The organism is Kitasatospora sp. NPDC089509, assembly GCF_044749365.1.
GTDB lineage: Bacteria > Actinomycetota > Actinomycetes > Streptomycetales > Streptomycetaceae > Kitasatospora.
In genome coordinates this window covers 1-98,128 of sequence record NZ_JBIVHS010000033.1, presented here as the reverse complement: position 1 = coordinate 98,128, position 98,128 = coordinate 1, and the positions used below count along the sequence as shown (strand labels likewise).

Sequence of the window (98,128 nt, the reverse complement as noted above, 5' to 3'; positions counted from 1 at the left end):
CGCCGATGCTCCGCATGGACTCCCTCCTCCGCCTTGCGATGCACGCACCCCGACGCCGCGCGCTGATCCGACGCGAATTGTCAGACACGCCCTAGACCACCGCGCCGTGGTCCGGGTCCTCCGGCTCGTCCTCGTCGCGGTCCTTCATTCGGGCGACCAGGGTGACGAACCCGCCGAGGAAGGCGGTGATCCCGACCCAGGCGGGCCAACCGGCGATCTCCCGCCACACCACCGCGTCGATCAGCAGCAGCAACGGGCCGCCGAGCACCGCGAGCCAGGCGAACTTGGCGGTCACGTCGGCGGGCGGCAGCGGCGGGGGCTCCGGCGGGACGAAGTGGCCCTCGTCGGGGTCCTCGGCCAGCTCGAAGTCGCGCGGGCCGGTGTTCCCGGCCGGGAGCACCGGTCGGCCGGAGCGGGGGCGGGGCTGCGGGGCCAGGTCGGCGAGGTCGTCCGGTTCGCCCCGGCCCTCCTTGGGACCGGAGCCGTCCTTGAAACCGCCCTTGAGTTCGTTCTGCGCCCGGAGGTTCTCGACCTCGGGCCAGTTGGGGTTGGTGAGGTCGACCGGGTCGTCGAACTGGGCGACCAGCGCGGCGAAGATCGCGTCCTGCTCGGCCTGGGTGCGCTCGGGGGCGCTGCGGCGCGGGCGGGGCTCCACGGGGGTGTCCGCCTCGACGGCCTCCTCGGTGGCGCCGTCGGTGCCCGCGGGGGACGCCGCCGCGGCGCCCTGGACCGTACCGTCCTGGACCGTGCCGTCGCCGTGGACGGTGGCGTCCTGCGGCACCCCGTCCGTCCGCGCGCCGTCCGTCCGCGCCCCGTCCGTCCGCGCGCCGTCCTCGCGGGGCTTGTCGTCCCCGCCGCCCGTCGTGCTGCTCTCGTGCACTTCCGGCCCTTCAGCCATGGTGATCGTCGGATTCGGCCCTGTCGGCGCCCGCCGCGAGTGCGGGAGCCAGCCGTCGGATGAAGTCCAGGCTCGCCGCGAATATTTCCGCCGCGTCGTGGTCCAGCGTCGCGACGTGGAAGCTGCGTTGGCACAGCCGCTCGGTCACATCGGTCGAGGATATCCGGGCCAGCACCAGTTCCGAGTTGGCCGGCGAGACCACGTGGTCCTGCGGGCTGTGGAAGAGCAGCACCGGCTGGGTCACCTCGGGCAGCCGCCGCTGGACCTCCTGCCAGAGCCGGCTCAGCGACCAGGCGGCGTGCAGCGGCGTCCGGTCGTAGCCGAGCTCCCGCACGCCCGGCTTGTGGATGTCGTTCGCGATCCCGGGCACGCTCGGGACGAGGTGCCGGAGCACCGGGAGCAGCACGCCCGCGGGGGTGTCCGAGCGCACCGAGGGGTTGACCAGCACCAGCCCGGAGACCGTCGGGCCGTGCTCCGCCGCCAGCCGCAGCGCCAGCGAACCGCCCATCGACAGCGCGCAGACGAAGACCTGCTCGCACTCCTCGGCGAGGGTCAGCAGTTCGCGTTCGACCGTCGCGTACCAGTCCTCCCACCGGGTGACCTGCATGTCCTGCCAACGCGTGCCGTGCCCCGGCAGCAACGGCAGCGAGACGGTGAACCCGGCCGCGGCCAGCTCGTCGGCCCAGGGCCGCATCGACTGCGGCGACCCGGTGAAGCCGTGGCACAGCAGCACCCCGACCGGTCCGCCGCGGTGGCGGTACGGTTCGGCACCGGGCAGCAGCGGCATGGCGGACTCCTTCGCGGGCGGGTGGCGCTGGGGGAGGGGACGCTGGGAGGGGAGCTGCAGGAATCCGCATCGTCCCACGCGCCGCGCCGGGACGTACACCCCCTACGGCGGGGCCGGGCACAGTCGACCGTCGCGGGGCATTAGGATCGACCGGTCCGCATAACAGGAGGCCCGGGTTGTTCTACCGACTGATGAAGATGATCGTCGCGCCACTGCTTCGGATCTTCTTCCGGCCGTGGATCGAGGGTGAGGAGAACATCCCCACCGAAGGTGCGGCGATCATCGCGAGCAACCACCTTTCCTTCTCGGACTCGTTCTTCTTCCCCGCGCTGATCAAGCGCCGGGTGACCTTCATCGCGAAGGCCGAGTACTTCAACACGCCGGGCCTCAAGGGCCGGTTGACCGCCGCCTTCTTCAAGGGCGTCGGCCAGCTGCCGGTGGACCGCTCGGGCGTGCGCGGCGCCGGCGAGGCCGCGATCCGCAGCGCCATCGCGGTGCTGGACCGCGGCGAGCTGTTCGGCGTCTACCCCGAGGGCACCCGCTCGCCCGACGGCAAGCTCTACCGTGGCAAGGTCGGCGGCCTGGCCCGGGTCGCGCTGGCCACCGGCGCCCCGGTCATCCCGGTCGCCATGATCGACACCGAGAAGGTGCAGCCGCCCGGCCAGGTGGTCCCGAGCTTCGGCATCCGCCCCGGCATCCGGATCGGCCGCCCGCTGGACTTCTCCCGCTACCACGGCATGGAGAACGACCGCTTCATCCTCCGTTCGGTGACGGACGAGGTGATGTACGAGATCATGCGGCTCTCCGGCCAGGAGTACGTGGACATCTACGCGACCGCCGCCAAGCGGCAGATCGCCGAGGACAAGAAGAAGGCCGACGCCGAGCGCCGGGCCGCCGCCAAGGCGGAGAAGGCCGAGGCGGCGGAGGCGGCCGAGGCCGAGAAGGCTGCCGAGAGCGAGAAGGCTGCCGAGGCCGAAAAGGCCGCCGGGGCCGACGGGTCCGCGCAGCAGGAGCAGAAGGACACCGGGTCGGCCTGACCGACCCGGTCGGGTCCAGGGGAGGGGCCGGGGCATGGCGGAGGGCGCGAGAGCGAGCGGTTCGGTGGGCGGCGCGGTGGCGGCCGGCGGGATGTCCGTCGAGCTCCCGCTGTGGAAGGCGATCTCCTACTTCCGGGTGCTGGCCCTCTGCTACGCGCTGCTCCGGTACTTCAACTCCTACCTGCACTTCCTGCACCCGGTCGCGGGCTGGATCTACTTCGGCGCGCTGATCCTCTGGACGCTCGCCAGCACCCGGGCCTTCGCCAATCCGCAGCGCTGCAGCTGGTACGTGCTCGGCTTCGACCTGACCCTGGCCGTGACCGGCATCGTGATGAGCGGGATGACCGACTCCCCGGCCCGGATCAGCCACGGTGCGCCCACCCTGCCGACCATCTGGGCGGCCGGTACGGTGCTGGGCTTCGCCGCCAAGGGCGGTTGGCGTCCGGCGGCGGCGTCCGGTGCGGTGATCGGGGTCGCCAACATCCTCGGCCACGGCGGTCCGACCGGCGACAACGTGCACAACATCGTGCTGCTGCTGGTGGCCGGCTGCGCGATCGGCTACGTGATCGAACTGGCCCGGGCCAGCGAGGCGACCCTCACCCGGGCGCTCCAGGTCGAGGCGGCCACCCGGGAGCGCGAGCGGCTCTCCCGGGACATCCACGACGGCGTGCTCCAGGTGCTCGCGCTGGTCCAGCGCCGGGGCGCCGAGCTGGCCGGCGGCACCGGGAGCGGCTCCGGGGGCGGTACGGACTTCGCCGAGCTGGGCCGGCTGGCCGGGGAGCAGGAGCGCGCGCTGCGGGCGCTGATGACCGGTGGCCCGCTGCCCGCCCAGCGGCAGTCGGCGGCGGAACCGGCCGATGCGCCCGACCCCGCCGGGCCGAGCGACCTCACCGCGCTGCTGCGCCGGTACGCCGACGAGCGGATCACGCTCTCCGCCCCCGGCACCCCGGTGCTGCTGCCCGGCCCGGCGGCCGGCGAGCTGGCCGCGGCGGTCGGCGCGGCCGTCGACAACGTCCGCAGGCACGCCGGGGAGTCGGCCCGGGCCTGGATCCTGGTGGAGGACGAGCCGGAGGCCGTCACGGTCAGCATCCGCGACGACGGTCCGGGCTTCGCCCCCGGCCGGCTCGGCGAGGCGGAGCGGGCCGGGCGGCTGGGCGTCTCCCAGTCGATCCGCGGCCGGGTGCTGGACCTCGGCGGTACGGCCGAGCTGTACTCGGCGCCCGGGGAGGGCGTCGAGGTCGAACTGCGTGTCCCGAGGAAGGCCTCCCGATGACCGACCAGCCGATGACCGACCAGCCCGCCGCCGAACGGCCGGTGCGGGTGATGGTGGTCGACGACCACCCGATGTGGCGGGACGCCGTCTCGCGCGACCTGGCCGAGGCGGGTCTGGACGTGGTGGCCACGGCGGGCGACGGCGAGGAGGCGGTGCGCCGGGCCCGGGCCTGCTCGCCGCAGGTGGTGGTGCTGGACCTCAACCTGCCGAGCCTGTCCGGCGCCGAGGTGTGCCGCCAGGTGGTCGCCCAGGACCCGGCGGTGCGGGTGCTGGTGCTGTCGGCCAGCGGTGAGCACCAGGACGTGCTGGAGGCGGTGAAGTCCGGCGCGACCGGGTACCTGGTGAAGTCGGCCGGGCGGGAGGAACTGCTGGACGCGGTGCGGCGGACGGCCGTCGGCGACGCGGTGTTCACCCCGGGCCTGGCCGGACTGGTGCTCGGCGAGTTCCGCCGGCTGGCCACCGAGCCGGCCCCGGCCTCGGCGCCGGCCGTCCCGCAGCTGACCGCCCGGGAGACCGAGGTGCTGCGGCTGGTGGCCAAGGGCCTGTCGTACCGGCAGATCGCCGACCGGCTGGTGCTGTCGCACCGGACGGTGCAGAACCACGTGCAGAACACCCTGGGCAAGCTGCAGCTGCACAACCGGGTCGAGCTGGTCCGGTACGCGATCGAGCAGGGGCTGGACGAGGAGCTCTGACGACGTCGGGCGGGGCCTCGGGGAGTTGTCCCCGAGGCCCCGCCCGACTTCGTCAGAACTCCTCAGCCCCGTACGGCCGTCGCCTCCCGGAGCAGGGCAGCGACGATCTCCACGCCCTCCCGGGTGAGCACCGACTCCGGGTGGAACTGCAGGCCCGCGAAGCCGGGGCCGCGCAGCGCGTGGACGTCACCGGTGGCGGCGTCCCGGGCGACGTCGACGCCCTCGGCGGCGAGCCGGGCCGCGTCGGCGTCCGAGCAGCGCGCGGTGAAGGTGTTGTAGAAGCCGACCGTCCGCTTGGTGCCGAACAGGTCGATCTTCTCCTGGGCGCCCTGGTACGGGACGGCCTTGCGGCCCAGCGCGAGCCCGAGTTCGGCGGCGAGCAGCTGGTGGCTGAGGCAGACCGCGAGCAGCGGGGCGGTCCGGGCGCCGGAGCGGACGGCGGCCAGGGCGTCGGCGACGATCGGGCGCAGCACCGCCATCTTGGGGTCGTTGGCGAGCGCCGGGTCGCCCGGGCCGGGGCCGAGCACCAGCGGGCCGCGGTGCGCCGCGACCAGGTCGCGCAGGCCGGGCTCGTCGAAGCGGACCACGGTGACCCGGTGGCCGAGCGAGGTCAGCAGGTGGGACAGCATCGAGGTGAAGGTGTCCTCGCCGTCCACCACCAGGGTCGGCAGCGCCTCGGTGACCTGGGACGGCGCCTGCATCCGCAGCCAGAACGGCGCGAGGTCGGCCCGGCGGGCGTCGAGCGCGGCCTGCACCCGGTGGTCGTCGCCCAGCCGGGGGCCGCCGGGGTGGGGCAGCCGGGCGGGGGTGGGCCGGGCGCCGATCGCGGTGAGCACCCCGGCGGCCTTGGCGTGGGTCTCGGCGACCTCGGACTCCGGGACGGAGTGCCGCACCAGGGTGGCGCCGACCCGGACGACCAGTCGTCCGGTGGCCGGGTCGATGTCGGCGGTGCGGATGCAGATCGGCGAGTCCAGCAGCTGTCCGCCGCTGGCCGAGCGCCCGATCAGGGCGAGCGCGCCGGAGTAGTAGCCGCGTCCGGTGGGCTCGTAGCGCCGGATCACCCGGGTGGCGTTCTGCACCGGGCTGCCGGTGACGGTGGCGGCGAACATGGTCTCCCGCAGCACCTCGCGGACGTCCATCGAGGTGCGCCCGCGCAGCTCGTACTCGGTGTGGGCGAGGTGGGACATCTCCTTGAGCCGGGGGCCGAGCACCTGGCCGCCGAGGTCGCCGACGGTGCACATCATCTTGAGTTCCTCGTCGACCACCATGGTCAGTTCCTCCAGCTCCTTGGGGTCGCGGAGGAACTGCAGCAGCGAGTCGAGGTCGGAGCCGGCGGCCGGATAGCGGTAGGTGCCGGAGATCGGGTTCATCACGACGGTGCCGCCGCTCTGCCGGACGTGCACCTCGGGGGAGGCGCCGACCAGGACGCGGTCGCCGGTGTGCACCAGGAAGGTCCAGTAGGCGCCGCGCTCCTGCTCCAGCAGCCGGCGGAACAGCGCGAGGGCCAGGGCCGGCGAGTAGTCCTCCAGGGTGGCGTGGAAGTCGCGCCGGATGACGAAGTTGGCGCCCTCGCCGTTGCCGATCTCGTCCTCGATCACCCGGCGGACGATCGCCGCGTACGCCTCGTCGTCCACGTCGAAGGCGCCGCCGGACAGGCTGACCGGCAGCTGCGGCAGGGTGGCGGTGAATTCGGCCAGCGGCAGGGCGTACTGCTCGGCCACCGCGAGCGCCTGCAGCGGGGTGCCGTCGTCGTGCGCCTCGAAGCCGCGCTCACGGATCTGCCGGTACGGGACCAGCGCGAGCAGGTCGTGGACCGGCCCGGCGGTCGGGACGCCGGCCCGCACCGGCAGGTCGGCCAGGCGCTGGTAGCTGTCGACGGTGCCCAGCAGCACCTCGACGGTGTCCGGCGCGTGCCGGGGGGTGCGGCGGTGCAGCAGGGCGAAGGCGGGCGCGCCGGGGGCGGTGAGACGGGCGAGCAGCTCGGCGGTGGTGGTCACGGGTACGGCTTCCTTCCGGGGTGGGATGGCGAGGCGGTGCTGGTTCCGCTCCCGGAGGGCCGTCTGCTCGGACGCACGACGGCCGCCCCGAGGGGCGGCCGTCGTGTTCGTCTAGGAACGCGCGATCTGTGGGCCACCCAGGGGGGAGGCCCACCACCAGGAGTGGGTGTGGGGCGCGTGCATGGGGTCGAGCCTAGCGGATGGGGCCGTCCGGGTGAGGGTTGCGCGGGTTCAATGTCCGAGACGTGTCTCATCCCTCGGGCAATGGTCACGAATCACTCGCGCCACCCCGTAGCCTTGCCATGTGACCGCAACGACTGAGAACACGAGGACTGGCCACTCCTGGCAGTCCCTGCCCGCGGCGCAGCAGCCTGAGTGGCCGGACCAAGAGGCTCTGCGCAAGACCCTTGCCGAGCTCGCCTCCTATCCGCCGCTCGTCTTCGCCGGTGAGTGCGACCAGCTGCGCGCCCGGCTCGGTGCCGTGGCACGCGGGGAGGCGTTCCTCCTCCAGGGCGGCGACTGCGCCGAGGCCTTCGACGGCGTGTCGGCGGAGCACATCCGCAACAAGCTGAAGACCCTGCTGCAGATGGCCGCCGTGCTCACGTACGCGGCCTCGGTGCCGGTCGTGAAGGTCGGCCGCATCGCCGGCCAGTACTCCAAGCCGCGTTCCAAGTCCACCGAGACCCGCGACGGCGTGACCCTGCCGGTCTACCGCGGCGACTCGGTGAACGGCTTCGAGTTCACCCCCGAGTCCCGCATCCCGGACCCGGAGCGCCTGAAGCGGATGTACAACGCGTCCGCCGCGACGCTCAACCTGGTGCGCGCCTTCACCACCGGTGGTTACGCCGACCTGCGCCAGGTGCACGCCTGGAACCAGGACTTCGTGCGCAACTCGCCGGCCGGCCAGCGCTACGAGCAGCTCGCCCGGGAGATCGACAACGCCCTGGCGTTCATGAGCGCCTGCGGCGTGGAGCCGGAGGAGTTCAAGGCGGTCGAGTTCTTCTCCTCGCACGAGGCGCTGATCCTCGACTACGAGACCGCGCTGACCCGCGTGGACTCGCGCACCGGCGAGCTGTACGACGTCTCCGGCCACATGGTGTGGATCGGTGAGCGCACCCGCCAGCTGGACCACGCGCACATCGAGTTCGCCTCGAAGATCCGCAACCCGATCGGGGTCAAGCTCGGCCCGACCACCTCGGTGGACGAGGCGCTCACCCTGATCGAGAAGCTGGACCCGGAGCGCGAGCCCGGCCGGCTGACCTTCATCACCCGGATGGGTGCGGGCAAGGTCCGCGACCACCTGCCCACCCTGGTGGAGAAGGTCACCGCCTCCGGCGCCAAGCCGGTGTGGATCTGCGACCCGATGCACGGCAACACCTTCGAGGCCTCCAGCGGTCACAAGACCCGGCGGTTCGACGACGTGCTGGACGAGGTCAAGGGCTTCTTCGAGGTGCACCGCGCCCTCGGCACCCACCCGGGCGGCATCCACGTGGAGCTGACCGGCGACGACGTCACCGAGTGCGTGGGCGGCGGCGACGAGGTGCTGGTGGACGACCTGCACCAGCGCTACGAGACGGCCTGCGACCCGCGGCTCAACCGCAGCCAGTCGCTGGACCTGGCGTTCCTGGTGGCGGAGATGTACCGCGGCCAGTGATCCGACGGCGCCGATCCGACGGCGCTGATGTGACGAATGCCCCTCCGGATTCGGGTTCACCGAGTCCGGAGGGGCTTTTTCGTGCCCGTTTCGCCAGGTAAGGTGAGGCTCAGTGAACTAAGGCTAGCCTTAGTCAAGATCCACTCCGTGCCCCACCGCGCTTCACCCCGGGAGAGACCGCTATGTACGTGTGCATGTGCCATGCGGTCACCGAGGCCCAGGTGAAGACGGCGATCGACGCGGGCGCCACCACCCCGCGCGAGATAGCCAAGGGCTGCAAGGCCGGCACCGACTGCGGGTCCTGCGTCCGGCGGATCCAGGCGCTGCTCGGCGAGCACGGCGCCCGGCCCTGCCCGACCGCCCGGCTGGCCGCGAAGCTCGGCCTCGCCGACCCGGAGGTCCAGGCCGTCCCGGAGCCGGTCGGCCGGACGGCTGCCGGGCCGGTCGTGCCGATGGTGCCGGTCGCGCCGGTGGTCCCGCTGCGGGTGGCCTAGGACTCCGGCTGCTCGATCAGCTGGGCGAGGTAGAGCGCCTCGCCGAGCTTCTCGACGAGCTCCAGCTGGGTGTCGAGGTAGTCGATGTGGTGCTCCTCGTCGGCCAGGATGGACTCGAAGATGTTCGCCGAGGTGACGTCGTTCTTGGCCCGCATCACCACGATCCCGCGCTTCAGTCGGTCGATCGCCTCGACCTCGACCTGGCGGTCCGCCTCGAACATCTCCTTGACCGTCTGGCCGATCCGGACGTGGAACAGCCGCTGGTAGTTGGGCAGCCCCTCCAGGAACAGGATCCGGTCGGTGAGCGTCTCGGCGTGCTTCATCTCGTCGAACGACTCGTGCCGGGTGTACTTGGCGAGCTTCGTCCAGCCGAAGTTCTCCTGCATCTTGGCGTGCAGGAAATACTGATTGATCGCGGTGAGTTCGGCCGTGAGCTGCTCGTTGAGGAACTCGATGACCTCCGGGTCGCCCTGCATGGTGCTGCCTCCCAGCGTTCCGTCCTGCGGTGAGTCCTGCGCTGGGCATCCTGGCACCGTATCGGGAGAAAATTCCAGTAAGTTCACACTCACTAGGACATGTGTCGGAATATCCGATTTGGGCGGTAATCCGGGCGGGGCGGTCGACCGTTGGTCCGTACGGGCCGGGCGTGAACAGTGTGTGAAGGGGCGCGCGACGGGGCTTGTCCGCCGTCTGTCACCATGGAGCCATGGGTCAGTCCGAACGAGAGCCGCTTCCGCCGTCTGACCCGAGACTCCCCCCGGGCCAGCGCGTCCAGCGCGGCTGGCCCGCCCTGCACTACGGCCCGGTGCCCCGCTTCAAGCCGCTGACCTGGGACCTCCAGGTGTTCGGCGCCACCGCCTCGGCGGAGAAGGGCAGCTGGGACTTCCCGGCCTTCAACGCCCTGCCGCGCACCACCGTGGTCGCCGACCTGCACTGCGTCACCAAGTTCTCGGTGCTCGGCAACACCTGGACGGGCGTGTCCGCGGCCCTGCTGCTCGACCTGGTGCCCCCGGCGCCCGGCGTCACCCATGTGATGGTCTGGGCCGAGTACGGCTACAGCGCCAACCTGCGGCTGGCCGACTTCGCCGACGAGCACACCCTGCTCGCCACCCACCGCAACGGCGAGGCGCTGACCGCCGAGCACGGCTTCCCGGTCCGGCTGGTGGTGCCCCGGCTGTACGCCTGGAAGGGCCCCAAATGGGTGCGCGCGGTGGAGTACATGCGGGCCGACCGGCGCGGCTTCTGGGAGGAGCGCGGCTACCACAACCTGGCCGACCCCTGGCGCGAGCAGCGCTACTCCTACCAGGAGGAGCCGGGCGACGGGCCGCTCCGCTGAGCGGCCGACGCCGCCGCAACCGCCGTCAGAACAGCGAGTAGTTGACCGTCACCACGGACTTCTGCGGGCGCCGCTCGCCGGCCGCCGGGGACTGGCTGCCCACCTTGCCCATGCCGAGCGTCCAGTCGGTCCCGGCCTTCATGGTGAAGCCCGCCGCCTGCAGCGCCTTCTGGGCGTCGTCCCGGTTCATCCCGGTGACGTCCGGGACGGGCACCATGCCCTTGCTGACCACCAGCGCGACCGCGGCGTTCTCCTGCAGCAGCTGCCCGGCGGCCGGCGAGCTGCTGATCACCGAGCCCTCCGGCACGGTGTCGTCGTAGGTCTGGGTCACGCCGCCCCTGGTCAGCTGGGCGCCGGCCAGCGCGGCGGCCGCGTCGTCGGCGCTCTTGCCGGTGACGTCCGGCACCGCGACCCGCTTGGGGCCCTTGGAGAGGGTCACCGTCACCGAGTCGCTCTTGCGGGTGCGCGCCCCCACCCCGGGGTCGGTGGAGATGACCTGCCCGGTCGGCACCGACTCGCTGAAGGTCTCGACGTACCGGCCGTGCATGCCCTCCCGGTCCAGGATCCGCTGCGCCTCCGAGCGGTCCTTGCCGAGCACGCTCGGCACCGAGCCGTACAGCCCCTCGGAGATCCCGTAGGTGACCCCGCCGACCGCCAGCACCAGGGCGGTCAGCGCGGCGGTCCAGATCAGCGGCTTGCGCGGAAGGCGGCGCAGCCGACTCGGCCGGCGCGCCCGGACCGGGGTCGGTTCGTCGTACGGGCGGGGCTCGACCAGCAGCTGTTCCATCAGCTCGGCCGGCACGTCCAGCACGCTGGTGCGCTCCGGCGCCGGGGCGTCCGCGGGCCGGGGGAGCTGCTGGATCACCGAGGTCGGCTCGCTGGTCGGGTAGCGCGGGCTGGGCCGGGTGGAGGCCGGCGGCTCGGCGTCCAGCTCGGCCGGGGTGAGCGTGCGGCGGACCCGCTGGAGCGCGGCGAGCAGCTCCACCGCGTCGTACGGGCGGGCGTCGGCGGCCCGGGCGCAGGCACCGGCCACTATGGCGTCCAGCGCCGGGGCGACGGAGGGGGCGATCAGCGAGGGGGCGGGGACGTCCTCGTGCAGGTGCTTGTACATCACCTGGACGGGGTTGTCGCCGGTGTGCGGGCGGCGGCCGGTCAGCATCTCGTACAGCAGGATGCCGGCCGCGTAGACGTCGACCCGCTGGTCGGTGGGGGCGTCCGGGAGGATCTGCTCGGGGGCCAGGTAGGAGACCGTGCCCATGACGGTGCCGCCGGTGGCGGTGCTGGTCGAGGTGGGGGCGCCCTCGGCGCTGCCGAGCACCCGGACCAGGCCGAAGTCGGCGACCTTGACCAGACCGGTCTCGGTGATCAGCACGTTCTCCGGCTTGACGTCCCGGTGGACCAGCCCGGCCCGGTGGGCGGCGCCGAGGGCGGCGAGCACCGGCTCCAGCACGTCCAGGGCGGCCCGGACGGACAGCGCGCCGCGGTCGCGCAGCAGGTCGCGCAGGGTGCGGCCGGGCACGTACTCCATGGCGAGGAAAACGTTTCCGCCGTCCGCGCCCTGGTCGAAGACGTTGACCACATTGGGGTGGGTGAGCTTGGCGACCGCCTTGGCCTCACGGATGAAGCGGGCGGTGAAGCCCTCGTCGCCGGCCAGCTGGGGGTGCATCACCTTGAGGGCGACCACCCGGTCCAGCCGGGTGTCGGTGCCCTTGTAGACGGTGGACATCCCGCCGGTCGCGATCCGCTGCTCGACCCGGTACCGGTTGTCGAGCAGGGCGCCGATCAGGGGGTCGTGCAAGGCCATGTCCACCCGGCGAGTCTAGTGGGGCGCCCGGCCGCCGGTCCCGGCGGACACCGCTCCGGGACCGGCTTGTGACACGGCCTACACGGCCTACACGGCCTACACGGCCTACACGGCCTACACGGCCTACACGGCCTGCACGGGCTGTGCGGCCGGTGCGGGCTAGAAGGCCGGCCGCTCGCGGGAGTCCAGGTCGGCGCGGCCCGCCATCGCGGAGGAGGCCTCGGCGTGGAAGCGGCGCGGGATGCGGCCGGCCCGGTGGGCGAGCCGGCCCGCCTCGGCGGCGTGCCGCATCGCCTCGGCCATCAGCACCGGCTCCTGGGCCCGGGTCACCGCGGAGGCGAGCATCACCGCCGCGCAGCCCAGCTCCATCGCCAGCGCCACGTCGGAGGCGGTGCCGGCGCCCGCGTCCAGGATCACCGGGACGCCCGCGTCCTCGACGATCAGCTGGAAGTTGTGCGGGTTGCGGATGCCCAGGCCGGAGCCGATCGGCGAGCCCAGCGGCATGATCGCCGCGCAGCCGACGTCCTCCAGCTTGCGCGCCAGCACCGGGTCGTCGTTGGTGTACGGGAGCACCGTGAAGCCGTCGTCGACCAGCGTCTCGGCGGCGTCCAGCAGCTCGATCGGGTCCGGCAGCAGGGTCCGCTCGTCGGCGATCACCTCCAGCTTCACCCAGTCGGTGCCGAGCGCCTCGCGGGCCAGCCGGGCGGTCAGCACGGCCTCGCCGGCGGTGAAGCAGCCGGCCGTGTTGGGCAGTACCCGGATGCCGTTGCGGGTGAGCACGTCCAGGACGGAGCCCTGGGTGGTGGCGTCCACCCGGCGCATGGCCACGGTGGTCAGCTCGGTGCCGGAGGCGAGCAGGGCGCGCTCCAGTACCTCCAGGCTCGGTGCTCCGCCGGTGCCCATGATCAGCCGGGAGGAGAAGGTCGTCCCGGCGATGGTCAGCAGGTCGTCGGCCATGGCTCAGCCTCCCTGGACGGCGGTGAGGATCTCGATCCGGTCGCCGCTGTTCAGTGCCGTCGCGGGCCACGAACTGCGCGGCACCACGGCCTCGTTGAGGGCGGCGGCGACACCGCTGTGGGCGGTGCTGACGGTGGCCACCAGGGCCGCGAGGGTGGTGGCGGCGGGCACCAGGCGGGGCTCGCCGTTGACGGTCAGCTCGATCTCGGTCGTGTCGATCCCGGTCGTGTCGAGCTCGGGCGTGCGGATCTCGGTCATGCGGTGGCCTTCATCAGGGGGGATGCGGGGGAGAACCGGGTGGGCGTGAACGGCCTGGCCAGGTCGGGGACTTCACCGGTCGCCAGGTAGTCGGCGAGCAGGTCGGCGGTCACCGGGGTGAGCAGCACCCCGTTGCGGTAGTGGCCGGTCGCGGCGATCAGCCCGGGCAGTGCGGTCGGGCCCAGCAGCGGGGCGTTGTCCGGCGAGCCGGGGCGCAGTCCGGCGGCCGTCTCGGACAGCGGGAGTTCGGTGATCCCCGGGACCAACTCATGCGCGTCACGCAGGAGTTCGTACACCCCGCCGGCCGTGACGGTGGTGTCGTAGCCCTGCTCCTCGGTGGTCGCGCCGATCACCAGCTCGCCGTTCTCGCGCGGTACCAGGTACAGGTGTTGGCCGCGCACCACCGCGCGGACGTTGCGGGAGAGGAACGGCCGGTAGGCCTCGGGGATCCGCAGGCGCAGCACCTGCCCCTTCACCGGGCGCACCGCGGGCAGCACCCCCTCGGGCAGGCCGGGCAGCCGGTGGCTGTGCGGGCCGGCGGCGAGCACCACCTGCCCGGCGGTCAGCCGCTCCCCGGTGCTCAGCCGGGCTCCGGTCGCGCGGCCGTCCTCGACCAGCAGCTCGACGGCCTCGGCCCGGTGCAGCAGCACGCCGGCCCGTTCGCAGGCGGCGACCAGGGCCGTGAGCAGCCGGCGCGGGTCCACCTGGTGGTCGTCCGCGACGTGCAGGCCGCCGCGAACCCCCGGGGCGAGCATCGGCTCCAGCCGCCGGGCCTCCCGGCCGGTCAGCCAGGTCGAGTCCAGGCCCAGCCGCTGGTGGAAGGCGTGCAGTTCGCGCAGTTCCTCGCGGTCGTCGGAGTCCAGCGCGACGGCGATGGTGCCGCAGCGGCGGTAGCCTGTGTCCAGGCCGCCGCTCGCTTCGGTGAGCTCGGCGGCGAAGCCCTCGTACCGCCGGTTGGAGGCCACCCCGAGGTGCAGCAGCGGCTCTTCGCCGTACTGCAGCTCGGTGACCGGGGCGAGCATCCCGGCGGCGACCCCGGCCGCGCCCCCGCCGTGCCGGGGGTCGATCACGATCACGTTCCGCAGCCCGCGCTGGGCGGCGCGCCAGGCCACGGCGAGGCCGATGACGCCCCCGCCGATCACCAGTACGTCCGCGTGGCTGCCTGCTGACAAGCGTGACAAAGCTGCTCTTCTCCCTTCGCCGGTATGACCCGGATCAGGTTCGGACGGTCGCGGGCCGTGTCAGCCCGCCTCTCAGCCCGGTACGCCGGGCTCCCGTGTGGTGCACCCACCTTAACGCCGGGGGTCGGCCCGGCCGAAGGGCCGTGCGAGGGGTGGGACGGGCGGCCACCGGGGGCCACCGGGCCCGTGGGTACAGTGACGGGCGTGGCAGAGCTGAGCAGCGCAACGGAGCTGGTGGTCGTCGTCGGGGCCGGGCTGGCCGGGGCGCAGTGCGCCCTGAAGCTGCGCGAGGGCGGCTGGCCCGGGCGGATCCAGCTGGTCGGCGAGGAGGCGCACCCGCCGTACGACCGGCCGCCGCTCTCCAAGGACGTCCTGCTCGGCAAGGCCGACGCCACCACCCTGGACATCGACTACGACGGCCTCGGCATCGAGCTGCTGACCGGCCGCCGCGCCACCGGCCTCACCCCGGGCGTGCTGCACACCGACGGCGGCGACCTGCGGTACGACTCCCTGGTGATCGCCACCGGCGCCACCCCGCGCGCGCTGCCCGGGGCCGAGCGCGCCCACCTGCTGCACACCCTGGACGACGCGCTGGCGCTGCGCGCCCTGCTCCGCCCCGGCTTGCGGCTGGTGCTGGTCGGTGCGGGCTGGATCGGCGCGGAGGTGTCCACCGCCGCCCGGCAGGCCGGCTGCGCGGTGACCGTGGTCGAGGCCGGTCCGGCGCCGGTGCCCGGGGCGCTGCCGACCGAGGTCGGCTCGGCGATGGCGGCCTGGTACGCGGGGGCCGGGGTGGAACTGCGCTGCGGGGTCGGGGTGGCCGCGGTCGAGCCCGGGGCGGTGCTGCTGGCGGACGGCACCCGCCTGCCCGCCGACGAGGTGGTGGTCGGCGTCGGCGCCCGGCCCGCGACCGGCTGGCTGGCCGGTTCGGCCGTGGAGCTGGACGGCTCCGGCGCGGTGGTCGTGGACGGCCGGCTGCGCACCACCCTGCCCGGGGTGTTCGCGGCCGGGGACTGCGTCAGCTACCCGTCGGCCCGCTCCGGCGCCCGGCTGGCCGTCCAGCACTGGGACCACGCGCTGCAGTCGGGCGGGGCCGCGGCCGCCGCCGTGCTGGGCGCGGACGCGCCGTACGACCCGGTGCCGTACTTCTGGTCCGAGCAGTTCGGGCGGATGGTCCAGTACGCCGGCCGGCACGCGGCGGGCGACGAACTGCTGTGGCGCGGCAGCCCGCAGGACGCCGCCTGGTCGGTGCTCTGGCTGCGCGACGGGGCGCCGAGCGCGCTGCTGGCCGTGGACCGGCCGCGCGACCTCACCCAGGGCCGGAAGCTGATCGAGCGCGGCGCGGTGCTCGACCGGGCCCTCGCCGCGGACCCCGCGGTGCCGCTCAAGGGGGCCACCGCTTAGCGCCGGGCGGTGCCGAGGTGGCAGTCTGGTGGCGTGAGCGAGATCGAAAGCAAGATTGAAGCCCTGGTCACCGAGTGGGTGTACCTCCCCGACATCTCCGAGCAGTGGGGGGTGCTGGTCACCGAGGTCCGCAACATGGTCAAGAAGGGCGAGCTGATCGCCGTCCGGCGCGGCCCGAACAAGTCGCTGCAGGTCCCGGCGGCGTTCATCGACGGCCCGGGCCTGGTCAAGCACCTGCCCGGCACCCTGACCGTGCTGCGCGACTGCGGGTACAACGACGTGGAGATCCTGGAGTGGCTCTTCACCGAGGACCCGTCGCTGCCCGGCAGCCCGATCCAGGCACTGCGGGAGAACCGCGGCACCGAGGTCAAGCGCCGCGCCCAGGCGATGCTGATCTGATGGCGGCGGACACGCTGCGCGCCCGGCTGGCCGACGCCCGGCTCTACCTGTGCACCGACGCCAGGCGCGAGCAGGGCGATCTGGCCGAGTTCCTGGACGCGGCGCTGGCCGGAGGGGTGGACATCGTCCAGCTCCGGGACAAGGGCCTGGAGGCCCGGCAGGAGCTGGCGGCCCTGGAGGTCTTCGCCGACGCCTGCCGCCGACACGGCAAGCTGCTGGCGGTCAACGACCGCGCCGACGTCGCCCACGCGGCCCGGCCGGACGTGCTGCACCTCGGCCAGGACGACCTGCCGGTGCCCGCCGCCCGGGCGATCCTCGGCGAGGACGTGCTGATCGGACGCTCCTGCCACGCCGAGTCCGAGGTGGACGCGGCCGTCGCCGAGCCGGGTGTCGACTACTTCTGCACCGGCCCGGTCTGGCCGACCCCGACCAAGCCGGGCCGCCACGCGCCGGGCCTCGACCTGGTCTCGTACGCGGCGAAGCAGGCCACCGACCGGCCGTGGTTCGCGATCGGCGGGATCGACCTCGGCAACCTGGACGAGGTGCTGGCCGCCGGCGCCCGGCGGATCGTGGTGGTCCGGGCGATCACCGCGGCCGAGGACCCGCGGGCGGCCGCCGCCGAGCTGGCCCGCCGGGTGCGCGCGGTCTGACGGCCTCCGGGGCCGTCGCCGTCCGTCAGTACTTGCGGACGGTGGCGGCCTCGGCCAGTGCCAGCAGCACCGCGCGGGCCCGTCCGTCGGCGAGCGGGGCCGCTTCGAGCGCGGCCAGCGACTGCCGCATCAGCTCCTCGATCCGGGCCTCCACCAGCTCCGGCGCACCGCTGCGGGCGACCAGCTCGCGCAGCCCGGCGACCTCCTCGGCGGCCAGGTCCCGGGCGCCCAGCCGGGCGTCCAGGTGCCGGGCGTCGGCCGTCGGCAGGGCGCGCATCGCGTGCGCGACCAGCAGGGTGCGCTTGCCCTCGCGCAGGTCGTCCCCGGCGGGCTTGCCGGTGACCGCCGGATCCCCGAAGACGCCGAGCAGGTCGTCCCGCAGCTGGAAGGCCTCGCCCAGCGGCAGTCCGAACGCGCCGAGCGCCTCCACCAGCCCGGGCCCGGCCCCGGCGAGCAGCGCGCCGACCTGCAGCGGCCGCTCGATCGTGTACTTCGCCGACTTGTAGTGCAGGACGGTCTGCGCCCGCTCCAGCGCGCCCTGGTCGGCCGAGTCGCCGGCCACCGGCTCCAGCACGTCCAGGTACTGGCCGACCATGACCTCGGTGCGCATCAGGTCGAACACCGGCTTGGCGGCCAGCACCGCCGCCGGGTCCAGGCCCGAGCGCAGGAACAGCTCGTCGCACCAGATCAGCAGCAGGTCGCCGAGCAGCACCGCGGCCGAGGAGCCGAACTGCTCGCGGTCGCCGCGCCAGCCGCTGTCCCGGTGCAGCGCCTCGAAGCGGCGGTGCACCGAGGGCAGGCCGCGGCGGGTGTCGCTGCGGTCCATCAGGTCGTCGTGCACCAGGGCGCTGGCCTGCAGCAGCTCCAGCGCGGCCGCCGCGTTGGCGATCCCGGTGCCGTCGGCGGGCCCGCCCGCGGCGCGCCAGCCCCAGTAGCAGAAGGCCGGGCGCAGCCGCTTGCCGCCGTCCAGCAGGAAGTCGCGCAGGGCGTCGGAGGCGGGCACCAGCTGCGGGGAGATCGTGCCGAGCAGCGCGGACTGGCCGTCCATGAACGCGGCGAGGGCTGCGTTGACGCGCGTGCGGACGTCCTCCACGTCAATGGGGTTGGCCGGCCGGATGGTGGACGAGGTCACGATGCTGCTCCGCTGGGTTCGCTGGGGTGCAGCAAGCGTAGCCGGGCGGCTGGGAACGGATGTGCGAGCGGGGTCGCCGGGGCGCGGGAGGGTGAACCGGAAGGGCATCCACTACTTGTCCCGAATCGTGGAATCGAGTTGTCCGCCCCCTCCGGAGGCCCGATAGCCTGCCAGCATGGCACTCGGCATCGCTTCCACGAGAACGGACCGCGCACAGACGGTTCGCGAGCTCCTGGCGGCCGGAAAGCGCTCCTTCTCGTTCGAGTTCATGCCGCCGCGCACCGAGGTCGGCGAGCAGAAGCTCTGGGACGCCATCCGTCGGCTCGAACCGCTGGACCCGAACTTCGTCTGCATGACGTACGGCGCCGGCGGGTCCTCGCGCGAGCGCACCGTCAACATCGTCGGCCGGATCGCCACCGAGACCACGCTCACCCCGGTCGCCCACCTGACCGCGGTGGACCACTCGGTCGCCGAACTGCGCAACATCATCGGCCAGTACGCCGACCAGGGCGTGCGGAACGTCCTCGCGGTCCGGGGCGACCCGCCCGGCGACCCGATGGGCGAGTGGGTCCGTCACCCGGACGGCGTCACCTACGCCTACGAGCTGGTGGAGCTGATCAAGGGCATCGGCGACTTCTGCGTCGGCGTCGCGGCCTCGCCGAACATGCACCCGCGTTCCACCGACTGGGACGAGGACATCCGGCACTTCGTCGCCAAGGTCCGCTCCGGCGCGGACTACGCGATCACCCAGATGTTCTTCGAGGTGGACGACTACCTGCGGTTCCGCGACCGGGTGACCGCCGCGGGCTGCGAGACGCCGATCATCCCGGAGATCATGCCGGTGACCAACGCCAAGCAGCTGGAGCGCTTCCCCCAGCTCAGCGGCTCGGCCTTCCCGGCCGACCTGGAGGCCCGGCTGCGGGCGGTCACCGACGACCCGGCGGCGCTGCGGGCGCTCGGCATCGAGCACGCCACCGCGATGGCCGAGCGGCTGCTCTCCGAGGGCGCGCCCGGCCTGCACTTCATCACGCTCAACCACTCGACGGCGACGCTGGAGATCTACCAGAACCTGGGGCTGCACCAGCGCTGATCACCGCTGTTCACGGGCCCGTCACCGGCATCCGGTGGCGGGCCCCGGTCGCCTCCGACCGGGGCCTCCGGGGGCGGGAACGCGATGCGGTACCCCGGCCGTTGAACCGGTACAGTCGCCGCACACGCGCGGCTAGCGCGGGCACGCGACTGGAGGTAGCGCGCGGATGGGCATCGGATACCTGCTGCTGTACGTCGCGTTGGCGGTGGTGGCGCTCTGGCTGGTCGCCGAGGTGCTGCTGCAGAACCGGGCGCCGGTGCACTGGCGGGTGCTCGCCCTGACCGGCTTCCTGGCGGTGGCGGTCGGGATGGGTCTCGGCTCGGTCGTGGTGATCGGCGCCGGAGCGGGCCTGTTCGCGGTCGGCCAGGCCTTCGTCACCCTCTCGGTCAAGCGCGGCTACCAGGCCGGCTGGTCCCTGCGGAAGGCCGACGGCAGCCTGCCCGGCCCGCTCGCCAAGGTCCCGCTGCTCGGCGCCCTCACCGGCGGCGCGGTGGTCGCGGCCGCCGCGGCGGCGGAGGAGAAGCGGGTCGGCGAGGTCAGCGCGGTCGAGGAGACCCCGGACCCGGTGCCGGGACCGGCCGCCGAGGACGTCCCGGAGGTCGAGCAGACGGCCGCCTTCGAGATGCAGGAGCTCGCCCAGGACGGCGTCTACGCCCCCTCGTACTACGAGCAGCCGCAGACCCAGCAGCCGCAGGACCCGTACACCCAGGCCGGCTACCAGCCCGGTTACGAGCAGCAGCAGTGGCAGCCCCAGCAGCAGCCCGCCTACGCCTACGACCAGCAGTCCTACGGCGGCTACCCGCAACAGCAGCAGGACCCGTACGGCGGCTACCAGCAGGTCCAGGACCCGTACGCGGGCTACCAGCAGCAGCAACAGGCCTGGGACCCGAACGCCCAGCAGCCCGACCACCAGCAGCACGACCACCAGCAGTGGCAGCCCCAGCCGGACCAGCACGGCCAGGGCATCCCGCAGCAGCCGGCGTACGACCAGAACTACGGCTACCAGCAGCAGAACACCTGGCACCAGGGCTGAGGCCGGCGCCTCCGCGCTACGCCGGGCCGATCAGGCCGGCGGTGATGCAGGCCGACATGCCGACCCGGGCGAGCCCGCCGCCGGGGTGGGCGTTGCCGCCGACCAGGTAGAGGCCGGGGACGGGGGACTCGTTGGCGGCCTTCAGCCACGTGCCCGAGGAGCCGGCCAGGACCGGGCGGGCGACCGCGCCGGCGAGGGTGCCGGTCTCCCGGCGGGTGTCCTCCGGGGTGCGCACGACCCGCCACAGCACCCGCTCGCGCAGGCCCAGGCCGGCCGCGTCCACATGGGCGAGCAGCCGGTCGGCGTAGCGGTCGGCGACGCCCGGGGCCGTCCAGTCGAACTCGCCCTGGGCCGGGACGGTCGCGGTCAGCACCACGCTCTCGTGGGCGTCGTCCGGCCGCAGCGACGGGTCGTCCGGGCGCAGCACCTGGACGGTGGGGCGCTCGCAGGGCGGCACCGAGAGGGTCAGCGCGTTCGCCTCGGCGGCCGGGTCGGCCGCGTGCACCACCGTTCGGTGCGCGGTGCCCTCCGGCCGGGCCCCGCGCAGGGCGAGCAGCACGCTGAACCGGCCGGGCACCTCGTGCGGCTCCCAGTCGTCGACGGGCAGCCCGGGCCACTCGGCGAGGCCGTGGCGGAAGAAGGCGTTGGTGTCCATCGCGGAGACCACCAGGTCCGCGTCGATCCGGCCGTCCGCCGTCTCGACCCCGGCCGCCCGGCCCCCCTCGACGACCACCCGGGTGACCGGGGTGTCGAAGCGGAACCCGACCCGGCGCAGTTCACAGCGGCGGAACACCGCGTCCGCCAGCGACCGCAGGCCGCCCCGGATGTACCAGACGCCGAAGGACTGCTCCATGTACGGCAGCACGGTGGCCCCGGCCGGCGCCTCGCCCGGGGGGAAGCCGTACCGGACGGCGGGCTCGAACAGCAGGGCGGTCAGGCCGGGGTGGCCGCCGAGCTCGCGTGCGGCGACGTCCCGGAGGGTCCAGGGCCGGGGGCGGCGCAGCCGGGCCAGGCCGGTGGGCGGCGGGGCGGGGTACGGGTCGGTGCCCAGGAACGCGCGGTCGGCCGGGAGCGGCTCCTCCAGCAGCGGGCGGCGGGTGGCCTCCCAGACCGTCCGGCCGTGGTTCATCACCTCGCTCCAGCGGGCGCCGGAGCCGGCCCCGAAGGCGGCGTCCAGGGCCTGGCTGACACCGCCGCGGGAGGCGTTGGGCAGGGTGACGGCGGTGCCGTCCGGGAACAGGTGCCGGCTCTCCGGGTCCACCGGCGCCAGGTCGACCAGCTCCTCCAGCGGCTCCCGGCCGGTCTTCAGCGCGAGGTCGCGGTAGACCGCCGGGAGGGCGAGCAGGCCCGGCCCGGTGTCGAAGGCGAAGCCGTCGCGCTCGTACCGGCCGACCATGCCGCCGTACGTGCCGCTCGCCTCGCAGACCGTCACCCGGTGTCCGAGGGTCGCCAGCCGGGAGGCCGCCGCGAGCCCGCTCATTCCTGCGCCGATGATGACGATCCGTGCCATGCCCTGATCCTAGGGCTGACCTGCGGGCGGCCGGTCGGCGGCCGTCCGGGCGGCCTTGCGCTCGCGCCGCCGGGCCCGGAAGGCCCGGATCCGGCTGATCGCCAGCCAGACCAGCAGCAGGCCGACCAGCAGCAGGACGGCGGCGATCGAGGCGGCCACCCAGGGGTGGAAGATCGCCAGGGTGACCAGGCCGGCCACCGAGAGGTCCTCCGTCAGGCTGACCGCGATGTTGCTGAACGGTTCCGGCGTGGTGTTCACGGCCATCCGCAGCGAGGCCTTCACCAGGTGGGTGACCAGCGCCGTGGTGCCGCCCATCGCGCCGGCCGCGACGTCGCTCAGCGAGCCCGGGTCGTTGCTCGCGATCAGCACGCCGACGACCGCGCCGGCGACCGGCCGGATCACGGTGTGCACGGCGTCCCAGACGGTGTCCACGTACGGGATCTTGTCGGCCACCGCCTCCAGCAGGAACAGCAGGGCCGCCGCGATCAGCACGTCGGTGCGCTCCAGCGCGTGCGGCACCGACTCCGCCCCGGCGAACCGGCCCAGCAGGCCGAGCAGCAGCACCACCGCGTACGCGTTGATGCCGCTGGCCAGACCGCTGGTGAAGATCAGCGGCAGGACCGTCATCGCGTCCCCCTCCTCGTCGTCCCGGGTCTCCCGACCCCGGCCGGGACCGCCCGGCCCCGCCGTACCGTACCCGGACCGGGACGCCGCGGGCCGCCGCCGCGGTTCCGCGCCCGGTCGGCCGCGGCCGACTGAGTACGGGTACTCAGATCCGCGGTTGAGTACGTCAGCGGATGGCCCGCCGACCTGCTGGGACGGGAGAGTGGTGGCACCCGGGAGGACGGCGCGTCGGGCGCCGGCCGCCCGGGTGGCGGATCCGTCCGCCCCCGGCCGGAACGGCCCGGGGCGGCCGGGATCCTCCTCGGGCGCCGGTCTCGGGCCCCGCACCGCCGACACGGGGCGGCGGAGCGGGCCGGGGGGAGGCCGGTCACCGTACGGGGGGTACGGGGGAAACGGGGGGAGTTCGCCACGGTCGCCCGGTGGGGGTGGGCGGGGCGACGGCAGACGGCGGCGGCGCGGACCGGGGGGACCGCGACCGCCGCCGGCGCGCTTTCCCGGGGCCGGATTGTCAGTGCCGCCGTTCACGATGGAGGAGCACGGACCACCCGGTCCGCGCGCTGCCTCGGAACGGGGGAGACCATGACCATCAGCCACCCGGAGCCCGTCACCGCCCGCCTCCACTCCGCCGCCCTGCCCCACACCCCCGACCCGGCCGGGGGCCGCCCCGCCGGGCGGGACGTCCATCCCGTGCTGCGCCGGATCGCCGCGCCGCCCGCCGCCCTCGACCTGCTCGCCGACGCCCACCGCACGCTGGCCCGCGCCCGCGCGCTGGAGGACCCGCTGGAGCGCTACGCCACCGCCCATCTGGCCGCGCTGCGCACGGTGGCGGCCGTGCTCGCCGTCCGCGGGCGGCCGGAGAAGAACCCGCGCCGGCGCAAGGCCATCCGCAGCGCCTGGGAGGTGCTGCCCGAGGTGGCCCCCGAACTCGCCGAATGGGCGCTCTACTACGGCGCCGGCGCCCGCCGCCGGGCCGCCGCCGAGGCCGGGATCCGGGGTGCCGCCTCGGCCCGCGACGCCGACGACCTGATCCGCAACTCGGCCCTGTTCCTGCGCCTGGTGGAACGCCTGCTCGGACTGCGTCCGGCCCCGCCCGCGCCCCGGCTGCCGTTCGACGGCGACGAGCCCCCGGGCGTGGACGTCGCGGCCCCGGCAGGGATCCAGGAGACAGGCCCTAAGGTGGAGGCATCCTGATCGATCTGCACGTGCCGAGGAGTCCCACCTTGTACCCGACGCGTCCCCGCAGTGCCCTGCGTACCGCCGTGGTCTGGGAGGTGGTGCGGGCAGCCCTGGAGAAGCGGGCGGCCGAGCTGGACCAGCCGGTGCTCGACGTGGTCGACACCGGCGGCGGCACCGGCAACTTCGCCGTGCCGGTGGCCAGGCTCGGCCACCGGGTCACCGTGGTCGACCCGAGCCCGGACGCGCTGTTCGCGCTGGAGCGCCGGGCTGCGGAGGCCGGGGTGACGGAGCTGGTCCGGGCCGTCCAGGGGGACACCCAGACGCTGCCCGAGCTGGTCGCCCCCGGCAGCGTGGACGCGGTGCTCTGCCACGGTGTGCTGGAGGTGGTGGACGACCCGGCCGAGGCGCTCGGCAGCCTGGCCGGCACCCTGCGCAAGGGCGGCCTGGTCAGCCTGCTGGCCGCCAACCGCAACGGCGCCGTGCTGGCCCGGGCGCTGGCCGGCCACTTCACCGAGGCCCGTACGGTGCTCTCCGCCGCCGACGGCCGCTGGGGCGAGCAGGACCCGATGCCGCGCCGCTTCACCGGCGAGGAGCTGGGCCGACTGGCCGAGGGCGCGGGACTGCGGGTGGAGTCGGTGCACGGGGTCCGGGTCTTCGCCGACCTGGTGCCCGGGGTGCTGGTGGACACCGAGCCGGGGGCGATGGAGGCCCTGCTGAAGCTGGAGGAGGCCGCCGCCGCGCAGCCCGCCTTCCACGCCGTCGCCACCCAGCTGCACCTGCTGGCCACCCTGGCCTGACCACCCGGTTCGCCTGCCGGACGCCCGCCGTTCGCCCCGGCGCATTCCCGGAGCACCCCAGGTCCGGGCCGATTCCAACAGGTCGGGCACTTGTCCGAGCCCTCCCGCGTTGACCCGGGTGCGGCCGTGCCCGGTCGAAGTGGCCAGGCCCACGCGGCGCAGACCACTCCGTAACGGGCCCACGGACCGTATGATCTGGGTAAAGCCGGAAAGCATGACAGCCGGACGCGTGGGGCATATGGACGACACGGGCCGGGTCCCCCGCACGGGCGTCCGACCGCATGCCCAAGGCTGATTGGACTGGCCTCCCCGACCGGGGTGGCGGACCGGTCGCACCCGCGACCGACGAGTAGGAGGACTCCGTGCCGCTCTCGGAGCACGAGCAGCGACTGCTCGACCAGATGGAGCGAGCGCTGTATGCCGAAGATCCCAAATTCGCGTCGGCGCTTGAGGGAACCGGGCTGCGCACTTTCACCCGTCGGCGGGTCTACCTGGCCGTCGCCGGTTTCGTGGTGGGGATCGGCCTGTTGATGGGCGGCATGGTCGTACCGGACCAGATCTGGGTCAGCGTCGTGGGCTTCCTGGTGATGCTCGGGTGCGCGGTGTTCGCGGTCACCGGCTGGCGCCGGGCCCCCGCGGGCCAGGGTTCCGGTCCCCGCCAGGCCGCCGCCCCGCGCCGCAAGGCCGGGATGATGGACCGGGTGGAGCAGCGCTGGCAGCGTCGCCGGGACGAGCAGACCGGCGGGTTCTGAGCAGCGGTTCCGCGAGGACGTACGAGAGCAGACGTACGAGAGCCGGGGCGGGCAGTCGATGGACTGCCCGCCCCGGCTCTCGTGTGTCCTGACCCCGGTCAGCGCTCCGGGGCCAGGACACCGGGGTCAGGACTCCGGCGTGGACTTCCTCCGCCGGGCGAGCACCCGCCGCACCGGGCCGGTGACCGCCCCGGAGATCCGGGTGACCGTGCCGCCGACCGCCGTCCGGGCCGCCCGCACCGCGTCGGAGAGCCGCCACCACAGCTGCGCCGAGGACGGCGGCAGCAGCAGCGCCCGCACCCGACCGGCCCGGCCGGCACCGGCCCACAGGGCACGCCGGGCGGTGCGCACGTCGGCGGCCAGCGGGGCCGTGGTGACCTGCCCGGGCGGGGCGTAGAGCACCCGCTCGGTGGCCAGCGCCAGCCGACCGGTGGCGGCCGCCGCGTCCGCGTCCAGCTCGGCCGCCTCGGTGATCCGCCGGGCGGCCGAGCGCGGGGTGCGTGACTCGTCCGGGGGAATTCCGAGGTCCCAGGCGGAGTCGACGAGCTCGTCCCAGGCGGCCAGCACCTGGGCGTCGGTGAGCTCCGTCGGACCGTCCCCGCCGGGTCGGCGCCGCCCGCCGCCGCCGAGTCGGCGACGGCGCACGGCGGTGCGCCAGAACATCGGTACGAGCAGCAGGAGAATCAGCGCCACCACCACGGCCAGGGTGCCGAGCACCTGCCCGGACAGCAGCCAGGAGTCATCGGCGGCCTGGCTGACGGCCTTGCTCTTGGGGCCGCAGTCGCCCAGCTGACGCTGCTTGGCGGTGCAGTCGGAGCTGTTGGTCGGTGCCGGGACGGCGGCCGCGCTGGTCGCGGCGGCGGTGGGCTGCTGGGTGGGCGCCGTGGTCGGGACGCCGGAGCCCTCGGAGTAGCGGGCCGGGACGCCCCGGCTCGGGGTCGGCTCGAAGCGCATCCAGCCGTAGCCGGAGAAGTACAGCTCGGGCCAGGCGTGGTACATCTTGCCGGTCACCGAGTAGGTGCCGTCGGCCTTGGCATCACCGGGGGTGAACCCGACCGCGACCCGGGCCGGGATCTTCAGCACCCGGGCCATCGCCGCCATGGTGGAGGCGAAGTGCACGCAGAAGCCCCGGCGGTCCTGAAGGAAGACCGCGATTGCGTTGCTGCCGGTGCCGCCCTGGACCGAGGTGTCGTACGTGAACTCCGAGCCGGTGAACCAGTTCACCAGGGCCGTCGCCCGGTCGTAGTCGTTGCGGGCGCCCGCGGTGACCGCCCTGGCCCGCTCGGCCACCACCGGGGGCAGGTCGGAGGGGATGGCGGTGTAGTGGTCCCGGATGTCCTGCGGGGCAGGGGTGGCGGCGCGCAGCTCGGAGGCGGTGGGCCGCAGGTCCAGCGTGCTGACCTGGTAGTGCAGGCCGCGGATCGCCTTGGCGTCGGCCGGCAGCACGGTGCGGGTCATCGGGTCGAGCCGCCACTGGCCGCGGTCGGGGAGCGAGACGGAGGCGGCCGGGTAGGGCATCGGCAGCCAGCTGTTCTCCAGATTCTCGCTGACCGTGAAGTCGCCCACGATCCGGGGGACGTTGGTGTCCCGCAGTCCCTCGGGGGCGGGCAGGGTGGTCGGGAGGGCGGTGACCACCGGGCTGCTGAGCTTCCAGTTGGTGCCGTCGAACTGGTCCAGCGAGCCGGTGCGCAGGTACGTCTGGCCGGCCAGGTCGCTCTCCATCTTGTAGCTGAGCAGTTCCGTGTCGCTCGGCTTGGTGATCGAGGCCTCCAGGCTGACCAGCGGGTCGAGACTGGTGGTCACGCTCCCGCCGCCGCCCTTGCCGCCGCCGCCGGAGTCGGAGCCCAGCAGCCCGAGGTCCCAGCGCGGCAGGAAGACCGGCAGCAGCATCGCCAGCGCCAGCGCCAGCACGCCGACCTGCTGGCCGCCCAGGCTGACCTGGTTGGAGGACAGCATGCCGTTCGAGCCGCCGCGGAAGACCCGCCCCCAGCGGGAGACCCGGTCCTGGCCCTCGGCGAACAGCAGCACCAGGTAGCCGGCCGCGGCGAAGCAGAACCAGACCCAGCTGCCGTGCTCACCGGCCAGGCCGTTGCCGATCGAGTAGAGCGCCAGCAGCGGCAGGCCGGCCAGCGCCGCCCGCCGGTAGGTGACCGCGACGGTGTCCACCAGGACGGCGATCAGGCCGACCGCGGAGACCAGGATCAGCCGCAGCCCGGCGGTCGGCGGCGCCGGGATGGCGTACTGCCGGATGTCGTCGAGGCCGCCGGAGAAGACCCGGCTCAGCACCTGGAGCGAGGACGAACCGGGCAGCACGCCGGCGATCATCCCGGAGCCGGCGAAACCGATCAGGATCAGCAGGAACAGCACCAGCAGCTGGGCCACCGGCACCGACCAGCGGTACAGCGGGGAGCGGCGCATCCCCGCGCCGACCGCCGCGACCACCGCGACCACCAGGAAGGCGTGGGTGAGCCAGCTGCGGGTGGTCAGCAGCGGCAGCATGCAGAGCGAGGCGAGGACGGTGGCCAGCGCCGAGTAGACGGTCAGTTTGGCCCGGGTGGTCACGCGCCGGCCTCTTCTCGGTAGGGGGCGGTGGTCTTGGCGCCGTCGGCGGCCCGCCACAGGTCCGGCACGGAGTCGCCGGCCCGGACCGGCAGGACCGTCCAGCCGGCCTCGCGCAGCTCCCGGACCCGCGCGCGGAAGGCGTCGCCGCCGGTGTCGGGGGCGAGCATCCGCAGGCCGGTCCAGGTCTCGGCGTCGAGCAGGAAGGCGACGGCCCCGCCGGTCCGGGCGCGCAGCCGGGCCAGTCGGGCGGCCTGCGCGTCGTCCAGGTCGCCGAGGACGGCGACCAGCAGGCCCTCGCCGCCGGCCCGCAGCGGCTCCTCGGCGCGGGAGAGCCCGGCGCCCTCGGACAGGTCGGCGACCGCGAGGGCGTCCAGGATCAGCCCGGAGGTGTCGGAGGCCAGGTTGTGGCCGCCGTCGCCGGGGCCGGGCACCGACTGGCCGGTGTCGGTGAGCAGCCGGGTCTGGTAGCCGCGCTCCAGCAGGTGCACGGCGACCGAGGCGGCGCAGCTGACCGCCCACTCGAAGGAGGAGGCGGGGCCGCTGCCGCGGTGGCCCACCTCACGGGTGTCCAGCAGGACGGTGGCGCGGGCCTTCTGCGGCTGCTCCTCGCGGCGCACCATCAGTTCGCCGTACCGGGCGGTGGAGCGCCAGTGCACCCGGCGCAGGTCGTCGCCGGGCCGGTACTCGCGCAGGATCACGTCGTCGTCGCCGGCCAGGGCCAGCGTGCGCGCGTGGCTCTCGCCCTGGCCGAGCCACTCGCCGCTGAGCCGCACCTGCGGCAGCGCCTGGACCTGGGGGACGACCGTGAGCACGTCGGAGGCGGCGAAGGCGCGGTTGACCTCGCACATCCCGAACGGGTCGGCCAGCCGCAGCTGCAGCGGCCCGAGCGGGTAGCGGCCGCGCAGGTCGGAGCGGACCCGGTAGGAGACCTCGCGGAAGCCGCGCGGCTCGACCCGGTCCAGCACGAAGCGCGGGCGCGGCCCGAGCACGTACGGGACCTTGTCCTCCAGGAGCAGCAGCCCGGTGGGCACCCGGGAGACGTTGTCCACCCGCAGGTGGACCCGGGCCTCCTGGCCGGCGATCGCCCGGCGCGGGCTGAGCCGGCGTCCGCTGGCCACCCGGTAGCGGGTGTTGGCGACCACCAGGGCGGCGGCCAGCGGCAGCGCGGCCAGCAGCACGCCGACCCGGAGCAGGGCGTCCTGGTCGAGCAGGTAGGAGCAGACCACCGCGGTCAGACCGGCCGCGAGGAAGGAGCGGCCCCGGGTGGTGAGGCCGCGCAGTCCGGCCCGCAGTCCGCCCGTCGGATCGGACGGGGTCACCTCAGCCCCTCCGGACGGCCGGGCCGCCCTGCGGACGCGGCAGCGGCAGTCGGGCGACCAGGTCGGTCACGATCTGCTCGGAGGTGCGGCGGCCGAGCTGGGTCTCGGCGGTCGGCATCAGACGGTGCGCCAGGACCGGGACGGCCAGGCGCTGGAGGTCGTCGGGGGTGACGTAGTCGCGCCCGTCCAGCGCGGCGGCGGCGCGGGCGGCCCGGACCAGGTGCAGGGTGGCGCGCGGCGAGGCGCCCAGCCGCAGTTCGGGGCTGGTGCGGGTGGCGGCTACCAGGTCGACGGCGTAGCGGCGGACCGGGTCGGCGATGTGCACGGTGCGGACCAGCTCGACCAGCTTGAGGATGTCGGCGGCGTGCGCGACCGGCTGGAGGTCGTCCAGCGGGTTGGCGCCGCCGTGCACGTCGAGCATCGCGAACTCGGCCTCGGGGCTGGGGTAGCCGATCGAGATCCGGGCCATGAAGCGGTCCCGCTGGGCCTCCGGGAGGGGGTAGGTGCCCTCCATCTCGACCGGGTTCTGGGTGGCCACGACCATGAACGGCGAGGGCAGCTCGTAGCTGGTGCCGTCGATGGTGACCTGGCGCTCCTCCATGGACTCCAGCAGCGCGGACTGGGTCTTGGGCGAGGCGCGGTTGATCTCGTCGCCGACCACGATCTGGGCGAAGATCGCGCCCGGGCGGAACTCGAAGTCGTGCCGCTGCTGGTCGTAGATGTTGGTACCGGTGACGTCCGAGGGCAGCAGGTCGGGGGTGAACTGGATCCGGCGCACGGTGCAGTCGACGGACTTGGCGAGGGCCTTGGCCAGCATGGTCTTGCCGACGCCGGGCACGTCCTCCAGCAGCAGGTGGCCCTCGGCGAGCAGGACGGTCAGGGCGATCCGGACGGCCTCCGGCTTGCCCTCGATCACGCTCTCGATGTTGGCGCGGACCCGGTCCACGACCGCGGCGAGCTCCGGCAGCCCGATCGGACCGTACCCGTTCGCCCTCTGCTCGCCCCCCGCAGGACTGCCGAGACCGGCCTGATCGTTGTAGCTCGTCACCCGTTTACGCTCCCTGGCACACCGTGCCCGCCTCACCCGAGACCGGCCCCCACCCCATGCTTGACGCGGCCGTCCCGGGGGCGGTTCCGAAGGAGGACCCGGCGCCGGGTGGGCGGCCTGCGGCCCGGCCGCCCCAGGTGGTTCGGGGTCTGACCGGCAGCCGCATTCTCCCCCGTTCGGCGGCCGGAAGTCACCATTCGGCCGTCCCCGAATGCCGGGCGGAAGGCCTAGCGGACCTCGCGCAGCAGCCCGGTGTGGACGTCGAAGACGAAACCGCGGACGTCGTCGGTGTGCAGCAGGAACGGGGAGGTGCGCACCCGCTGCATGGACTGGCGGACGTCGCCGTCCAGGTCGACGAAGGCCTCCACCGCCCACTGCGGGCGCTGGCCGACCTCCAGTTCCAGTTCGCGGCGGAAGTCCTCGGTGAGCCCGAGCAGGCCGCAGCCGGTGTGGTGGATCAGGGCGATCGAGCGGGTGCCGAGGGCGCGCTGACTGATCGTCAGCGACCGGATGGTGTCGTCGGTGACGACGCCGCCGGCGTTGCGGATGACGTGGGCGTCGCCCAGTTCGAGGCCGAGCGCCGCGAACAGGTCGAGGCGGGCGTCCATGCAGGCCACCACGGCGATCTTCTGGACCGGGCGGGCGTCCATGCCGCCGTCCCGGAAGGTCACCGCGTACTCGCGGTTGGCCGTGACGAAGCGGTCGATGATGGTGGGTCCGGCGGGGTCGGCAGCGGCGTTCGGCGTGGGCCGGTCGGGGGTCACTGTCATGGGGGCGACGTTAGTGCGATCCGGGGTCGTGCGGTGGGGCGGAGAGCTACAGAACGCGCCGCTGTGAGCGAGCGCATAGCGACAACGGGAGGGTTTGTCCGGGCTGGTCCCGGAGTGGGTCCGCGCCCGGTCGCCCGCAGGGGCGCGCGGGAGTCGGCCCGGGCCTCCGCCCGGGGGCCCCGCCGGGCCGTCCCGACGGCCGCGACCTGCGGTGATCCGTACCGCCGCCCGGGTGGTGCGCCGGAGCGGACCATTGACTGGGAGGGGCCGCGCGATAGAGTTGCGGAGCGTTGGAGCACACCCGCCGGAACCCGTCAACCGGGCGTTCCCGGCCGTGCGGCCCGGCCGATGCGGCCCGTGGCCTCCACCCGCTCCGTGTTCACCTGGCGCACCTTCCCCGGCGCCGGGCGGTCACGACCTTCCCCTTGAGCGGGCGGGGACCACGGGCCGCGTCGTCGCGTCGGCGGGCGGTGGGCGAGAATGGTCGGAGCTCCCGGTCGTCGGGCTGCTCCGCACCGAGGAAGGGCGCCACCGCGCATGACCACCAACGAACCGGGTCCCAAGCACGTTCCGGTGATGCTGCAGCGGTGCATGGACGCGCTGGCCCCGGCGATCTCGCGCCCCGGTGCCGTGGTGGTCGACGCCACCCTCGGCCTCGGCGGGCACAGCGAGGCGCTGCTGACCCAGTTCCCGGAGGTCCGGCTGATCGCGGTGGACCGCGACCCGCAGGCGCTGAAGCTGTCCGGCGAACGGCTGGCCCCGTTCGGCGACCGGGCCACCCTGGTGCACGCGGTGTACGACGAGATCCCCGAGGTGCTGGAGCGGCTGGGCGTCGACGAGGTGGACGGCATCCTGTTCGACCTCGGCGTCTCCTCGATGCAGCTGGACGAGGCCGACCGCGGCTTCGCCTACGCCCAGGACGCGCCGCTGGACATGCGGATGGACCAGACCCGGGGGATCAGCGCGGCGGAGGTGCTGAACACCTACAGCCACGGCGATCTGGCCCGGATCCTCAAGGTGTACGGCGAGGAGCGGTTCGCCGGGAAGATCGCCTCGGTCATCCTGCGCGAGCGGGAGAAGGAACCGTTCACCAACAGCGCGCGTCTGGTCGAGTTGGTGCGCAACGCCATCCCGGCGGCGACCCGCCGGACCGGCGGGAACCCGGCCAAGCGGACGTTCCAGGCGCTGCGGATCGAGGTCAACGGCGAGCTGGAGGTCCTGGACCGGGCGATCCCGGGGGCGCTGGACGTCCTGGCGATCGGCGGCCGGATCGCCGTGATGTCGTACCAGTCGCTGGAGGACCGGCTGGTGAAGCAGTACTTCGCCGCCGGGTCGACCAGCACCGCCCCGCCGGGGCTCCCGTTCATCCCGGACGAGCACCAGCCCTGGCTCAAACTGATCACTCGCGGGGCCGAGCTGGCCACCGAGCAGGAGATCGAGGAGAACCGGCGCGCCGCGCCCGTGCGGCTGCGGGTGGCGGAGAGGATCAGGGACCGAAGCAAGCGGGGCTGACGAACGGTTCCGGCGGGGTCCGAAGGGCGGAGGAGAGCGGTGGGGCCGGTGGCCGGTGAGGTCCGGGTGGGGCGGGGAGGACTCCCCGGACAGGGCAGGGCGCGGATCACGGTCCGGCCGGGGCGACGCCCCGTACGGGGGCGCACGCCGTTCGCGGTGCTCGTGGTGGTGCTGCTGGCGGCGGGGCTGCTCGGCCTGCTGGCGTTGAACACGGCGCTCAACGAGGGCTCCTTCGAGCTGTCCCGGCTGCAGAAGCAGACCACCAAGGCGACCGACGAGCAGCAGAGCCTCCAGCACGAGATCGACCAGAACTCGGCCCCGGACGCGCTGGCCAAGCGGGCCGCCGAGCTGGGCATGGTCCCGGCCGGGGGGATGGCCTTCCTGGACGTGCCGAACGGCGGCAAGGTGATCGGCACGCCCGGCCCGGCGGCGGACAGCCCGCCGGTGAAGAAGTCGACCGTCGACCCGTGGCCGATGCGGGCGCCGGGCGGTCAGACCCCCGCGCAGGCCCAGCCGTCGGCCCCGTCCTCGGCCCAGCCGAGTGCTGCGCCGAGCGCCTCGCCGAGCCCTTCTCCGAGTGCCCAGCCGACCGGCCAGGCACCCGCACCGCCGCCGACCCCGGCCGCCTCGGCCGGTGACTCGGTGATCCAGCTCAACCCGGTGACACCCGCGCCGGCCCAGCACGGGGGTGGTACCCGATGACGACGCCTCGTCAGCCGTCCGGCTCCGGCTCGGGGTCCGGCCGCCGTCAGCCGCCGCGCACCGGCGCGGCCCGGCCCGTCGCCGGGCGCGGCCAGCCCGCGAAGGGGCAGCCGGCCAAGGGCCAGAGCGCGGCACGCGGCCAGTCCGCCAAGGCCCAGCCGCCGAAGGCGCAGCCGTCCAAGGCCCAACCCGCGAAGGCCCAGCCCGCCCGGGGCCAGACCGCGAAGGTCCAGCCCGCGCGCGGTCAGTCGGCCAAGGCGCAGCCCGCCAAGTCCGCCTCCGTCGGCCGCACCCCGCGCGCGCCGCAGCAGCGCCGCCCGGAGGGCCGTCCGCCGGCCCGCAGCCAGGCGGCGGTGCGGCCGCGCCCGAAGTCCCGGCCGGCGCAACGCCCCAAGGCGCTGCGGCTGGCCGAGCCGAAGCGCCGGCTGCGGGTGATCACCGTGGTGCTGTCGCTGGTGTTCTCGGTCTTCGCCGGGCGCCTGGTGCAGCTCCAGCTGGTGGACGCCGACGCGCTGGCCGCCGACGCCAACACCAACCGCTACCTGAACATCCCGATCACCGCCGAGCGCGGCTCGATAACGTCCGCCGACGGGGTCGCGCTGGCGGCCACCGTGGACGCGTACGACATCACCGCCGACCCGGCGATGTTCACCCCGGAGGCGACCGGCATCCCGGACGCGCCGGAGCAGGCGGCCGCGCTGCTGTCGCCGATCCTCGGCGTGTCCAAGGACAAGCTCGCCGCCGACCTGCACACCCCGAAGACCCGCTACAAGCGGCTCGCCGCGCAGCAGACCCCGGCCGCCAAGAACCAGATCAGCGACCTCAAGTCGGGCCTGGAGAAGCAGTCCGGCTCGCGGACCTGCCAGGCCCAGAAGAAGCTGCTCGGCAAGCCCGCCGACCAGGGCGGGCGCACCCGGGTGGACAACGAGTGCGCCAACCCGCTGGCCGGGGTGTTCAACCGGGAGACCCAGAAGCGGATCTACCCCGCCGAGGGCCTGGCCGCCAACCTGCTCGGCTTCGTCAACGGCGAGGGCGAGGGCGCCGGCGGGCTGGAGCTGCAGTACCAGAAGCAGCTGGCCGGCAAGGACGGCCGCAGCAGCTACGCCCAGGCGGGCGGCCGGCTGGTGCCCACCGCCGGGGGCTCGCTGGACCCGGCCGTGGCCGGCAGTGACATCAAGCTGACCATCAACCGGGACATCCAGTGGGCCGCCCAGCGGGCGATCACCGACCAGGTGGCCAACTCCGGTGCGGAGAAGGGCTATGTCGTCGTCCAGGACGTGAAGACCGGCCAGGTCATCGCGATGGCCTCGGCGCCCGGCTTCAACCCCAACGACCTGAGCCTGGCCAAGCAGGCCCAGATGGGCAACCCGGCCCTGGTGGACGCGTACGAACCGGGCAGCACCGCCAAGCTGATGAGCCTGGCCGCCGTGCTGGACTCCGGCAAGGCGAACTGGGACACCAAGGTCACCGTGCCCAACCGGCTGGTCCGGGCCGGGCAGGAGTTCAAGGACGACGTCTGGCACAACACCTGGTACCTGACCCTGGCCGGGGTGCTCGCCAAGTCCTCCAACATCGGCACCATCGAGGCGGTCGAGGCCCTCGGCGACGGCGACCAGGGGAAGGCCAACCAGATCCTGGACGGCTACCTGCGCAAGTTCGGGGTGGCCCAGCCGACCGGCCTGAACTTCCCGGGGGAGTCCGCCGGCATGCTCAAGAAGCCGGAGGAGCTGGTCGGTTCGGAGAAGTACAACATCTCCTTCGGCCAGGGCCGGATCCAGATGAACGCGCTGCAGGCGACCTCGGTGTACTCGACGATCGCCAACGGCGGGGTGCGGGTCGCGCCCAGCATCGTGCAGGGCATCACCGGTCCGGACGGCAAGTACGTCCCGACCCCGGCCGGCGAGCAGTCCCGGGTGGTCAGCGAGCAGACCGCCAAGACCATGACCTCGATGCTGGAGTCGGTCGTCGACGACGAGCAGGGCACCGGCGGCAACGCGGCCATCCCCGGCTACCGGGTCGCCGGCAAGACCGGTACCGCCAACCGGGGGGCCGCCGACGGCAAGGGCTACGACGGCTACACCGCCTCCTTCATCGGCTTCGCGCCGGCCGACGCCCCCCGCTACACCGTCTCCTGCACCCTGCAGGGCCCGGTCAACGGCCACTTCGGCGGCCAGCTGTGCGGACCGGTGTTCAAGCAGGTGATGGAGTTCACCCTGAAGACCATGCAGGTCCCGCCGAGTGGTAGCCAGGCACCGAACCTGCCCGTCGAGTGGAAGCCGTGAACGAGGATGAGCAACCAGCGGGCCGGTCTGGACGGCGGCGCGGCGAAGGCCCGGTTTGGCCCTGGGCACCCTTCGGCGGATAGCCTTCCCGCCGTGCCGAAACCCGATCAAACCACCGTGAGTCCGCCCCGCCCGACCGGGACCGCCGCTCTGCCGCTCACCGAGCTGGCCGCCCGGCTGGGTCTGCCGCCCGTCGAGGGCGGCGCCGTCACCGGCGTCACCCACGACTCCCGCGCGGTGCGCCCGGGCGACGTGTACGTGGCCTTCCCGGGCGCCAACCACCACGGCGCGGCCTTCGCGGCCAAGGCCGCGGCCGCCGGTGCGGTGGCCGTGCTGACCGACCCGGCGGGCGCCGAACTGGCCGCCCCCACCGGCCTGCCGCTGCTGGTCGTGGACCGACCGCGGGCCCGGATGGGCGAGCTGGCCGCGATCGTCTACGGCAACCCGTCCGAGCGGTTGCTGATGATCGGGTTGACCGGCACCAACGGCAAGACCACCACCTCGTACCTGGTCGAGGGCGGACTGCGCGGCGCCGGGCGCAGCCCGGGCGTGATCGGCACCGTCGAGATGCGGGTCGGGGACGAGCGGATCAAGAGCGAGCGCACCACCCCCGAGGCCACCGACCTGCACGCGATCCTCGGCGTGATGGCCGAGCGCGGCGCGGACGCGGTGACCATGGAGGTCTCCAGCCACGCCCTGGTCTTCGGCCGCACCGACGGGGTGGCGTACGACGTCGCGCTGTTCAACAACCTCACGCCGGAGCACCTCGACTTCCACCCGGACATGGAGGACTACTTCCAGGCGAAGGCCCGGCTGTTCCAGCCCGGCAAGTCCCGCCACGGGGTGGTCAACCTGGACGACGAGTACGGCCGCCGGCTCGCCGCCGAGGCCAAGATCCCGGTGACCACCTTCTCCGCGACCGGCGCCGCCGGGGCGGACTGGCGGGCCGTGGACGTCGAGCTCGGTCCGGTCGGTTCCACCTTCCGGGTGGTCGGTCCGGACGGCGCCGGGGCCGACGCCTCCGTGCCGCTGCCCGGCCCGTTCAACGTCGCCAACGCGATGGCCGCGATCACCGTGCTGGTCTCCGCCGGGCTGCCGCTGGAGCGGGCGGTGGCCGGGATCGCCGCCGTCCCCGGCGTGCCGGGCCGGCTGGAGCGGGTGGACGGCGGGCAGCCGTTCGTCGCGGTGGTGGACTACGCCCACAAGCCGGACGCCCTGCAGGCCGTGCTGGCCTCGCTGCGCGAGGTCACCAAGGGCCGGCTGCACGTCGTGGTCGGCTGCGGTGGCGACCGCGACCCGCACAAGCGCGGCCCGATGGGCGCCATCGCCGCCCGGCTCGCCGACACCGCCCTGCTGACCAGCGACAACCCGCGCAGCGAGGACCCGCTGGCGATCCTCGCCAGCATGCTGACCGGCGCCGCCGCGGTGCCCGAGGCCGAGCGCGGGGACGTCCTGGTCGTCCCCGACCGGGCCGAGGCGATCCAGCTCGCGGTCGCCCGCGCCGGGGCGGGGGACACCGTGCTGGTGGCCGGCAAGGGCCACGAGCTCGGCCAGTACGTACGAGACGAGATCCGCCCCTTCGACGACCGGGAGGTACTGCGCGAATCGATCGCGCGGACCACGGCCGAGCGGGGCGACCGAGGAGTAGAGCAGCAGTGATCGCACTGACCCTCGCCGAGGTGGCCGCAGCCGTCGGAGGCACCCTGGACGGCGCCGACCCGGACACCCTGGTCACCGGCCCGGTCGAGGTCGACTCGCGGAAGGTGAGCCCCGGCGGCCTGTTCGCGGCCTTCGTCGGCGAGCACGTCGACGGCCACGACTACGCGGCCGTGGCGGTCGGGGCCGGCGCCGTCGCGGTGCTGGCCTCCCGCCCGGTCGGCGTGCCCGCCGTCCTGGTCGACAGTGTGGTGGAGGCGCTCGGCCGGCTGGCCCGGACCGTGGTCGCCCGCGCCGAGCGCACCACGGTGGTCGCGCTGACCGGCTCGGCCGGCAAGACCAGCACCAAGGACCTGATCGCCCAGCTGCTCCAGCGCCACGGCGAGACCGTCTTCCCGCCCGGCTCGCTCAACAACGAGATCGGCCACCCGATGACCGCCCTGCGGGTCGAGGACGGCACCCGGCACCTGGTGATGGAGATGGGCGCCCGGCACAAGGGCGACATCGAGTACCTCACCTCGATCACCCCGCCGCGGATCGGCCTGGTGCTCAACGTCGGCACCGCCCACGTCGGTGAGTTCGGCTCCCAGGAGGCGATCGCCGAGGCCAAGGGCGAGTTGGTCGAGGCGCTGCCCGCCGAGGGTGCCGCGATCCTGAACGCGGACGACCGGCTGGTGCGCGCGATGGCCTCCCGGACCAAGGCGAAGGTGGTCCTCTTCGGGGAGTCGCCGGACGCCGACGTCCGGGCGACCGACGTTCGCCTGGACGCCACCGGACGGCCATCGTTCACGCTCACCACCCCGGCCGGTTCCGCGCCCGTGCAGCTGCGCCTGTACGGTGAGCACCACGTCTCGAACGCCCTCGCCGCCGCCGCGGTGGCGACGGAGCTCGGGATGACCGTCGACGACACCGCGGCAGCCCTGGGCGAGGCGGGTGCGCTGTCCCGCTGGCGCATGGAGGTCGTCGACCGGGCCGATGGTGTCACCGTCGTCAACGACGCCTACAACGCGAACCCCGACTCGATGCGGGCCGCGCTGCGGGCGCTGGTCTCGATGGGCGGCCGGGGCCCGGAGCGCCGCCGCACCTGGGCGGTGCTCGGCGAGATGCGGGAGCTCGGCGAGGACAGTCTGGCCGAGCACGACGCCATCGGACGGCTCGCCGTCCGGCTGGACGTCACCAAGCTGGTGGCGGTCGGCGGACGCGAGGCGGCCTGCATGGAACTCGGCGCGAGGAACGAAGGTTCGTGGGGTGAGGAGTCGGTGCTGGTGTCCGACGCGGACGCGGCGGTCGAACTGCTGCGCAGTCAGCTGCGGCCGGGGGATGTGGTCCTGGTGAAGGCCTCCCGTTCGGTGGGACTGGAGAGGGTGGCCGAGGCCCTCCTCGCGGACGGTGCTGCCCGATGATGAAGCAGATCCTCTTCTCCGGGATGATCGGCCTGATCCTCTCGCTGGTCGGCACGCCCGCGCTGATCAAGCTGCTCGCCCGCGGGGGCTACGGCCAGTACATCCGCGACGACGGTCCCAAGGCGCACCACAGCAAGAAGGGCACGCCCACGATGGGCGGCATCGCCTTCATCCTGGCGACCCTGATCGCGTACTTCGGCACCAAGGCGATAACGGGCGAGAGCCCGACCGCCTCCGGGCTGTTGGTGCTCTTCCTGACCACCGGTCTGGGCCTGGTCGGCTTCCTGGACGACTACATCAAGGTCGTCAAGCGCCGTTCGCTGGGCCTGCGGGCCAAGGCGAAGCTGGCCGGCCAGTCGATCGTCGGTCTGGTGTTCGCCGTCCTGGCACTGCAGTTCCACGACGACCGCGGGCTCAGCCCGGCCTCCGAGAAGCTGTCCTTCGTCCGCGACTTCAACTGGGCGATCGGCCCGGTGCTGTTCGTCATCTTCGCGTACTTCCTGATCGCGGCCGCCTCCAACGGCGTGAACCTGACGGACGGTCTGGACGGCCTCGCCACCGGTGCCTCGGTGATGGCCTTCGGCGCCTACACCTTCATCGGCGTCTGGGAGTACGGGCAGAGCTGCGCCTACTCCATCTCCGCCACCAGTGCCTGCTACGACGTCCGCGACCCGCTGGACCTCGCGGTGGTGGCCGCCGCCCTGATGGGCTCCTGCTTCGGCTTCCTGTGGTGGAACACCTCGCCCGCCAAGATCTTCATGGGTGACACCGGCTCGCTCGCCCTCGGCGGCGGCCTGGCCGGTCTGGCGATCTGCTCCCGCACCGAGCTGCTGCTGATCCTGCTCGGCGGCCTCTTCGTGATCATCACCCTGTCGGTGATCATCCAGGTCGGCTCCTTCCGGATGACCGGCAAGCGCGTCTTCAAGATGGCGCCGCTGCAGCACCACTTCGAACTCAAGGGCTGGAGCGAGGTGCTGGTCGTGGTCCGCTTCTGGATCATCCAGGGCCTCTGCGTGGCCGTCGGCCTCGGCCTCTTCTACGCGGGATACCGGACCGGATGACGAACTTCGACTTCAAGAACCTGCCCGTGGTGGTCGCCGGTCTCGGCGTCTCGGGCATCAGCGCCGCACGCGTCCTGAACGGGCTCGGCGCGAGCGTCACCGTGGTCGACGGCGGTAGCGGCGCGGGACTCAAGGCCCGCGCCGCCGAGCTGACGGCGCAGGGCGTCGCGGTGCGCCTGGGCGACGGCGCGAGCCTGCCCGAGGGCACCGAGCTGATCGTCACCTCGCCCGGCTGGGCCCCGGACAGCCCGCTGTTCGCCGCCGCCGAGGCCGCCGGCGTCCCGGTCTGGGGCGACGTCGAGCTGGCCTGGCGGCTGCGCAAGCCGCTGCCGGGCACCGGCGAGCCCGCGCCCTGGCTGGCCGTCACCGGCACCAACGGCAAGACCACCACCGTCCAGATGCTCGCCTCGATCCTCACCGCGGCCGGCAGGCGCACCGCCGCCGTCGGCAACGTCGGGGTCTCGGTGCTGGACGCGGTGCTAGCCGAGGAGCCGTACGACGTGCTCGCCGTCGAGCTCTCCAGCTACCAGCTGCACTGGGCGCCCTCGCTGCGCCCGTACTCGGCCGCGGTGCTCAACCTGGCGCCCGACCACCTCGACTGGCACGGCTCGATGGAGGCGTACGCCGCCGACAAGGGCCGGATCTACGAGGGCAACGTGGTGGCCTGCGTGTACAACCTGGCCGACCCGGCCACCGAGGCGCTGGTCATGGAGGCCGACGTCGAGGAGGGCTGCCGGGCGATCGGCTTCGGCCTCGGCGCGCCGAGCCCGTCGAACTTCGGCGTGGTGGACGGCCTGCTGGTGGACCGCGCCTTCGTCGAGGACCGGACCAAGAACGCGGCCGAACTGGGCTCCGTGGAGGACGTCAACCCGCCCGCCCCGCACAACATCGCCAACGCGCTCGCCGCGGCGGCGCTGGCGCGGGCCTACGGGGTCGAGCCGAAGGCCGTCCGGGAGGGCCTGCGGGCCTTCCGCCCGGACGCCCACCGGATCGCCGAGGTCGGTACCGTCCGCGAGGTCACGTACATCGACGACTCCAAGGCCACCAACACCCACGCCGCAGCGGCCTCGCTGGCCGCCTACCGGCCGATCGTCTGGATCGCCGGGGGACTGGCCAAGGGCGCGACCTTCGACGACCTGGTCCAGGGCGCGGCCGAGCGGCTGCGCGCGGTGGTGCTGATCGGGCAGGATCGGGCGCTGATCCGCGAGGCGCTGGAGCGACACGCTCCGGATGTGCCGGTGATCGAGGCGGCCGAGGGCCAGACTGGCGCGGTGGCGATGGCCGAGGTCGTTCGAACGGCCGCATCGCTCGCCCGATCGGGTGACACGGTGCTGCTGGCCCCGGCCTGCGCCTCGATGGACATGTTCACCAACTACGGCGAGCGCGGCGACCTGTTCGCGGCGGCCGTCCGGGGTCTGGCGGGCACCTCCGGGGAGTGAGCCCGGGCCCCGGCGAGTGAGCCGAAGGGCCGCGCCGACGCCGAAAGCGAGGAGCGAGGAGGCCCCGAGGAACGAGGGGCCTCGGAGCGACGACCGTCGGCGTCGGGTCCGGAGCGGCCCGGAGGCGAACGAGCCGCATCAAGAGGGAGAGCGGGGAGCGGTGGCGGGGCAGGGCAGGGCGGATTCCGGTGCGACCAAGCAGGACGCCGCCGAGCCGTGGCGAGTGATCTCCGCCACCACGACCAAGTACAAGTCGGCCGGTCCGCTGGGGCGGTTGCAGGCCTTCCGGGCCCGCATCCGGTACTGGCTGGACCGGCCGCTCACGCCGTACCTGCTGATCGTCGGCACGACCCTGCTGCTGGTCGTGCTCGGCCTGATGATGGTCTTCTCGGCCTCGCAGATCCTGGCGCTGAACCAGCACCACACCGCGCAGTACTACTTCCTCAAGCAGCTGATCGCGGCCATCCTCGGCCTGGTCCTGCTGGTCGGCTTCGCCTCCGTCCCGGTGGCGGTGCTGCGGGTGATCGTCTACCCGGTGATGTTCGGGGTGATCGGCGCGCTCGCGCTGGTCGCCGTGCCCGGCATCGGGGTGCGGATCAACGGCAACCAGAACTGGCTGGATTTCGGTTTCTTCCAGTTCCAGCCCTCGGAGTTCGCCAAGCTGGCGCTGGTGCTCTGGGCCGCCGACCTGCTCGCCCGCAAGCAGAAGGCCGGCACCCTCACCACCTGGAAGCACCTGCTGGTGCCGCTGGTGCCGGGCGCCCTGCTGCTGCTCGCGCTGATCATGATCGGCGGTGACATGGGCACCTCGATGATCCTGGTGGCCATGGTGTTCGCGCTGCTCTGGATGGTCGGCGCACCGCTGCGGCTGTTCGTGGCCACCCTCGGGGTGGCGGTCGTGGTCTGCACCGCCCTGGTGATCACCGTTCCGCACCGCGCCGAGCGGCTGGGCTGCATCGGGGTCACCAAGCTGGACCCGGACGGGGCCTGCTTCCAGGCCCTGCACGGCGTGTACTCGTTCGCGCTGGGCGGTGGCTTCGGTACCGGCCTCGGCGCGGGGGTGGAGAAGTGGGGCCAGCTCCCCGAGGCGCACACCGACTTCATCTTCGCCGCGACCGGCGAGGAACTCGGTCTGGTGGGGACGCTGTCGGTGATCGGTCTCTTCGCGGCACTAGGCTACGCGGGTATCCGTGTGGCCATCGGTACGAAGGACCCCTTCGTCAGGTACGCCGCGGGAGCCGCCACCACCTGGATCATGGCGCAGGCCATGATCAACCTGGGGTCGGCGCTGGGACTGCTGCCCATCGCGGGCGTCCCGCTCCCGCTGTTCTCCTACGGCGGTTCCGCCATGCTGTCGGCCATGTCCGCGATCGGGGTGCTGCTGTGCCTGGCACGCAGTTCCTCGGGCGCGAAGGCGGCCCTGGCCGCCCGGAGCAAGAACTCCCGGATCAGGAAGCGACTGGCCCGGGTGCTGCCACGACGACGAACCACAGCGCGCCCGGTCCCCGGACCGGCACGCAGGGAGCGGTGAATTTCGGTGCATGTCGTACTCGCCGGCGGGGGGACCGCCGGTCACATCGAACCGGCCATGGCCCTCGCGGACGCACTCCGCAGGCACGACCCGTCCGTCGGGATCACCGCCCTGGGCACCGAGAAGGGGCTGGAGACCCGGCTGGTACCCGAGCGCGGCTACCAGCTGGAGCTCATCCCGGCCGTCCCGCTGCCCCGCAAGCCCACCCCCGAGCTGATCACCGTGCCCGGTCGGCTGCGCGGCACCGTACGGGCGGCCCAGGAGATCATCGAGCGGGTCAACGCCGACGCCGTGGTCGGCTTCGGCGGCTACGTCGCGATGCCCGCCTACCTGGCCGCCAAGCGGGCCGGGGTGCCGATCGTGGTGCACGAGGCCAACGCCCGCCCGGGCCTGGCCAACAAGATCGGCGCCCGCTACACCGACTTCGTCGCGGTCTCCACCCCGGACAGCAAGCTGCGCGACTCCCGGTACATCGGCATCCCGCTGCGCCGGACCATCGCCACCCTGGACCGCAACGCCACCCGGCCGGAGGCCCGCCACTACTTCGGCCTCGACCAGCGGCTGCCCACCCTGCTGGTCTCCGGCGGCTCCCAGGGGGCGCGCCGGCTCAACGAGACGATCACCGCGATCGCGCCGCGGCTGCAGCAGTACGGTGTGCAGATCCTGCACGCGGTCGGCCCGAAGAACGAGCTGCCGCAGGTCGCCGACGTCCCCGGGATGCCGCCGTACCGCCCGGTGCCGTACATCGACCGGATGGACCTCGCCTACGCCGCCGCCGACCTGATGCTCTGCCGGGCCGGCGCGATGACGGTGGCCGAGCTGGCCGCGGTCGGCCTGCCCGCCGCCTTCGTGCCGCTGCCGATCGGCAACGGCGAGCAGCGGCTGAACGCCCAGCCGATGGTCAAGGCGGGCGGTGGCCTGCTGGTCGACGACGCCGAGCTGACCTCGGACTGGGTGCTGCAGAACGTGCTGCCGGTGCTCACCGACCCCCAGCGGCTGTGGGACATGAGCCGGGCCGCCGCCGAGTTCGGCCGTCGGGACGCCGACGACCTGCTGGTCGGGATGGTGTACGAGGCGATCCAGGCCCACCGGGGCGGTCGCCGACGTGGCTGACGGCCGGCTCGCCGACCCTCTGGACGAGGAGCTGGAGGAGGAGTCCGCTCCCCGTCTCCGGCTCTCCCGGCGGGGCATCGCGGTGCTGAGCGTGCTCGGCGCCGCGGTGCTGGGCGGGCTGGCCTGGGTGGTGTTCTTCTCCTCCGTGCTGGACGTGCGCGACGTCGCCGTCCAGGGCGCCACGGACGACAAGTTGACGTCCGAGCAGGTCCGCGGGGCGGTCGGCGGGCTGGCCGACGGCCCGCTGGCCCGGGTCGACCTGGACGACGTCCGGCGCCGGGTGGAGGCGATCCCCCGGGTGGGGAAGGCCGAGGTGTGGCGGGGCTGGCCGCACACCCTGCAGGTCAAGGTGGTCCAGCGGACGGCGGCCGCCGCCGTCAAGGGGGATGACGGTCAGTTCACCCAGGTGGATGCCTCCGGAGTGAGCTTCGCCACCGAGGCGGCCCCTCCGCAGGGCGTTCCGGTGGTGGAACTGCGGCTCAGTCAGTCTGCGAAGGACGTGGACGGGGTGATCTCCCGGGCCCAGCTGGTGCAGGGTGCGGTGGCGGTGGCCGCCGGGCTCCCGCCGGAGATCGCCAAGCGGGCCGGATCGGTCCTGGTGCACTCGTACGACGACATCGAACTGCAGCTCAGCGGGGGTGCGACGGTGCGTTGGGGGAGTCCGGAGGAGACCGACCGGAAGGCCCGGGTGCTGCTGGCGCTGATGAAGCAGAAGGGCAGCACCTTCGACGTGACGGCGCCGGAGGCGCCGGCGGTGTCGGGTTGATCCGATAGATTCAGTGCCCGGGGGAGGGGTTGACGCTTCGGAGTGTCGGCCCGACCCTTGGTGGTCACCCCCGGTTTCCATTGCCGGCCGATGATCACATAGGCTCAAAAGAAAAAGGGAAGCTCGGCGTGTTCGTTGAAACGCGTGCCTGGAGCCACCTAGTGTCCTGTGTCACCAGACTGTGTCCATTGGTGATGTGACGGAGACACAGGACTAACCCTAAAGGTCAAGTTTAGGGTTGGGGTCGGTGGTCGGCATTTCGGACATTCAGTCAGAAACCAGGCTCCCTACCCATCGACATCCGTCGGTACGGCCCCCGTCGGGCCGGGCCGACCCGGAAATTCGAGGCGAGAGGCCTTCGACGTGGCAGCACCGCAGAACTACCTCGCAGTCATCAAGGTCGTCGGAATCGGCGGCGGTGGTGTCAACGCCATCAACCGGATGATCGAGGTCGGTCTCAAGGGCGTCGAGTTCATCGCGATCAACACCGATGCGCAGGCCCTCCTCATGAGCGACGCCGACGTCAAGCTCGATGTGGGCCGTGAACTCACCCGGGGCCTCGGCGCCGGCGCCAACCCCGAGGTCGGCCGGAAGGCGGCCGAGGACCACCGCGAGGAGATCGAGGAGGTCCTCAAGGGGGCCGACATGGTCTTCGTGACCGCCGGTGAGGGCGGTGGCACGGGCACGGGCGGCGCGCCCGTCGTCGCCAACATCGCCCGCTCGCTGGGCGCCCTGACCATCGGTGTGGTCACCCGCCCCTTCACCTTCGAGGGCCGCCGCCGGGCCAACCAGGCCGAGGACGGCATCGCCGCCCTGCGCGAAGAGGTCGACACCCTCATCGTGATCCCCAACGACCGGCTGCTGTCCATCTCGGACCGCCAGGTCAGCGTGCTGGACGCGTTCCGCTCGGCGGACCAGGTCCTGCTCTCCGGTGTCCAGGGCATCACCGACCTGATCACCACTCCGGGTCTGATCAACCTCGACTTCGCCGACGTCAAGTCCGTCATGTCGGAGGCCGGTTCGGCGCTCATGGGCATCGGTTCGGCCCGTGGCGAGGACCGCGCCAAGGCGGCCGCCGTGATGGCGATCTCCTCGCCGCTGCTGGAGGCCTCGATCGACGGCGCCCGCGGCGTGCTGCTGTCCATCTCGGGTGGCTCCGACCTCGGCCTGTTCGAGATCAACGAGTCGGCCCAGCTGGTCAGCGAGGCCGCCCACCCCGAGGCCAACATCATCTTCGGTGCGGTCATCGACGACGCGCTCGGCGACGAGGTGCGGGTCACCGTCATCGCGGCGGGCTTCGACGGCGGTCAGCCGCCGGCGATCGTCCGCGACCCGGTGGTGAAGTCCACCACCCCCGCGGCCCCGGCCACTCCGCCGGCCGCCCCGGAGCGCCCGGCCGGCCGTCCCTCGTACGGGAGCATCGGCTCGGTGACGTCCCGTTCGGAGGAGAGCCCGGCCGCCGCGTCGCGTTCCGAGGCCCCGGCCACCACGACCGCCGCTCCGGTGCCGCCGCAGGTGCAGCCGGCCCGTCAGCCGTTCGTGGAGAGCCCGGCCGAGGAACTCGACGTGCCGGACTTCCTTAAGTGATCGATCACGCGGTACGCGCGGGTGCTCACTTCGCCTTCACCGACCGGTGGGGCGGGGTGAGCACTTCGCCGTACGGGGAGCTCAACCTCGGCGGCGCGGTGGGCGACGACCCGCGGGCCGTCCGGGAGAACCGGGCCCGCGCGGCCCGGGAGCTCGGGCTGGACCCGGTCGATGTGGTCTGGATGAACCAGGTGCACGGCGCCGAGGTGGCCGTGGTGACGGAGCGGCAGTCGCCGGGGGAGGCCCCGACGGTGGACGCGGTGGTCACCGACCGGCCGCTCGCGCTGGCGGTGCTGACCGCGGACTGCACCCCGGTGCTGCTGGCCGACCCGGTGGCGGGTGTGGTGGGCGCGGCCCACGCGGGCCGGCCCGGGCTGGCGGCGGGCGTGGTGTCCGCGGCCGTCGCGGCGATGGTCGAACTGGGGGCCGAACCGGCGCGGATCACCGCCGCCACCGGCCCCGCGGTCTGCGGCCGCTGCTACGAGGTGCCGGCCCAACTGCGGGCCGAGGTGGCCGAGCTGGTCCCGGCGGCCTACGCCGAGACCTCCTGGGGCACCCCGGCGCTGGACGTACCGGAGGGGGTCGCGGCCCAGCTGGCCGCCGCAGGGGTCACCGAGCTGGTGCGATCATCGGTCTGCACCCTCGAATCCGCCGATCACTTCTCCTATCGCCGCGAGCAGCGCACGGGCCGGCTCGCGAGCTACGTCTGGTTGGGCTCTGATCACTGATGACGAACGACATCTACGGACCGTTCCCGGGGGGCGCGGAGTTCCTCCGGGCGCTGACGGAGGGCCAGCGGGCGCGGTACGAGGAACTGGGCGCCAACCTCGACGTGGTGGAGCGCCGGATCGCGGACGCCTGTGCGGCCGCCGGACGCCCGCGCGAGTCCGTCACCCTGATCGTCGTCACCAAGACCTACCCGGCCGAGGACACCGCGCTGTTGGCCGGGCTGGGTGTGACGGACGTCGCGGAGAACCGCGATCAGGACGCCGCGCCCAAGGCGGAACAGTGCAGAAACCTTCCTCTTGACTGGCACTTCGTCGGGCAGCTGCAGACCAACAAGGTCCGCTCGGTGGTCCGGTACGCGAACCACGTGCACTCGGTGGACCGGCTGCGGCTGGTCGAGTCGCTCTCGGCGGCCGTGCTCAAGTCCGAGCGCCCGGAGCTGGGTTGCCTGGTGCAGGTGGCGCTGGACAAGGAACACGGGGAGGGCGCGCACCGGGCCGGGGTCGCCCCGGAGGACGTCGCGGAACTCACCGACGCGATCGCCGACACGCCCGGGCTGCGCCTGGACGGTGTGATGACCGTCGCTCCGCTGGCCGGTCCGCTGGCCGGGGATCCGGCTCGGGCCTTCGACCGGCTGACGGAAATCGCAACCGCCGTACGGGCGGCCCATCCGGCTGCCACCATGGTCTCCGCAGGCATGAGCGGTGACCTTGAGCAGGCGATTGCTGCCGGAGCGACACATGTGCGCGTCGGAACGGCGGTACTCGGAGTGAGGTCACCCCTCAGGTAACGTCACCGGGTAGTTAGATCAGACTGCAGGACAAAATAGGACAGAAGCTAGCAGCTTTCCGAAGCGCTAGCCAACCGTGGATCGCAGCTCCGCGGCCCAACCCCACGAACTCTGACGGCGCGTCGCCTTGACGGGCCGTCGTGGGCGGACCGCGGAATCCGCGCGCAGGGCCGAACGGCCTGGCCGCCGGGGCGGAGCCGGTCCACCACAAGCGGAGGAGACAGGAGCATGGCCGGCGCAATGCGCAAGATGGCGGTCTACCTCGGCCTCGTGGAGGACGAGACGTACGACGGCCAGGGGTACGACCCCGACGACGACTACGACGCGGACCCCGAGCCGATCCGTACCGGGCAGCGGACCGAGGACATTCCCCGGCCGGCCGCCGCCCCCGCACCCGCGCCGGTCTCCTCGATCACCCCGCAGCCGGTGCCGGCGGCGGTGCCGATCCGACAGGAAGCCCCGAGGATGGCCCCCGTGTCGTCCATCACACCCGAACGCCGCCACAACCTGGAGAAGAGCGCACCGGTGATCATGCCCAAGGTAGTGAACGAACGAGAGCCCTACCGCATCACCACGCTGCACCCCCGGACCTACAACGAGGCCCGTACCATCGGGGAACAGTTCCGTGGCGGGACCCCCGTGATCATGAATCTCACCGAGATGGACGACACGGACGCGAAGCGGCTCGTAGACTTCGCCGCTGGACTCGTCTTCGGTCTGCACGGCAGTATCGAGCGCGTGACACAGAAGGTGTTCCTGCTGTCGCCTGCTAACGTCGATGTCACGGCGGAGGACAAGGCTCGGATCGCCGAGGGTGGGTTCTTCAACCAGAGCTGACCCGGCCACGACTTTACGTGTGGATCTGATCAACAGTGGTTGGCGACAGGTGACGAGCGGTAGGCCCTAGGGCCAGGGACCGGGGAGAGGGAAAACGCGATGGACATCGTGTGGGCGGTGCTCTACTACGCCCTGACCGTCTTCCTGGTGTTCCTGCTCGTACGACTGGTCATGGACTGGGTCTTCCAGTTCGCGCGTTCGTGGCGGCCGGGCAAGGCCATGGTCCTGGTCCTGGAGGCCACGTACACTGTCACGGATCCGCCGCTCAAGCTTCTTCGGCGGTTCATCCCGCCGTTGCGTTTCGGGGGCGTGGCGCTCGACCTGTCCTTCTTCGTACTGATGATCATTGTGTATGTCCTGATCTCGCTTGTGCACCCCTAGTCGTAGGTGAGCGATGCGACAGGATGCCGGTGTGCCGACGATCACGTTGAGGTGAAGAGATGCCATTGACCCCCGAGGACGTTCGGAACAAGCAGTTCACGACCGTCCGCCTGCGTGAAGGCTATGACGAGGACGAGGTCGATGCCTTCCTCGACGAGGTCGAGGCGGAGCTGACCCGCCTCCTCCGGGAGAACGAGGACCTGCGGGCCAAGCTGGCCGCCGCGACTCGCGCCGCCGCGCAGAACCAGGCCAACATGCGGAAGGAGCCGCCGCAGGACGCCCAGCGTCCGGCCGCTCCCGTCCCGGCAGCCATATCCGGCCCGCCGGTCCCCGGCCAGCAGGGCCCGGGTGGCCCGCAGCAGATGGGCCCCGGCGGTCCGCAGCAGATGGGCCCGGGCGGTCCGCAGCAGCAGCAGATGGGCAACCAGCCCCTCGGCCTGCCTTCCGGTGCGCCGCAGCTCCCGGCCGGCCAGGGTGGCCCGATGGGCCCCGGCGGTCCGCAGCAGATGGGCCAGCCCCAGATGGGCCAGCCGCAGATGGGCCAGACCATGGGCGGCCAGCAGCAGCTGGTCCAGCCGATGGGCGGTCAGATGCTCCAGCCCATGGGCGGTCCCGGTGGCCCGCAGCAGATGGGCAACCCGATGGGCCAGGGCATGGGCCAGCAGCAGCAGATGCAGCCGATGGGCGGACCCATGGGCGGCCCGCAGCAGATGGGCGGCCCGCTCGGCGCCCCGATGCAGCAGCAGCAGGGCCCCGGTGGCGACAGCGCCGCCCGCGTGCTGGCGCTCGCTCAGCAGACCGCCGACCAGGCGATCTCCGAGGCCCGCTCCGAGGCCAACAAGATCGTCGGCGAGGCGCGCAGCCGGGCCGAGGGTCTGGAGCGCGACGCCCGGGCCAAGGCCGACGCCCTGGAGCGGGACGCGCAGGAGAAGCACCGCGTCGCGATGGGCTCGCTGGAGTCCGCGCGGGCCACGCTGGAGCGCAAGGTCGAGGACCTGCGGGCGTTCGAGCGTGAGTACCGCACGCGCCTGAAGTCGTACCTGGAGACCCAGCTGCGCCAGCTGGAGTCGCAGGCGGACGACTCGCTCGCCCCGCCGCGGATCCCCGCCACCGCGTCGCTGCCGCCGGCGGCCTCGTCGATGGCTCCGGCCGGTGCCGGGTCGATGGGCTCCGCGCCCTCCTTCAGTGGGAACCAGCCGTCGTTCGGTGGGAACTCGCCGGCGTTCGGCGGGCAGAGCTCCTTCGGTGGGAACGTGCCGGCGCCGAGCTTCGGCGGGCAGGGTGCCGGTGGCAACACCGGGGCTCCGCAGATGCAGCCGGCCGGGATGACCCAGCCGATGGCGGCCGTGCGGCCGCAGCCGCCGCAGCCGATGCAGCAGGCTCCGGCGCCGATGCGGGGCTTCCTGATCGATGAGGACGGCGACAACTGAGGTTGTAGCCAGGCCTTTTGAGGGCGTCCCCTTTCCGACCTCCGGGTCGGGGAGGGGACGCCCTTTTGTGTGTGCTGTTCGGGGGGTGGAGGTGCTTCGGGCGCGCGGGCTCGGGCCCGCGCGCCCGTGCGGGTACGGCGAAGCCGCCGGCACCCCGGGTGGGGTGCCGGCGGCTTCGGGGTGGGTCAGGCCTTGCGGAGCTGGAAGGCGAGGCCGAGGGATTCGTCGGTGAAGGTCTCGGAGTTCCAGTCGGCTGCGCCGGCGGCGAAGTCGGTGGCGAGGACCTCATCGGCGACGAGGGGGCCGTGTTCGGCGATGGCCTCGGCGGTCTCCTCGGAGGTGGCGCGCCAGCGCAGGACGATGCGGTCGGCGACGTCCAGGCCGGAGTTCTTGCGGGCCTCCTGGATCTGGCGGATGGCGTCGCGGGCGATGCCGAGGCGCTTGAGCTCCGGGGTGATGGCCAGGTCGAGGGCGACGGTGGCGCCGGACTCGTTGGCGACCGCCCAGCCCTCGCGCGGGGTCTCGGTGATGATGACCTCGTCGGGGGAGAGGGTGACCGTCTCGCCGTTCAGCTCGACCGAGGTCTCGCCGTTCGCCCGCAGTTCGGCGGCCAGGCGGGCGGCGTCGGTGGCGGCGACCGCCTTGGCGACGTCCTGCACGCCCTTGCCGAAACGCTTGCCCAGCGCGCGGAAGTTGGCCTTGGCGCTGGTGTCGACGAGCGAGCCGCCGACCTCGGCGAGGGACTCCAGGGTGGAGACGTTGAGCTCCTCGGCGATCTGCGCGCGCAGGTCGGCGGGCAGTTCCTCCCAGCCCTGGGCGGCGACCAGCGCGCGGGAGAGCGGCTGGCGGGTCTTCACCCCGGACTCGGCGCGGGTGGCCCGGCCCAGTTCGACCAGGCGGCGGACCAGGGCCATGTGCCGGGAGAGGTCGGTGTCGATCAGGGTCTCGTCCGCGACCGGCCAGGTGGCGAGGTGGACGGAGGAGGGCGCGTCGGGGGCGACCGGGACGACCAGGTCCTGCCAGACCCGCTCGGTGATGAACGGGGTGAGCGGGGCCATCAGGCGGGTGACGGTCTCCAGCGCCTCGTGCAGGGTGGCGAGCGCGGCGGCGTCGCCCTGCCAGAAGCGGCGGCGGCCGCGGCGCACGTACCAGTTGGAGAGGTCGTCGACGAAGCCGGAGAGCAGCTTGCCGGCGCGCTGGGTGTCGTAGGCCTCGAAGGCCGCGTCGACCTCGCGGACCAGGGTGTTCAGCTCGGAGAGCACCCAGCGGTCCAGCTGCGGACGGTCGGCCGCGGCCGGGTCGTTCGCGGACGGCGCCCAGTTCGAGGTACGGGCGTACAGGGCCTGGAAGGCGACGGTGTTCCAGTAGGTGAGGAGGGTCTTGCGGACCACCTCCTGGATGGTGCCGTGGCCGACCCGGCGGGCCGACCAGGGCGAGCCGCCGGCCGCCATGAACCAGCGGACGGCGTCGGCGCCGTGCTGGTCCATCAGCGGGATCGGCTGCAGGATGTTGCCCAGGTGCTTGGACATCTTGCGGCCGTCCTCGGCCAGGATGTGGCCCAGGCAGACGACGTTCTCGTAGCTGCTCTTGTCGAACACCAGGGTGCCGACCGCCATCAGCGTGTAGAACCAGCCGCGGGTCTGGTCGATCGCCTCGGAGATGAACTGCGCCGGGTAGCGCTTCTCGAACAGCTCCTTGTTCTGGTACGGGTAGCCGTACTGGGCGAAGGGCATCGAGCCCGAGTCGTACCAGGCGTCGATGACCTCGGGCACGCGGGTGGCGGTGCCGCCGCAGTCGCGGCAGGCGAAGGTCACCTCGTCGATGTACGGGCGGTGCGGGTCGAGGTCGCCCTGGTCGGTGCCGGTGAGCTCGGACAGCTCGGCGAGCGAGCCGACGCAGGTGAGGTGGTTCTCCTCGCAGCGCCAGATCGGCAGCGGGGTGCCCCAGTAGCGGTTGCGGCTGAGCGCCCAGTCGATGTTGTTGTTCAGCCAGTCGCCGAAGCGGCCGTGCTTGACCGTGTCCGGGAACCAGTTGGTGGCCTCGTTCTCGCGGATCATCGCGTCCTTGACGGCGGTGGTCCGGATGTACCAGGACGGCTGCGCGTAGTAGAGCAGCGCGGTGTGGCAGCGCCAGCAGTGCGGGTAGCTGTGCTCGTACGGCAGGTGGCGGAAGAGCAGGCCGCGCTCCTTGAGGTCCGCGACCAGGGCCTCGTCGGCCTTCTTGAAGAACTGGCCGCCGACCAGCGGGACCTCGGGGGCGAAGGTGCCGTCGCCGAGCACCGGGTTGACCACCGGCAGGCCGTACTTGCGGCAGGTCGCGAGGTCGTCCGCGCCGAAGGCCGGGGACTGGTGGACGATGCCGGTGCCGTCCTCGGTGGTGACGTAGTCGGCGTTGAGGACGTAGTGGGCGTTCTCGATCTCGACCAGGTCGAAGGGGCGGCGGTAGGCCCAGCGCTCCATCTCGGCGCCGGTGAAGGACTCGCCGGTGGTCTCCCAACCCTCGCCGAGGGCCTTGCCGAGCAGCGGCTCGGCGACGACCAGCTGCTCGGTGCCGTCGGTGGCCACCACGTAGGTGACCTCCGGGTGCACGGCGGCGGCGGTGTTGGAGACCAGGGTCCACGGGGTGGTGGTCCAGACCAGCAGGGCGGCCCGGCCGGCCAGCGGGCCGCTGGTCAGCGGGAAGCGGACGAACACCGAGGGGTCGACCACGGTCTCGTAGCCCTGGGCCAGCTCGTGGTCGGACAGGCCGGTGCCGCAGCGCGGGCACCAGGGGGCGACCCGGTGGTCCTGGACCAGCAGGCCCTTGTCGAAGATCTGCTTGAGCGACCACCAGACGGACTGGACGTACGACGGGTCCATCGTCCGGTAGGCCTCGTCGAGGTCGACCCAGTACCCCATGCGGGTGGTCAGCTCGGTGAAGGCGTCGGTGTGGCGGGTCACCGACTCGCGGCACTTGGCGTTGAACTCGGCGATGCCGTACGCCTCGATGTCCTGCTTGCCGGAGAAGCCGAGCTCCTTCTCGACGGCCAGCTCGACCGGGAGACCGTGGCAGTCCCAGCCGGCCTTGCGGGCGACGTGGTAGCCCTTCATGGTCCGGAAGCGCGGGAAGACGTCCTTGAAGACGCGGGCCTCGATGTGGTGGGCGCCGGGCATGCCGTTGGCGGTCGGCGGGCCCTCGTAGAAGACCCACTCGGGGCGGCCCTCGGACTGCTCCAGGCTGCGCTGGAAGATCTTGTTGTCCTGCCAGAAGGACAGGATCTGGTGCTCCAGGGCAGGCAGATCCACCTGCGCGGGAACGGGGTTGTAGGTGCTCATCGCGGGCGTCTACCTCCGGCGGATGCTGGGACTGGATCCTCCGGAGGGACGAGACGGCCTTCGCCGACCCGCGGTACCACCCTCCTTGGCCGCGGTGCTGCGTTGCGGCCCTCTTGTTTGGGCTTGCTGCCGGGTCTAGTGGGCCGCCGCGGTTGCCCGTGGTGGCCGTTCTTCCGGCGGCTCCGGGGTGATCTTCCCGTCGTGCACACCCCCGGGCTCGCACCGTCCCCGGGTCGCTGGTGGCTGCGTACGTCGGTACTCGTCCCATCTGCGCCTTGCAGGGTCAGTGTATCGGCCGGGCCGGACGGTTTGTCCAAAGGGAATCGGGGGAGTGGGTCCTGAGGCGCTGGTCCGGGCCGGTCGGTGGGGGCGGTTAGGCGGGGGTGAGGTGGGCACATGTCTGTCAGCGCGCGGGGCGTGGCGGCTGGGGCGGCTGCCTGGGTGGGATCACTCTGGGGCGCCGGTATGTCAGGTTGTGACCGGTTTTGATCGGGATTATCGTTCCGGCACTGGAGGCCGCCGGGAACCGGCGGCTCGATTCGTTCGTAGATGGGGTCGAAGCCATGGCTGAGAAGGCAACCGGCGCGGGTACCGCCACCAAGCGGGCACGCAAGGCCGTGGCGGCCGATCCAGGGGAGGGGACCGTGACCACTACCGCACCTCAGAAGACCAGTACCGAGACCGTCGCCGTACCGCGCGGAGCCGAGTCGGTGGACCCGGCCACGCTGCCGGTCCGGCCGGGGGAGGACCCCTGGACCTCGGCGGAGGTCCACGAACTGCACGACGAGCTCCAGGACGACCTGCAGCGGCTGCGCGGCGAGATCGAGGCCGCCGAGGCCGCCATCTCCGGGCTGATGCGCGACTCCAACGACGGAGCCGGCGACGACCAGGTGGACGCCGGTACGAAGAACATCTCGCGGGAGAGCGAGCTGGCGCTCGCCAACAACGCGCGGGACAGCCTCGCCCAGACCGAGCGCGCCCTGGAGCGGCTGGAGGGCGTCGGCTTCGGCATCTGCGAGTCCTGCGGACAGGCCATCGGCAAGGCCCGGGTGCAGGCCTTCCCGCGGGCGACGCTGTGCGTGCAGTGCAAGGCGAAGCAGGAACGCCGCTGAACCGTGGCGTCGAGCCACGGTCCGACCCGGGCGACCGGGGCGAACGCGGGGGGTCGGGCTTGCCGTACGCTCGACCCCGTAACGTCGCCTGACACGTCGGTACGGACGCACTCAGGCCCCACCGGCCCACCTCGGCAGCGGAGCGGATCATCAGTACGCAAGGTTCCCCCCAGACCCGGGACGACGCCGTCCCGAACCCCGCCGATGGCGCGGAGGCGGCCGTGGTCGAATCCACCGAGTCCGAGTCCGAGGCCATGGGTGGGGCGGGCGGTGCCACCGCGGTGGAGAAGCCCAAGGGCCCGCGTCGGGTCGGCGTGCTGCTGGTCGTCGCGGTCCTCGCCTTCCTGATCGACCTCGCCAGCAAGCTGCTGGTCGTCGCCAAGCTGGAGAACCACGCGGCGATCAAGGTGATCGGCGACGTCGTCACCTTCCAGGTGATCCGCAACTCGGGCGCGGCCTTCGGCATGGGGCAGGCGCTGACCGTCGTCTTCACGATGATCGCCTCGGCCGTCATCGTGGTGATCTGGCGGATCGCCCGTCGGCTGTACAGCCTCCCGTGGGCGATCGCGCTCGGGCTGCTGCTCGGCGGCGCGCTCGGCAACCTCACCGACCGGCTGTTCCGCGCCCCGGGCGTGTTCCGCGGCCACGTCGTGGACTTCATCTCCGTCCAGCACTTCGCGGTGTTCAACCTCGCGGACTCGGCGATCGTCTGCGGCGGCATCCTCGTGGTGCTGCTCTCCTTCCGGGGGAGCAACCCGGACGGGACCGTGCACCAGCAGCCGGAGAAGGGCGCGAAGTAACGGGCCCGTCCTCCGGCGGGACCAGCGGGGGGAAGGGGCGCGGCGCCTTTCCGGCATACTCGTACGGGTGAGTACCGCAGCGCAGATCCGCAGCCTCCCCGTTCCCGACGGCCTGGAGGGCGAGCGCCTCGACGCCGCCCTCGCCCGGATGTTCGGCTTCTCCCGGACGAAGGCCGCCGAGCTGGCCGCCGAGGGCAAGGTGACGCTCGACGGCGCCGTGGCCGGCAAGTCGGACCGGGTGACCGCCGGCTCCTGGCTGGAGGTCGAGATCCCGGCCCCCGCCGCCGCGGTGCAGATCGTGGCCGAACCGGTCGAGGGCATGCGGATCGTCCACGACGACGACGACATCGTGCTGATCGACAAGCCGGTGGGCGTCGCCGCGCACCCGAGCCCCGGCTGGACCGGCCCCACCGTCATCGGCGGGCTCGCCGCGGCCGGCTACCGGATCTCCACCTCGGGCGCCGCCGAACGCCAGGGCATCGTGCACCGGCTGGACGTCGGCACCTCGGGTCTGATGGTCGTCGCCAAGTCCGAGCGGGCCTACACCGACCTCAAGCGGCAGTTCCACGACCGGATCACCGACAAGCGCTACCACACGCTGGTCCAGGGCCACCCGGACCCGCTGAGCGGCACCGTCGACGCGCCGATCGGGCGCCACCCCAGCGCGGACTGGAAGTGGGCGGTGACCCGCGACGGCAAGCCGTCGGTCACCCACTACGACCTGATCGAGGCGTACCGGGCGGCCTCGCTGATGGCCATCAAGCTGGAGACCGGCCGCACCCACCAGATCCGCGTCCACATGTCCGCGCTGCGGCACCCCTGCGTGGGCGACCTGACGTACGGCGCCGACCCGACGCTGGCCAAGCGGCTCGGGCTCACCCGGCAGTGGCTGCACGCCGTCTCGCTGGGCTTCGAGCACCCGTCGGACGGGCAGTGGGTCGAGTTCAGCAGCGAGTACCCGGCGGACCTGCAGAAGGCGCTGGACATCATCGCCTCGGAGAGCTGAGATGACGGGCTTCGCGATCCGGGTCGCCGAGGGTGAGGCGGACCTGGAGCTGGTGCGGGCGGTCCGGCGTGAGGTGTTCATCGTCGAGCAGAACGTGCCGGAGGAGCTGGAGTACGACGAGTACGACGCGACCTCGGTGCACGTGCTCGCCGTGGGCGCGGACGGGGCCGCGCTGGGGACCGGGCGGCTGATCTTCGGCGACCAGGCGGCCGGGCTGACCGGGGGCGTCGAGGGACGGGTGCTGCTCGGGCGGCTCGCGGTCCTGGCGGCGGCCCGGGGGACCGGGCTCGGGGCCGAGCTCGTCCGGGCGATCGAGGCGGCGGGGGCCGAGCGCGGGGCCGTCGAGGTCGAGCTGCACGCGCAGGTGCAGGCGCTCGGGTTCTACGAGCGGCTGGGGTACCTGGCGGAGGGGCCGGTGTACGACGATGCCGGGATCCCGCACCGGACGATGACGAGGGTGCTGTAGGACTTCGCACGCGGGTCCCCGCGTCCCTTGCGGGGCGCGGGGATCCTTCGTTCCGCGGGGAGTGGCGGGGCTCAGCCGTCGGTGGTGCGGAGGCGGGGGAGGGCGTGGGGGTGCTCGTCGCGGAGGTGGGCGATGAGCTGTTCGCGGACGTCGAAGCGGAGCCGGGCGGTGTCCTCGGGGGTGCGGGCGGTCATGGTGGCCCGGACGACGATGGTGCTGGGGGTGGTGTCGGTGACGTCGAGGGCCCACTCGGCGCCGTCCCAGAGCGGGTGCTTCTCCAGCAGGGTGTGCAGGGTGGCGCGGAGCTCGTCGACCCGGGTGGTGTGGTCGAGGTGGAGCAGGACGGCGGCCAGCAGGCCGGGGTCGCGGCGGGTCCAGTTCTCGAAGGGCTTGTTGACGAAGTACGAGACCGGGACGATCAGCCGGCGGTAGTCCCAGAGCCGGACCACCAGGTAGGAGAGGGTGATCTCCTCGACCGTGCCCTGCTGGCCGTCCACCACCACGGTGTCGCCGATCCGGACGGTGTCGCCGAAGGCGATCTGGAGTCCGGCGAAGAAGTTGCCCAGGGTGCTCTGGGCGGCGATGCCGGCCACGATGCCGATCAGGCCGGCCGAGGCGAGCAGGCTGGCGCCGACGGTGCGCATGGCGGAGAAGGTCAGCAGCATCACCGCGACGGTGACCACCACGATCGCCGCGCTGACCACCCGGCGCAGCATGCCGACCTGGGTGCGGACCCGCTGCACCCGGGCCGGGTCGTCGGCGACCGTCTCGTAGCGGCGGAGCAGCGCCTCCAGGACGGCGGCCGCGACGCGGACGGTGAGCCAGCCGAGGGAGGCGAGCAGCAACAGCAGGACCAGGTGGTGGGCGCCCTCGTCCCCGGTCAGGTGGAAGATCCGCCTGAGTGGGTCGGTGGCGAGCAACAGGGCTGACACCAGGGCGAGTTGGAGCGGGATCCGGCAGCGGCGGAGCAGGGCCCAGACCGGCGCCCCGGGGTGGTCGGCGCTGATCCGCTGGAGGACCTGGTCGACGATCCAGCCGACCGCCAGGGTGGCGGCGACGGTGGCGAGCAGGGTGATCAGCGGCCAGAGCACGGGGACCTTCTCGGGGTGGGGAGCCGGGTGAGCCGTACGATACCGGCGTTCAACGGGGCGAACCGGGCGAAATGGGGTGGTGGCTTTATCGGACACCTACCCGGACGGCGGATACGATCAGCCCCCATGGAGTTCGGTGGGGCATGGCGCCGATGGCGCGGCCGCGGTACGTCGATGCGGCGCAGGCTGGTGGCCGGGGCGGTGGCCCTGGTGGCGGTCGCCGGGGCCGGTACGGCGGCGGTGGCGTCCGGCGGTGAACAGGCGGTCCATCAAGAGGATCGTTTCCTCAGCATGCCGGAGACGCCCGGCAGCACCCAGCAGGTCCAGCTGGACACCTCGTTCTTCACCACCGGCACCGCCCCGCGACCGGCCGTCCTGCTGGCGCACGGCTTCGGCGGCTCCAAGGAGGGCGAGCGGGACCGCGCCGAGCAGCTGGCCCGGCAGGGCTACGCGGTGCTGACCTGGTCGGCCCGCGGCTTCGGGCACTCGGGCGGGAAGATCGGCCTGAACGCGCCCGACCGCGAGGTCGAGGACGTCAAGCACCTGGTGGACTGGCTGGCCCAGCGGCCCGAGGTGCAGCTCGACGCCCCCGGCGACCCCCGGGTCGGGATCACCGGGGCCTCCTACGGCGGGGCGATCGCGCTGCTGGCCTCCGCGTACGACCACCGGATCGACGCGGTGGCCACCCAGATCACCTGGTGGAACCTGGCCGACGCGCTGTTCCCGCAGGGGGTGCAGGGCTCGGGCGCGGCGGACGGCGTGTTCAAGAAGCTGTGGGCCGGGATCTTCTTCACCACCGGCTCGGCCGGGGACCTGGGGCCCTCGGGCGGTGCGCCGCGCGGCGGGACCGCGCCGGACGGAGCCGGGGCGGGCGGGGCCGGGGCGGGCGCGACCGGGTCGGCCGGGGCCGGGGCGGTCGGCTGCGGGCGGTTCCTGGACTCGCTCTGCCAGATGTACGACCGGGTCGCGACCGCCGGGCACGCCGATCCGGAGGCCGTCGCGCTGCTGGACCGGTCGAGCCCGTCCTCGGTGGCGGCGCAGCTCAAGGCGCCCACGCTGGTGGTGCAGGGGCAGCAGGACTCGCTGTTCCCGCTCGACCAGGGCGACCAGATCGCCCGGGCGGTGGCGGCCAACGGCGCGCCCGTCTCGGTGGACTGGTTCGCGGGCGGCCACGACGGCGGGACCGACACCAGTGCCCGGGTGGACGACCGGGTGACCGCCTGGTTCGACCACTACTTGAAGGGGCGCGGCAACGACACCGGGCCGCAGTTCCGGGTGACCCGGACCGGCGGAGTGGACTCGACCGGCTTCCAGGCCGTGCTGCGCGGCGCCGACGCCGACCGTTACCCGGGCCTGGGTGGGACCGGGACGCGCTCGATCGAGCTGACGGGCGGGGAGAAGCCCGTCGCCAATCCGCCCGGCGGGGCACCGCCGGGGATCTCCACACTGCCGGGCATCGGGGCGCTCAGCCAGGCCGCCTCGCTGGGGGCCGGGCTGTCACTGGACTTCCCCGGGCAGAACGCCGCCTTCGAGTCGGCGCCGTTGGACAAGTCGCTGCACCTGACCGGGCAGCCGACCGTACCCGTGCGGGTGACGGCGGACCGGCCGGACGCGGTGCTGTTCGCGAAGCTGTACGACGTCGGGCCGGACGGCAAGGCGACGCTGCCGCAGCAGCTCGCGGCCCCGCTGCGGGTGACCGGGGCGGACGCCGACGGGGGGAGGACGGTGACCGTCCGGCTGCCGGTCGTGGACCACGACTTCCCGGCCGGGCACCGGCTGCGCCTGGTGCTGGCCTCCACCGACCTGGCGTACGCCTCGCCGGTCGAACCGGCCACCTACCGGGTGGCGGTGGCGGGCGCGCTCGGCGTGCCGACCGTCGACGAGCTGGTCACCGAGGCGGCGCCGCTGCCCGCGCGGACCTGGGTGCTGCCGGTGGTCGCCGTGGTGGTGGCCGCCGGGCTGGTGCTGGTGCCGCTGGCGCGGCGGCGACGACGGGGTTCGGCACTCGGCGAGCCGTCCGGGCCGGAGTTCGATCCGGCGCTGGCCGGGGTTCCGCTGCTGATCAACGGGCTGAGCAAGCGCTACAAGGGCTCGCAGGACCGTTACGCGGTAAGGGAGTTGGGCTTCCGGGTGGAGCAGGGCCAGGTGCTCGGGCTGCTCGGGCCGAACGGCGCGGGCAAGACCACCACGCTGCGGATGCTGATGGGTCTGATCCGGCCGGACGCCGGGGAGATCCGGGTGTTCGGGCATCTGATCCGCCCCGGGGCGCCGGTGCTCTCGCGGGTCGGGGCCTTCGTCGAGGGCGCGGGCTTCCTGCCGCACCTCACCGGCCGGGCCAACCTGCGGCTGTACTGGCAGGCCACCGGACGGCCGGAGGCCGACGCGCACTTCGACGAGGCGCTCGCCATCGCCGGGCTCGGCGAGGCGCTCGACCGGGCGGTGCGGACGTACTCGCAGGGCATGCGGCAGCGGCTGGCGATCGCGCAGGCGATGCTCGGGATGCCGGACCTGCTGATCCTGGACGAACCGACCAACGGGCTGGACCCGCCGCAGATCCGCGAGATGCGCGAGGTGATGATCCGGTACGCGGCCGCCGGCCGGACCGTCATCGTGTCCAGCCACCTGCTGGCCGAGGTCGAGCAGAGCTGTACCCACCTCGTGGTGATGGACCGCGGGCGGCTGGTGACGGCCGGGCCGGTCGGCGAGATCGTCGGCGCGGGTGAGCTGCTGATGGTCGGCCTGGCGGAGCCCTGCGACCCGGAGTCGGTGGTCGAGAAGGTCGCCGCGCTGGACGGGGTCGGCTCGGCGGAGGCCGTCGAGGGCGGGCTGCTGGTCCGGCTGGACGGGCTCGCGGCGAGCGAGCTGCTGGCGGAGCTGGTGCGGCTGGGGGTGCCGGTGGAGAGCGCCGGGCCGCAGCAGCGCCTGGAGGACGCGTTCCTGTCGTTGATCGGAGGTGCGGCATGAGCGCCGGTACTACGGATCGGATCCCGCCGACGGGCGGTGGCTCGGTGAACGGTGGCTCGGTGAACGGTGCTTCGGCGGGCGGTGGTCCGGCGGGCGGTGGTCCGGTGGACCACGCCGAGGGGTACCGGGCGAGTCGGACGCTGCCGCTGCGGGTGGAGGCGATCCGGCAGCTGCGGCGGCGGCGCACGATGGTGATCGGCGGGGTGCTGGCGGCGATGCCGTTCGTCATCCTGGCGGCGTTCCAGATCGGCGGCACCCCGGGGCGTCCGGACCGGACCACCTTCATCGACCTGGCCACCGCTTCGGGGGCCAACTTCGCCGTCACCATGCTGTTCGTGGGCACCGGCTTCATGCTGGTGATCCCGGTGGCGCTGTTCTGCGGGGACACCGTGGCCTCGGAGGCCAGTTGGTCCTCGCTGCGCTACCTGCTGGCCGCGCCGGTGCCGCGGGCGCGACTGCTGGCCCGCAAGTTCCTGGTTGGGCTGGCCTTCTCGGCGGTGGCGGTGGTCATGCTGCCCGCGATCGGGCTGGTCGTGGGGACCGTGGCGTACGGCTGGGGGGACTTGAAGCTGCCCGCCGGGGCCAGCCTGCCGGCCGGGGAGGCGCTGCCCCGGATCGCGATCGCGGTGGCGTTCGTGTTCCTGAGCGAACTCGTCATCGCCGCACTGGCGTTCTGGCTGTCGACGGCGACGGACGCGCCGCTGGGGGCGGTCGGCGGGGCGGTGTTCCTGTCGATCATCACCGGGGTGCTGGACGCCGTCACGGCGCTGGGGAGTCTGCGGGAGTGGCTGCCGGCGCACTGGCAGTACGCCTGGGCGGATGCCCTGCAGCCGCAGTTGGAGTGGGGCGGCATGGTCCAGGGGGTCTCGTTGTCGCTGTCGTACGCGGTGGTGCTGTTGGCGCTGGCCTTCCGCGGGTTTGCGCGCAAGGACGTGGTGTCGTAGCGGAGTCGGAGGCGGCGGCGCCGGGTTGGGCCGGGTGGGGCTGGGTGAGGCCGGAGCCGGTCAGGGGAGGGTGGGGAGCGCGGGGGTTCCGGACAGGGCGGTGAAGAGCAGCCGCCACAGGGGCTCGCCACCGGCGGTGTGGGCGTTGTTGTCGCAGGTGGGGCGGGTGTTCAGCAGTCCGCGGACCACGATCAGCAGCAGTTCGGCGACCAGGGACGGGCTGTGGTCGGGGAAGCCGTTGTGGCGCTGGGCCCGGCGGACCAGGTCGGTCAGCGCGGTGTGCATCTCGGTGAGGACGTCGGTGGGGGGCTCCGCCAGGGCGGGACGGTCGGCGGCGAGTCGGAGCGCGGCCCGCAGTCGTACGTCCGTCCGCAGCCGGTCGGCGAAGCCCACCACCACGTCTTCGAGCACCTCGGCGGCGTCGGCTCCCGGGGTGTCGTACTGGGCGCGCAGGCACGTCCAGGTGGTCCGGGACTCGTCGATCAGGGCCCGGGCCAGCGAGCCCTTCGAGGGGAAGTGGCCGTAGAGCGCGCCCTTGGTCATGCCGATGCGGTCGGCGACCGTGTTCAGCGTGGTGCTCTCGTAGCCCTGGTCGGCGAAGATCTCGGCCGCGGCGGTCAGCACCTTCTCCCGTGTGCGGCGCGCCCGTTCCTGCTGTGCCATGCTCCTGCCCTCCGTTGTCGGTGACAGATCATGCATACCAGCGAGTTGGAATGTTGTTGCAAAGCTTTTGTCCGGAAGGGAGACGGGCTTGTCCGGGCGGGTGTCGGACGGGTCGGGAAACATACCTAAAGGAAGGAATCTTGCGAACGCATGAGCGGCTCGGTGCGGTTCCGTGCGGTTCGGTGCGGCTCGTCGGGCCCGGCCCCGGGGTCGGGCGGGTGCGTCAGGCCGGGTCCGTCACCTCGCGCCGGGTGGTGAGGACCAGCAGGCCGCCGAGGAGGGCCAGGAGCAGCAGGACGGCGCCGAAGATCGTGGCGCCGGAGGTCAGGCCGACCGCGTCGCTGAGGTAGCCGGCCGAGACGGGCAGCAGGCCGGCCGGGAGGTAACCGCCCACGTTCAGCGCCGCGTTGGCCTCGGCCAGCCGCTGCGGCGGGATGCCGGCGTTCAGCAGTGACAGGCCGCCGAGCTGGCCCATGCCCTGGCCGGCGCCGGCCAGCAGGGCCGCCAGGACCAGCACCGCCACCGCCTCGGTGCGTACGGCGGTGACCAGGGCGACCATGCTCAGCGCGGTGGTCGCCGCGCCGGCCGCCAGGATGGTGCGGCGGCGCAGTCGTTGGACGGCGAACTGCACCCCGGTCGCGGCGAGGAACATCACGAAGGCCGTCGCACCGGCGACGATCCGGTTGGTGGTGCCGAGCAGGCCGGACAGCAGGGACGGGCCGAGCGAGAGCACGAACGAGGTCGCGGTGATGCCGGGGGCGAACACCGCGATGCCGAGGGCGAGTCGGCGGCCGTTGCCGCGCGGGACGCCGGGGATCCGGATCCAGCTGCCCCGGGCGGGGGTGCCGGGGGTGCCGGGGGTGCTGGGTGTTTTGGGGGTGCCGGGCGTGCGGGTCGGTGGGACGGGCAGGGGCATCCGCAGGACGACCAGCACCGCGCTGGCGAGGAGCACGGCCTCGATCGCGAACACGGTGGTGGTCGGTGCGGGCGCCAGTTCGGAGAGCAGGCCGGCGAGCAGCGGGCCGAGCCCGGCGCCGAAGACCATCGCGCAGGAGGCGAGCAGGGCGGCGGTCCGCCTGCGCTCCGGTCCGGCGACGTCGGTGACCGCCGCCATGCCCGCCGAGACGACGGCGCCGACCGCGATGCCGGTGAACAGTCGCGCCGTGATCAGCGCGGCGACGCTGGTGGCCGTCCCGAAGATCAGGCAGGCGGCGAGGCCCAGGGCCAGGGCGGGCAGCAGGACGGGCTTGCGGCCGACCCGGTCGGAGAGCACGCCGGAGACCAGCAGCGAGCCGATCAGGCCGACGATGTAGAACGCGAACACCACGGTCAGGGTGCCCTTGGAGAAGCCGATGTCGTGTTGCCACAGGACGTACAGCGGGGTGGCGGCGTTGGAGAGCACGAAGACGGCGGTGACCGGCCAGGCGGCCAGCCAGATCCACCACAGGGGGGTGGCGGGGGCTGGTGCGGGTCGACTGGCGGTGGTCCGGGTGGTGCTGGGCATGACTGGTCCCTCCCGAGGCGTGCGGCGAGCGCCGCAGCAGTACGAGTCGAGTCGAACTTAGCATGCAGTACGATTGGAGTCGTACTGATGGTGGGAAGTTCAGTGGCCTTGGGGCCACGAGGAGTTGAGGAGTCGCCCATGCCCGCGAGCAGGACCGGTGCGCCCGCATTCACGGTGCTCCCCGAGCCGTCCGAGCTGCCCGAACCGCTGCCCGAGCCGGGCGTCGACGAGCTGCGCCTGGAGACCGTGCTGGGCGCACTCAGCGACCCGCTGCGGCTCACCATCGTCCGCAAACTCCTGCTGGAGTCCGAGGACGTCGACCACTCCTGCGGCTGGTTCGGCCTCGACCGGCCCAAGTCCTCGCTCACCCACCACTTCAAGGCGCTGCGCGAGGCGGGGATCACCAGGCAGCGCCAGTACGGGCTGGAGCGCCGCAGCCGGGTGCGGGTCGAGGACCTCGACGCCCGCTTCCCCGGGCTGCTCGACCTGGTGGCCTCCTGGAGCCCGCGGGGCTGACCCGGGCCGGTGGGGCGGGGCGGGCGAGGGGATTCGGGGCGGGGTGCGGGATCATGGGTGGGTATCCCTGATCTCGTTCCTCGAAGGACCCGTACCGTGGCCCAGATCGTCCTCTTCCACTCCGCCCACGGCCCGCGCCCGGCCGTCCAGGCGGCCGCCGACCGGCTGCGTGCCGCCGGGCACACCGTGCACACGCCGGACCTGTTCGAGGGGCGCACCTTCGACGACACCGAGTCCGCGCAGGCCTACCAGGAGGAGATCGGCGGCGCCGACGAGCTGCTGCGCCGTGCGGTGACCGTCTCCGCTCCGCTCTCCGAGGGCGGACTGGTGTACGCCGGGTTCGCGCTCGGCGGCGCGATCGCCCAGAACCTGGCGCTGGCGGACGAGAAGGCGCGCGGGCTGCTGCTCCTGCACGGCACCTCCGACCTGCGCGAGGACGCGGCCACCTCGATCCCGGTGCAGCTGCACATGGCCGACCCGGACCCGTACGAGCCGGAGGACTGGCTGAACGCCTGGTACCTGCGGATGCGGCGGGCGGGCGCGGAGGTCGAGGTGCACCGCTACCAGGGCGCCGGGCACCTGTTCACCGACCCGGAGCTGGACGACTACGACGCGGACGCCGCCGAGCAGGCCTGGGCGGCGGCGCTGGACTTCCTTGCGGACCTGGACGCCTGACGGAAGTCGGTGACAGGCCCCGGGGCGTACGGCCGTGCGGATGCGATCGGTCGGATGGATATCATCCGGGAATGGCTGAACTTCGCGCTCGCACAGTGGTCTTCGACATAGACGGCACGCTCTGCTTCGACGGGCGGACGATCGACGGACGCGTCCTGGCGGCGATCGGGGAGTGCGAGCGGGCCGGGTTCCGGCTGGTCTTCGCGTCCGCCCGGCCGGTGCGTGACCTGCTGCCGGTGCTGGACGGGGCGTTCCCCGGGGCGGTGCTGATCGGCGGGAACGGCAGCCTGGTGTCGGTGGACGGGCGGGTGCGGGCCCGGGCCGCGTTCGGAGTCGCCGGGTTCGGGGCGCTGATGGAGGCGGTCGGGCGGCACGGTGCGAGCTACCTCGCGGACGGGCCCTGGGACTACGCGTACACCGGGCCGGCGGACCACCCGATCCGCGGCCGGGTGGACCAGGGCGGCCTGGCGCGCCGGGTGGCGCTGGCGGAGCTGCCCGAGGTGGTCAAGTTCCTGGTCGTCGGGGGTGCGGATCCGGCGGGGTTGGCCGAGGTCGGCCGGGGGCTCGGGCTGACCGTCAACCACCACCTGGACGAGGCGATCGTCGACTTCGCGCCGGGGGCGACCAACAAGTGGGAGGCGCTGCGCTCGCTGGGGATCGAGGAGTACGTCGCCTTCGGCAACGACGTCAACGACCTCGACCTGCTGCGGAACGCGGAGTGGTCGGTGCGGGTCGGCGGGCACCCGGCGCTGGACGGCGTCGCCCGGGTGACGGTCGCGGCCGAGCCCGCGGCGGTGGCGGCGGAGATCGGCCGGGTGGCGGAGGCCGGTCCGGCGGACGTTCCGGCGGACGTTTCGGCGGACGTGCGCTGAGGCGGCAGGGGCGGGCCGGGGCCGGCGACCCGGGGGCGGTGCGGTGCGGCACGATGGGGCCGTGGCAGAGCGGAGATACGAGTACGCGCCGGCGGGGACGCTGCCGGGGCTGTTGCAGCGCGGGCGGGGGCTGGGGGCGCTGATGGCGGCGGAGGACCCCGCCGCAGCGGCCGAGCTGGTGTACGGGTGCGTCCGGTGGGAGTGGCGCTGGGACCGGGAGGCCGATGCGCGGGACCTGTACCTGGCCCGGCTGGTCCGGGACCTGGAGCTGCCGCTCGGGCCGCTGGTCGAGCTGCTGGCCGTGGGCCGGGAGGCCGGTGGCCGGGCGGCCCGGGTGCTGGAGCTGCTGGCGCTCGGCGGTTCGGTCGAGGCCCGGGAGGCGCTGCGGGCGTACGTCCGGGAGGGCGAGCACTGGGAAGAGGTGCTGGTCTCGCTGGTCGAGGCCTGGCCGGGGGAGTGGTGGGAGGACCTGGAGGAGGTCGCCCGGGAGCGGATGCCCGAGGGGCCGGTTGCCGACGGGCCGGTGGCGGAGTCGGTGTGCGACCCGGGTGCGGAGCAGGCTGGGGACGTCCCGGGCCTGCTCGCCGGGTTGGAGCGGGACTGGGTGGACGGCCGGTGGTGCGGGCCGGTGGTCGGGGCCCGCGCGCTGGCCCGGTACGGTCCGGGGGCGGCCGGGGCGGTCTCGCTGCTGCGCCGGTTCTGGCTGTACACCCCGCACTCGTCCGAGCGGGCCGGGTACCTGGCGGCGCTGTCGGCGCTGGGGTCGGCGGGCACGGCGGAGGCCTTCACCGAGTCGCTCTGGGACTGCGAGGCGGACGCCCGGCTGCTGGGCGCGGAGCACGCCCCGGACACGCCTCGGGTCCGGGCCCGGCTGGCGTACCTGCTGGACGATCCGATCGAGTTGCCGAGGGTCAAGAACGCCGCCGAGGAGCGACTCGCCGGGCTGGGCTGGGAGGGGTTCGAGCGCGTGGGGGCGGCGTTCGAAGAGGGCTAGAGTGGACGCGTGAGCGCGTGAGTGATGGTCCGGACCCCGAGAGGTGTTCCGGGCCACCTTCGTTTCCCGGCCTTCTGCCCGGTGATCCGCGCGTTCGCCGGCCCGCCCGTCAGCACCAGAGCCTCCGGAGGCCCCGCCTTGAGCGACCAGCCGTTCGCGCATCTCCACGTCCACACCGAGTACTCGATGCTGGACGGTGCCGCCCGGCTGAAGCAGATGTTCAAGGAGGTCGAGCGGCTGGGGCAGACCCACGTCGCGATGACCGACCACGGGAACATGTACGGCGCCGCCGAGTTCCACCGGCAGGCGACCGACGCCGGGATCACCCCGGTGATCGGCATCGAGGCGTACGTCGCCCCCGAGTCCCGCTCCAACACCAAGCGCATCCTGTGGGGCCAGCCGCACCAGAAGCGGGACGACGTCTCGGCGTCCGGCGCGTACACCCACAAGACCATCTGGGCCCGGAACAAGGAGGGCCTGCACAACCTCTTCAAGCTGACCTCGCGCTCGTACTCCGAGGGCTGGCTGGTGAAGTGGCCCCGGATGGACAAGGAGCTGATCTCCGACCTGTCCGGCGGCCTGATGGCCACCACCGGCTGCCCGTCCGGCGAGGTGCAGACCCGGCTGCGGCTGGGCCAGTTCGACGAGGCGCTGAAGTCCGCCGCCGACTACCAGGAGATCTTCGGCAAGGAGAACTACTTCCTGGAGCTGATGGACCACGGCCTCGACATCGAGAAGCGGGTCCGCGACGGGCTGCTGGAGATCAGCCGGAAGCTGAACATCCCGCCGGTGGTCACCAACGACTCGCACTACACCACCGAGGCCGACGCCGGCGCCCACGACCTGCTGCTCTGCGTGCAGACCGGCAAGAACCTCTCGGACCCGGACCGCTTCCGCTTCGACGGCACCGGCTACTACATCAAGTCCGCCGCCGAGATGTACGCCCTGGACTCCTCGGACGCCTGGCAGGAGGGCTGCCGCAACAGCCAGCTGCTGGTCGCCTCCCGGGTCGACACCGAGGGCATGTTCAAGTTCAAGAACCTGATGCCGCGCTTCCCGATCCCGGAGGGCTTCGAGTCCGAGGCGGACTTCTTCAAGTCCAAGGTCTGGGAGGGGATGGACTGGCGCTTCCCGGGCGGGTACGACGAGGAGCACAAGAAGCTCGCCGAGTACGAGATGGACACCATCATCCAGATGGGGTTCCCGGCGTACTTCCTCGTGGTCGCCGACTTCATCATGTGGGCCAAGAGCCAGGGCATCGCGGTGGGCCCGGGCCGTGGTTCGGCGGCCGGCTCGCTGGTCGCGTACGCGATGGGCATCACCGACCTCGACCCCATCCCGCACGGCCTGATCTTCGAGCGCTTCCTCAACCCCGAGCGCATCTCGATGCCCGATGTCGACATCGACTTCGACGAGCGCCGGCGCGGTGACGTGATCCGGTACGTGACCGAGAAGTGGGGATCCGACAAGGTCGCCATGATCGTCACGTACGGCACCATCAAGGCGAAGGCCGCCATCAAGGACTCCTCGCGCGTCCTCGGCTACCCGTACGCGATGGGCGACCGGATCACCAAGGCGATGCCGCCGGACGTGATGGGCAAGGGCATCCCGCTGTCCGGCATCACCGACAGCAGCCACCCGCGCTACGGCGAGGCCGGCGAGATCCGCGGGCTGTACGAGAACGACCCGGACGTGCGGAAGGTCATCGACACCGCACGCGGCATCGAGGGCCTGATCCGCCAGCCCGGCGTGCACGCGGCCGGCGTCATCATGTCCGCCGAGCCGCTGACCGACCACATCCCGGTCTGGACCCGGCACACCGACGGCGTCACCATCACGCAGTTCGACTACCCGACTTGTGAAGGCCTCGGCCTCCTCAAGATGGACTTCCTCGGCCTGCGCAACCTGACGATCATGGACGACGCCGTCAAGGCGATCGAGAAGAACAAGGGCGAGAAGATCGAGCTGCTCAAGCTGCCGCTCGACGACAAGCCCACCTACGAGCTGCTGGCGCGCGGTGACACGCTCGGCGTCTTCCAGCTCGACGGCGGGCCGATGCGCTCGCTGCTGCGCCTGATGAAGCCCGACAACTTCGAGGACATCTCCGCCGTCCTGGCGCTGTACCGACCGGGCCCGATGGGCGTCAACTCCCACACCAACTACGCGCTGCGCAAGAACGGCCAGCAGGAGATCACCCCGATCCACCCGGAGCTGGAGCAGCCCCTGGAGGAGGTGCTGCGGCCCACCTACGGCCTGATCGTCTACCAGGAGCAGGTGCAGAAGGCCGCGCAGATCCTGGCCGGCTACTCGCTCGGCCAGGCCGACCTGCTGCGCCGCGCGATGGGCAAGAAGAAGAAGGAGATCCTGGAGGCGGAGTTCGTCCCCTTCCAGAAGGGCTGCCGCGACCGCGGCTACTCCGACGCGGCCATCCAGGCGGTGTGGGACGTCCTGGTGCCGTTCTCCGGCTACGCGTTCAACAAGGCGCACACCGCCGGGTACGGGCTGGTCTCGTACTGGACGGCGTACCTCAAGGCCAACTACCCGGCCGAGTACATGTCCGGGCTGCTGACCTCGGTGAAGGACGACAAGGACAAGTCCGCCGTCTACCTCAACGAGTGCCGCAAGATGGGCATCCAGGTGCTGCCGCCGGACGTCAACGAGTCGGACTCGGACTTCACGCCGCACGGCAGCGAGACCGTCCGGTTCGGCCTGACCGCCATCCGCAACGTCGGCGGGCCGGTGGTCGAGTCGATGATCCGCACCCGGAAGGCGAAGGGGAAGTTCACCTCCTTCCCGGACTTCCTGGAGAAGGTGGAGTCGGTGGTCTGCAACAAGCGGACCGTCGAATCGCTGATCAAGGCCGGGTCGTTCGACTCGCTCGGGCACACCCGCAAGGGCCTCAGCGCCCAGTTCGAGCCGATGATCGACAACGTCGTCGGGGTGAAGCGCAAGGAGGCCGAGGGGCAGTTCGACCTCTTCGGCGGCGACACCACCTCGGACGAGCCGAGCTTCGGGCTGGACGTGGTGTTCTCCGAGGAGGAGTGGGAGAAGTCCTTCCTGCTCACCCAGGAGCGGGAGATGCTCGGCCTGTACGTCTCCTCGCACCCGCTGCACGGCATCGAGCACGTGCTCGCCGACAAGGCGGACTGCGCGGTGGCGGACCTCGCGGAGCGGCCGGACGGGACGATCGTCACCATCGGCGGCATCATCTCGGGCCTCCAGCGGAAGATGACCAAGCAGGGCAACGCCTGGGCGATCGCGACCGTGGAGGACCTGGCGGGGTCGATCGACTGCATGTTCTTCCCGGCCAGCTACCAGCTGGTCTCCTCCCAACTGGTCGAGGACGCCGTGGTGTTCGTGCGCGGCAAGCTGGACAAGCGGGAGGACGTGCCGCGGCTGATGGGCATGGAGCTGTCCATCCCGGACCTCTCCAACGCCCACGCCGAGGCGCCGATCACCATCAACATCCCGAGCGGGAAGGTCACGCCTCCGCTGATCGCCCGGCTCGGGGAGGTGCTCACCCACCACAAGGGGACCACCGAGGTGCGGGTGCGGCTGGAGGGGCGGACCAGGACGACGGTGCTGCGGTTGGACCGGCACCGGGTGAAGTCGGATCCGGCGCTGTTCGGGGACCTCAAGCAGCTGCTCGGGCCGAGCTGTCTGGCCGGTTAGCCGGTCGGGCGGTCGGCTGGCCGGTTGGGCGGGCGGTCGGCCGGTCAGCTGCCGCTGCCCAGGCCTGGGGGGACGGCGGTGTGCAGCGCCGAGACGAAGGCCGAGATGGCCGGATGGGAGCCCGCGCCGGCCCGGAAGGCGGCGCGGGTGCGGCGGTACATCGGCAGCCGGGTGAGGACCACGCCGGGCGGGGACCCGGCGGTGCCCAGGTGGGGGACCAGGGCCACCCCCTGGCCCGCGGCGACCAGCGCGAGCACCGTGGTGAAGTCGTCGATCTGGTGCCGGATCCGGGGGGCGAAGCCCGCCGCCTCGCAGGCGCGGACGGCCATGGTGTGGCAGAGGGTGCCGGGCGGGGACATGATCCAGGGCGCGGCGCGCTGCTCGGCGACCGTGCCCGGGGTGCGGGCGGCCAGGTACATCGGCTCGGTGAAGACCGGACGGGTGACCGCGAGGCCCGGTTCCGGGTCGGCCGGGACGAGGTCGTACTCGTGCACCAGCGCCACGTCCAGCTCGCCCGCGCGCAGCGCCGCGCCGACGGCGGCCGGGTCCACCTCGGTGACCATCGGCTCCAGTCCGGGGTGCCAGGCGGCCAGGCCGGCGAGCACCGCGGGGATGATCGCGCGGGCCGCCGAGGGGTAGGTGCCGATCCGCAGCGGACCGGCCAATCCCTGCTTGGCGTGGGCGAGTTCGGCGCCGGCCTGCTCCAGCTGGGCGAGCACGGACTCGGCGTGGCGGACCAGGTTGCGGCCGGCCGGGGTGAGGGTGACCCGCCGCCCGGTGCGCTCCAGCAGCGGGACGCCGGCCTCCTTCTCCAGGACGGACAGCTGCTGGGACACCGCGGACGGGCTGAAGGACAGTGCCTCGGCGACGGCCGCGATGGTGCCGAGGTGGGCGAGTTCGCGCAGCAGGCGAAGGCGTCGGACGTCGAGCATCGGCTCAGCTTACGAGAAGCGTCGGAAATGTGAACTGGACCTGGGTGATCACGGGCCGCAGGATCATCGGTATGGCACTCAGGAACACGGCCCCCGGCGACATGGCCCCCGGTAACACGGCCCCCAGGAACACGGACCCCCGCAACACGGCTCCCGGGAACATGGAACTCAAGGGCATCTACGTCCCGCTGATCACCCCGTTCGACGCCGACGGTTCGGTCGCGCTCGGCGCGCTGGAGAAGCTCTCGCTGGAGGTCCTGGACGACGGGGCGGCCGGCCTGGTGGCGCTCGGCACCACCGGCGAGCCCGCCGCGCTGACCGCCGAGGAGCGGGACGCGGTGGTGGACGTCGCCGCGGCCGTCTGCGCCGAGCGCGGCGCCCAGCTGATCGTCGGCGCCTCCGGCGGCGACACCCGGGCCGTCGGCGAGGCGCTGGCCGCGCTCGGCGCGCGGGTGCCGCAGGCGGCGGCGCTGGTCACCACGCCCGCCTTCGTCCGCGCCGGCGAGGCCGGGACGATCGCGCACTTCCGGGCGCTGGCCGCGGCCAGCCCGCTGCCGCTGATCGTCTACCACATCCCGTACCGGACCGGGCAGCAGCTCTCCACCGCCGCGCTGCTCGAACTCGCCGCGATCGACGGCGTGGTGGGCGTCAAGTACGCGACCGGCGGGCTGGACCAGTCGGGCGTCGAGCTCCTCGCCGCCGCCCCCGCGGACTTCGCGGTGCTGACCGGGGAGGACGCCTTCCTGGCGCCTATGCTGGCGATCGGCGCGGCCGGCGGCATCCTGGCCTCCGCGCACCTGGCGACCGGCCGCTTCGTCGAGCTGTGCGAGGCCTGGCAGGCCGGGGACGTCGAGCGGGCCCGGGTGCTCGGGCACCGGCTGACGGGCCTGGCGCTGTCCGCGTTCACCGCACCGAACCCGACGGTGACCAAGGGCGTGCTGCACGCCCAAGGCCGGATTCCGACCCCGGATGTGCGGTTGCCGCTGCTTCCGGCCGGGGAGGCTGAGGTCGCGGCGGCTCTGGCCCTCGCGAGTGGTCTGGACCAGTAAGTACTCTCACACCGTTGGCCCCCCTCTCAGCCCGTGGAATGGAAGGCCGTTCGATGCCTGTGACAAGGCATGATGGGCAGAGTGCGGCTGTAGACAGCACCATTCAGAGGAGTAGTCGGATGAAGATCGGTATCGTCGGCGCCACCGGCCAGGTCGGCGGCGTGGTCCGCGAGATCCTGGCGGAGCGCAACTTCCCGGTCGAGCAGCTGCGGCTGTTCGCCTCGGCCCGTTCGGCCGGGCGCACGCTGCCCTGGCAGGGCACCGAGGTCACCGTCGAGGACGCGGCCACGGCCGACTACACCGGCCTGGACATCGTGATCTTCTCGGCCGGCGGCTCCACCTCCAAGGCCCTGGCCCCCAAGGTCGCCGCGGCCGGCGCCGTCGTCATCGACAACTCCTCCGCCTGGCGCCGTGACCCCGAGGTCCCGCTGGTCGTCTCCGAGGTCAACCCGGAGGCCATCGCCGACCGCCCCAAGGGCATCATCGCCAACCCCAACTGCACCACCATGGCGGCCATGCCCGTGCTGCGCCCGCTGCACGGCGAGGCGGGGCTCGCCGCCCTGGTCGTCTCCACCTACCAGGCCGTCTCCGGCAGCGGCGTGGCCGGCGTGGCCGAGCTGGCCGACCAGGCCGCCAAGGTCGTCGACGGCGCCGCCGGGCTGGCCCACGACGGCGGCGCCGTCGAGTTCCCCGAGCCCAAGGTCTACCGGCGCCCGATCGCCTTCAACGTGGTGCCGCTGGCCGGCTCCATCGTCGAGGACGGCTCCAACGAGACCGACGAGGAGCAGAAGCTCCGCCACGAGAGCCGCAAGATCCTCGGCATCCCCGAGCTCAAGGTGTCCGGCACCTGCGTGCGCGTCCCGGTCTTCTCCGGCCACTCGCTCCAGATCAACGCCCGCTTCGAGCGCCCGATCAGCCCCGAGCGGGCCGTCGAGCTGCTCACCGGCGCCCCCGGCGTCGAGCTGTCCGAGATCCCCACCCCGCTCCAGGCCGCCGGTCGGGACCCCAGCTACGTGGGCCGCATCCGGGCCGACGAGACCGTGGAGAACGGCCTGTCGCTGTTCGTCTCCAACGACAACCTGCGCAAGGGCGCCGCGCTCAACGCCGTCCAGCTGGCCGAGCTGGTCGCCGCCGAGCTCAAGGGCTGACACCGCAGGTCGGAGCGCCGGCCGTCACCCCGGCGTAGCGTCACGTGACGTTTGGCGGGCCCCGTCGTTGAACGGGGCCCGCCTTCGTGTTTCTTTGCGACTCATTGGGGCGGCTGTTGCGGGACCGGGACATCCGCCGAGGTTCGGGCCGCGAACCAGGGGGAAAAGGTGACCCAACGATCGGGCGGTCACGGGGGCCCCTCACCCCGCACGTTCGGCCGACGGGCGACCGCCCACCCACACCGACCTTCGAGGGCGAGCGGAAAGAGGTGCGCAGATGGACCGCTGTGTCGTCCTGGTGGACGCCGGATACCTGCTGGGCGCCGCCGCCAGCCTGCTCGCCGGGGACCCCTCCCGCTCCAAGGTCAGCGTCGACCACACCGCGCTGATCAGCGCCCTGCGGGAACGCGCCGAGGCCGAGACCGGGCTGCCCCTGCTGCGGATCTACTGGTTCGACGCGGCCCCCGACCGCCGCCCGATGCCCGAGCACCGACGGCTGCGCGTGCTGCCCCGGGTCACCGTCCGGCTCGGCGCCCTCACCAGGGCCGAGGGGCGCTGGGTGCAGAAGGGCGTCGACGCCGCGATGCACGCCGAACTCTCCGAACTCGCCCGCAACGGCGCCTGCGCCGACGTCGTGCTGATCACCGGCGACGGGGACCTGCTGCCCGGCATGATGACCGCCAAGGAACACGGCGTCGCCGTCCACCTGTGGGCGCTGCAGGCCGCCGACGGGGACTTCAACCAGTCCGAGGACCTGGTGGGCGAGGCCGACGAACGGCGGGTGCTGGACCGGGAGTGGATCGAGGGGTCCTTCTCGCTGCGCGACCACTCCACCGTCTTCCCGGCCCCCGGCACGGGCGGCGCCCGGCAGGAGATCGCCAAGATCCTCGCCGCCCCGCCCGCCTCGCTGCCCAGCGTGGTGCCCCCGGTGGTCCGGCCCGTCGCCGCGACGGCCGCCGCCGAACCCGCCGCGAACGGGCGGCCGCAGCCGGCCGCGGCGCTGCGGGTGGTGCCCACCCCGAAGGACCTCGCCGGGCGGGTCTCGGCGGTCACCCCGGTCAACCCGATCACCTCGGTGGCCAACGGGCACGCCGCCAACGGGCACGCGGTCGGTGGGAACGGGGCCGGTGGGAGCGGGGCCGGTGGCAACGGGGCGAACGGGCAGTCGACGGGCGGGCCGGTGCTGCGCTGGTCCTCCGACCGGGGCTGGGTCGACCGGCCCGCGCCCGAGCCCTCCGTCACCGCCGGGGACGGCCTGCCCACCCTGGCCCAGCTGACCACCGCCGAGCAGCGCTGGGCCGACCGCGAGGAGGACATCACCACCATCGGCGGCGACGCCCACGAGGTCGGACAGGTCTTCGCCCGGCGCTGGAGCGACCGGCTCGGCGACCTCGAACGGCTCACCCTGCTCTGGCCCGACTACCCGCGCATCCCGCACCGGGTCGACGGCGAGCTGCTGCGCTACGCGGCCCGCTTCGGGCTGCTCGCGCACAAGGACGACCAGATCGACGAGCACGACCGCTACGCCATCCGGGCGGGGTTCTGGAAGGAACTGGCGGTCCGGGTGCCGGGCGGGTCGATGGTGGTGGACGACTGAGGACTGACGACTGACGGCTCCCGGCACGTCGGTGCTGATGGACGGCCGACGGCTCCCGGCGGGCCGCGGCGACCGGGACCCGTTGTCCGGTTCGCCCGTGTGAGCGCGTAGAGTCTCCGGTCGTGGAAGAGACGGGCGGGCGAGCACCCCAGGACACCCCGCCGTGCGTCGCCGTACGCGACCTGGTCAGGACCTATCGCAGCGGCCGCGGCGCCGCGGCCACCGAGATCCGGGCCAACGACGGCATCAGTCTGACCGTCCGACAGGGCGAGATCTTCGGGCTGCTCGGACCCAACGGGGCCGGGAAGTCCACCCTGGTCCGCCAGCTCACCGGGCTGCTGCGGCCGGACTCCGGGACGGTCGAACTGCTCGGGCACGACATCGTCCGGCACCCCGAACGGGCCGCCCGGCTGCTCGGCTACCTGGGGCAGGAGTCCACCGCCCTGGACGAACTGACCGTCGCGCTGGCCGCCGAGACCACCGGGCGGCTGCGCGGGCTCTCCCGGCCGGGAGCCCGTGCCGCGGCTGCGGACGTCATCACCGAACTCGGGCTGGAGCCGCTCGCCGGCCGGCCGCTCGCCAAGCTCTCCGGCGGACAGCGGCGGCTCGCCTGCTTCGCCGCCACCCTGGTGGGGGAACGGCCGCTGCTCGTCCTGGACGAGCCCACCACCGGCATGGACCCGATCGCCCGGCGGGCCGTCTGGTCGGCCGTCGACCGGCGGCGGGCCGAGCACGGGACGACGGTGCTGCTGGTCACCCACAACGTGATCGAGGCGGAGACCGTGCTGGACCGGGTCGCCGTGGTCGACGAGGGCCGGGTGATCGCCTGCGACACGCCCGGCGGGCTCAAGACGCTGGTGGACGGCGACGTCCGGCTCGACCTGGTCTGGCGGGACGAGGCGCCGATCGGGGTGCCCGCCGTCGCCGCCCTGGCCGAACGGGCCGAGCGCACCGGACGCCGCTGGACCGTCCGCACCACCCCCGAGCAGGCCCGCGAGCTGGTCGCCGCCGTCACCACCGGCCCGGCCTTCGCCGCCCTCGACGACTTCACCCTCGCCACCCCGAGCCTTGAGGACGCCTACCTCAAGCTGGGCGGCCGCCATGGAGGACTGGCCAAGTGACGCTGCTCTCTGCGCCCCCGCAGACCCGCCGGTCCACGGGGGACGCGGCCCCGCTCGCCCCCGCCGCCCGGCTGCTGCCCGCGCTCGCCGCGGTCTACCGGGCGCAGCTCACCCGGGCGAAGGTGGCCCGGCTCCCGCTGCTGTTCGTGGCCACCTTCCAGTCCATCGGCATCCTGGTGATGATGCGGGGCGTGGTGGACGCCGGCCAGAGCTCGGCGGCGCGTGCGGTGGTCGCCGGGTCCAGCGTGCTGGTGGTGGCGTTCGTCGCGCTGAACCTGCTGGCCCAGTACTTCGGCCGGCTGCGGGCCACCGGCGGCCTCGACCACTACGCGACGCTGCCGGTGCCGGCCGCCTCCGTGGTGCTCGGCGCGGCCGCCGCGTACGCCTCGTTCACGCTGCCCGGGACGCTCGTCACGGCGGCGATCGGCGCGGTGATGTTCGGGCTGCCGCTCGGCCAGCTGTGGGTGCTCCTCGCCGTCGTACCGCTCGCCGGGGCCGCCCTCTCCGGGCTCGGCGCGGCCTGCGGGCTGCTGGCGCCGCGGCAGGAGATCGCGACCATGCTCGGGCAGCTCGGCATGTCGGCGGCGCTGCTGCTCGGCGTGCTGCCGGTGGACCACCTGCCGCAGCCGGTGCTGTGGGTGCGCGACCTGCTGCCCTCGACGTACGGGGTGGAGGCGTTCTCCCGGACCTTCGCACCCGACCCGGACTGGGGGATGGTGCTGGTCGACCTCGGGGTGTGCGCGGGGGTGGGCGTGGTGTCGCTGGCCCTGGCCACCTGGGCGTACCGCCGGGCGGTCTCGCGGTAGGCGCTGTCCTGGGAGCTCGGCTCGGGTGGTGGGCTCCGGTTGGGCTCGGGTGGTGGGCTGTCCGGACGGCTGTCGTGAAACGATGGCCCCGTGACCGTACCGAACACACCTCCGGATCCCGCCCGCGCCGACGGGCCGGTCGAGCCGGGAGCCGCACCCGACCCGTTCGCACCGCCGCCCGTCCTCGACGGCGAGCCGCCCGCCGGGCTGCCGGAGGCCCCGCCCGTCGTGGCGCGCCGGCTGCCGGCCGAGCTGCGGATCGGCTCCGGGGTGGTGCTCGCGTGCCTGCTGGTCGGACTGGTGATGGCCGGGCTGTGGGCCTGGCTGGCGCCCAAGGTGCCGCTGGTCGTGGACGGCGACCGGATCCTCTACGTGGACCCCGAGGGCGAGCAGCGGGCCGGCGCGGACGCGGTGTTCGTGCTGATCGGGCTGGGCGCGGGCATCCTCACCGCGCTCGGGGCCTTCCTGGTGACCCGCAAGCGCGGCGGCGGGATCGCGGTCGCGCTCGGGTTGGCGATCGGCGGACTGCTCGGCTCGATCGGGGCCTGGCGGATCGGCCGCTGGCTGGGGCCCGGCGACGACCTGATCGGCGAGGCCCGGCGGGTCGGCAACGGCGGGCACTTCGACGCGAGCATCGACCTGGGGGCGCTGGGGGCGCTGCTGGTGTGGCCGATGGCGGCGATGGTGGTGCTGCTGGCTCTGTCGGCGGCGTTCGGGAAGCGGGAGGAGGACCCGCCGCCGTACTGGGGGGTGCCGGCGGGGACGTACGGGGACCCGGCGGGGCAGGCTCCGGAGGCTGCGGGGGAGGTGCCTCCGGTGGTTCCTCCGGTGGTGCCGAGTGCGGAGGACCGGCGGCCGGGCTGAGGTCGTGAGCGGTGCGGAGAACCCCGCGTCCCTTCCGGGGCGCGGGGTTCGTGTTGCGCGGGTTCAGCGGGTTCAGTGGGTTCAGCGGGCGATGGGGGCGGTGCGGGCCTCGGTGAGGGCGATGAGGTCGGCGGGGGAGAGCTCGACCTCAAGGCCGCGTCGGCCCGCCGAGACGTAGACCGTGGGGTGGGCGAGGGCACTGGCGTCGATCACGGTGCGCAGCGGGCGGCGCTGGCCGAGCGGGGAGATGCCCCCGAGGACGTAGCCGCTGCTGCGCTCGGCGGCGGCCGGGTCGGCCATGGCGGCGCGCTTGCCGCCGACGGCCGTGGCCAGGGCTTTGAGGTCGAGCTGGCCGGCGACCGGGACCACGCCGACGGTGAGGGTGCCGTCCACGTCGGCGACCAGGGTCTTGAAGACGCGTTCGGCGGCCACGCCCAGCGCCTCGGCGGCCTCGCCGCCGTAGGAGGCGGCGGCCGGGTCGTGCTCGTAGGCGTGGATGGTGAAGGGGACGGCGGCGGTCTCCAGGGCGACGGTGGCGGGGGTGCCCTGGCCGCCCTTCTTCGGCTTCTTGGCCATCTGCGGGTGCCTCGTGGTGGGTCGCGGTGTCAGTGGTCTCAGTTGGGGCTGAACGACTGGCGGGTGAGGTCGACCGCGGGCAGCGAGGGCAGCCAGCTGAGCACGGCGCTCTCGCGGCGCAGCAGGTCGAGTTCGGCGCGCAGCCGCTGGGCGGTGTCCGGGCAGGCGAGCAGCTGCTGCTTGACCGGGGTCTCGAACACCGAGGCGGCGGCGACCAGGTAGGAGAGCACCTGGGCGTCGTCGGGGAGCTGCTGGCGGCCGTGGGTGCTGGCCTCGCGGGCGCCGGCCAGGCGCTTCTGGTAGACCCGGAAGGCCCGCTCCACCTCGGCGGCGAGGGCGCCGGAGCCCTCGCCCGGGAGTTCCTCGATCAGCTCGGTCTCACCGGTCAGGTAGGGGCCGGTGACGTCCACCGAGCGGAGCCGGAACCGGGTGGTGCCGGTGACCAGCAGCTCGTAGCGGCCGTCGGGCTGGGCCTGGACGGAGGAGACGTCGGCGACGCAGCCGATGTGGTACAGCGCCTCCAGCGGGTCCCCGGTGGTGCCCAGGCCGTCGAGCGGGCCGGCCGGGCCGTCCTCGGCGGGCCGGACCGGGGCGGTCTCGCGGCCGTCCTTGATGGCGAGCACGCCGAACCGGCGCGGCTCGTCCTCGGACTGTTCCAGCAGGTCGGCGACGAGACGGCGGTAGCGCTCCTCGAAGACGTTCAGGGGCAGCACGAGGCCCGGGTAGAGCACGGTGTTCAGCGGGAAGAGCGGCAGCCGTTCTGTCACGGCGGACAGCGTAGTTCCCCGGGGCCTGCCCGTGTCGCGCGGTTACCGCAGCGCCGACCCGCGGACACGCACCGTGTTCACACGATGGCGAACAGCCCGCCCCCGCGCAACGCCGCCCGGGCCCGTGCGGCGCCGCCGGCTGCGACGGCGGCGCCGATGCCGAGCGCGGGGGTTCTGGTGCCGCCGAGGCCCGCGCAGGGGCGGCAGATCCCGGGGCGGGGCACGGGGTCGTGGCACTCGGCGCACTCCGTGGGGGAGGGCTGCGGGGTCCGGACGGGTGGCAGTTTGCGTTGGAGCCGGTCGCGGAGGATCGCTGCCGGGGAGTGCACCGGCCGCGGCAGCCCGGGGAGCAGTGCGAGGGCCAGTTCGGCTTCGCTGCCGCCCCGTTCCAGCCACTGGGCGACGAGGGGAGCCAGCTGCAGCGCCTCGGCCTCGCCGAGGCGCAGCAGCGGCTCGGGCCGGATCGCGCGGAACAGCGTGGCCACGGCGGCGCGGATCCGTTCGTCCGGGAGGGTGGGTTCTTCCCCCGGGTCCTTTACGGAAGGGGTGACAGCGCGGCCGGTGTCCCGCTCGCCGGAGGCCGGGCGGGGGACAGCCGGTGCGAGCTGCGGGGTGTCGAAGACGTGGGCCTCGGAACGGAGGGTCCCGTCGGGCAGCCGGACGGTGTCGACGCGGTAGTACCCGGCGTCCTTCAGCTCCTTGAGCGCCCGCCGGACGGCCCCGCGCCCCTGCGGACTGCTGTCGGCCATGTGCCGCCCGTCCTCGCGCCACCCGTTCGGGCGGGAGAGCAGGTCGGCGAGGAGGCCGCGGGCGGTGTAACTGAGCCGACGGTCCTGGAGAAGGCCGTTGGGAAGCACGATGAACGAGCGCGCGTGGGCGCTACGATGAATCTGCATCTGGAGTGACTGCTCCTGTGCCGGACCCCGGGGTGTTGGTAGCACCGCCGGGGTCAACTATGTTCTGTTGACGATGCGGAAAGTAGCACAGACGCTACGCTGGGTGTCAACTGCTTGCGAGGGCAAGGCGATAGAGCGCTGCGTTACCCCTTCGTCAAACATGCAAGACGTGTCCGAAGTGCCTTCTTCAGTTCAAGGTTGTCGCCCCGGGTGATTGTTTGCAGCAGTTCGGTGATGACGACGAGTTCTGCGAACCTTCCGGCGGGGGTATCGAGAATGTGCCCGAGCTGCCGCCGGATTTCTGCGGCCGTGTCGGGTACGAGGAGGCTGTACGAGTGCAACAGTGCCGCGTCGTACCCGGCGGGCGCGGCGCCCCAGCCTTCCCAGTCGAGGACAGTGAGGGTCGGACTTGTGAGGTTGGCCCAGTGCAGATCGCCGTGGGCGGTCGTCCAGGCGGGCGCCTTGGTGTCGATCGGGATGCCCAGGTACTGGGGCATGGCGCGGTCCAGGTATTCCTGCCGGACCGCCACCCGGTGGCTGGGAACGGTGGCAATGGTGTCGAGGGCGGTGCTGAGTTCGTCCCACCAGGCGTCGTCCAGGTCGGGCGCTTTCCGGAGGATCGGCTCGTGGGTGGTGATGGTGGGGGCGGTGGTCTTGTCGTACAGCTCCGCAAGGTAGCCGTGCTCGCCGTCGGTCCAGGTGCGCCGTTCCCGCAAGTGGGGTCTCGGGACCGCGGGAGGCATGACTCGTTCTGCCTCCCGCGGTCCCTCCCAGAGCTTTCCGCCGGCCTTGTCGGCCGGGGCGGACACCAGGCGGAGCCAGCCCTCGCCGGATGCGGTGGCGACCGGACGGCTGAGGGTTCGTCCGCGCCAGCCCCACGCTTCGCGGGAGCCGGTGGGCGTCGCGTCGAGTGCCGCCGCTGCTGCGGCGTGCATCCCGCGCATCCGCCTGGCGGTGTCCGGCTCAGGTTCCGAGTACATCAACGACCCTTCGGAGTACGTCCGGAGATAGTGGCGGTCGGCCGACGGCTTCGGCGGCCTGCCCCCAGTGTTCCGGGTTCCCCGTCGACAGGAGCACGCGCTTCACTCCGGGGGCTGAAGCGACGACGGCGAGGGCGGTCTCGGCGGGGGTCTTGCCCGGGGTGATCAGTTCGGACAGTTCTGGGGTCACCATGCCAGGGATCTCGCCACCGTGGAGCGGGGCGGAGGCGAACACCTCCAAGCCCGCAGCCAGGGCGTCGGCCAGCGGGCCGTGTCCGTCGAGAGCCTGGGCGACGGGCGCGAGGTGGACGAGGGAGACGGGGATCTGGATGGCCCGAAGGTGATGGTTCGGCCCGCCGGCCTTGGCTGCGAGTTCGATCAGCGTGGGTACATCGAAGAGGCCGCTGCTGAAGCCGCACCAGGTCGCCACTCCGTAGGCGCTGATGATCTGTTGGCTGCACGCCTCCTCCAGGGCCAGGAAGGCTTTGTAGAGCCGGTCGGTGAGCTCGCGGTCCGCGCAGTCGTGTTCGGGGTTGTGCACGAACACCAGATCGGGCGCCCGGCCGAGCATGAGCCTGCTGCGCGCGAGCTGCCAGGCGATGTAGTCCGGGGCGAGGCAGTGCCCGCGGTCGGCGTCCGCAGCGGACAGGACACCGGCCCGCACGCCGATGTGCGTGGCGCCGGCCGGGACGAAGCCCACCTTGGTGGAGACGCGCAGATCCGGGTAGGCAGCCAGAACCACGGCGAGCGAGGTCTCCGCCAGGCCGCCTGCGTAGTTGGGCGCGGTGTCCACCCAGTCGGCGCCCCGGGACGCGGCCATCACCGCGGCCTCGGCCACATCGGGGCAGCGGTAGGTGCCGAGGCCCAGCCGGGCCGTCATCGCGCACCTCCGATCGCGGCGGCCTGGCCGTTGACCAGCTCCGTCACGACACCAGCCGCCTGCCCGAGAGTGATGTCTGCGGCCTGCGCGAGATCGGCCAGCCGGTGAGGTTTCCCGTCGGCGAGGAGCGCGAGCATCGGCTCGGCCTTCGCGGCGAACGTCCACTCCTCACCGCCGGCGGTCAGCCGGACGGTGCCGTCGGACACGGCCGTGAGCGCGGGCCTCGCGGTGACCAGACGCACCTGGAGGTCGGCGTCCGGCGGCGCCGCCGTGATGTGCGGCAGAGACGGCGCGAGCCGGGCTCGCTCGGTGGCGTCACACGCGGAGGAGAAGCGGGCGATCAGGTCGTCGCTTTCCAACTCGGCCGTGATGAGCTTGCCGATCGTGTTGAGGAAGGCGTGCTGCTCCTCGGCGGTCCCGAAGCGCGGGAGGTCCGCCCGGACCGCCTCGTGGGCGCGCAACGTCTCCGACAGCCAGGTGATCAGATCGGCGCCCGTCGTGCTCTGCAGCCCGCACGTGACATGCAGCGAGTGCTGACCCTCGGACGCGGCGACGGCGTGCCACCAGCCCCGGGGCAGATAGAGCACATCGCCGGCGGTGAGAACCAGGTCGGCGACGGGTTCCGCGGGCGGCGGTTCGGGCGTCTCGACGTCGCGGTGCATCGGCACCATGCGGGTGGGGCCGTAGATACGCCAGCGCTTCGCGCCGTCGAGCTGGACGACGACCACGTCGTGATCGTCCCAGTGGACACCGAAGCCTTCGATGCCGGTCCAGGAACCGTACAGGTTGACCTGCACGCCGGTTCGCAGCCACCGCTCCAACTGGCCGGCCAGAGCACCGATTCCGGGGTGCAGCTCGTCAACGGCGTCCAGCACCAGCGTGGCACCCTCAGCCAGACGCTGGTGCAACTCGGAGGGCTGGAGCTGCTGCCAGACGGTGCTCCGCCGGGTGACGATCGGCCGGGAGTACGTGTGCGCGGGCAGCTGCTCCCCGTTGGTGGCGAGTCGGAAGCGAGGGGGTTCGAACCGGTGGTGGGTCAGGATGGCGTTGAGGTCATCCCAGCTCATGATTCCGGCGAGTGACGCGGCTTCACCGCGTGCGACCTTGAAGCTGCGGCCGAGCGTCCGGGCGAGGAAGTCATCCCCGCCCAGACGCTCGACCACCGAGAAGTGCTCGGCGGTCATCGTGATGCAGCTGTCAGTCGTTGGTGTCGGTTCGGCCGGTGGAGCCGCCGTCCGACGGCTGCTCGCCGCGCGATCGGGCCGCGGCGACCTTCGCGCGGGCGACCAGCAGGCCGTCGCCCTCCAACTCGGTGTTGGTCGTCAGGTTCTCGGGCATGGAGCACTCCTTCGGAGTCATGGGGCGGGCCGACTGCCCGGCCCCGTCGTGGGTGCAGCGATGGATCCGTTGCCAGGGCAAGCCGCTGGAAAGGAACCTCAGGTGCTTATGCCGCGTGGCTGTTGACCAGCGCGGGCACCCGCATCCCCCCAAGCCCGCGTCGGGGCGGGAGGAAGTCTTGTCAGACGCTGGTCGGCACGACGTCCCGTGCCTTCGGGGCAGCGGCCCTCACCAGCGCGGTGAGTCGCTCGTCGCCTGAAACGGCCGCGGTGGTGCCGACCTCGAACCAGATCCGTTTGCCGGTGGGGTCCGGCTCGGCGCCCCAGTCCGTCGCGAGCGCTGCCACCAGGAACAGCCCTCGCCCGCCTGTGGCGCCGAGATCGATCCCGCCTGCAGCCGGCAGCTCGTGGCCGACATCCGTCACCTCGACGCGCAGCCGCTCACCGTCCCAGGACACGCACACGACGCACGGGGCGTCCGTGTGGCACACGGCGTTGGTGATCAGCTCGCTGGACAGCAACTCGACATCGCGGAGCGCGTCCTCCGCCAGCGGCAAGCCCCAACCGCGCACGGCCCGTATCACCCGCCGCCGGGCGTCCGGCACGGCCTCGGCACTGGGCAGCACGCGAAAGCCGAACGGGGCGGGGGCAGTGGCTTGGCGAGTGGTGACGGACATGAGCGCGGACCTTTCACCGGGACGAGGTCGACAGCGGGCCGATTCGCGCCGGGATTCACCCGGCAGGTATCTACAGAACCGTCTCCAACGCCGGTGAACCAGAGCAGAATTGAGGTGGCAATGAGGCATCCGTGCTGCAAACCCGGGCATGACCTGGCCTGTTATGGCTACGGACGAACTGACGTACCTCTGGAGGACGCGGGATGGCATCCAGGAGGTCCCGGCTGATCCAGCGCAGGGAGGCTGTCGGCCACACCCAGGAATCCCTGGCTGAAGCCCTCGACGTGGACCGCACGACCGTGGGGCGATGGGAAAGCGGTAGAGGCGCCCCGCAGCCCTGGATGCGACCGAAGCTCGCCCGCGCCCTGGGACTCTCGCCCGACCAGTTGGCCGACCTGCTGGCAGTAGCCCCTGCAGCCGCCGAAGCAGTTCCACTGTCCAGCAGCGTCGGCGACGCCTCGGCTCTTGTGCCTGTCCGGCGCGCAGGCCGCCATCTCGTCGTGGCTGTGGCAGCCGACTCGGCGGAGTCCGCGCTCTTCCTTCGCTTCGCCAGCGCGTCCAACGTGGACGACACTCTGCTCGAACAAATCGACGCGGACATCGCGAGGCTGGCAGGGGACTACGTGAGCAAGCCGGTGTCCGAGCTCTTCCACGACATCGGAACCCTCCGGCGAGGAGTGTTCGAATTACTCCGAGGACGCCAACACCCCTACCAGACAAGCCATCTCTATCTGCAAGCCGGACGCCTCTGCGGCCTGGCCACCCATGTCGCCCTCGACCTCGGCCAGTACACGGCTGCGGCCACGCATTCGCGAACGGCCTGGCGCTGCGCGGAGTCAGCCGGCCACAACGGTCTCCGGGCGTGGATCCGATCCGTCCAGTCCCTGATCGCCTACTGGCAGCAGGACCACCGCCAGGCCGCCGAGCTGGCCAGAGCCGGACTGCCGCACGCGGACAGCGGGACGATCGCAGCCCGGCTGCTCAGCCTCGAAGCACGGGCCACTGCCGCGCTCGGCGACAGCGCGAGCGCGCTACGAGCCGTCGAGGCCGCCAGGGCCGCAAGGAGCGCAGTGGCCGACGCTGATCTCCCGGGCGTGTTCACGTTCCCCGAGGCCAAGCAGTGGGCCTACGCAGGCACCGCCCTCCTTGCAATCGACAGCCACCGTCACGTGAACCGTGCCATCGAGGCGTCCTCAAGGGCCATCAGCCTGTACGAGGCCGCACCGCAACAGGAACAGTCCTCCGGCGACCTGCTGGCCGCCCGCCTCGACCTTGCCAACGCCCACCTCGCCCACGGTGACCTCGACGGCGTACAGGAGAAGCTATCGGTGGTGTTGGACGCCGCACCGGACCGGCGAACAGCGAGCATCTCCAGTCGCCTCCGTGCACTGAGCACTCGTCTCGCTGAACCCGCCTACGCAGGCTCCCCAATGGTCCTGAGTCTCCGTGAGAATGTCAGAGAAGTCTGCTCCCGACCCGCACTGACGAACCCTCCGGAGCTGCCCCAGTGACGAGCAACACGGCACAGCAGGACGCCGCAGTCGCCGACAAGGCGATCCTCGCGAACAGCGCCTATGCCGACGGACGCCACCTGGCGGCCCGCCAGTCCATCTACCGGTGGCAGCAGCCGCAGTACGACCTGCCCGGGATCGTCGTCGAAGAACTGGCCGACACCAGCGGCACAGTTCTCGACATCGGCTGTGGCAACGGCAAGTTCGTCAGCCGCCTGCACAAGGAGCGCCCGGACCTCCAGGTCGTCGGGATGGACATCTCGGCGGGCATCCTCGCCGACGTCGAGAAGCCCGTCCTGGTGGCCGATGCCCAGGCCCTGCCCTTCGCCGACGACAGCGCCGATGCCGTACTCGCCCTGCACATGCTGTACCACGTCAGCGATATCGAGGCCACGATCAATGAACTGGCCCGTGTCCTCCGGCGGGGCGGCGTGCTCATCGCCTCGACCAACAGCGACACCGACAAGCAGGAGCTGGACCGGCTCTGGGCCCGGGCCGCGGGCGAGATCCTCGGTATCCCTGAGGGGCCGGCGCGGGTATCGCTCAGCTCCCGCTTCTCCCTGGAGAAGGCCCCCGACTTCCTCAAAGCGGCATTCAAGGACATCCGGGTCCGGGAGTTGCCCGGCATCATCGAGGTCACCGATCCCGCACCGATCGTCGCCCATCTGGCCTCCTACGAAGCATGGGCCGATCAATGCGGTGTCCCGTTCCACGAAACCGTCAGCCGGGCAGCCGAGATCGTCACTGCCACGATCGAGGCTGAGGGGTCATTCAAGATCACATGCCTTGGCGGCATCCTGATCTGCCGTCATCCTCTCTAGATCTGCACAGGAAGTCGGTCTGGTCGACTTCCTGTGCAGATCAGGAAGCTTGGCAACGGGCGGTCGGAGTGAGGAGAGGATCACCCTTATCGTTTCGGCGGCCCCGGCCAAATTGGCCGGGGCCGCCGCTGATTTCGCAGTTCGCGAGTCGGCGCATTCGGGCGGCCTGCCAAGTGTTTGGGCGGGCCCGCGCCCTGGGCGCGGGCCCGCCGTTGCCTCTTCATTCCGGGAAGGGGTGGGCGGGTGGGTAACTCACTTCTTTTCCTGGGCGGGCCCGCGTGCTTGCACGCGGGCCCGCCCAAACGCTCATCGGGCTGCTACTACACCAGCTCGTCGCTGTTGTGCAGGCGGCCCGGCCGAATCGGCCGGGCTGCCCAGGTACTGCTGGGTTTCGTGGAAGGGGTGGGTGGGCGCTCGGTCTTGGGCGGGCCCGCGCTGTTGGGTGCCGGGCCGCCTGGGTTCTCAACGGGTCTTGGTCTGAGGTGTGGGCACTCGGCGTAGGAAGTCGGTGTGGCCGACTTCCTACGCCGAGTGGTCGACGGAGCGATGAGGGCGGGGCGGGCGTGCGGGTCCGGGGTGTGAGCCCGCCTCCGGGGCGGAGCCGGGGTGGGTCAGCCGCGTTGGAGGAGGCGGCTGGCGCCGGTGAGGACGGTGGAGGCGAGGAGCCAGCCGACGACGACGAGGCCGGCGGAGATCCACTGGGAGGCCCCGCCGGGGTTCCAGGCGCCCTGGTTGAGGTCGACGATCGGCAGCAGTTTGTCGAGGGTGAAGAGCACGGCGTTCCAGTGCGGGCGCTCGTCGGGTTTGAGCGGTTCCGGCTGGTGGGTGGCGAACCAGATGCTGCCGAGGGCCCAGGCGAGCAGCAGCCACAGGCCGGCCCGGCCGGGGCGGTAGCCGTAACCGACGGTGACGTCCTGGACCTGGCCCCAGAGCCGGGCGGGCAGGGGCAGGGTCTCCTGGCGGCGGCGCTGCTTGGCGTACAGCACCTGCCGGGCGTCGTCGTCGGCGCCGTCGCGGCGCAGGGCGGCGGCGAGCTGTTCGTAGGACTCCGGCTGGAACTCGACCGCGGAGCCCTCCAGCCAGTCGATCCGCTGCTGGACGGTGAACTGGCCGACCGGGCGGAGGTTCTCGTAGACGAAGCCGGTCAGCCGCAGGTGCCGGCCGAGCGGCCAGGCCTCCGGGGTGTCGACCAGGTTGCCGACCCGGGCGCGGGACAGCGAGACCATGCCGGTGGGCCGGATCTTGCAGGTGAAGCGGAGTTCGGGGGTGTGGATGCGGCGCAGGGAGAGCTCGTCGTCACCCTCCAGGTGGAATTCGCCGGAGATCAGGCAGGCGGCCTCGAAGCGGGCGTCGGAGAGCCGCACCTGGCCGTGGGCGCGGAAGGGGGTGCTGGGGGCGTCGGGCGGGGGGCTCTGGCCGTAGCCGGAGCCGTAGTAGCTGCGGGAGCCGTACCAGCCGACGTCGGCGGAGCTGGTCAGGTAGAGGGTGTGGCCGACGTTGAGCCGGACCGCGTTGAGGCAGACCCGGTTCTGCGGGTCGGCGTGCAGTTGGGCGCCGCGGAGCGAGAGCCGGCCGCCTATCCGGGCCGTGCGGACGCTCAACTCGCCGTGCGTCTCCAGGCGTTCGGCCTCGAAGTCCTGGTGGACGGTCATCCCGTCGGCGGACACCGCGCGGCCGAAGCGGTCGCCGCCGATGACGGCCAGGTTGAGCAGCAGGTCGGTGCCGATCCTGGCGTCGGTGAGCCGGACGCCCTCGGGGATCCGGCAGCGGGCCAGGTGGAGGTCGCCGGTGGTGGCGAGCCGGGAGGCCTCCAGCCGGGGGATCAGGCAGTCGACCATGCGCAGGGTGGTGGCCGAGGCCTCCGAGATGAGGATCTTGTGCTCGAAGCGGCAGCCGCGCAGTTCGACGTAGCGATCGATGTGGCCGCCGGCCAGGTTGAGCGCCCCGGTGACGGTCACCCCGCTCATCCGCAGCGAGGCGACCCGCCCGGCAGTGGGCTGGGGGCCGGCCAGCAGCAGGTGGGCGAGGACCTCGGCGCTGACCGTCCGCTCCGGCCCCCACGGGACGTCCCCGAAGGGGTCGTCGATGTCGTTCCGGCCACATCGGCGGTCGAAGACCTCCCCCTCCCGGAAGGCCTCCCAGAGCCCCTGTTCGGTGTCGGACCAGCCCGCTGGAGCGCTTTCCGCCATGCTTTTCCCCGTCCCCCCGGTCGTCTCGCCTTTCGTATCACGGACTGAAATGTGGGACCACCCGTTCCGGCCACTCCTTACACTGGGTGGCGTGATCTCTCGAATCGACCTCCGCGGCTCGCTGGACGACCCGCGTGACCTGCTGCCCCGTGCCGAGTTCGACGTGGCGGCCGCCCTGGAGAAGGTGCGGCCGATCGCCGAGGACGTACGCCATCGCGGGGTCGCGGCGCTGATCGAGATCACCGAGCGCTTCGACGGCGTCCGGCTGGAGTCGACCCGCGTCCCGGCCGAGCAGTTCACCGAGGCGCTGGAGACGCTGGACCCGAAGGTGCGGGCCGCGCTGGAGGAGTCGATCCGCCGGGCCCGGACCGTGCACGCGGACCAGCGCCGGACCGGGCACACCACCCAGGTGGTGCCGGGCGGCACGGTCACCCAGCGCTGGGTGCCGGTCGAGCGGGTCGGGCTGTACGTGCCGGGCGGGCTGGCGGTCTACCCGTCCTCCGTGGTGATGAACGTGGTGCCGGCCCAGGAGGCGGGCGTGACGGGCATCGCGGTGACGTCGCCGCCGCAGAAGGAGTTCGGCGGCCGGGTCCACCCGACCATCCTGGCGGCCTGCGCGCTGCTCGGCGTGGACGAGGTCTACTCCGTCGGCGGAGCCCAGGCGGTGGCGATGTTCGCCCTCGGCACCGAGGAGTGCGCGCCGGTCAACATGGTCACCGGCCCGGGCAACATCTACGTGGCCGCCGCCAAGCGGCTGTTCGCCGGCCGGATCGGCATCGACTCCGAGGCCGGCCCGACCGAGATCGCCGTCCTCGCCGACGACAGCGCCCTGCCGAGCGACGTGGCCGCCGACCTGATCAGCCAGGCCGAGCACGGCCCGACCTCCGGCTCGGTGCTGGTCACCGACTCCGTGGCGCTGGCCGACGCGGTCGAGGTGGAGCTGATCGCCCAGGTCGGCCGGACCAAGCACAGCGAGCGGGTCGCCGAGGCGCTCGGCGGCCGGCAGTCCGGCATCATCCTGGTCGACGACCTGACCCAGGGCCTCGCCGTGGTCAACGCCTACGCGGCCGAGCACCTGGAGATCCAGACCCGCGACCCGCACGCGGTGGCGGCGAAGGTCGTCAACGCCGGTGCGATCTTCATCGGCCGCTGGACCCCGGTCTCGCTGGGCGACTACGCGGCCGGCTCCAACCACGTGCTGCCGACCGGCGGCTGCGCCTGCCACTCCTCCGGGCTGTCGGTGCAGACCTTCCTGCGCGGCGTCCAGGTCGTCGAGTACGACCGGGAGGCGCTGGCGGACGTCGCCGCGCACGTGGTGAACCTGGCGAACGCCGAGGACCTGCCCGGACACGGCGACGCGATCAAGGCCCGCTTCGACTGGACGGTACCCGGCTCGTGAGCACTCCTGAGAACCGCACTGAGAACCGCACCACCCGCATCGACGACCTGCCCGTCCGGGACGAGCTGCGCGGCCAGTCCCCGTACGGCGCGCCCCAGCTGGACGTGCCCGTCCAGCTGAACACCAACGAGAACCCGTACCCGCTGCCCGAGGAGCTGGTGGCCCGGATCGCGGAGCGGGTCGCCGAGGCCGCCCGCGGCCTCAACCGCTACCCGGACCGGGACGCCGTCGAGCTGCGCGAGGGCCTGGCCGACTACCTGACCCGCACCACCGGCTTCCCGGTGGGCCGCGCCCAGGTGTGGGCCGCCAACGGCTCCAACGAGGTGCTCCAGCAGCTGCTGCAGACCTTCGGCGGCCCCGGCCGCAGCGCGCTCGGCTTCGAGCCCTCCTACTCGATGCACGCGCTGATCTCCCGGGGCACCGGCACCGCCTGGATCTCCGGCCCGCGGCGCGACGACTTCACCATCGACGTGGACGCCGCGGTCGAGGTCATCGCCGAGCAGCGGCCCAACGTGGTCTTCGTCTGCTCGCCGAACAACCCCACCGGGACGGCCGTCACGGCCGACACCGTGCTGCGGCTGTACGAGGCCGCGCAGGCCGCCCGGCCCAGCCTGGTGGTGGTGGACGAGGCGTACGTCGAGTTCTCGCACCGCGCCTCGCTGCTGCCGCTGATCGAGGGCCGCCCCAACCTGGTGGTCAGCCGCACCATGTCCAAGGCCTTCGGCGCCGCCGGGCTGCGGCTGGGCTACCTGGCCGCCGACGCCGCCGTGGTGGACGCCGTCCAGCTGGTGCGCCTGCCGTACCACCTGTCGGCCGTCACCCAGGCCACCGCGCTGGCCTGCCTGGAGCACACCGACACCCTGCTGGGGTACGTCGGACGGCTCAAGGAGGAGCGCGACCGGCTGGTCGACGCGCTGCGCGCGATGGGCCTGGAGGTGACCGACTCGGACGCCAACTTCGTCCAGTTCGGCCGCTTCGCCGACACCCACGCCGTCTGGCAGGCCATCCTCGACCAGGGTGTCCTGGTCCGTGACAACGGCGTCCCCGGGTGGCTGCGCGTCACCGCCGGCACGCCCGCCGAGAACGACGCCTTCCTGGACGCCGTCCGCAATGTGATCAAGGAGCTGTAACCCCTCATGTCCCGCATCGGACGCGTCGAGCGCACCACCAAGGAGACCTCCGTCCTGGTCGAGATAGACCTCGACGGCACCGGTCGGACCGACATCTCCACCGGCGTCGGCTTCTACGACCACATGCTCGACCAGCTCGGCCGCCACGGTCTGTTCGACCTCACCGTCAAGACCGACGGCGACCTGCACATCGACACCCACCACACCATCGAGGACACCGCCCTCGCGCTCGGCGCCGCCTTCAAGCAGGCGCTCGGCGACAAGGTCGGCATCTACCGCTTCGGCAACTGCACGGTGCCGCTGGACGAGTCGCTCGCCCAGGTCACCGTCGACCTCTCCGGCCGGCCCTACCTGGTGCACACCGAGCCCGAGAACATGGCGCCGATGATCGGCAGCTACGACACCACGATGACCCGGCACATCCTGGAGTCCTTCGTCGCCCAGGCCCAGATCGCGCTGCACGTGCACGTCCCGTACGGCCGCAACGCCCACCACATCGTGGAGTGCCAGTTCAAGGCGCTGGCCCGGGCGCTGCGCTACGCCGCCGAGCACGACCCGCGCGCGGCCGGCATCCTCCCGTCGACCAAGGGTGCGCTGTGAACAAGACCGCGACGATCCTCCTCTTCGTCGGCCTCTTCCTGGCCGGCGGAGTGATCTCCTTCTGGAAGCAGAAGCTGCCGAAGGGCGTCATCCTGGTGCTGGCCATCGGTGCCGTGATGTGCCTGGGCTCCGGCCTCATGCGCCTCTAGACCCGCCGTAGAGAGACTGGACACCTGAACATGGGCAAGAACGTCGTCGTCCTCGACTACGGCTCCGGCAACCTGCGCTCCGCGCAGCGCGCCCTGGAGCGGACCGGGGCGAACGTCACGGTCAGCTCCGACTACGACACCGCGATGGCCGCGGACGGCCTGCTCGTCCCCGGCGTGGGCGCCTTCGAGGCCTGCATGCGCGGGCTGAAGTCCGTCCGCGGGGACTGGATCATCGGCCGCCGGCTCTCCGGGGGCCGCCCGGTCATGGGCATCTGCGTCGGCATGCAGATCCTCTTCGAGAAGGGGGTCGAGCACGGCGTCGAGACCGCCGGCTGCGACGAGTGGCCGGGCATCGTGGAGCCGCTGGACGCCCCGGTCGTCCCGCACATGGGCTGGAACACGGTGGACGTGCCCGAGGGCAGTCGGATGTTCGCCGGCCTGGACCCGCAGACCCGCTTCTACTTCGTGCACTCCTACGGGGTGCGGCACTGGGAGCTGGAGACCCACAGCGCGCGGATCGATCCGCCGCTGGTCACCTGGGCCACGCACGGGCAGCCGTTCGTCGCCGCCATCGAGAACGGCCCGCTGTGGGCCACCCAGTTCCACCCCGAGAAGTCCGGCGACGCCGGCGCCGCCCTGCTGACCAACTGGGTCAACACCCTCTGACCGTCTGAGAGTTGTTTCTGATGAGCCTTGAGCTGCTGCCTGCCGTCGACGTCCGGGACGGCCAGGCCGTCCGCCTGGTCAAGGGTGCCTCCGGCACCGAGACCTCCTTCGGCGAGCCGCTGGCCGCCGCCCTCGCCTGGCAGAACGCCGGCGCCGAGTGGCTGCACCTGGTCGACCTGGACGCCGCCTTCGGGACCGGCAGCAACTACGAGCTGCTGCGCGAGGTCACCGGACAGCTGGACATCAAGGTCGAGCTGTCCGGCGGCATCCGCGACGACGAGTCGCTCGCCCGCGCGCTCGCCACCGGCTGCACCCGGGTCAACCTCGGCACCGCCGCCCTGGAGGCCCCCGAGTGGGTCGCCAAGGCCATCGCCGAGCACGGCGACAAGATCGCCGTCGGCCTGGACGTGGTCGGCACCACCCTGCGCGGCCGCGGCTGGACCCGCGACGGCGGCCAGCTCTTCGACGTGCTGGCCCGGCTGGACGCGGAGGGCTGCGCCCGCTACGTCGTCACCGACGTCAACCGGGACGGCACCCTGACCGGCCCCAACCTGCAGCTGCTGCGCGACGTCTGCGCCGCCACCGACCGCCCGGTGGTCGCCTCCGGCGGCGTCTCCTCGCTGGACGACCTGCGCGCCATCGCCTCGCTGACCGGCGAGGGTGTCGAGGGCGCCATCGTGGGCAAGGCCCTCTACGAGCAGAAGTTCACCCTCGAAGAGGCCCTGGAGGCGGTTTCAGGATGACGGAACGTCAGGTCGTACGCGGTCGGGTCACCGGATTCTCGCACTGGGAGGACGCGATCGGCTCGGCGCAGGCGGTCGCCGCCGGTGACCACGTGCACGTGGCGGGCGCCCGCCCGCTGGTGGACGGCGTCCTCCACGGCGAGGGCGACCCCTACGAGCAGACCGTCGCCGCCTTCGGCAACGCGCTGGCGGCACTGGCCGCGTACGGACTGACGGCGGACGACGTGGTCCGCACCCGGATGTTCCTCATTCACGCCCGCGACGTGGACGCGGTGGGCCGCGCCCACCGCGAACTCTTCGACACCGTGAGGCCGGTGGTCACCCTGGTGGTGGTCGACGGGCTGATCGACTCCCGGATGATGGTCGAGGTCGAGATCGACGCGTACCGCACCGGGCTGGCAAAGACCCTGGAAGGCAAGCAGCCGTGACCCTCGCAGTACGTGTCATCCCCTGCCTGGACGTGGACGCCGGGCGGGTGGTCAAGGGCGTCAACTTCCAGAACCTGCGCGACGCCGGCGACCCGGTCGAGATGGCCAAGCTCTACGACGCCGAGGGCGCCGACGAGCTGACCTTCCTCGACATCACCGCCTCCTCCGGCGACCGCGAGACCACCTACGACGTGGTCCGCCGCACCGCCGAGCAGGTGTTCATCCCGCTCACCGTCGGCGGCGGCATCCGGGCCGTCGAGGACGTCGACAAGCTGCTGCGGGCCGGCGCCGACAAGGTCGGCGTCAACACCGCGGCCATCGCCCGGCCGGAGCTGGTCCGGGAGATCGCCCAGCGGTTCGGGCGCCAGGTGCTGGTGCTGTCGGTGGACGCCCGGCGCTGCCCGGACGGCGTGGAGACGGCCTCCGGGTACGAGGTCACCACCCACGGCGGGCGGCAGGGCACCGGCCTGGACGCGGTCGAATGGGCGGGCCGCGCGGCCGAGTTGGGGGCGGGCGAGATCCTGCTCAACTCGATGGACGCGGACGGCACCAAGGACGGCTACGACCTGGAGATGATCCGGGCGGTGCGCAAGGCCGTCTCGGTGCCGGTGATCGCCTCCGGTGGGGCGGGCCGGCTCGCGGACTTCGCGCCGGCCGTCGAGGCGGGCGCGGACGCGGTGCTGGCGGCCAGTGTGTTCCACTTCGGGGACCTGCGGATCGGCGAGGTCAAGAACGCGCTGCGGGAGGCCGGGCACCCGGTGCGGTGAATCCGTCCCGCGAGGAGGGCCCGCCGCTCGATCGAGCGGCGGGCCCTCCTGCTGCGTGCTCAGGGGTCCTGCTGCGTGCTCAGGACTCCTGGGGCTCGCCCTTGATCAGCGCGAAGGGGGCGCCGTTCGGGTCCGCCAGCCAGGCGATCCGGCCGACGTTCGCCACGTCCGCGGCCGGCATCAGCACCGTGCCGCCGGCCGCCGTCGCCTTGGTCACCAGCGCGTCCACGTCGGCGGCGGCGAAGTACGGCGTCCAGGCGGAGGGCTGGTCCTCCTGCATGGTCGGGGCGATGCCGCCGAAGGCGGTCTGCTGCTGGTCGCCGTCGGCGGTCGAGATCACCCGGTAGTTCATGCCCGGGGACGGCTCGAAGTTCTCCACCCGCCAGCCGAACAGGCCGTGGTAGAAGGAGAATCCGCCGTCCTGGTCCGAGGTGTGCAGCTCGGCCCAGACCAGGGTGTTGTCCTCGGAGACGGCGTCCAGCCCGGTGGTGTCGCCGGCCTGCCAGATCGCGAACCGGGCGCCCTGCGGGTCGGCGACCTGGGCGAACCGGCCCTCCTGCATCACGTCCGCGGGCGGGACCAGGACCTTGCCGCCGGCCTTCTCGGCGGCCTGGGCGGTGGCGTCCACGTCCGCGGTGCGGAAGTACGTCGTCCAGGAGGACCGGTCGCCCGGGTCGAGCGGGCCGACCGCGCCGACCGTGTTGCCGTTCAGCTGCAGGAAGCCGTAGCCCATCGCCCCCGGGATCTCCTGGAAGGTCCAGCCGAAGACCTTGCCGTAGAACGCCGCGGTGGCGGGGATGTCCGGGCTGCCCAGGTCGATCCAGCAGGGCGAGCCGAGGGGGAAGTCGGTGGTGATCATGAGGTGGTGCCCCTTTGACGGGAGGTGGTGCCCCTTGACGGAGAGTGACCGGGACGGTTCCGTCGGGGGCGCACACGCCCCTGCCCGGCCCTCTGCGAGTCTGCACCCGGGTGCGGACATCCGCAGCCGGGGCGCGCCGGGGTGGGACCGGGCGGTACGTGACCGAGGGTGACCGGGTGGGCGGGGGTGCGGTGGCTGCCTAGGTCCAAGGACCGATGGCCCGCGGACGCCGACGCGGGATGGAATGGGCGGATGGATCATGAGAAGGCGCACGAAGGGCTGACCCCGGCGGTACGGGCGGCGTACCTGGAGCGGATCGGGGTGACGGACCCCGGGGTGCCCACCGAGGCGAACCTGGCGCGGCTGCAGTGGGCCCATCTGCGGGCGGTGCCGTTCGAGAACCTGAGCATCCACCTCGGGGAGCCGGTCGTGCTGGACCCGGCGGCCCTGGTGGCGAAGGTGGTGGACCGCCGGCGGGGCGGCTTCTGCTACGAACTCAACGGCGCCTTCGCCGAGTTGCTGCGCTCGCTGGGGTACCGGGTGAGCCTGCTGGCCGCCCGGGTCTTCGACCGGGAGCGGCTCGGGCCGCCCTTCGACCACCTCGCCCTGCGGGTCGACCTGGCGGAACCCTGGCTGGTCGACGTGGGCTTCGGGCGGTTCAGCCACCAGCCGCTGCGGCTGGACGAGCGCGGCGAACAGGCCGATCCGCAGGGCGTGTTCACGATCGTCCCGGGCGGCCCGTACTGGGAGCTGGACGTGCTGATGGACGGCGCGCCGCAGTACCGGCTCGACCCGCGCCCGTACCCGCTGGCCGACTTCGGCCCGACCTGCTGGTGGCAGAGCACCTCGCCGCAGTCCCCCTTCGCCAAGGGGGCCACCTGCACCCTGCCCACCGGGGACGGCGGCCGGATCACCCTCAGCGGCCACCGGCTCATCCGCACCGCGCCCGACGGGACCCGCGACGAGCGGCGGCTCACCGACGCGGAGGCGCTGGCGGCGTACCGGGAGCACTTCGGGATCGCGCTCGACCGGCTGCCGGCCCAGCCGGCCGTGCCCGCGCAGGCCGGGGAGGCCGTTGCGGTGGTCTGATGGCGGACAGGGTAGCCAGGCGCGCGGCCGTCCGGGGCCGGAACGCGGCATTCGTCCGGGCGGTGCCGCCGCTGTCCTACGCTCTTCCCGAGCGGCTCCGGCCGCACACCAACTCGACTATCCGGCAAGGTGGTTCACCGGTGATGGAGCAGTACGCCGACGACGGCGAGGTCACCTACCAGCAGGTGACGGTGGTCTCCCTCGCGGCCTGCGGCCCGGTCGGCCCGGCGCGGACCGCGGTCCGGGTCGTCCGCGAGGGCATGACGGTCAAACGGGTCGCGGGCTACTGGGTGCGCTGGGACGAGCGCCGGGCGGGCGAGGAGCTCCGCCACCACGCGCGCTGGGTCCCCGAGGAGGAGTACGTCCGGCCCGGCACCGGCAGCCTGGACGGCACGCTCGCCGTCACGGTGGCCGCCTACTGGTCGGACCCGGACGGCGCCTTCCACGGCCGCCCCGCCACCGAGACCACGGTGACCTTCCGCCCCGGCGGGACGACGCACGAACTGGTGCTGGAGCAGCTCGCCCCGCATCGCCCGTCCGCCCTGTCGGTGCAGCTCACGGACGCCCGCTGGCTGGGCGACGGCGACGGCGGGCCGATCCACTACGGCTTCGCGGGCGCCACCGAGGCGGAGCCGGGCGGCGAGGGCGAGTGGCTGGTCCGCCACCCGGAGTGCGGCACCGGACTGGCCGACCGGCGGTAGGACGTTCCTGCGCTACGGCAGCGGCAGGGCGTGCCGCAGGGCCTCGACGGCGTCGGCAGCGCCGTCGACCGTCAGGACGGTCCGGGCACCGCGGCCGTACGCGAACAGGACCAGCTCGCCCGGCTCGCCGGTGATCCGCACGGTCGGGGCGCCGGCCGGGCCGACCGTCAGCGACTGCCCGTCCGGGCGGGTCAGCACCAGCCGCACGGGGGAGCGGCGGCCCGCCTCGAAGCGGGCGATCATCGGCAGCCGCCGCCACAGCGCCTCGGCTCGCCCTGGCGGCACCGGCTGCGCCGTCCACTCCTCGCCCGCCCGCGCGACGTCCTCCGCGTGCACGAAGTACTCCACGGTGTTCGCGACCTCGTCCGCCCCGGGCAGCGCGAACAGCGACAGCACCGGCGGGCCGGCCCGGAACAGCCGCACCAACTCCTCGTACGGGCGCTGCGCGTAGCCGTCCTGCACCCGCTTCGTCCACCCGGCCAGCGCCCCGACCCGGATCCCGGGAGCCGCGTCGGCACGGTGCTCCCGCACCACCAGGTGCGCGGCCAGATCCCGGGTCGTCCACCCGGCACACAGGGTGGGCGCCTCCGGCCCCGCATCGACGAGCAACTGGGCGAGACGGTGCCGTTCGGCGAGCGCATGGTTCGACATGCCACCAGCCTAGGGCTCCGCCCACCCGACCCGGCAGCCCACCCACTCCCGGAGCGCCGACCGCTCAGCGCCCTGCCCGGTGGCCGGCCCGGCCCACCGCTGAGCCGCCCGGCACAGCCCGGCAGTCCACGGGTCGGGGTCGTCTCCGGCGATGTCGGGTTCCTGCCCCGCGTTGTGATTCCTTCTTTTCCTCAATGACCTTGAGGTCCTCACTTTTTGAGCGGGAAGTCCATGTGGCCGACTTCTCGTGCGGGGGAAAGGTCACCAGGGTGGTCGCGTCGGGGGGGGGGGGGGGGCCCCCGGGGGGCGGGGGGGGAGGGGGGGGTGTGGTGTTTGGGGGCCGATTTGGTTTTTT

90 protein-coding genes and 1 riboswitch are annotated in these 98,128 nt (G+C 72.8%); of the genes, 59 read left to right on the top strand and 31 right to left on the bottom strand.

Features of this window, described 5'->3' with window-relative positions:
• Positions 1-91: 91 nt before the first annotated feature.
• Together ACIP4P_RS40685 and ACIP4P_RS40680 are read right to left on the bottom strand one after the other, a co-directional pair.
• The gene (locus ACIP4P_RS40685; RefSeq protein WP_400928150.1) at positions 92-880 is read right to left on the bottom strand and encodes a hypothetical protein; all 789 of its coding nucleotides are present in this window, start codon (positions 878-880) and stop codon (positions 92-94) included.
• 10 nt (positions 881-890) lie between these two features.
• Complete coding sequence (locus ACIP4P_RS40680; RefSeq protein ID WP_400928147.1) at positions 891-1,685, bottom strand: alpha/beta hydrolase; 795 nt, start codon at positions 1,683-1,685, stop codon at positions 891-893.
• Between the two features lie 176 nt (positions 1,686-1,861).
• Here ACIP4P_RS40680 and ACIP4P_RS40675 point away from each other — a divergent pair, with 176 nt between their 5' ends.
• The 3 genes from ACIP4P_RS40675 to ACIP4P_RS40665 are packed head-to-tail and all read left to right on the top strand — an operon-like array spanning position 1,862 to position 4,687.
• Positions 1,862-2,722: a lysophospholipid acyltransferase family protein gene (locus tag ACIP4P_RS40675; RefSeq protein WP_400928144.1), complete on the top strand. Its 861-nt coding sequence runs from the start codon at positions 1,862-1,864 to the stop codon at positions 2,720-2,722.
• 34 nt (positions 2,723-2,756) lie between these two features.
• The gene (gene macS / locus ACIP4P_RS40670; protein WP_400928141.1) at positions 2,757-3,995 is read left to right on the top strand and encodes a MacS family sensor histidine kinase; all 1,239 of its coding nucleotides are present in this window, start codon (positions 2,757-2,759) and stop codon (positions 3,993-3,995) included.
• Positions 3,992-4,687 carry a response regulator gene (locus tag ACIP4P_RS40665; protein ID WP_400928138.1) on the top strand — a complete coding sequence of 232 codons (696 nt, stop codon included), beginning with the start codon at positions 3,992-3,994 and terminating at the stop codon, positions 4,685-4,687. Before macS ends, ACIP4P_RS40665 begins: the two co-directional genes overlap by 4 nt.
• 62 nt (positions 4,688-4,749) lie before the next feature.
• Here ACIP4P_RS40665 and ACIP4P_RS40660 read toward each other — a convergent pair whose 3' ends face one another.
• Complete coding sequence (locus ACIP4P_RS40660; protein ID WP_400928135.1) at positions 4,750-6,684, bottom strand: anthranilate synthase family protein; 1,935 nt, start codon at positions 6,682-6,684, stop codon at positions 4,750-4,752.
• A 304-nt stretch (positions 6,685-6,988) separates the two neighbouring features.
• Here ACIP4P_RS40660 and ACIP4P_RS40655 point away from each other — a divergent pair, with 304 nt between their 5' ends.
• Complete coding sequence (locus ACIP4P_RS40655) at positions 6,989-8,338, top strand: class II 3-deoxy-7-phosphoheptulonate synthase (protein WP_350515641.1); 1,350 nt, start codon at positions 6,989-6,991, stop codon at positions 8,336-8,338.
• A gap of 182 nt (positions 8,339-8,520) precedes the next feature.
• Entirely contained in the window at positions 8,521-8,832 is a 312-nt protein-coding gene (locus ACIP4P_RS40650) for a bacterioferritin-associated ferredoxin (protein WP_400928131.1), read from the top strand.
• Here ACIP4P_RS40650 and bfr read toward each other — a convergent pair.
• Entirely contained in the window at positions 8,829-9,308 is a 480-nt protein-coding gene (gene bfr / locus ACIP4P_RS40645; RefSeq protein WP_350515639.1) for a bacterioferritin, read from the bottom strand. The two genes, ACIP4P_RS40650 and bfr, sit on opposite strands and share 4 nt — an antisense overlap.
• 230 nt (positions 9,309-9,538) lie before the next feature.
• Between bfr and ACIP4P_RS40640 the strand changes: the two genes are divergently transcribed.
• On the top strand, positions 9,539-10,168 hold the full coding sequence (locus ACIP4P_RS40640) for a sulfite oxidase-like oxidoreductase (RefSeq protein WP_400928127.1): 630 nt from the start codon (positions 9,539-9,541) through the stop codon (positions 10,166-10,168).
• 25 nt (positions 10,169-10,193) lie between these two features.
• On the opposite strand, the gene pknB is transcribed toward ACIP4P_RS40640, so the two are convergent.
• The 4 genes from pknB to thiO form a co-directional block, all read right to left on the bottom strand.
• Positions 10,194-11,972 (bottom strand): Stk1 family PASTA domain-containing Ser/Thr kinase, encoded by a 1,779-nt coding sequence (pknB, locus tag ACIP4P_RS40635; RefSeq protein WP_400928124.1) that lies wholly within the window; start codon positions 11,970-11,972, stop codon positions 10,194-10,196.
• Between the two features lie 159 nt (positions 11,973-12,131).
• Positions 12,132-12,929, bottom strand: coding sequence for a thiazole synthase (locus tag ACIP4P_RS40630; protein WP_350515637.1), 798 nt, complete (start codon positions 12,927-12,929; stop codon positions 12,132-12,134).
• 3 nt (positions 12,930-12,932) lie between these two features.
• Entirely contained in the window at positions 12,933-13,133 is a 201-nt protein-coding gene (gene thiS, locus ACIP4P_RS40625; RefSeq protein WP_400928160.1) for a sulfur carrier protein ThiS, read from the bottom strand.
• 50 nt (positions 13,134-13,183) lie between these two features.
• Positions 13,184-14,368, bottom strand: a complete 1,185-nt coding sequence (gene thiO / locus ACIP4P_RS40620; protein ID WP_400928120.1) for a glycine oxidase ThiO — start codon at positions 14,366-14,368, stop codon at positions 13,184-13,186.
• Positions 14,363-14,475, bottom strand: a riboswitch (TPP riboswitch). Its footprint overlaps the gene before it by 6 nt.
• Positions 14,476-14,572: 97 nt before the next feature.
• Here thiO and ACIP4P_RS40615 point away from each other — a divergent pair.
• The 3 genes from ACIP4P_RS40615 to thiE are packed head-to-tail and all read left to right on the top strand — an operon-like array spanning position 14,573 to position 16,818.
• Positions 14,573-15,769 (top strand): NAD(P)/FAD-dependent oxidoreductase, encoded by a 1,197-nt coding sequence (locus ACIP4P_RS40615; RefSeq protein WP_400928117.1) that lies wholly within the window; start codon positions 14,573-14,575, stop codon positions 15,767-15,769.
• A gap of 33 nt (positions 15,770-15,802) precedes the next feature.
• Positions 15,803-16,168, top strand: a complete 366-nt coding sequence (locus ACIP4P_RS40610) for an Rv2175c family DNA-binding protein (protein WP_350515633.1) — start codon at positions 15,803-15,805, stop codon at positions 16,166-16,168.
• Positions 16,168-16,818, top strand: coding sequence for a thiamine phosphate synthase (thiE, locus tag ACIP4P_RS40605; RefSeq protein ID WP_350515632.1), 651 nt, complete (start codon positions 16,168-16,170; stop codon positions 16,816-16,818). Before ACIP4P_RS40610 ends, thiE begins: the two co-directional genes overlap by 1 nt.
• 25 nt (positions 16,819-16,843) lie before the next feature.
• Here thiE and ACIP4P_RS40600 read toward each other — a convergent pair whose 3' ends face one another.
• Entirely contained in the window at positions 16,844-17,950 is a 1,107-nt protein-coding gene (locus tag ACIP4P_RS40600; protein ID WP_400928112.1) for a polyprenyl synthetase family protein, read from the bottom strand.
• Between the two features lie 175 nt (positions 17,951-18,125).
• Between ACIP4P_RS40600 and metF the strand changes: the two genes are divergently transcribed.
• The gene (metF, locus tag ACIP4P_RS40595; RefSeq protein ID WP_400928109.1) at positions 18,126-19,040 is read left to right on the top strand and encodes a methylenetetrahydrofolate reductase [NAD(P)H]; all 915 of its coding nucleotides are present in this window, start codon (positions 18,126-18,128) and stop codon (positions 19,038-19,040) included.
• Between the two features lie 166 nt (positions 19,041-19,206).
• On the top strand, positions 19,207-20,073 hold the full coding sequence (locus ACIP4P_RS40590) for a hypothetical protein (protein ID WP_400928106.1): 867 nt from the start codon (positions 19,207-19,209) through the stop codon (positions 20,071-20,073).
• A 16-nt stretch (positions 20,074-20,089) separates the two neighbouring features.
• Here ACIP4P_RS40590 and ACIP4P_RS40585 read toward each other — a convergent pair whose 3' ends face one another.
• Both ACIP4P_RS40585 and ACIP4P_RS40580 read right to left on the bottom strand, forming a co-directional pair.
• A complete protein-coding gene (locus ACIP4P_RS40585; RefSeq protein WP_400928103.1) occupies positions 20,090-21,583 on the bottom strand; it encodes a phytoene desaturase family protein in 1,494 nt (497 codons plus the stop codon).
• 9 nt (positions 21,584-21,592) lie between these two features.
• Positions 21,593-22,210 (bottom strand): DUF4126 domain-containing protein, encoded by a 618-nt coding sequence (locus tag ACIP4P_RS40580; RefSeq protein WP_400928100.1) that lies wholly within the window; start codon positions 22,208-22,210, stop codon positions 21,593-21,595.
• A gap of 582 nt (positions 22,211-22,792) precedes the next feature.
• Between ACIP4P_RS40580 and ACIP4P_RS40575 the strand changes: the two genes are divergently transcribed.
• The 3 genes from ACIP4P_RS40575 (at position 22,793) to ACIP4P_RS40565 (ending at position 24,932) form a co-directional block, all read left to right on the top strand.
• Complete coding sequence (locus ACIP4P_RS40575) at positions 22,793-23,398, top strand: SAV_6107 family HEPN domain-containing protein (RefSeq protein WP_400928157.1); 606 nt, start codon at positions 22,793-22,795, stop codon at positions 23,396-23,398.
• Between the two features lie 29 nt (positions 23,399-23,427).
• Complete coding sequence (locus ACIP4P_RS40570; protein ID WP_400928097.1) at positions 23,428-24,180, top strand: methyltransferase domain-containing protein; 753 nt, start codon at positions 23,428-23,430, stop codon at positions 24,178-24,180.
• Positions 24,181-24,542: 362 nt separating this feature from the next.
• On the top strand, positions 24,543-24,932 hold the full coding sequence (locus ACIP4P_RS40565) for a DUF3040 domain-containing protein (protein WP_350515624.1): 390 nt from the start codon (positions 24,543-24,545) through the stop codon (positions 24,930-24,932).
• Between the two features lie 126 nt (positions 24,933-25,058).
• Here the strand turns inward: ACIP4P_RS40565 and ACIP4P_RS40560 are convergent, their stop codons facing one another.
• From ACIP4P_RS40560 to ACIP4P_RS40545, 4 genes are all read right to left on the bottom strand, one after another.
• Positions 25,059-27,494: a transglutaminaseTgpA domain-containing protein gene (locus ACIP4P_RS40560; protein ID WP_400928093.1), complete on the bottom strand. Its 2,436-nt coding sequence runs from the start codon at positions 27,492-27,494 to the stop codon at positions 25,059-25,061.
• Positions 27,491-28,813 carry a DUF58 domain-containing protein gene (locus ACIP4P_RS40555; protein WP_400928090.1) on the bottom strand — a complete coding sequence of 441 codons (1,323 nt, stop codon included), beginning with the start codon at positions 28,811-28,813 and terminating at the stop codon, positions 27,491-27,493. Before ACIP4P_RS40555 ends, ACIP4P_RS40560 begins: the two co-directional genes overlap by 4 nt.
• A 1-nt stretch (position 28,814) precedes the next feature.
• The gene (locus ACIP4P_RS40550; RefSeq protein WP_350515657.1) at positions 28,815-29,786 is read right to left on the bottom strand and encodes a MoxR family ATPase; all 972 of its coding nucleotides are present in this window, start codon (positions 29,784-29,786) and stop codon (positions 28,815-28,817) included.
• Between the two features lie 302 nt (positions 29,787-30,088).
• Complete coding sequence (locus tag ACIP4P_RS40545) at positions 30,089-30,631, bottom strand: carbonic anhydrase (RefSeq protein WP_350515621.1); 543 nt, start codon at positions 30,629-30,631, stop codon at positions 30,089-30,091.
• Positions 30,632-31,168: 537 nt separating this feature from the next.
• On the opposite strand from ACIP4P_RS40545, the gene rsmH reads away from it, so the two are divergent.
• The 16 genes from rsmH to ACIP4P_RS40465 all read left to right on the top strand — a co-directional run bounded on the left by rsmH (position 31,169) and on the right by ACIP4P_RS40465 (position 49,847).
• Positions 31,169-32,143: a 16S rRNA (cytosine(1402)-N(4))-methyltransferase RsmH gene (gene rsmH, locus ACIP4P_RS40540; RefSeq protein ID WP_350515620.1), complete on the top strand. Its 975-nt coding sequence runs from the start codon at positions 31,169-31,171 to the stop codon at positions 32,141-32,143.
• Positions 32,144-32,299: 156 nt separating this feature from the next.
• Positions 32,300-32,845: a hypothetical protein gene (locus tag ACIP4P_RS40535; RefSeq protein WP_400928085.1), complete on the top strand. Its 546-nt coding sequence runs from the start codon at positions 32,300-32,302 to the stop codon at positions 32,843-32,845.
• On the top strand, positions 32,842-35,127 hold the full coding sequence (locus ACIP4P_RS40530) for a penicillin-binding transpeptidase domain-containing protein (RefSeq protein WP_400928082.1): 2,286 nt from the start codon (positions 32,842-32,844) through the stop codon (positions 35,125-35,127). The genes ACIP4P_RS40535 and ACIP4P_RS40530 overlap by 4 nt, the downstream gene beginning before the upstream one ends.
• A 6-nt stretch (positions 35,128-35,133) precedes the next feature.
• Positions 35,134-36,786, top strand: a complete 1,653-nt coding sequence (locus tag ACIP4P_RS40525) for a UDP-N-acetylmuramoyl-L-alanyl-D-glutamate--2,6-diaminopimelate ligase (protein ID WP_400928079.1) — start codon at positions 35,134-35,136, stop codon at positions 36,784-36,786.
• Positions 36,783-38,186, top strand: coding sequence for a UDP-N-acetylmuramoyl-tripeptide--D-alanyl-D-alanine ligase (murF, locus tag ACIP4P_RS40520; RefSeq protein WP_400928076.1), 1,404 nt, complete (start codon positions 36,783-36,785; stop codon positions 38,184-38,186). Before ACIP4P_RS40525 ends, murF begins: the two co-directional genes overlap by 4 nt.
• Positions 38,186-39,247: a phospho-N-acetylmuramoyl-pentapeptide-transferase gene (gene mraY, locus ACIP4P_RS40515; RefSeq protein WP_400928153.1), complete on the top strand. Its 1,062-nt coding sequence runs from the start codon at positions 38,186-38,188 to the stop codon at positions 39,245-39,247. Before murF ends, mraY begins: the two co-directional genes overlap by 1 nt.
• Positions 39,244-40,686 (top strand): UDP-N-acetylmuramoyl-L-alanine--D-glutamate ligase, encoded by a 1,443-nt coding sequence (murD, locus tag ACIP4P_RS40510; protein WP_400928073.1) that lies wholly within the window; start codon positions 39,244-39,246, stop codon positions 40,684-40,686. The genes mraY and murD overlap by 4 nt, the downstream gene beginning before the upstream one ends.
• A 160-nt stretch (positions 40,687-40,846) precedes the next feature.
• The gene (gene ftsW / locus ACIP4P_RS40505) at positions 40,847-42,217 is read left to right on the top strand and encodes a putative lipid II flippase FtsW (protein ID WP_400928070.1); all 1,371 of its coding nucleotides are present in this window, start codon (positions 40,847-40,849) and stop codon (positions 42,215-42,217) included.
• A 6-nt stretch (positions 42,218-42,223) separates the two neighbouring features.
• The gene (gene murG, locus ACIP4P_RS40500; protein WP_350515614.1) at positions 42,224-43,330 is read left to right on the top strand and encodes an undecaprenyldiphospho-muramoylpentapeptide beta-N-acetylglucosaminyltransferase; all 1,107 of its coding nucleotides are present in this window, start codon (positions 42,224-42,226) and stop codon (positions 43,328-43,330) included.
• Entirely contained in the window at positions 43,323-44,096 is a 774-nt protein-coding gene (locus tag ACIP4P_RS40495; protein ID WP_400928065.1) for a cell division protein FtsQ/DivIB, read from the top strand. Before murG ends, ACIP4P_RS40495 begins: the two co-directional genes overlap by 8 nt.
• A 363-nt stretch (positions 44,097-44,459) precedes the next feature.
• Complete coding sequence (gene ftsZ / locus ACIP4P_RS40490; protein WP_350515612.1) at positions 44,460-45,683, top strand: cell division protein FtsZ; 1,224 nt, start codon at positions 44,460-44,462, stop codon at positions 45,681-45,683.
• Positions 45,680-46,411, top strand: a complete 732-nt coding sequence (pgeF, locus tag ACIP4P_RS40485) for a peptidoglycan editing factor PgeF (protein WP_400928061.1) — start codon at positions 45,680-45,682, stop codon at positions 46,409-46,411. The genes ftsZ and pgeF overlap by 4 nt, the downstream gene beginning before the upstream one ends.
• A complete protein-coding gene (locus ACIP4P_RS40480; RefSeq protein WP_350515610.1) occupies positions 46,411-47,199 on the top strand; it encodes a YggS family pyridoxal phosphate-dependent enzyme in 789 nt (262 codons plus the stop codon). The genes pgeF and ACIP4P_RS40480 overlap by 1 nt, the downstream gene beginning before the upstream one ends.
• Positions 47,200-47,427: 228 nt before the next feature.
• Positions 47,428-48,036: a cell division protein SepF gene (locus tag ACIP4P_RS40475; protein WP_350515609.1), complete on the top strand. Its 609-nt coding sequence runs from the start codon at positions 47,428-47,430 to the stop codon at positions 48,034-48,036.
• 99 nt (positions 48,037-48,135) lie between these two features.
• Positions 48,136-48,417, top strand: a complete 282-nt coding sequence (locus tag ACIP4P_RS40470; RefSeq protein ID WP_030282903.1) for a YggT family protein — start codon at positions 48,136-48,138, stop codon at positions 48,415-48,417.
• A 59-nt stretch (positions 48,418-48,476) separates the two neighbouring features.
• Positions 48,477-49,847, top strand: coding sequence for a DivIVA domain-containing protein (locus ACIP4P_RS40465; RefSeq protein WP_400928054.1), 1,371 nt, complete (start codon positions 48,477-48,479; stop codon positions 49,845-49,847).
• 185 nt (positions 49,848-50,032) lie between these two features.
• Here ACIP4P_RS40465 and ileS read toward each other — a convergent pair whose 3' ends face one another.
• On the bottom strand, positions 50,033-53,161 hold the full coding sequence (gene ileS / locus ACIP4P_RS40460; protein WP_400928051.1) for an isoleucine--tRNA ligase: 3,129 nt from the start codon (positions 53,159-53,161) through the stop codon (positions 50,033-50,035).
• Between the two features lie 644 nt (positions 53,162-53,805).
• On the opposite strand from ileS, the gene ACIP4P_RS40455 reads away from it, so the two are divergent.
• The 4 genes from ACIP4P_RS40455 (at position 53,806) to ACIP4P_RS40440 (ending at position 56,545) form a co-directional block, all read left to right on the top strand.
• On the top strand, positions 53,806-54,273 hold the full coding sequence (locus ACIP4P_RS40455) for a TraR/DksA family transcriptional regulator (protein ID WP_350515606.1): 468 nt from the start codon (positions 53,806-53,808) through the stop codon (positions 54,271-54,273).
• 221 nt (positions 54,274-54,494) lie between these two features.
• Entirely contained in the window at positions 54,495-55,073 is a 579-nt protein-coding gene (gene lspA, locus ACIP4P_RS40450) for a signal peptidase II (protein ID WP_400928047.1), read from the top strand.
• 67 nt (positions 55,074-55,140) lie between these two features.
• Positions 55,141-56,079: an RluA family pseudouridine synthase gene (locus ACIP4P_RS40445; protein ID WP_350515605.1), complete on the top strand. Its 939-nt coding sequence runs from the start codon at positions 55,141-55,143 to the stop codon at positions 56,077-56,079.
• A 1-nt stretch (position 56,080) separates the two neighbouring features.
• Positions 56,081-56,545: a GNAT family N-acetyltransferase gene (locus ACIP4P_RS40440; protein ID WP_350515604.1), complete on the top strand. Its 465-nt coding sequence runs from the start codon at positions 56,081-56,083 to the stop codon at positions 56,543-56,545.
• A gap of 71 nt (positions 56,546-56,616) precedes the next feature.
• On the opposite strand, the gene ACIP4P_RS40435 is transcribed toward ACIP4P_RS40440, so the two are convergent.
• Positions 56,617-57,636: a mechanosensitive ion channel family protein gene (locus ACIP4P_RS40435; protein WP_400928042.1), complete on the bottom strand. Its 1,020-nt coding sequence runs from the start codon at positions 57,634-57,636 to the stop codon at positions 56,617-56,619.
• A 174-nt stretch (positions 57,637-57,810) separates the two neighbouring features.
• Between ACIP4P_RS40435 and ACIP4P_RS40430 the strand changes: the two genes are divergently transcribed.
• Both ACIP4P_RS40430 and ACIP4P_RS40425 read left to right on the top strand, forming a co-directional pair.
• Entirely contained in the window at positions 57,811-60,600 is a 2,790-nt protein-coding gene (locus ACIP4P_RS40430; protein WP_400928039.1) for an alpha/beta fold hydrolase, read from the top strand.
• Positions 60,601-60,659: 59 nt separating this feature from the next.
• Positions 60,660-61,544 (top strand): ABC transporter permease subunit, encoded by an 885-nt coding sequence (locus ACIP4P_RS40425; protein ID WP_350515601.1) that lies wholly within the window; start codon positions 60,660-60,662, stop codon positions 61,542-61,544.
• Between the two features lie 60 nt (positions 61,545-61,604).
• On the opposite strand, the gene ACIP4P_RS40420 is transcribed toward ACIP4P_RS40425, so the two are convergent.
• The gene (locus ACIP4P_RS40420; protein WP_400928035.1) at positions 61,605-62,207 is read right to left on the bottom strand and encodes a TetR family transcriptional regulator; all 603 of its coding nucleotides are present in this window, start codon (positions 62,205-62,207) and stop codon (positions 61,605-61,607) included.
• 223 nt (positions 62,208-62,430) lie between these two features.
• Positions 62,431-63,711: an MFS transporter gene (locus tag ACIP4P_RS40415; protein WP_400928032.1), complete on the bottom strand. Its 1,281-nt coding sequence runs from the start codon at positions 63,709-63,711 to the stop codon at positions 62,431-62,433.
• Between the two features lie 138 nt (positions 63,712-63,849).
• Between ACIP4P_RS40415 and ACIP4P_RS40410 the strand changes: the two genes are divergently transcribed.
• The 5 genes from ACIP4P_RS40410 to dnaE all read left to right on the top strand — a co-directional run bounded on the left by ACIP4P_RS40410 (position 63,850) and on the right by dnaE (position 70,440).
• Complete coding sequence (locus ACIP4P_RS40410; RefSeq protein ID WP_400928029.1) at positions 63,850-64,227, top strand: ArsR/SmtB family transcription factor; 378 nt, start codon at positions 63,850-63,852, stop codon at positions 64,225-64,227.
• A gap of 96 nt (positions 64,228-64,323) precedes the next feature.
• Positions 64,324-64,902, top strand: a complete 579-nt coding sequence (locus ACIP4P_RS40405) for a dienelactone hydrolase family protein (protein ID WP_350515599.1) — start codon at positions 64,324-64,326, stop codon at positions 64,900-64,902.
• Positions 64,903-64,973: 71 nt separating this feature from the next.
• Positions 64,974-65,774 (top strand): HAD family hydrolase, encoded by an 801-nt coding sequence (locus tag ACIP4P_RS40400; protein ID WP_400928024.1) that lies wholly within the window; start codon positions 64,974-64,976, stop codon positions 65,772-65,774.
• Positions 65,775-65,835: 61 nt separating this feature from the next.
• Entirely contained in the window at positions 65,836-66,768 is a 933-nt protein-coding gene (locus tag ACIP4P_RS40395; RefSeq protein WP_400928021.1) for a hypothetical protein, read from the top strand.
• A 138-nt stretch (positions 66,769-66,906) separates the two neighbouring features.
• Positions 66,907-70,440: a DNA polymerase III subunit alpha gene (dnaE, locus tag ACIP4P_RS40390; protein WP_350515596.1), complete on the top strand. Its 3,534-nt coding sequence runs from the start codon at positions 66,907-66,909 to the stop codon at positions 70,438-70,440.
• 44 nt (positions 70,441-70,484) lie between these two features.
• Here the strand turns inward: dnaE and ACIP4P_RS40385 are convergent, their stop codons facing one another.
• The gene (locus ACIP4P_RS40385; RefSeq protein ID WP_400928018.1) at positions 70,485-71,372 is read right to left on the bottom strand and encodes a LysR substrate-binding domain-containing protein; all 888 of its coding nucleotides are present in this window, start codon (positions 71,370-71,372) and stop codon (positions 70,485-70,487) included.
• 71 nt (positions 71,373-71,443) lie between these two features.
• On the opposite strand from ACIP4P_RS40385, the gene ACIP4P_RS40380 reads away from it, so the two are divergent.
• The 6 genes from ACIP4P_RS40380 to ACIP4P_RS40355 all read left to right on the top strand — a co-directional run bounded on the left by ACIP4P_RS40380 (position 71,444) and on the right by ACIP4P_RS40355 (position 77,957).
• Positions 71,444-72,421 (top strand): dihydrodipicolinate synthase family protein, encoded by a 978-nt coding sequence (locus ACIP4P_RS40380; RefSeq protein WP_400928015.1) that lies wholly within the window; start codon positions 71,444-71,446, stop codon positions 72,419-72,421.
• Positions 72,422-72,540: 119 nt separating this feature from the next.
• Positions 72,541-73,569, top strand: coding sequence for an aspartate-semialdehyde dehydrogenase (locus ACIP4P_RS40375; protein WP_350515593.1), 1,029 nt, complete (start codon positions 72,541-72,543; stop codon positions 73,567-73,569).
• 277 nt (positions 73,570-73,846) lie between these two features.
• Positions 73,847-75,166, top strand: coding sequence for an NYN domain-containing protein (locus ACIP4P_RS40370; RefSeq protein ID WP_400928011.1), 1,320 nt, complete (start codon positions 73,847-73,849; stop codon positions 75,164-75,166).
• 122 nt (positions 75,167-75,288) lie between these two features.
• Positions 75,289-76,287: an ABC transporter ATP-binding protein gene (locus ACIP4P_RS40365; RefSeq protein WP_350515591.1), complete on the top strand. Its 999-nt coding sequence runs from the start codon at positions 75,289-75,291 to the stop codon at positions 76,285-76,287.
• A complete protein-coding gene (locus tag ACIP4P_RS40360) occupies positions 76,284-77,093 on the top strand; it encodes an ABC transporter permease (protein ID WP_400928006.1) in 810 nt (269 codons plus the stop codon). Before ACIP4P_RS40365 ends, ACIP4P_RS40360 begins: the two co-directional genes overlap by 4 nt.
• A gap of 90 nt (positions 77,094-77,183) precedes the next feature.
• Complete coding sequence (locus tag ACIP4P_RS40355; RefSeq protein ID WP_400928003.1) at positions 77,184-77,957, top strand: hypothetical protein; 774 nt, start codon at positions 77,184-77,186, stop codon at positions 77,955-77,957.
• 81 nt (positions 77,958-78,038) lie between these two features.
• On the opposite strand, the gene ybaK is transcribed toward ACIP4P_RS40355, so the two are convergent.
• The 8 genes from ybaK to ACIP4P_RS40315 all read right to left on the bottom strand — a co-directional run bounded on the left by ybaK (position 78,039) and on the right by ACIP4P_RS40315 (position 84,070).
• Positions 78,039-78,533: a Cys-tRNA(Pro) deacylase gene (ybaK, locus tag ACIP4P_RS40350; RefSeq protein ID WP_400928000.1), complete on the bottom strand. Its 495-nt coding sequence runs from the start codon at positions 78,531-78,533 to the stop codon at positions 78,039-78,041.
• Between the two features lie 38 nt (positions 78,534-78,571).
• Entirely contained in the window at positions 78,572-79,300 is a 729-nt protein-coding gene (locus ACIP4P_RS40345; RefSeq protein WP_350515588.1) for an LON peptidase substrate-binding domain-containing protein, read from the bottom strand.
• Positions 79,301-79,377: 77 nt separating this feature from the next.
• Positions 79,378-80,196, bottom strand: coding sequence for a hypothetical protein (locus ACIP4P_RS40340; RefSeq protein WP_400927996.1), 819 nt, complete (start codon positions 80,194-80,196; stop codon positions 79,378-79,380).
• Positions 80,197-80,339: 143 nt separating this feature from the next.
• Positions 80,340-81,131 (bottom strand): hypothetical protein, encoded by a 792-nt coding sequence (locus ACIP4P_RS40335; RefSeq protein WP_400927993.1) that lies wholly within the window; start codon positions 81,129-81,131, stop codon positions 80,340-80,342.
• 28 nt (positions 81,132-81,159) lie between these two features.
• Complete coding sequence (locus tag ACIP4P_RS40330; RefSeq protein ID WP_400927990.1) at positions 81,160-82,056, bottom strand: aldo/keto reductase; 897 nt, start codon at positions 82,054-82,056, stop codon at positions 81,160-81,162.
• On the bottom strand, positions 82,053-83,240 hold the full coding sequence (locus ACIP4P_RS40325) for a cupin domain-containing protein (RefSeq protein WP_400927987.1): 1,188 nt from the start codon (positions 83,238-83,240) through the stop codon (positions 82,053-82,055). Before ACIP4P_RS40325 ends, ACIP4P_RS40330 begins: the two co-directional genes overlap by 4 nt.
• Positions 83,241-83,253: 13 nt before the next feature.
• A complete protein-coding gene (locus tag ACIP4P_RS40320; RefSeq protein WP_400927984.1) occupies positions 83,254-83,394 on the bottom strand; it encodes a hypothetical protein in 141 nt (46 codons plus the stop codon).
• Positions 83,395-83,575: 181 nt separating this feature from the next.
• Positions 83,576-84,070, bottom strand: coding sequence for an ATP-binding protein (locus tag ACIP4P_RS40315; protein ID WP_400927981.1), 495 nt, complete (start codon positions 84,068-84,070; stop codon positions 83,576-83,578).
• A 203-nt stretch (positions 84,071-84,273) separates the two neighbouring features.
• Between ACIP4P_RS40315 and ACIP4P_RS40310 the strand changes: the two genes are divergently transcribed.
• Together ACIP4P_RS40310 and ACIP4P_RS40305 are read left to right on the top strand one after the other, a co-directional pair.
• A complete protein-coding gene (locus ACIP4P_RS40310) occupies positions 84,274-85,581 on the top strand; it encodes a helix-turn-helix transcriptional regulator (protein WP_400927978.1) in 1,308 nt (435 codons plus the stop codon).
• A complete protein-coding gene (locus ACIP4P_RS40305; protein ID WP_400927975.1) occupies positions 85,578-86,402 on the top strand; it encodes a class I SAM-dependent methyltransferase in 825 nt (274 codons plus the stop codon). Before ACIP4P_RS40310 ends, ACIP4P_RS40305 begins: the two co-directional genes overlap by 4 nt.
• 611 nt (positions 86,403-87,013) lie before the next feature.
• On the opposite strand, the gene ACIP4P_RS40300 is transcribed toward ACIP4P_RS40305, so the two are convergent.
• Positions 87,014-88,591 (bottom strand): oxidoreductase, encoded by a 1,578-nt coding sequence (locus ACIP4P_RS40300; protein ID WP_400927972.1) that lies wholly within the window; start codon positions 88,589-88,591, stop codon positions 87,014-87,016.
• A gap of 91 nt (positions 88,592-88,682) precedes the next feature.
• Between ACIP4P_RS40300 and hisD the strand changes: the two genes are divergently transcribed.
• From hisD to hisF, 8 genes are read left to right on the top strand one after another with little or no spacing between them, the layout of a single operon-like run.
• Positions 88,683-89,990, top strand: coding sequence for a histidinol dehydrogenase (gene hisD / locus ACIP4P_RS40295; protein WP_400927969.1), 1,308 nt, complete (start codon positions 88,683-88,685; stop codon positions 89,988-89,990).
• Positions 89,987-91,120, top strand: coding sequence for a histidinol-phosphate transaminase (locus ACIP4P_RS40290; protein ID WP_400927966.1), 1,134 nt, complete (start codon positions 89,987-89,989; stop codon positions 91,118-91,120). Before hisD ends, ACIP4P_RS40290 begins: the two co-directional genes overlap by 4 nt.
• A gap of 6 nt (positions 91,121-91,126) precedes the next feature.
• The gene (hisB, locus tag ACIP4P_RS40285) at positions 91,127-91,720 is read left to right on the top strand and encodes an imidazoleglycerol-phosphate dehydratase HisB (RefSeq protein WP_350516577.1); all 594 of its coding nucleotides are present in this window, start codon (positions 91,127-91,129) and stop codon (positions 91,718-91,720) included.
• A complete protein-coding gene (locus ACIP4P_RS40280) occupies positions 91,717-91,869 on the top strand; it encodes a hypothetical protein (RefSeq protein WP_188302392.1) in 153 nt (50 codons plus the stop codon). The genes hisB and ACIP4P_RS40280 overlap by 4 nt, the downstream gene beginning before the upstream one ends.
• Positions 91,870-91,899: 30 nt before the next feature.
• Positions 91,900-92,535, top strand: coding sequence for an imidazole glycerol phosphate synthase subunit HisH (gene hisH, locus ACIP4P_RS40275; RefSeq protein ID WP_400927961.1), 636 nt, complete (start codon positions 91,900-91,902; stop codon positions 92,533-92,535).
• 20 nt (positions 92,536-92,555) lie between these two features.
• Entirely contained in the window at positions 92,556-93,278 is a 723-nt protein-coding gene (priA, locus tag ACIP4P_RS40270; RefSeq protein WP_400927958.1) for a bifunctional 1-(5-phosphoribosyl)-5-((5-phosphoribosylamino)methylideneamino)imidazole-4-carboxamide isomerase/phosphoribosylanthranilate isomerase PriA, read from the top strand.
• A complete protein-coding gene (locus tag ACIP4P_RS40265; RefSeq protein ID WP_350516579.1) occupies positions 93,275-93,706 on the top strand; it encodes a Rid family hydrolase in 432 nt (143 codons plus the stop codon). The genes priA and ACIP4P_RS40265 overlap by 4 nt, the downstream gene beginning before the upstream one ends.
• Positions 93,703-94,473, top strand: a complete 771-nt coding sequence (gene hisF, locus ACIP4P_RS40260; protein ID WP_350516580.1) for an imidazole glycerol phosphate synthase subunit HisF — start codon at positions 93,703-93,705, stop codon at positions 94,471-94,473. The genes ACIP4P_RS40265 and hisF overlap by 4 nt, the downstream gene beginning before the upstream one ends.
• Before the next feature lie 79 nt (positions 94,474-94,552).
• Here hisF and ACIP4P_RS40255 read toward each other — a convergent pair whose 3' ends face one another.
• On the bottom strand, positions 94,553-95,332 hold the full coding sequence (locus ACIP4P_RS40255) for a VOC family protein (RefSeq protein WP_400927953.1): 780 nt from the start codon (positions 95,330-95,332) through the stop codon (positions 94,553-94,555).
• Positions 95,333-95,584: 252 nt separating this feature from the next.
• On the opposite strand from ACIP4P_RS40255, the gene ACIP4P_RS40250 reads away from it, so the two are divergent.
• A complete protein-coding gene (locus ACIP4P_RS40250) occupies positions 95,585-96,421 on the top strand; it encodes an arylamine N-acetyltransferase (RefSeq protein WP_400927950.1) in 837 nt (278 codons plus the stop codon).
• Positions 96,422-96,561: 140 nt separating this feature from the next.
• A complete protein-coding gene (locus ACIP4P_RS40245; RefSeq protein ID WP_400927947.1) occupies positions 96,562-97,122 on the top strand; it encodes a hypothetical protein in 561 nt (186 codons plus the stop codon).
• 12 nt (positions 97,123-97,134) lie between these two features.
• On the opposite strand, the gene ACIP4P_RS40240 is transcribed toward ACIP4P_RS40245, so the two are convergent.
• A complete protein-coding gene (locus ACIP4P_RS40240; protein ID WP_400927944.1) occupies positions 97,135-97,773 on the bottom strand; it encodes a TIGR03085 family metal-binding protein in 639 nt (212 codons plus the stop codon).
• Between the last annotated feature and the right edge of the window lie 355 nt (positions 97,774-98,128).

Bases quoted from the DNA above. Each gene is read 5' to 3' on its own strand.
- ACIP4P_RS40680 (WP_400928147.1), bottom strand. From the start codon at position 1,685: ATGCCGCTGCTGCCCGGTGCCGAACCGTACCGCCACCGCGGCGGACCG.
- macS (WP_400928141.1), top strand. From the start codon at position 2,757: ATGGCGGAGGGCGCGAGAGCGAGCGGTTCGGTGGGCGGCGCGGTGGCG.
- ACIP4P_RS40665 (WP_400928138.1), top strand. From the start codon at position 3,992: ATGACCGACCAGCCGATGACCGACCAGCCCGCCGCCGAACGGCCGGTG.
- ACIP4P_RS40650 (WP_400928131.1), top strand. From the start codon at position 8,521: ATGTACGTGTGCATGTGCCATGCGGTCACCGAGGCCCAGGTGAAGACG.
- bfr (WP_350515639.1), bottom strand. From the start codon at position 9,308: ATGCAGGGCGACCCGGAGGTCATCGAGTTCCTCAACGAGCAGCTCACG.
- ACIP4P_RS40640 (WP_400928127.1), top strand. From the start codon at position 9,539: ATGGGTCAGTCCGAACGAGAGCCGCTTCCGCCGTCTGACCCGAGACTC.
- pknB (WP_400928124.1), bottom strand. From the start codon at position 11,972: ATGGCCTTGCACGACCCCCTGATCGGCGCCCTGCTCGACAACCGGTAC.
- ACIP4P_RS40630 (WP_350515637.1), bottom strand. From the start codon at position 12,929: ATGGCCGACGACCTGCTGACCATCGCCGGGACGACCTTCTCCTCCCGG.
- thiE (WP_350515632.1), top strand. From the start codon at position 16,168: ATGGCGGCGGACACGCTGCGCGCCCGGCTGGCCGACGCCCGGCTCTAC.
- metF (WP_400928109.1), top strand. From the start codon at position 18,126: ATGGCACTCGGCATCGCTTCCACGAGAACGGACCGCGCACAGACGGTT.
- ACIP4P_RS40590 (WP_400928106.1), top strand. From the start codon at position 19,207: ATGGGCATCGGATACCTGCTGCTGTACGTCGCGTTGGCGGTGGTGGCG.
- ACIP4P_RS40585 (WP_400928103.1), bottom strand. From the start codon at position 21,583: ATGGCACGGATCGTCATCATCGGCGCAGGAATGAGCGGGCTCGCGGCG.
- ACIP4P_RS40580 (WP_400928100.1), bottom strand. From the start codon at position 22,210: ATGACGGTCCTGCCGCTGATCTTCACCAGCGGTCTGGCCAGCGGCATC.
- ACIP4P_RS40545 (WP_350515621.1), bottom strand. From the start codon at position 30,631: ATGACAGTGACCCCCGACCGGCCCACGCCGAACGCCGCTGCCGACCCC.
- rsmH (WP_350515620.1), top strand. From the start codon at position 31,169: ATGACCACCAACGAACCGGGTCCCAAGCACGTTCCGGTGATGCTGCAG.
- ACIP4P_RS40530 (WP_400928082.1), top strand. From the start codon at position 32,842: ATGACGACGCCTCGTCAGCCGTCCGGCTCCGGCTCGGGGTCCGGCCGC.
- ACIP4P_RS40525 (WP_400928079.1), top strand. From the start codon at position 35,134: ATGAGCAACCAGCGGGCCGGTCTGGACGGCGGCGCGGCGAAGGCCCGG.
- mraY (WP_400928153.1), top strand. From the start codon at position 38,186: ATGAAGCAGATCCTCTTCTCCGGGATGATCGGCCTGATCCTCTCGCTG.
- murD (WP_400928073.1), top strand. From the start codon at position 39,244: ATGACGAACTTCGACTTCAAGAACCTGCCCGTGGTGGTCGCCGGTCTC.
- ACIP4P_RS40480 (WP_350515610.1), top strand. From the start codon at position 46,411: ATGACGAACGACATCTACGGACCGTTCCCGGGGGGCGCGGAGTTCCTC.
- ACIP4P_RS40475 (WP_350515609.1), top strand. From the start codon at position 47,428: ATGGCCGGCGCAATGCGCAAGATGGCGGTCTACCTCGGCCTCGTGGAG.
- ACIP4P_RS40470 (WP_030282903.1), top strand. From the start codon at position 48,136: ATGGACATCGTGTGGGCGGTGCTCTACTACGCCCTGACCGTCTTCCTG.
- ACIP4P_RS40465 (WP_400928054.1), top strand. From the start codon at position 48,477: ATGCCATTGACCCCCGAGGACGTTCGGAACAAGCAGTTCACGACCGTC.
- ileS (WP_400928051.1), bottom strand. From the start codon at position 53,161: ATGAGCACCTACAACCCCGTTCCCGCGCAGGTGGATCTGCCTGCCCTG.
- ACIP4P_RS40440 (WP_350515604.1), top strand. From the start codon at position 56,081: ATGACGGGCTTCGCGATCCGGGTCGCCGAGGGTGAGGCGGACCTGGAG.
- ACIP4P_RS40430 (WP_400928039.1), top strand. From the start codon at position 57,811: ATGCGGCGCAGGCTGGTGGCCGGGGCGGTGGCCCTGGTGGCGGTCGCC.
- ACIP4P_RS40420 (WP_400928035.1), bottom strand. From the start codon at position 62,207: ATGGCACAGCAGGAACGGGCGCGCCGCACACGGGAGAAGGTGCTGACC.
- ACIP4P_RS40415 (WP_400928032.1), bottom strand. From the start codon at position 63,711: ATGCCCAGCACCACCCGGACCACCGCCAGTCGACCCGCACCAGCCCCC.
- ACIP4P_RS40410 (WP_400928029.1), top strand. From the start codon at position 63,850: ATGCCCGCGAGCAGGACCGGTGCGCCCGCATTCACGGTGCTCCCCGAG.
- ACIP4P_RS40400 (WP_400928024.1), top strand. From the start codon at position 64,974: ATGGCTGAACTTCGCGCTCGCACAGTGGTCTTCGACATAGACGGCACG.
- ACIP4P_RS40385 (WP_400928018.1), bottom strand. From the start codon at position 71,372: ATGCTCGACGTCCGACGCCTTCGCCTGCTGCGCGAACTCGCCCACCTC.
- ACIP4P_RS40380 (WP_400928015.1), top strand. From the start codon at position 71,444: ATGGCACTCAGGAACACGGCCCCCGGCGACATGGCCCCCGGTAACACG.
- ACIP4P_RS40375 (WP_350515593.1), top strand. From the start codon at position 72,541: ATGAAGATCGGTATCGTCGGCGCCACCGGCCAGGTCGGCGGCGTGGTC.
- ACIP4P_RS40370 (WP_400928011.1), top strand. From the start codon at position 73,847: ATGGACCGCTGTGTCGTCCTGGTGGACGCCGGATACCTGCTGGGCGCC.
- ybaK (WP_400928000.1), bottom strand. From the start codon at position 78,533: ATGGCCAAGAAGCCGAAGAAGGGCGGCCAGGGCACCCCCGCCACCGTC.
- ACIP4P_RS40340 (WP_400927996.1), bottom strand. From the start codon at position 80,196: ATGCAGATTCATCGTAGCGCCCACGCGCGCTCGTTCATCGTGCTTCCC.
- ACIP4P_RS40335 (WP_400927993.1), bottom strand. From the start codon at position 81,131: ATGCACGCCGCAGCAGCGGCGGCACTCGACGCGACGCCCACCGGCTCC.
- ACIP4P_RS40330 (WP_400927990.1), bottom strand. From the start codon at position 82,056: ATGACGGCCCGGCTGGGCCTCGGCACCTACCGCTGCCCCGATGTGGCC.
- ACIP4P_RS40325 (WP_400927987.1), bottom strand. From the start codon at position 83,240: ATGACCGCCGAGCACTTCTCGGTGGTCGAGCGTCTGGGCGGGGATGAC.
- ACIP4P_RS40320 (WP_400927984.1), bottom strand. From the start codon at position 83,394: ATGCCCGAGAACCTGACGACCAACACCGAGTTGGAGGGCGACGGCCTG.
- ACIP4P_RS40315 (WP_400927981.1), bottom strand. From the start codon at position 84,070: ATGTCCGTCACCACTCGCCAAGCCACTGCCCCCGCCCCGTTCGGCTTT.
- ACIP4P_RS40310 (WP_400927978.1), top strand. From the start codon at position 84,274: ATGGCATCCAGGAGGTCCCGGCTGATCCAGCGCAGGGAGGCTGTCGGC.
- ACIP4P_RS40300 (WP_400927972.1), bottom strand. From the start codon at position 88,591: ATGGCGGAAAGCGCTCCAGCGGGCTGGTCCGACACCGAACAGGGGCTC.
- hisB (WP_350516577.1), top strand. From the start codon at position 91,127: ATGTCCCGCATCGGACGCGTCGAGCGCACCACCAAGGAGACCTCCGTC.
- hisH (WP_400927961.1), top strand. From the start codon at position 91,900: ATGGGCAAGAACGTCGTCGTCCTCGACTACGGCTCCGGCAACCTGCGC.
- priA (WP_400927958.1), top strand. From the start codon at position 92,556: ATGAGCCTTGAGCTGCTGCCTGCCGTCGACGTCCGGGACGGCCAGGCC.
- ACIP4P_RS40265 (WP_350516579.1), top strand. From the start codon at position 93,275: ATGACGGAACGTCAGGTCGTACGCGGTCGGGTCACCGGATTCTCGCAC.
- ACIP4P_RS40255 (WP_400927953.1), bottom strand. From the start codon at position 95,332: ATGATCACCACCGACTTCCCCCTCGGCTCGCCCTGCTGGATCGACCTG.
- ACIP4P_RS40250 (WP_400927950.1), top strand. From the start codon at position 95,585: ATGGATCATGAGAAGGCGCACGAAGGGCTGACCCCGGCGGTACGGGCG.
- ACIP4P_RS40240 (WP_400927944.1), bottom strand. From the start codon at position 97,773: ATGTCGAACCATGCGCTCGCCGAACGGCACCGTCTCGCCCAGTTGCTC.